The 114,676-nt window shown below is 67.4% G+C and carries 96 protein-coding genes, 7 tRNA genes, 2 pseudogenes and 1 riboswitch (1 of these 106 cut by a window edge); of the genes and pseudogenes, 40 read left to right on the top strand and 65 right to left on the bottom strand.

Features of this window, described 5'->3' with window-relative positions; genetic code table 11:
- The 4 genes in view from ehuA to ehuB are tightly spaced (at most 28 nt apart) and all read right to left on the bottom strand, a layout consistent with a single transcriptional unit that may run on beyond the window.
- Window positions 1–387: the beginning of an ectoine/hydroxyectoine ABC transporter ATP-binding protein EhuA gene (gene ehuA / locus ACFVTD_RS19215; protein WP_387566130.1), read on the bottom strand. 429 nt of this gene lie to the left of the window's left edge; only the first 387 of its 816 coding nucleotides appear in the window; it begins with the start codon at window positions 385–387; its stop codon lies off the left edge, out of view.
- Window positions 371–1,027 carry an ectoine/hydroxyectoine ABC transporter permease subunit EhuD gene (ehuD, locus tag ACFVTD_RS19210; RefSeq protein WP_387566127.1) on the bottom strand — a complete coding sequence of 219 codons (657 nt, stop codon included), beginning with the start codon at window positions 1,025–1,027 and terminating at the stop codon, window positions 371–373. The genes ehuA and ehuD overlap by 17 nt, the downstream gene beginning before the upstream one ends.
- A complete protein-coding gene (ehuC, locus tag ACFVTD_RS19205) occupies window positions 1,024–1,722 on the bottom strand; it encodes an ectoine/hydroxyectoine ABC transporter permease subunit EhuC (protein WP_387566124.1) in 699 nt (232 codons plus the stop codon). The genes ehuD and ehuC overlap by 4 nt, the downstream gene beginning before the upstream one ends.
- 28 nt (window positions 1,723–1,750) lie before the next feature.
- On the bottom strand, window positions 1,751–2,644 hold the full coding sequence (gene ehuB, locus ACFVTD_RS19200; protein ID WP_387566121.1) for an ectoine/hydroxyectoine ABC transporter substrate-binding protein EhuB: 894 nt from the start codon (window positions 2,642–2,644) through the stop codon (window positions 1,751–1,753).
- 217 nt (window positions 2,645–2,861) lie between these two features.
- Between ehuB and ald the strand changes: the two genes are divergently transcribed.
- From ald to acs, 4 genes and pseudogenes are all read left to right on the top strand, one after another.
- The gene (gene ald, locus ACFVTD_RS19195; RefSeq protein ID WP_387566118.1) at window positions 2,862–4,028 is read left to right on the top strand and encodes an alanine dehydrogenase; all 1,167 of its coding nucleotides are present in this window, start codon (window positions 2,862–2,864) and stop codon (window positions 4,026–4,028) included.
- Window positions 4,025–4,942, top strand: coding sequence for a pyridoxal 5'-phosphate synthase lyase subunit PdxS (gene pdxS, locus ACFVTD_RS19190; protein ID WP_387566115.1), 918 nt, complete (start codon window positions 4,025–4,027; stop codon window positions 4,940–4,942). The genes ald and pdxS overlap by 4 nt, the downstream gene beginning before the upstream one ends.
- A gap of 76 nt (window positions 4,943–5,018) precedes the next feature.
- A complete protein-coding gene (locus ACFVTD_RS19185; RefSeq protein ID WP_387566112.1) occupies window positions 5,019–5,276 on the top strand; it encodes a hypothetical protein in 258 nt (85 codons plus the stop codon).
- A 169-nt stretch (window positions 5,277–5,445) separates the two neighbouring features.
- Window positions 5,446–7,421: pseudogene (acs, locus tag ACFVTD_RS19180) on the top strand (acetate--CoA ligase).
- A gap of 706 nt (window positions 7,422–8,127) precedes the next feature.
- Here acs and ACFVTD_RS19175 read toward each other — a convergent pair.
- Window positions 8,128–8,209, bottom strand: a tRNA-Leu gene (locus ACFVTD_RS19175).
- Between the two features lie 204 nt (window positions 8,210–8,413).
- Between ACFVTD_RS19175 and ACFVTD_RS19170 the strand changes: the two genes are divergently transcribed.
- A complete protein-coding gene (locus ACFVTD_RS19170; protein WP_009358190.1) occupies window positions 8,414–9,019 on the top strand; it encodes an ANTAR domain-containing response regulator in 606 nt (201 codons plus the stop codon).
- A gap of 121 nt (window positions 9,020–9,140) precedes the next feature.
- Here the strand turns inward: ACFVTD_RS19170 and pyk are convergent, their stop codons facing one another.
- The 11 genes from pyk to hisI all read right to left on the bottom strand — a co-directional run bounded on the left by pyk (window position 9,141) and on the right by hisI (window position 24,519).
- The gene (pyk, locus tag ACFVTD_RS19165; protein ID WP_387566109.1) at window positions 9,141–10,649 is read right to left on the bottom strand and encodes a pyruvate kinase; all 1,509 of its coding nucleotides are present in this window, start codon (window positions 10,647–10,649) and stop codon (window positions 9,141–9,143) included.
- Between the two features lie 77 nt (window positions 10,650–10,726).
- A complete protein-coding gene (locus ACFVTD_RS19160) occupies window positions 10,727–12,184 on the bottom strand; it encodes a glutamate synthase subunit beta (protein ID WP_387566106.1) in 1,458 nt (485 codons plus the stop codon).
- The gene (gene gltB / locus ACFVTD_RS19155) at window positions 12,177–16,793 is read right to left on the bottom strand and encodes a glutamate synthase large subunit (protein ID WP_387566103.1); all 4,617 of its coding nucleotides are present in this window, start codon (window positions 16,791–16,793) and stop codon (window positions 12,177–12,179) included. The genes ACFVTD_RS19160 and gltB overlap by 8 nt, the downstream gene beginning before the upstream one ends.
- Window positions 16,794–17,054: 261 nt before the next feature.
- A complete protein-coding gene (gene lgt / locus ACFVTD_RS19150; protein WP_387566100.1) occupies window positions 17,055–18,221 on the bottom strand; it encodes a prolipoprotein diacylglyceryl transferase in 1,167 nt (388 codons plus the stop codon).
- A gap of 2 nt (window positions 18,222–18,223) precedes the next feature.
- Complete coding sequence (gene trpA / locus ACFVTD_RS19145) at window positions 18,224–19,072, bottom strand: tryptophan synthase subunit alpha (RefSeq protein WP_387566097.1); 849 nt, start codon at window positions 19,070–19,072, stop codon at window positions 18,224–18,226.
- Window positions 19,069–20,388: a tryptophan synthase subunit beta gene (gene trpB / locus ACFVTD_RS19140; RefSeq protein ID WP_387566094.1), complete on the bottom strand. Its 1,320-nt coding sequence runs from the start codon at window positions 20,386–20,388 to the stop codon at window positions 19,069–19,071. The genes trpA and trpB overlap by 4 nt, the downstream gene beginning before the upstream one ends.
- 121 nt (window positions 20,389–20,509) lie before the next feature.
- A complete protein-coding gene (gene trpC, locus ACFVTD_RS19135) occupies window positions 20,510–21,331 on the bottom strand; it encodes an indole-3-glycerol phosphate synthase TrpC (RefSeq protein WP_387566091.1) in 822 nt (273 codons plus the stop codon).
- Window positions 21,331–21,618 carry an HGxxPAAW family protein gene (locus ACFVTD_RS19130; protein ID WP_141160741.1) on the bottom strand — a complete coding sequence of 96 codons (288 nt, stop codon included), beginning with the start codon at window positions 21,616–21,618 and terminating at the stop codon, window positions 21,331–21,333. The genes trpC and ACFVTD_RS19130 overlap by 1 nt, the downstream gene beginning before the upstream one ends.
- A 105-nt stretch (window positions 21,619–21,723) precedes the next feature.
- Window positions 21,724–22,392: a Trp biosynthesis-associated membrane protein gene (locus ACFVTD_RS19125; RefSeq protein ID WP_387566087.1), complete on the bottom strand. Its 669-nt coding sequence runs from the start codon at window positions 22,390–22,392 to the stop codon at window positions 21,724–21,726.
- On the bottom strand, window positions 22,392–23,954 hold the full coding sequence (locus tag ACFVTD_RS19120) for an anthranilate synthase component I (RefSeq protein WP_387566084.1): 1,563 nt from the start codon (window positions 23,952–23,954) through the stop codon (window positions 22,392–22,394). Before ACFVTD_RS19120 ends, ACFVTD_RS19125 begins: the two co-directional genes overlap by 1 nt.
- Before the next feature lie 112 nt (window positions 23,955–24,066).
- A complete protein-coding gene (hisI, locus tag ACFVTD_RS19115) occupies window positions 24,067–24,519 on the bottom strand; it encodes a phosphoribosyl-AMP cyclohydrolase (protein ID WP_387566081.1) in 453 nt (150 codons plus the stop codon).
- 112 nt (window positions 24,520–24,631) lie between these two features.
- Between hisI and ACFVTD_RS19110 the strand changes: the two genes are divergently transcribed.
- A complete protein-coding gene (locus ACFVTD_RS19110; protein ID WP_387566245.1) occupies window positions 24,632–25,276 on the top strand; it encodes a TIGR03085 family metal-binding protein in 645 nt (214 codons plus the stop codon).
- Between the two features lie 55 nt (window positions 25,277–25,331).
- Here ACFVTD_RS19110 and hisF read toward each other — a convergent pair whose 3' ends face one another.
- From hisF to ACFVTD_RS19040, 14 genes are all read right to left on the bottom strand, one after another.
- The gene (gene hisF, locus ACFVTD_RS19105; protein WP_387566078.1) at window positions 25,332–26,108 is read right to left on the bottom strand and encodes an imidazole glycerol phosphate synthase subunit HisF; all 777 of its coding nucleotides are present in this window, start codon (window positions 26,106–26,108) and stop codon (window positions 25,332–25,334) included.
- Window positions 26,109–26,161: 53 nt separating this feature from the next.
- Window positions 26,162–27,022: an ATP phosphoribosyltransferase gene (gene hisG / locus ACFVTD_RS19100; protein ID WP_159632138.1), complete on the bottom strand. Its 861-nt coding sequence runs from the start codon at window positions 27,020–27,022 to the stop codon at window positions 26,162–26,164.
- A gap of 82 nt (window positions 27,023–27,104) precedes the next feature.
- Window positions 27,105–27,368 carry a phosphoribosyl-ATP diphosphatase gene (locus tag ACFVTD_RS19095; protein ID WP_009358176.1) on the bottom strand — a complete coding sequence of 88 codons (264 nt, stop codon included), beginning with the start codon at window positions 27,366–27,368 and terminating at the stop codon, window positions 27,105–27,107.
- A gap of 104 nt (window positions 27,369–27,472) precedes the next feature.
- The gene (ribH, locus tag ACFVTD_RS19090; protein ID WP_387566074.1) at window positions 27,473–27,961 is read right to left on the bottom strand and encodes a 6,7-dimethyl-8-ribityllumazine synthase; all 489 of its coding nucleotides are present in this window, start codon (window positions 27,959–27,961) and stop codon (window positions 27,473–27,475) included.
- A 33-nt stretch (window positions 27,962–27,994) separates the two neighbouring features.
- Entirely contained in the window at window positions 27,995–28,729 is a 735-nt protein-coding gene (ribA, locus tag ACFVTD_RS19085) for a GTP cyclohydrolase II (RefSeq protein WP_387566071.1), read from the bottom strand.
- Window positions 28,726–29,358, bottom strand: a complete 633-nt coding sequence (ribB, locus tag ACFVTD_RS19080) for a 3,4-dihydroxy-2-butanone-4-phosphate synthase (protein WP_387566242.1) — start codon at window positions 29,356–29,358, stop codon at window positions 28,726–28,728. The genes ribA and ribB overlap by 4 nt, the downstream gene beginning before the upstream one ends.
- A gap of 68 nt (window positions 29,359–29,426) precedes the next feature.
- Entirely contained in the window at window positions 29,427–30,089 is a 663-nt protein-coding gene (locus tag ACFVTD_RS19075) for a riboflavin synthase (RefSeq protein WP_387566068.1), read from the bottom strand.
- The gene (gene ribD / locus ACFVTD_RS19070; RefSeq protein ID WP_387566239.1) at window positions 30,089–31,228 is read right to left on the bottom strand and encodes a bifunctional diaminohydroxyphosphoribosylaminopyrimidine deaminase/5-amino-6-(5-phosphoribosylamino)uracil reductase RibD; all 1,140 of its coding nucleotides are present in this window, start codon (window positions 31,226–31,228) and stop codon (window positions 30,089–30,091) included. Before ribD ends, ACFVTD_RS19075 begins: the two co-directional genes overlap by 1 nt.
- Window positions 31,229–31,398: 170 nt before the next feature.
- Window positions 31,399–31,547: riboswitch (FMN riboswitch) on the bottom strand.
- 39 nt (window positions 31,548–31,586) lie between these two features.
- Window positions 31,587–32,264 (bottom strand): ribulose-phosphate 3-epimerase, encoded by a 678-nt coding sequence (rpe, locus tag ACFVTD_RS19065; protein ID WP_387566065.1) that lies wholly within the window; start codon window positions 32,262–32,264, stop codon window positions 31,587–31,589.
- A gap of 97 nt (window positions 32,265–32,361) precedes the next feature.
- Window positions 32,362–33,996 (bottom strand): RsmB/NOP family class I SAM-dependent RNA methyltransferase, encoded by a 1,635-nt coding sequence (locus ACFVTD_RS19060; protein WP_387566062.1) that lies wholly within the window; start codon window positions 33,994–33,996, stop codon window positions 32,362–32,364.
- Window positions 33,993–34,913 (bottom strand): methionyl-tRNA formyltransferase, encoded by a 921-nt coding sequence (fmt, locus tag ACFVTD_RS19055; RefSeq protein ID WP_387566059.1) that lies wholly within the window; start codon window positions 34,911–34,913, stop codon window positions 33,993–33,995. Before fmt ends, ACFVTD_RS19060 begins: the two co-directional genes overlap by 4 nt.
- Entirely contained in the window at window positions 34,910–35,512 is a 603-nt protein-coding gene (def, locus tag ACFVTD_RS19050; protein WP_387566056.1) for a peptide deformylase, read from the bottom strand. Before def ends, fmt begins: the two co-directional genes overlap by 4 nt.
- A gap of 77 nt (window positions 35,513–35,589) precedes the next feature.
- A complete protein-coding gene (locus ACFVTD_RS19045; RefSeq protein WP_387566053.1) occupies window positions 35,590–36,444 on the bottom strand; it encodes a cytochrome in 855 nt (284 codons plus the stop codon).
- Between the two features lie 104 nt (window positions 36,445–36,548).
- Window positions 36,549–36,620: transfer RNA gene (locus ACFVTD_RS19040), tRNA-Val, on the bottom strand.
- Window positions 36,621–36,927: 307 nt separating this feature from the next.
- On the opposite strand from ACFVTD_RS19040, the gene ACFVTD_RS19035 reads away from it, so the two are divergent.
- The 7 genes from ACFVTD_RS19035 (at window position 36,928) to ACFVTD_RS19005 (ending at window position 39,250) form a co-directional block, all read left to right on the top strand.
- Window positions 36,928–37,000, top strand: a tRNA-Gly gene (locus ACFVTD_RS19035).
- Between the two features lie 47 nt (window positions 37,001–37,047).
- Window positions 37,048–37,118 (top strand) — tRNA-Cys (locus ACFVTD_RS19030).
- A gap of 38 nt (window positions 37,119–37,156) precedes the next feature.
- Window positions 37,157–37,228: transfer RNA gene (locus ACFVTD_RS19025), tRNA-Val, on the top strand.
- Between the two features lie 58 nt (window positions 37,229–37,286).
- Window positions 37,287–37,359 (top strand) — tRNA-Gly (locus ACFVTD_RS19020).
- A 33-nt stretch (window positions 37,360–37,392) separates the two neighbouring features.
- Window positions 37,393–37,464, top strand: a tRNA-Val gene (locus tag ACFVTD_RS19015).
- Between the two features lie 147 nt (window positions 37,465–37,611).
- Window positions 37,612–37,875 (top strand): antitoxin, encoded by a 264-nt coding sequence (locus ACFVTD_RS19010; RefSeq protein WP_387566050.1) that lies wholly within the window; start codon window positions 37,612–37,614, stop codon window positions 37,873–37,875.
- A gap of 142 nt (window positions 37,876–38,017) precedes the next feature.
- Entirely contained in the window at window positions 38,018–39,250 is a 1,233-nt protein-coding gene (locus tag ACFVTD_RS19005) for a benzoate/H(+) symporter BenE family transporter (protein WP_387566047.1), read from the top strand.
- On the opposite strand, the gene zapE is transcribed toward ACFVTD_RS19005, so the two are convergent.
- Entirely contained in the window at window positions 39,247–40,284 is a 1,038-nt protein-coding gene (gene zapE / locus ACFVTD_RS19000) for a cell division protein ZapE (protein ID WP_387566044.1), read from the bottom strand. The genes ACFVTD_RS19005 and zapE overlap by 4 nt on opposite strands.
- Before the next feature lie 215 nt (window positions 40,285–40,499).
- On the opposite strand from zapE, the gene ACFVTD_RS18995 reads away from it, so the two are divergent.
- Genes ACFVTD_RS18995 through ybaK form a run of 3 tightly spaced genes read left to right on the top strand, consistent with a single transcriptional unit; the run spans window position 40,500 to window position 42,428 of the window.
- Complete coding sequence (locus tag ACFVTD_RS18995; RefSeq protein WP_387566041.1) at window positions 40,500–41,426, top strand: sulfurtransferase; 927 nt, start codon at window positions 40,500–40,502, stop codon at window positions 41,424–41,426.
- 27 nt (window positions 41,427–41,453) lie between these two features.
- Window positions 41,454–41,906 (top strand): SufE family protein, encoded by a 453-nt coding sequence (locus ACFVTD_RS18990; protein ID WP_387566038.1) that lies wholly within the window; start codon window positions 41,454–41,456, stop codon window positions 41,904–41,906.
- Window positions 41,907–41,915: 9 nt separating this feature from the next.
- Window positions 41,916–42,428, top strand: a complete 513-nt coding sequence (ybaK, locus tag ACFVTD_RS18985) for a Cys-tRNA(Pro) deacylase (RefSeq protein ID WP_387566035.1) — start codon at window positions 41,916–41,918, stop codon at window positions 42,426–42,428.
- Between the two features lie 29 nt (window positions 42,429–42,457).
- Here ybaK and ACFVTD_RS18980 read toward each other — a convergent pair whose 3' ends face one another.
- The 4 genes from ACFVTD_RS18980 to ACFVTD_RS18965 form a co-directional block, all read right to left on the bottom strand.
- Window positions 42,458–44,185 (bottom strand): multicopper oxidase family protein, encoded by a 1,728-nt coding sequence (locus tag ACFVTD_RS18980; protein WP_387566032.1) that lies wholly within the window; start codon window positions 44,183–44,185, stop codon window positions 42,458–42,460.
- 143 nt (window positions 44,186–44,328) lie between these two features.
- Complete coding sequence (locus ACFVTD_RS18975) at window positions 44,329–45,162, bottom strand: SDR family oxidoreductase (RefSeq protein WP_387566029.1); 834 nt, start codon at window positions 45,160–45,162, stop codon at window positions 44,329–44,331.
- A 32-nt stretch (window positions 45,163–45,194) separates the two neighbouring features.
- On the bottom strand, window positions 45,195–46,766 hold the full coding sequence (locus ACFVTD_RS18970) for a succinic semialdehyde dehydrogenase (protein WP_387566026.1): 1,572 nt from the start codon (window positions 46,764–46,766) through the stop codon (window positions 45,195–45,197).
- 1 nt (window position 46,767) lies between these two features.
- On the bottom strand, window positions 46,768–48,051 hold the full coding sequence (locus tag ACFVTD_RS18965; protein ID WP_387566023.1) for an alpha/beta hydrolase family protein: 1,284 nt from the start codon (window positions 48,049–48,051) through the stop codon (window positions 46,768–46,770).
- A 176-nt stretch (window positions 48,052–48,227) separates the two neighbouring features.
- Between ACFVTD_RS18965 and ACFVTD_RS18960 the strand changes: the two genes are divergently transcribed.
- The 9 genes from ACFVTD_RS18960 to ACFVTD_RS18920 all read left to right on the top strand — a co-directional run bounded on the left by ACFVTD_RS18960 (window position 48,228) and on the right by ACFVTD_RS18920 (window position 58,318).
- Window positions 48,228–48,719: a hypothetical protein gene (locus ACFVTD_RS18960; protein ID WP_387566020.1), complete on the top strand. Its 492-nt coding sequence runs from the start codon at window positions 48,228–48,230 to the stop codon at window positions 48,717–48,719.
- A 14-nt stretch (window positions 48,720–48,733) separates the two neighbouring features.
- Window positions 48,734–49,267, top strand: a complete 534-nt coding sequence (msrB, locus tag ACFVTD_RS18955; RefSeq protein WP_387566017.1) for a peptide-methionine (R)-S-oxide reductase MsrB — start codon at window positions 48,734–48,736, stop codon at window positions 49,265–49,267.
- Window positions 49,268–49,433: 166 nt separating this feature from the next.
- Entirely contained in the window at window positions 49,434–50,801 is a 1,368-nt protein-coding gene (locus ACFVTD_RS18950) for a DUF6421 family protein (RefSeq protein WP_387566014.1), read from the top strand.
- Window positions 50,798–51,517: an SDR family NAD(P)-dependent oxidoreductase gene (locus ACFVTD_RS18945; protein WP_387566011.1), complete on the top strand. Its 720-nt coding sequence runs from the start codon at window positions 50,798–50,800 to the stop codon at window positions 51,515–51,517. Before ACFVTD_RS18950 ends, ACFVTD_RS18945 begins: the two co-directional genes overlap by 4 nt.
- Window positions 51,518–51,560: 43 nt before the next feature.
- Entirely contained in the window at window positions 51,561–52,658 is a 1,098-nt protein-coding gene (locus tag ACFVTD_RS18940; protein ID WP_387566236.1) for a threonine aldolase family protein, read from the top strand.
- A gap of 58 nt (window positions 52,659–52,716) precedes the next feature.
- Window positions 52,717–53,409, top strand: coding sequence for a DUF3000 domain-containing protein (locus tag ACFVTD_RS18935; protein WP_387566008.1), 693 nt, complete (start codon window positions 52,717–52,719; stop codon window positions 53,407–53,409).
- Between the two features lie 12 nt (window positions 53,410–53,421).
- Window positions 53,422–54,756 carry an HRDC domain-containing protein gene (locus tag ACFVTD_RS18930; RefSeq protein ID WP_387566005.1) on the top strand — a complete coding sequence of 445 codons (1,335 nt, stop codon included), beginning with the start codon at window positions 53,422–53,424 and terminating at the stop codon, window positions 54,754–54,756.
- Between the two features lie 122 nt (window positions 54,757–54,878).
- Window positions 54,879–56,156 carry a thiolase family protein gene (locus ACFVTD_RS18925; protein ID WP_387566003.1) on the top strand — a complete coding sequence of 426 codons (1,278 nt, stop codon included), beginning with the start codon at window positions 54,879–54,881 and terminating at the stop codon, window positions 56,154–56,156.
- Entirely contained in the window at window positions 56,153–58,318 is a 2,166-nt protein-coding gene (locus ACFVTD_RS18920) for a 3-hydroxyacyl-CoA dehydrogenase NAD-binding domain-containing protein (protein WP_387566000.1), read from the top strand. Before ACFVTD_RS18925 ends, ACFVTD_RS18920 begins: the two co-directional genes overlap by 4 nt.
- 12 nt (window positions 58,319–58,330) lie before the next feature.
- Here the strand turns inward: ACFVTD_RS18920 and ACFVTD_RS18915 are convergent, their stop codons facing one another.
- The 11 genes from ACFVTD_RS18915 to ACFVTD_RS18865 form a co-directional block, all read right to left on the bottom strand.
- A complete protein-coding gene (locus ACFVTD_RS18915; protein WP_387566233.1) occupies window positions 58,331–59,920 on the bottom strand; it encodes an ABC transporter ATP-binding protein in 1,590 nt (529 codons plus the stop codon).
- A 4-nt stretch (window positions 59,921–59,924) separates the two neighbouring features.
- On the bottom strand, window positions 59,925–60,719 hold the full coding sequence (locus ACFVTD_RS18910) for an energy-coupling factor transporter transmembrane component T (protein WP_387565997.1): 795 nt from the start codon (window positions 60,717–60,719) through the stop codon (window positions 59,925–59,927).
- Between the two features lie 10 nt (window positions 60,720–60,729).
- Window positions 60,730–61,629 (bottom strand): ECF transporter S component, encoded by a 900-nt coding sequence (locus ACFVTD_RS18905; RefSeq protein ID WP_387565994.1) that lies wholly within the window; start codon window positions 61,627–61,629, stop codon window positions 60,730–60,732.
- Window positions 61,630–61,778: 149 nt separating this feature from the next.
- Entirely contained in the window at window positions 61,779–62,801 is a 1,023-nt protein-coding gene (locus ACFVTD_RS18900; protein WP_387565991.1) for a nucleoside hydrolase, read from the bottom strand.
- A 6-nt stretch (window positions 62,802–62,807) separates the two neighbouring features.
- Window positions 62,808–63,785 (bottom strand): aldo/keto reductase, encoded by a 978-nt coding sequence (locus ACFVTD_RS18895; RefSeq protein ID WP_387565988.1) that lies wholly within the window; start codon window positions 63,783–63,785, stop codon window positions 62,808–62,810.
- Between the two features lie 9 nt (window positions 63,786–63,794).
- A complete protein-coding gene (locus tag ACFVTD_RS18890; RefSeq protein WP_387565985.1) occupies window positions 63,795–64,355 on the bottom strand; it encodes a hypothetical protein in 561 nt (186 codons plus the stop codon).
- Window positions 64,352–64,972, bottom strand: coding sequence for a DUF402 domain-containing protein (locus ACFVTD_RS18885; RefSeq protein WP_387565982.1), 621 nt, complete (start codon window positions 64,970–64,972; stop codon window positions 64,352–64,354). Before ACFVTD_RS18885 ends, ACFVTD_RS18890 begins: the two co-directional genes overlap by 4 nt.
- A complete protein-coding gene (gene dxs, locus ACFVTD_RS18880) occupies window positions 64,969–66,942 on the bottom strand; it encodes a 1-deoxy-D-xylulose-5-phosphate synthase (RefSeq protein WP_387565979.1) in 1,974 nt (657 codons plus the stop codon). The genes ACFVTD_RS18885 and dxs overlap by 4 nt, the downstream gene beginning before the upstream one ends.
- A 129-nt stretch (window positions 66,943–67,071) precedes the next feature.
- Complete coding sequence (locus ACFVTD_RS18875; protein WP_387565976.1) at window positions 67,072–69,885, bottom strand: aconitate hydratase; 2,814 nt, start codon at window positions 69,883–69,885, stop codon at window positions 67,072–67,074.
- Between the two features lie 166 nt (window positions 69,886–70,051).
- The gene (locus ACFVTD_RS18870; RefSeq protein WP_387565973.1) at window positions 70,052–71,455 is read right to left on the bottom strand and encodes a class I SAM-dependent RNA methyltransferase; all 1,404 of its coding nucleotides are present in this window, start codon (window positions 71,453–71,455) and stop codon (window positions 70,052–70,054) included.
- Complete coding sequence (locus tag ACFVTD_RS18865; RefSeq protein ID WP_387565970.1) at window positions 71,452–73,428, bottom strand: APC family permease; 1,977 nt, start codon at window positions 73,426–73,428, stop codon at window positions 71,452–71,454. Before ACFVTD_RS18865 ends, ACFVTD_RS18870 begins: the two co-directional genes overlap by 4 nt.
- A gap of 118 nt (window positions 73,429–73,546) precedes the next feature.
- Between ACFVTD_RS18865 and ACFVTD_RS18860 the strand changes: the two genes are divergently transcribed.
- Both ACFVTD_RS18860 and ACFVTD_RS18855 read left to right on the top strand, forming a co-directional pair.
- Entirely contained in the window at window positions 73,547–74,221 is a 675-nt protein-coding gene (locus ACFVTD_RS18860; protein ID WP_141160783.1) for a TrkA family potassium uptake protein, read from the top strand.
- Window positions 74,218–74,976 (top strand): potassium channel family protein, encoded by a 759-nt coding sequence (locus tag ACFVTD_RS18855; RefSeq protein ID WP_387565966.1) that lies wholly within the window; start codon window positions 74,218–74,220, stop codon window positions 74,974–74,976. The genes ACFVTD_RS18860 and ACFVTD_RS18855 overlap by 4 nt, the downstream gene beginning before the upstream one ends.
- On the opposite strand, the gene ACFVTD_RS18850 is transcribed toward ACFVTD_RS18855, so the two are convergent.
- From ACFVTD_RS18850 to dut, 4 genes are all read right to left on the bottom strand, one after another.
- A complete protein-coding gene (locus tag ACFVTD_RS18850; protein ID WP_387565963.1) occupies window positions 74,973–75,728 on the bottom strand; it encodes a DUF3159 domain-containing protein in 756 nt (251 codons plus the stop codon). The genes ACFVTD_RS18855 and ACFVTD_RS18850 overlap by 4 nt on opposite strands.
- Window positions 75,725–75,976, bottom strand: a complete 252-nt coding sequence (locus ACFVTD_RS18845; protein WP_387565960.1) for a hypothetical protein — start codon at window positions 75,974–75,976, stop codon at window positions 75,725–75,727. The genes ACFVTD_RS18850 and ACFVTD_RS18845 overlap by 4 nt, the downstream gene beginning before the upstream one ends.
- Window positions 75,977–76,076: 100 nt before the next feature.
- Window positions 76,077–76,790, bottom strand: a complete 714-nt coding sequence (locus tag ACFVTD_RS18840; protein ID WP_387565957.1) for a DUF3710 domain-containing protein — start codon at window positions 76,788–76,790, stop codon at window positions 76,077–76,079.
- Window positions 76,791–76,899: 109 nt separating this feature from the next.
- Window positions 76,900–77,418 (bottom strand): dUTP diphosphatase, encoded by a 519-nt coding sequence (dut, locus tag ACFVTD_RS18835; protein WP_387565955.1) that lies wholly within the window; start codon window positions 77,416–77,418, stop codon window positions 76,900–76,902.
- 115 nt (window positions 77,419–77,533) lie between these two features.
- On the opposite strand from dut, the gene ACFVTD_RS18830 reads away from it, so the two are divergent.
- The 3 genes from ACFVTD_RS18830 to ACFVTD_RS18820 all read left to right on the top strand — a co-directional run bounded on the left by ACFVTD_RS18830 (window position 77,534) and on the right by ACFVTD_RS18820 (window position 80,196).
- Entirely contained in the window at window positions 77,534–78,022 is a 489-nt protein-coding gene (locus tag ACFVTD_RS18830; protein ID WP_387565952.1) for a DUF3093 domain-containing protein, read from the top strand.
- 129 nt (window positions 78,023–78,151) lie between these two features.
- Complete coding sequence (gene sepH, locus ACFVTD_RS18825; protein WP_387565949.1) at window positions 78,152–79,483, top strand: septation protein SepH; 1,332 nt, start codon at window positions 78,152–78,154, stop codon at window positions 79,481–79,483.
- A gap of 104 nt (window positions 79,484–79,587) precedes the next feature.
- Complete coding sequence (locus ACFVTD_RS18820; RefSeq protein WP_387565946.1) at window positions 79,588–80,196, top strand: dihydrofolate reductase family protein; 609 nt, start codon at window positions 79,588–79,590, stop codon at window positions 80,194–80,196.
- 44 nt (window positions 80,197–80,240) lie between these two features.
- Here ACFVTD_RS18820 and ACFVTD_RS18815 read toward each other — a convergent pair.
- From ACFVTD_RS18815 to ACFVTD_RS18795, 5 genes and pseudogenes are all read right to left on the bottom strand, one after another.
- Window positions 80,241–81,668 (bottom strand): annotated as a pseudogene (locus ACFVTD_RS18815) (endonuclease).
- A 96-nt stretch (window positions 81,669–81,764) separates the two neighbouring features.
- The gene (locus tag ACFVTD_RS18810) at window positions 81,765–82,505 is read right to left on the bottom strand and encodes a thymidine kinase (RefSeq protein ID WP_387565943.1); all 741 of its coding nucleotides are present in this window, start codon (window positions 82,503–82,505) and stop codon (window positions 81,765–81,767) included.
- Window positions 82,498–83,727 carry an alkaline phosphatase family protein gene (locus tag ACFVTD_RS18805; RefSeq protein WP_387565940.1) on the bottom strand — a complete coding sequence of 410 codons (1,230 nt, stop codon included), beginning with the start codon at window positions 83,725–83,727 and terminating at the stop codon, window positions 82,498–82,500. Before ACFVTD_RS18805 ends, ACFVTD_RS18810 begins: the two co-directional genes overlap by 8 nt.
- Window positions 83,727–84,470 (bottom strand): DUF5998 family protein, encoded by a 744-nt coding sequence (locus tag ACFVTD_RS18800; RefSeq protein ID WP_387565937.1) that lies wholly within the window; start codon window positions 84,468–84,470, stop codon window positions 83,727–83,729. Before ACFVTD_RS18800 ends, ACFVTD_RS18805 begins: the two co-directional genes overlap by 1 nt.
- Window positions 84,471–84,511: 41 nt before the next feature.
- The gene (locus ACFVTD_RS18795) at window positions 84,512–87,196 is read right to left on the bottom strand and encodes a GNAT family N-acetyltransferase (RefSeq protein WP_387565934.1); all 2,685 of its coding nucleotides are present in this window, start codon (window positions 87,194–87,196) and stop codon (window positions 84,512–84,514) included.
- Window positions 87,197–87,272: 76 nt separating this feature from the next.
- Between ACFVTD_RS18795 and ACFVTD_RS18790 the strand changes: the two genes are divergently transcribed.
- On the top strand, window positions 87,273–89,798 hold the full coding sequence (locus ACFVTD_RS18790; RefSeq protein ID WP_387565931.1) for a DNA topoisomerase (ATP-hydrolyzing) subunit A: 2,526 nt from the start codon (window positions 87,273–87,275) through the stop codon (window positions 89,796–89,798).
- Window positions 89,799–89,819: 21 nt separating this feature from the next.
- On the opposite strand, the gene ACFVTD_RS18785 is transcribed toward ACFVTD_RS18790, so the two are convergent.
- Complete coding sequence (locus ACFVTD_RS18785) at window positions 89,820–90,620, bottom strand: ABC transporter permease subunit (RefSeq protein ID WP_387565928.1); 801 nt, start codon at window positions 90,618–90,620, stop codon at window positions 89,820–89,822.
- Complete coding sequence (locus ACFVTD_RS18780) at window positions 90,610–91,593, bottom strand: ABC transporter ATP-binding protein (RefSeq protein ID WP_387565925.1); 984 nt, start codon at window positions 91,591–91,593, stop codon at window positions 90,610–90,612. Before ACFVTD_RS18780 ends, ACFVTD_RS18785 begins: the two co-directional genes overlap by 11 nt.
- A gap of 69 nt (window positions 91,594–91,662) precedes the next feature.
- Here ACFVTD_RS18780 and ACFVTD_RS18775 point away from each other — a divergent pair, with 69 nt between their 5' ends.
- The gene (locus tag ACFVTD_RS18775) at window positions 91,663–92,181 is read left to right on the top strand and encodes a DinB family protein (RefSeq protein ID WP_387565922.1); all 519 of its coding nucleotides are present in this window, start codon (window positions 91,663–91,665) and stop codon (window positions 92,179–92,181) included.
- Between the two features lie 52 nt (window positions 92,182–92,233).
- Here ACFVTD_RS18775 and cydD read toward each other — a convergent pair whose 3' ends face one another.
- From cydD to ACFVTD_RS18760, 3 genes are read right to left on the bottom strand one after another with little or no spacing between them, the layout of a single operon-like run.
- The gene (gene cydD, locus ACFVTD_RS18770; protein WP_387565919.1) at window positions 92,234–95,671 is read right to left on the bottom strand and encodes a thiol reductant ABC exporter subunit CydD; all 3,438 of its coding nucleotides are present in this window, start codon (window positions 95,669–95,671) and stop codon (window positions 92,234–92,236) included.
- 1 nt (window position 95,672) lies between these two features.
- Window positions 95,673–96,722, bottom strand: a complete 1,050-nt coding sequence (cydB, locus tag ACFVTD_RS18765) for a cytochrome d ubiquinol oxidase subunit II (RefSeq protein WP_387565916.1) — start codon at window positions 96,720–96,722, stop codon at window positions 95,673–95,675.
- A 15-nt stretch (window positions 96,723–96,737) separates the two neighbouring features.
- On the bottom strand, window positions 96,738–98,336 hold the full coding sequence (locus ACFVTD_RS18760) for a cytochrome ubiquinol oxidase subunit I (protein WP_387565913.1): 1,599 nt from the start codon (window positions 98,334–98,336) through the stop codon (window positions 96,738–96,740).
- Between the two features lie 260 nt (window positions 98,337–98,596).
- On the opposite strand from ACFVTD_RS18760, the gene ACFVTD_RS18755 reads away from it, so the two are divergent.
- Both ACFVTD_RS18755 and ACFVTD_RS18750 read left to right on the top strand, forming a co-directional pair.
- Entirely contained in the window at window positions 98,597–98,980 is a 384-nt protein-coding gene (locus tag ACFVTD_RS18755) for a BlaI/MecI/CopY family transcriptional regulator (protein ID WP_015936823.1), read from the top strand.
- A gap of 6 nt (window positions 98,981–98,986) precedes the next feature.
- Window positions 98,987–99,979, top strand: coding sequence for a M56 family metallopeptidase (locus ACFVTD_RS18750; protein ID WP_387565910.1), 993 nt, complete (start codon window positions 98,987–98,989; stop codon window positions 99,977–99,979).
- Between the two features lie 48 nt (window positions 99,980–100,027).
- Here ACFVTD_RS18750 and ACFVTD_RS18745 read toward each other — a convergent pair whose 3' ends face one another.
- Window positions 100,028–102,136, bottom strand: a complete 2,109-nt coding sequence (locus tag ACFVTD_RS18745; RefSeq protein WP_387565907.1) for a type IIA DNA topoisomerase subunit B — start codon at window positions 102,134–102,136, stop codon at window positions 100,028–100,030.
- Window positions 102,137–102,392: 256 nt separating this feature from the next.
- Between ACFVTD_RS18745 and ACFVTD_RS18740 the strand changes: the two genes are divergently transcribed.
- On the top strand, window positions 102,393–102,614 hold the full coding sequence (locus ACFVTD_RS18740) for a hypothetical protein (RefSeq protein ID WP_013600696.1): 222 nt from the start codon (window positions 102,393–102,395) through the stop codon (window positions 102,612–102,614).
- Window positions 102,615–102,824: 210 nt separating this feature from the next.
- Here ACFVTD_RS18740 and ACFVTD_RS18735 read toward each other — a convergent pair whose 3' ends face one another.
- The 4 genes from ACFVTD_RS18735 to ACFVTD_RS18720 form a co-directional block, all read right to left on the bottom strand.
- Window positions 102,825–104,132, bottom strand: coding sequence for an RNA polymerase sigma factor (locus ACFVTD_RS18735; protein WP_387565904.1), 1,308 nt, complete (start codon window positions 104,130–104,132; stop codon window positions 102,825–102,827).
- Between the two features lie 335 nt (window positions 104,133–104,467).
- Window positions 104,468–105,778 (bottom strand): DUF4192 family protein, encoded by a 1,311-nt coding sequence (locus ACFVTD_RS18730; protein ID WP_387565901.1) that lies wholly within the window; start codon window positions 105,776–105,778, stop codon window positions 104,468–104,470.
- Between the two features lie 123 nt (window positions 105,779–105,901).
- Entirely contained in the window at window positions 105,902–107,248 is a 1,347-nt protein-coding gene (locus ACFVTD_RS18725) for a nitrate/nitrite transporter (protein WP_387565898.1), read from the bottom strand.
- Window positions 107,249–107,299: 51 nt separating this feature from the next.
- Window positions 107,300–108,238, bottom strand: coding sequence for a proteasome assembly chaperone family protein (locus ACFVTD_RS18720; protein ID WP_387565895.1), 939 nt, complete (start codon window positions 108,236–108,238; stop codon window positions 107,300–107,302).
- Window positions 108,239–108,494: 256 nt separating this feature from the next.
- On the opposite strand from ACFVTD_RS18720, the gene ACFVTD_RS18715 reads away from it, so the two are divergent.
- The 5 genes from ACFVTD_RS18715 to ACFVTD_RS18695 all read left to right on the top strand — a co-directional run bounded on the left by ACFVTD_RS18715 (window position 108,495) and on the right by ACFVTD_RS18695 (window position 114,585).
- On the top strand, window positions 108,495–110,018 hold the full coding sequence (locus ACFVTD_RS18715; protein WP_387565892.1) for a leucyl aminopeptidase: 1,524 nt from the start codon (window positions 108,495–108,497) through the stop codon (window positions 110,016–110,018).
- A 253-nt stretch (window positions 110,019–110,271) separates the two neighbouring features.
- Entirely contained in the window at window positions 110,272–111,654 is a 1,383-nt protein-coding gene (gene lpdA, locus ACFVTD_RS18710) for a dihydrolipoyl dehydrogenase (RefSeq protein WP_387565889.1), read from the top strand.
- 114 nt (window positions 111,655–111,768) lie between these two features.
- The gene (gene sucB / locus ACFVTD_RS18705; protein WP_387565886.1) at window positions 111,769–113,520 is read left to right on the top strand and encodes a 2-oxoglutarate dehydrogenase, E2 component, dihydrolipoamide succinyltransferase; all 1,752 of its coding nucleotides are present in this window, start codon (window positions 111,769–111,771) and stop codon (window positions 113,518–113,520) included.
- Between the two features lie 148 nt (window positions 113,521–113,668).
- Complete coding sequence (locus ACFVTD_RS18700; protein ID WP_387565883.1) at window positions 113,669–114,022, top strand: hypothetical protein; 354 nt, start codon at window positions 113,669–113,671, stop codon at window positions 114,020–114,022.
- A gap of 134 nt (window positions 114,023–114,156) precedes the next feature.
- On the top strand, window positions 114,157–114,585 hold the full coding sequence (locus ACFVTD_RS18695) for an OsmC family protein (RefSeq protein WP_175319382.1): 429 nt from the start codon (window positions 114,157–114,159) through the stop codon (window positions 114,583–114,585).
- The last annotated feature ends 91 nt before the right edge of the window (window positions 114,586–114,676 follow it).

Below are 114,676 nucleotides of genomic sequence, written 5' to 3'. Positions count from 1 at the left end.
CGCCTCGATGACGTTCTCCATGGCGGTCATATGCGGAAACAGGTTGAACTGCTGGAACACCATGCCGATCTTGCGCCGGGTTTCCCGCATCTGCCTGGTTTCGCGCACCTTTTGGCCGGCGTTGACATCCCACAGCACGTCGCCGTCGACCTTCACGAGCCCTTCACTGGGCGTCTCCAGCGTCATGAGGATACGCAGGATCGTGGTCTTGCCCGATCCGGAAGGGCCGATGATGGAGACCTTCTCCCCCGGCGCCACTTCGAAGTTCAGCGACTTCAGGACCTGGTTTGATCCCCAGTTCTTGCTGACGTTCTTGAACCTGACGATCGGATCGGGGGCAAGGTCCACCGGAGTGGACAGGGGTTGGGGTTCAGTGCTGGGGCGCATAGCGCCGCTCCAATCTGTTGACGAGCCGTGAGGCGGGGTAGCTGATGGCCAGGAACAACAGTGCTGCGAGGGTCAGCGGTTCCAGGTACCGGAAGCTGGAGCTTCCGATCGCCTGTGCCGTTGCCATGAGTTCCACCACCGTGATGGCTGAGAGAACTGCTGAGTCCTTGAACATCTGGATGAGGTAGTTCCCGAGCATCGGGACCACGGTGCGTATTGCCTGCGGGAGGATGATCCTGCTCCAGGTGCGGGCCCCCGGGAGGCTCAGCGCCGTTGCTGCCTCCCACTGGCCCTTGGGCACACCCTGGATACCGCTGCGGTAAACCTCTGCCATGTAGGCGCTGTAGTTCACGCCTATAACCACTACGCCGGTGGTGAAGGCGTCGAAGCTGATGCTGTACGCCGGCAGGACAAAGAATGCGCAGTAGGCCTGGACCAGCAGCGGGGTTCCCCGCACGAACACCACGAAGAAGGACACGGCGTGGGACAGCACCGGGATGGCGAGCCGCCGAAGAATCGCGAAGAACAGACCCAAAAGGGCAGCCAGCAGGGTGCCCAACAGGGTGATCTTGACCGTGACCCAGAGGCCCTCAAGGAGCAGCGGAATGACGGACACGGCAAAGCTGTTGTCCCAGATCATGCTGCACCTACCTTCATGAGTTGGCTTTCCTTGCGCTGGGCGGCGAGTGCCTTCCGGTCAAGCGCGTAGCGCCGTTCCAGCCAGCTGGTGAGCAGCGTCAGTACGTAGGAGAGGACGAAGTACATCACCAGGATGGTGATGAAAATCGCGGTCGTCTGCCCGGTGCTGCTCCGGATCATCTGTGCCCGGAAGGTCAGGTCCGCCACCGTGACGAGGGAGACGAGTGAGGTGTTCTTCAGCAGGTCCACCATGACGTTTCCGAAGGGCGGCAGCATGGCAGGGATCGACTGCGGGATGATGATGCGCCTGAGCCTCAGTGCGGGTTCCATACCCAATGCGATGCACGCTTCGGTCTGGCCTTTGGCCCGGCTGGCGATGGCGCCGCGTACGACTTCTGCGGCATACGCGCCCTCGTTCAGCCCGAGCGCCAGGACCGCAGCGGTGAGCGGGTGGAGCTGGATTCCAAAGAACGGCAATGCGAAGAACAGCCAGAACATCTGGACCAGCAGCGACGTTCCGCGGAATACCTCAATGAACACTCCGGCCGGCCAGCTGATGATCCGGTGGCTGGATAGTCGTGCCAGGCCAGCCGCAAACGCGACCACCAGGCATAACGCCCCACTGAGCACCGCCACCAGGATGGTGGTCAGGAGCCCCTGCCACAGCAGCGGCGCGTACTCGATTACTGCAGACATTCCCGCCTCCCTTCTGCCGGCAGGGGCATCAGCCCGCGGTCTTGCATAGGTCCTGGGCGGTTACGCCTTCCACCACGGACGCGTCAAAGCCCCACTTGCTGAGGATTTCTGCGAACTCCGGCGTTTTCTTGAACGCTGCGAGCTCCTTGTTGTAGGCCTCGTGGAAGGCAGCGTCGGACTGGCGGAAGGCAGCACCGGAACCGGTGCGCGGAGCGTCATCTACCGGCTTGCTGATGTCAAAGCTTGAATCGTCTTTTGCAAGAGCCTTAAGGGAGAGCGTAGGCAGCATGAAAGCATCGGCGCGGTTGGCTTTGAGTGCTTCCAGGCCGCTGCGTCCGTCGTTGATCTTCACCTGCTGGGACGCAGGCACGTTGGCGGTCTTGAGAACACCCTCCTCGAAACCGCCCGGGAGGACAGCAATCCGCATTGACGGATCGGCCAGGATGGCGGACACAGAGGTGATGCCCTTGGGGTTGCCCTTAGGGGTGGCAAACGATTCTGTGGAGACGATCACCGGCTCCGAGTAGAGCACCTGCGCGCAGCGGGATTCCTTCATGAACAGGCCGGCGGCGATGACATCCCAGCGGTTGGCGTTGAGGCCGGGAATCATGGATTCGTAGGGCGTAATGATGCCCTGGACCTCCCCGATGCCCAGCTTCTTGCAGACTGCGCGGAGAACGTCCGGCTCGCAACCGGTGACTGTGCCGTCGGCGCCGACCTGCGTGTAGGGGGGCTCGTTGGCGATGCCCACGCGCAGGAATCCCTGGGCCTTAGCCTGTTCCAGCAAGTTGCTGGCAGCGCCGGAGGCAGGACCGCCTGGCGCCACAGTGGAACAGCCTGTCGCCCAGCCGGCCACCGAAACCCCGAGTGCCGCCACGCCTGCACCCCGCAGGAGGTTCCGCCGCGAAATATTGCCCGTCATAATTACTCCTTCACCCGGCCCATGCCGGGGATAGTCAACAGGATCACACGCTGTGACGTGTGTTACATAAAACCTAAGAGCCGGGTGTACTATTGTCAACAATCCGAATGTAAATTGTGCGTTACCGGCGATGCGAAGATGACTTGCCTGGGAGCGCCCAGCCACGTCGAGGAAGGCCTGGAGCCTCCCGACACAAAACCCACAGATGGAGCCCACGATGATCATCGGCGTCCCCAAAGAAATCAAGAACAACGAGTTCCGGGCGGCCATCACGGCCGCCGGCGTCCACGAGTTCCGCAGCAACGGCCACACCGTCCTGGTGGAACGCGGCGCGGGGCTTGGCTCCGGCATCACCGACGAGGAATACTCCATCGCAGGTGCAGAAATCGTCAACGAAGCCGACGATGTCTGGGCCCGCGCCGACATGGTCATGAAGGTCAAGGAACCGGTCAAGGTCGAGTACCACCGCTTCCGGAAGGGCCTGATCCTCTTCACCTACCTCCACCTGGCGGCCGAGCCCGAACTCACCCGCGAGCTCATCAACTCCGGCGTCACCGCCATCGCCTACGAGACCGTCCAGGAAGGCCGCACCCTCCCGCTGCTGGCCCCCATGTCCGAGGTCGCCGGCCGGCTCTCCGTCCAGGTGGGCGCCACTTCCCTGATGGCACCCGCCGGCGGCAAGGGCGTGCTGCTGGGCGGCGTGCCCGGCGTACGGCCCGCCAAGGTGGTTGTCCTGGGCGCCGGCGTTGCCGGTACCAACGCCGCAGCCATGGCCCTGGGCCTGGGCGCCGACGTCACCATCCTGGACATCAACATCAACCGCCTGCGCGAACTGGACGCCCAGTACCAGGGCAGGCTCAAGACAGTGGCGTCCAACAAGTACGAGATCGAAAAGTCCGTGGTGGACGCCGACCTGGTGATCGGCTCCGTCCTGATCCCCGGCGCCAAGGCCCCGAAGCTGGTCACCAACGACCTCGTGGCCCGCATGAAGCCCGGCTCAGTCCTGGTGGACATCGCCGTGGACCAGGGCGGCTGCTTCGAGGACACCCACCCCACCACGCACCAGGAACCCACCTACAAGGTGCACAACACCATCTTCTACTGCGTCGCCAACATGCCCGGCGCCGTGCCCAACACCTCCACCTACGCGCTGACCAACGTGACCCTCCGCTACGCCGTGTCCCTGGCGAACCTGGGCGTCAAAGCGGCCTTCGACCGCGACCCGGCCCTGGCCGCAGGCCTCAACATCGCCTCCGGCCACGTGGCACACCACTCCGTCTCCGAGGCCCACAACCTGCCGCTCGTCGCCGACTGGCACGAACTGGTCACCGCCACGTCGTCGTCCGCTTCTTCCACCCATCACACCCAAAAAGGACGCTCATGATCACCTCATCACAAGCCCCAGATTGGTCCCGGCCTGTCACGGGCAGCAGCCGTGTGAAGCGTGGCATGGCTGAGATGCTCAAGGGCGGCGTCATCATGGACGTCGTCAACGTCGAGCAGGCCCGCATCGCCGAAGACGCCGGTGCCGTGGCTGTCATGGCGCTGGAGCGCGTTCCGGCCGATATCCGCGCCCAGGGCGGCGTGTCCCGGATGTCCGATCCGGATATGATCGACCAGATCATCGATGCCGTGTCCATCCCGGTCATGGCCAAGGCCCGGATCGGCCACTTCGTCGAGGCCCAGGTCCTGCAGTCCCTCGGCGTGGACTACATCGACGAGTCCGAGGTCCTGACCCCGGCCGACTACGTCAACCACATCGACAAGTGGAACTTCAAGGTTCCCTTCGTCTGTGGCGCCACCAACCTTGGTGAGGCCCTGCGCCGCATCAACGAGGGCGCTGCCATGATCCGGTCCAAGGGCGAGGCCGGCACCGGCGACGTCTCCAACGCCACCGGGCACATGCGCAAGATCCGCGCCGAGATCGCCAAGCTCGCCGCCCTGCCCGAGGACGAGCTGTACGTCGCGGCCAAGGAACTGCAGGCCCCGTACGAACTGGTCAAGGAAGTCGCCGCTGCCGGCAAGCTCCCCGTGGTGCTGTTCACCGCCGGCGGCATCGCCACACCGGCCGACGCCGCGATGATGATGCAGCTCGGCGCTGACGGCGTGTTCGTTGGCTCCGGCATCTTCAAGTCCGGCAACCCCGCCCAGCGCGCCGCCGCCGTCGTGAAGGCCACCACCTTCTTCGACGACCCCGACGTCATCGCCAAAGCCTCCCGCGGCCTCGGCGAAGCCATGGTCGGCATCAACGTCGACGAAATCCCCCAACCGCACCGCCTCGCCGAACGCGGCTGGTAACACGCCGTACCGCTCACTGGCCGGCAACACAACATTTCGAATCAAACCTCGACATGGAAAGTTCAGGATCAGGACCGTGAAGAAACGCACGCACCCGCAGCATACAGCCGGCATCCCGCAGAGTCCCCGGACCGGCGATCACTGCCCCTTCAATGGATGGTGGGCACCATCCAATGACGAAAAGAACACTCACTTCATCACGGAGGGAAGCCTCATGCCGTCCATCAATGGCAGCGCCGTTGTTTGGAAACTCATTGTTCGCCGGCTGCGCTGGGAGGAAGAGGGACCCGCCCACGACCTTCCGCCGCGGGGTTTTGCACTGGACACCATCTAACTGCCGCGCACGGAGACCCGATCCGGCCCGGCACTGCACAGCACCGGGCTGACCAACTTTCGTGGGCACAACCACTGTCACGCCAAGCCCTAAACGCCCGAACGCTCCAGAGCGGTCTTAGCACCGCCCTCACATGGAGAAAGTCAGATAACCTGTGACCTCCTCAACGATCCCGAATTGGAAGCATGAAGCGCATCGATTTATTCCAGACGCGGAGTTTGCCGCGAACGCGGTCGTGACCGCGGCGGAGTATGACGAGGCCGGTGCTGACCGTCCCGCCTTTTGGGCGAAGAAGGCCCGCGAGCTGCTGACCTGGAGCAAGGATTTCGATCAGGCGCTGGACTGGTCCAACCCGCCGTTCGCGAAGTGGTGTGTGGGCGGGGAGGTCAACGCCGCCTACAACGCGCTGGACAGGCACGTTGAGAACGGCCTGGGCGACAGGGTCGCCATCTACTTCGAGGGCGAACCAGGCGACACCAGCACCTACACCTACGCGCAGCTCACCGAAGAGGTGAAGAAGGCAGCCAACGCTTTCGAGTCCCTCGGCGTGGCCAAGGGCGACCGGGTGGCGGTCTACCTGCCCATGATTCCCGAGGCCGTGATCACGTTGCTCGCCTGCGCCCGGATCGGCGCCGTGCACTCGGTGGTGTTCGGCGGCTTCTCCGCGGACGCCCTGCGCTCACGGATCGACGACGCCGAAGCCAAGCTCGTGGTCACCGCTGACGGCACCTACCGGCGCGGCAAGCCGAGCGCATTGAAGAGTGCCGTGGACGAAGCGTTGTCCCGCGGGGGAGATGCAGGCGGCCACACGGTCCCGAACGTCGTGGTGGTCAAGCGCAACGGCCAGGACGTGGACTGGCACGAGGGCCGGGACCACTGGTGGGCGGACACGGTTGAGGCTGCCTCCGCCGAGCACACGGCCGTCGGGCATGACTCCGAGCACCCGCTGTTCATCCTGTACACCTCCGGCACCACCGGGAAGCCGAAGGGCATCCTCCACACCACCGGCGGGTACCTCACCCAGACCGCGTACACCCAAAAGGCGGTCTTCGACCTGCACCCGGAGACGGACGTGTACTGGTGCACGGCCGACGTCGGCTGGGTCACCGGCCACTCCTACGTCGCCTACGCCCCGCTCATCAACGGCGCCACCCAGGTCATGTACGAGGGCACCCCGGACTCACCGCACCAGGGCCGCTGGTGGGAGATCGTGGAGAAGTACAAGGTCTCCATCCTCTACACCGCCCCCACGGCCATCCGGACGTTCATGAAATGGGCCGGGAGATCCCGGACAAGTACGATCTCTCCTCCCTGCGCGTCCTCGGCTCCGTGGGTGAACCCATCAACCCCGAGGCCTGGATGTGGTACCGGACGGTCATCGGCGGAAACGGCGGCAAGAACGGCGAAAAGAAGCAAAACCCCGCCCCGATTGTTGACACCTGGTGGCAGACCGAGACGGGCGCCCAAATGATCGCCCCGCTCCCCGGAGTCACCGCCACCAAACCGGGCTCGGCCCAGGTGCCGCTGCCCGGCATCGCCGTGGACGTCGTCGACGAGATGGGCCAGTCCGTGCCCAACGGCCACGGCGGCTTCCTGGTGATCCGCGAACCCTGGCCGGCCATGCTGCGCGGCATCTGGGGCGACCCTGAGCGGTTCAAGGACACCTACTGGTCCCGGTTCGAAAACATGTACTTCGCCGGGGACGGCGCCAAGAAGGACGAGGACGGCGACATCTGGCTCCTGGGCCGGGTGGATGACGTCATGAACGTCTCCGGGCACCGGCTCTCCACCACGGAAATCGAGTCCGCCCTGGTCTCCCACCCCGCCGTGGCCGAAGCCGCCGCCGTGGGCGCCGCGGACGAGACCACCGGCCAGGCCGTCGTCGCCTTCGTCATCCTCCGCGGAGACGCCCCCAACAACGGCGACGAAACAGTCCAGGAGCTCCGGAACCACGTCGGCAAGGAAATCGGCCCCATCGCCAAACCGAAGGCGATCCTGGTAGTACCTGAACTGCCCAAGACACGCTCCGGGAAAATCATGCGCCGCCTGCTCAAGGACGTCGCCGAAGGCCGCGACCCGGGCGACGCCACCACCCTCTCGGACCCCACCATCATGCAGCAGATCGCAGCAACCCTCAGGATATAGGCGCTCAAGCCATGGATGACTCGCTCACACCCCGGATCGAAATCCCACCCTTCTGATTACGCGCTAAACGGCAGCATACGGTCAACTTGGTCAGAGCACCGTGGGGTAGCACCCCAAAGCATCCAGGATGTCAGGGGCGCATGCGCTTCTGTAGGTCCTGGTTCCGCGCTCCCCCGCGATTTTCGCACGACCAGAAGCCAAAAGGTTCGCTGGTCGGCTTCTGGTCTGGGTGGTCGCTGGGCCATTCCCCAGGGCGCAGCTAGGGCACTACTTGCCCCTCCTGAAACCTGCCCGCTCCTAGCCGCCACTGGACGCCCTTAAAGCAGACATAAGTGTGGACACTGTCCACACCCTCTTTGGCAGGACAAAGTGCGGGGCGGGACTCTCGCGGGCAAGCCTAAGGCCGCCTTCCAGAGGGCGTCCTGTAGCGACATCGCCGGAGTCATGTTGTCCCCGCTCCCCCGGACCATGAATAGGTGTAAGCCACTACCGGGCCTACTCAACAGAACCGGAACGAGGAACTGCATAACCCCACCCACGGCAGGCGGAAGGCCCCCAGCCAGGGACTTAAAACCCGCCACCCCACACACCTGAACAGGCCACGCGGCGGCCAGGCCACAGCCCGCGAACCAGCCGTCAGAGCGACGCGACCACAAGCTTTGTCAACACGTCAAAGCAAAAACGCCTCTGACGAGGGAAAACGTCGTGCCCGAGGTGGGACTCGAACCCACACACCTTTCGATACCGCATTTTGAGTGCGGCGCGTCTGCCAATTCCGCCACTCGGGCGCGGATTACATGGAGCAAAAAGCTACGCCCACAGCTGACTGTGAGCAACGCGATCGCTTCACGTACGCGGAATTACTCTACATGCAGATAGGCTGAATTCCAGAATCGCGCCGCCGTCGCCGCAAACGAACCCCTGCAAGCCAAGTACAGCCGCGGTGGCACCTAAGATAGTGATGTCCCGCCGTACCTTTTCAAGGAGATCCCGTGACTGAACAGACGGAGTCCAAGCCCACGTCCCAGCCGGCGCGCCGCGTCATTGTGGCAGAGGATGAAACCCTCATCCGCCTCGACATTATCGAGATCCTGCGCGGTGAAGGCTATGACGTCGTGGGCGAGGCGGACAACGGCGAGAAGGCCGTCCAGCTCGCCGAGGAACTGAAGCCGGACCTGGTCCTGATGGACGTCAAGATGCCCGTTATGGACGGCATTTCCGCGGCGGAGAAGATCGTCAAGGCCCGCATTGCCCCCGTGGTGCTGCTGACCGCCTTCAGCCAGAAGGAACTCGTGGAGCGTGCCCGCGACGCCGGCGCCATGGCCTACGTGGTCAAGCCGTTCACGCCCGCTGACCTCATCCCGGCACTGGAGATCGCACTCTCCCGCCACGAGGAAATCAAGGCCCTCGAAAGCGAGGTGTCGGACCTTCAGGAGCAGTTCGCCACCCGCAAGCTCGTCGAGCGCGCCAAGAGCCTGCTGACCACCAAGATGGGCCTGACGGAGCCGGAAGCTTTCCGCTGGATCCAGAAGACCTCCATGGACCGCCGCCTCAGCATGCGCGAGGTCGCCGAAACCATCATCAACCAGGTCAACTAGCGCCCTGGCCGGGCCGCGAAGGATTACGACGACGGCCCGGCCACCAGCCGCAAACGGTCACTAAAGGGCCACAACAGCGAAAAGGACCCCTGCCAACAGCAGGGGTCCTTTTCGTTGAAGCCTAGGCCTGGGCGGCCTGGTTCTTCTTCTTCTTTTCCGGCCAGGGGCCGAGCTTCTCGCGGTTGCTGCCGGGCTCGCCGCCCTGGCTGCCGGCGTCGGCGAGGTCGCCCACCTTGTGGACCTTCAGCATGTTCGTGGACCCGGCTTTTCCGGGAGGGGAACCGGCGGCAATGACCACCAGGTCGCCGTCGTCCACCAGGTCCATTTCCAGCAGGCTGCGGTCAACCTGGGACGTCATCTCATCGGTGTGGCCCACCATGGGGACCAGCACCGGCTGGATGCCCCAGGTCAGCGCGAGCTGGTTCCACACGTGCTCCACCGGAGTGAAGGCGAACACGGCCTTGATGGGCCGGAGCCGGGAGAGGCGCCGGGCGGAGTCGCCGGACTGGGTGAAGGTACAGATGTACTTCGCGTCCAGCTGGTCGGCGATTTCGACGGCGGCCCGCGTGATGGCGCCACCACGGGTCTTGGGCTTGGTCCCCAGCGGAGGGACGCGCTCCAGGCCGTGGACTTCGGTGGACTCGATGATCCGGGCCATGGTCTTGACCGTCTCGATCGGGTACTTGCCCACGCTGGTCTCACCGGACAGCATCACGGCGTCGGCACCGTCCAGCACGGCGTTGGCGCAGTCGGACGCCTCTGCACGGGTGGGGCGCGGGTTGTCGATCATGGACTCGAGGACCTGGGTGGCCACGATTACCGGCTTGGCCCAGCGGCGGGCCAGTTCGACGGCACGCTTCTGGACGATCGGCACTTCCTCCAGCGGCAGTTCCACGCCGAGGTCGCCACGGGCCACCATGATGGCGTCGAACGCGTCGATGATCTCGGGCAGCTGGTCCACTGCCTGCGGCTTTTCGATCTTGGCGATGACCGGCACGCGGCGGCCTTCCTCGTCCATGATCTCGTGCACCCGGGTGATGTCCTGGGCGTCGCGAACGAACGAGAGCGCCACCAGGTCGACACCGCGGCGGATGGCCCAGCGGAGGTCGTCCTCGTCTTTTTCGCTCAGCGCGGGGACGTTGACGGCCACGCCGGGAAGGTTGATGCCCTTGTTGTTGGACACCATGCCGCCGACGGTCACCTCGGCGACCACCTTGACGTCGTCGACCTCGATGGCACGCAGTGCCACCTTGCCGTCGTCGATCAGCAGGGCATCGCCCACGTTGACGTCCTCGGTGAGGCTCTTGAGCGTGGTGGAGCAGATGTCCTTGGTGCCGGGAACATCCTCGGTGGTGATGGTGAAGATGTCGCCAACAGCGAGGGCGTGCGGGCCATCAACGAAGCGGCCCAGGCGGATCTTGGGACCCTGCAGGTCGGCCATGATGGCCACTGCCTTGCTCAGGTCGGACGCGGCCTTGCGGACGTTCTCGTAGGTGTTGTCGTGCACGGTGTAGTCGCCGTGGCTCATGTTCATGCGGGCGACGTCAACGCCGGCCTCCAGCACCGCGAGGGTGTTTTCGTAGCTGGCAATGGCCGGGCCGAACGTAGCCACAATTTTTGCGCGTCTCATATACCTACCCTATTGGTCTCTTGCATTGGTTAAGTTGTCTGCGAGGTGAACCCTCGATGCATCCCCCGGGTCAGCGGTCAGAGGACGGCGATGGCACGGTCCGTTGGCGCGACGGGTGCAGGAAGGATGGTGCTTCCCATCAGGTACTTGTCCACCGCGGCGGCAGCTGCGCGGCCCTCGGCGATGGCCCACACGATCAGGGACTGCCCGCGGCCGGCGTCACCGGCAACGAACACGCCTTCGGTGTTGGTCATGTAGTAACCGTCGCGTGCCACGTTGCCGCGGCCGTCGAACTCAGCGCTGACCTGCTCGGTGATTCCGGCAGGTTCGGCGCCGGTGAAGCCCAGCGACAGGAACACCAGGTCGGCGGGGATGATCCGCTCGGTGCCGGCTTTGGGGAGCCGCTTGCCGTCCACGAACTCGGTCTCGGCCACCTTCACCCCGGTGAGCTTGCCGTTTTCGCCCACGAACTCGACGGTGGAGGCGAGGTAGGTGCGTTCGCCGCCTTCCTCGTGTGCGCTGGCAACCTCGAAGAGGGTGGGGAACGTCGGCCACGGCTGGTGGCTGGCCCGCTCTGCCGGCGGCTGCTTGCCGATGGCCAGGGTGGTGACGGACGCGGCGCCGTGCCGGTGCGCGGTGCCCAGGCAGTCGGCACCGGTATCGCCGCCGCCCAGGATCACCACATGCTTGCCGTGGGCGTTGATCTGGTCCTCGATGGTTTCCCCGGCCACCGCGCGGTTGGCGGGCACCAGGTAGTCCATGGCGAAGTGGACGCCGTCCAGGTCACGGCCCGGGATGGGCAGGTCGCGTGGAACGGTGGCACCCGTGCAGACCACGACGGCGTCGTAGCGCCTGCGCAGCTGCTCCCAGGTGACGTCGGTGCCCACGGACACGCCGGTCCGGAAGCGGGTGCCTTCCGCCTTCATCTGCTCGACGCGGCGGTCCACCTGCTCCTTTTCCATCTTGAAGTCGGGGATGCCGTACCGTAGCAGGCCGCCGATCTTGTCGTCCCGCTCGTAGACGGCAACAGTGTGGCCCACGCGGGTGAGCTGCTGGGCGACGGCCAGGCCGGCAGGGCCGGATCCGACTACTGCGACGGTCTTGCCGGTGAGGCGGGTGGGCGGCAACGGGCTGACCCAGCCGTTGTCCCAGGCCTCGTCGATGATCGACACCTCCACCTGCTTGATGGTGACGGCGGGCTGGTTGATTCCCAGTACGCAGGACGCCTCGCAGGGTGCCGGGCAAAGCCGGCCCGTAAACTCGGGGAAGTTGTTCGTCGCGTGCAGGCGCTCGATTGCTTCATCGCCCTTGTCCCGCCACATGAGGTCGTTCCACTCCGGGATGAGGTTGCCCAGTGGGCAGCCCTGGTGGCAGAAGGGAACACCACAGTCCATGCAGCGTCCGGCCTGTGCCTTCAGCGTGCCCTTTTCCTGCGCCTCGTAGACCTCTTTCCAGTCCATGATGCGGACGGGAACGGGACGGCGTGGCTGGGTTTCACGCTGGCGTACTTTCAGAAATCCGCGTGGATCAGCCACCGGTAACCTCCAGGATTCGAGACCATACTTCTTCGCCGTCGGGGTCAAGGCCCTCTTCGATGGCGTCGAGACGGGTTTGCAGCACGGCCGCGTAGTCGCGCGGCAGCACCTTGGTGATGCGGGCGGCGGTGTCATCGAAGTTCTCGAGGAGGCGTGCCGCCAGCTGGGAGTCAGTTTCTTCCACGTGCTTGACCAGCAGGCCGTGGACGATGTCGCGGTCCTCGGAGTCCAGCTCGCGCAGCTGCAGTTCGCCGGACTCCAGCGCCTGCTTGTTGACGCGGGTGGTCCTCAGGTCCAGGACGTAGGCGGTACCGCCGGACATGCCCGCGCCGAAGTTGCGGCCGGTGCGTCCGATGATCAGCGTCTGGCCGCCGGTCATGTACTCGCAGCCGTGGTCGCCAATGCCTTCGACGACGGCGGTGGCACCGGAGTTGCGGACCAGGAAGCGTTCGCCCACCTGGCCCCGCAGGAACATCTCGCCGCTGGTGGCGCCGTAGCCGATCACGTTGCCGGCGATGACGTTGGTCTCCGCCTTGAACACGTTGGTACGGTCCGGGCGGACGATGATCCGGCCGCCGGACAGGCCCTTGCCCACGTAGTCGTTCGAGTCGCCGTACAGCCGCAGGGTGATGCCCGCGGGCAGGAAGGCGCCCAGGGACTGGCCGGCGGTGCCGTTCAGCGTCACGTCGATGGTGTCGGTGGCCAGGACGTCGGTACCAAAGGTCTTGGTAACAACGTGGCCCAGCATGGTGCCCACTGAGCGGTCGGTGTTGATGACATCCACGGTGATCTTCACCGGGCTGCGGTCCGTCAGCGCCTCGGTGGCCATGGTGATCAGCCGCTGGTCGAAGTGCTTGTCCAGCTCGTGGTTCTGGCCGGTCATGTTCCGCAGCGGCGCGTCGTCGTCGAACTCCAGGCCGTGCAGGATCGGGTCCAGGTCCAGGCCGTCGGCCTTCCAGTGGTCGATCGCCTCGCGGGTGTCCAGGACCTCGGCGTGGCCGATGGCCTCCTCGAGGCTCCGGAAGCCGAGCTCCGCCAGGATCTCGCGGACTTCCTCCGCCAGGAACTCGAAGAAGTTCACCACGAACTCCGGCTTGCCGCTGAAGCGGGCCCGCAGCTCTGGGTTCTGCGTGGCGACGCCCACCGGGCAGGTGTCCAGGTGGCAGACGCGCATCATGATGCAGCCTTCCACCACCAGCGGCGCGGTGGCGAACCCGAACTCCTCACCACCGAGGAGGGCGGCGATGACCACGTCGCGGCCGGTCTTGAGCTGGCCGTCCACCTGCACCACCACGCGGTCGCGCAGGCCGTTGAGCATCAGGGTCTGCTGGGTCTCGGCCAGGCCGAGCTCCCACGGAACACCGGCATGCTTGAGCGAGTTCAGCGGGGAGGCGCCGGTGCCGCCGTCATGGCCGGAGACGAGGACGACGTCGGCCTTCGCCTTGGTCACGCCGGACGCCACGGTGCCGATCCCGACTTCGGAGACGAGCTTCACGTGCACACGGGCCGAGGGGTTGGCGCGCTTGGCATCGTAGATGAGCTGCGCGAGGTCCTCGATCGAGTAGATGTCGTGGTGCGGGGGCGGGGAAATCAGTCCGACACCCGGGGTGGAGTGCCGCGTGCGGGCAACCCACGGGTAGACCTTCTGCGCCATGAGCTGGCCGCCTTCGCCGGGCTTGGCACCCTGCGCCATCTTGATCTGGATGTCGTCGGCGTTGGTCAGGTAGAGGCTGGTCACGCCGAAGCGGCCGGACGCAATCTGCTTGACGGCCGAGCGGCGCTTCGGGTCGAGCAGGCGCTCCACGTCCTCGCCGCCTTCACCGGTGTTGGACTTGCCGCCCAGCTGGTTCATGGCGATGGCCAGCGTCTCGTGGGCCTCCTGGGAGATGGAGCCGTAGCTCATCGCACCGGTGGAGAACCGCTTGACGATGCTGGAAACGGGCTCCACTTCCTCAAGGGGAACGGACGGGCGCTCGTTCTTGAACTTGAGCAGGCCGCGGAGGGTCATGAGGTTGGTGGACTGGTCGTCCACTCCCCTGGTGTACGCCTTGAAGATGTCGTAGCGGCGCTCACGCGTGGCGTGCTGCAGCCGGAAGACGGTCTCCGGGTTGAAGAGGTGCGGCTCGCCGTCGCGGCGCCACTGGTACTCGCCGCCGCCCAGGAGCGGCCGGTGCGGCTGTTCGATGCCGCCCTCGGGGTAGGCCATCTGGTGCCGGGCGGAGACCTCGGCGGCGATGACGTCCAGGCCCACGCCGCCCAGCTGGGAGTGTGTGCCGGCGAAGAATTCGTCCACCAGGTCCTGGCCCAGGCCGAGTGCCTCGAAGGTCTGGGCGCCGGTGTAGGAGGCCACCGTGGAGATGCCCATCTTGGACATGATCTTCAGGACGCCCTTGCCGAGGCCCTTGATGAGGTTGTAGACGCCGTCCTGCGGGGTCACGCCGGTGACGTCGCCGGCAGCGATGAGCTGCTCCACCGATTCCATGGCGAGGTACGGGTTGACGGCGGACGCGCCGTAGCCGATGAGGACTGCAACGTGGTGGGTCTCGCGGACGTCGCCGGCCTCGACCACCAGGGCGGTCTTGGTGCGGTTGGCGCTGCGCAGCAGGTGGTGGTGCACGGCGCTGACCAGCAGCAGCGACGGGATGGGCGCCCACTGGGCGTTGGAGTCACGGTCGGACAGCACGATGTACTGCACGCCGCGGTTGATGGCGCCGGAGACCTGCTCGCAGATTTCGGTGAGCCGGGCGCGGAGCGCGTTCTCGCCGCCTTCGGGGCGGTACAGGCCGCGGACCTTCATGGCCACGCGGTTGCCGTCGGCGTCCTCGATGTTGGCGATCTTGGCGAGCTGGTCGTTGTTGATCACCGGGAAGGGCAGCTGGACCTGGGGCTGGCGGACCTGCTTGGTGTCCAGGAGGTTGCCGTTGGGTCCGATGGCGCAGGTCAGCGAGGTGACCAGCTCTTCGCGGATGGCATCCAGCGGCGGGTTGGTGACCTGCGCAAAGGACTGCACGAAGTAGTCGAACAGCAGGCGCGGGCGCTTGGACAGCACGGCCACCGGGGTATCCGAACCCATGGCCCCCAGCGGCTCGGCGCCGGTCCGGGCCATCGGGCCCAGCAGGATCTTCAGTTCCTCGGTGGTGTAGCCGAAGGTGCGCTGGCGGATATTCACGGACGCGGCAGTGTGGACCACGTGCTCACGCTCGGGCAGGTCGTTGAGGTCGATCAGGTTGTCCTTGACCCATTCGGCCCACGGGTTGGCCGCGGCCACTTCGGCCTTGACCTCTTCGTCGTCAATGATGCGGCCGGAGTCGGTGTCCACCAGGAACATCTTGCCCGGGGACACACGGCCCTTCTTGACCACCTTGGAGGGTTCGACGTCGATCACGCCCACCTCGGAGGCGAAGACGATCAGGCCGTCCTCGGTGATCCAGAAGCGGCCGGGACGCAGTCCGTTGCGGTCCAGGGTAGCGCCCACCAGGTTGCCGTCGGTGAAGGAGACGGCGGCGGGGCCGTCCCAGGGTTCCATCAGCAGCGAGTGGTACTCGTAGAACGCACGGCGGGCCGGATCCATGGTGGCGTGGTTTTCCCAGGCCTCGGGGATCATCATCATGATCGAGTGCGTGATGGGCCGGCCGGAGAGCCACAGCAGTTCGGCCACCTCGTCGAAGGAGGCGGAGTCGGAGGCGCCGGGGGTGCAGATGGGGTACAGCTCCTCCGGCGAGTCACCCAGCAGCGGGTTGGCAAGCTGCGACTGGCGGGCGCGCATCCAGTTCCGGTTGCCCTTGACGGTGTTGATTTCACCGTTGTGGGCGATGGTGCGGAACGGCTGCGCGAGCGGCCAGGACGGGAAGGTGTTGGTGGAGAAACGCGAGTGCACGATCGCCAGCTTGGTCTTGAACCGCTTGTCGGACAGGTCCGGGTAGAACGGTTCGAGCTGGGCGGTGGTGAGCATGCCCTTGTACACAATGGTGCGGGAGGACAGCGACGGGAAGTACACGCCGAACTTGTTCTGGGCACGCTTGCGGATCCGCCAGGCGCGGGAGTCCAGCTCGTTGCGGTCCAGTTCCTCGCCGTTGGCGGACGCCAGGAAGGGCTGGGAGAAGTAGGGCATGCAGGCACGTGCCATGGCGCCTACCAGGTCGGCGACCACCGGCACTTCACGCCAGCCGAGGACCTTGAGGCCCTCGTCGGCAGCCAGCCCCTCGATGCCGGCCTTGGCGGCGTCGGCCTCCCGCTGTTCGGCAGGAAGGAACGCGGTACCGGCAACGTACTGTCCCGGAGCCGGCAGCTCGAACTCGGTGACGGCCCGGAAGAACTCGTCCGGGATCTGCATGAGCAGGCCCGCGCCGTCGCCGGTTCCCTCGTCGGCGCCCACGGCGCCGCGGTGCTCAAGGTTGCGCAGCGCGGTCAGGGCGGCATCGACGATGTCGTACCCGGGCTCGCCGCGCAGCGTCGCGATAATGGCGAGCCCGCAGGCGTCCTTCTCCTGTTCCGGGTTGTACAGCCCGGCGGCCTCCGGCATGGCTGCGAAGCGCTTGAACGGCGACACTGCAGCCTCAGGCTGATCCGCCGGTCCGGACCAGCTGGGAGTGTTAAGAGTTTGGGTCATGGGAGACGTCCTTCCTCCTGATCGTGCGTATGGAAGGGACACCGTTGGCCCCACTCGTCGGCGCCGTTGCAAGGGCACAACAAAGTGTTGATTACTGGAAATTGTAGGTCAGCGCAGCCTGCTGAACTAACGGTTACGCAGGTACCTGCCCGGGGCAACACCGGACAGCAGCTTCACGCTGTACGGACGGTGCCCCATGCCACGACATTGTGGTTTCGGGCCCTTCGAGCGGTGGCTCTACTGCCCTGCCTGGCCGGCGCCCTACTTTCCGGTGCCGGCCTCCGACGCGGGTCCCGTGGCTGTGCTGCCGGAATGTCCGGCAGCGGTTGCATCCGTGCCGGGCTTTGAGCCGGCCGGTGCCGCCGCGGCTTCTTCCGTGGGGTCGGAAGCATGCCTGGAACCGCTGTGGTTATCTGGGAGATTACCACGCGAATCACTATCTGAGACAACATTGTCCGGATCACGGACCTCTGTGACTGTCTCGGAATGTGGGCCGGCCGTAACCGGCTGGTCCGGTTCGTGGCCTGCGAGATACACCGTGTCCGGCTCCGGGCGGCCTTTGAGCCCGATGATGATGAAGGCCGCCAGGGCAGCCAGGAACACGAAGATGCTGGTCCAGACGTTGAGCCGGGTGGTGATGCCCAGGATGCTGATCTGCTCGGCGTCGTCGATGCGCATGGCTTCAATCCAGACGCGGCCCAGCGTGTAGTACATGGCGTACAGCCAGAAGAGCCTGCTCCGGCGGAAATTGAACCGCCGGTCCAGGGCCAGCAGGATCAAGACGCCGGCGAGGTTCCACAGGGACTCGTAAAGGAAGGTCGGGTGGAAGAGGGTGTCGGCAGGCATTCCGGCGGGAAAGTTGGGGTTGTTGGCGTCGATCTGCAGGCCCCACGGCAGGGTGGTGGGCCCGCCGAAGAGTTCCTGGTTGAAGTAGTTGCCCCACCGGCCGATGGCCTGGGCCAGGAGCAGGCCCGGCGCGGCAGCATCGACGAAGGCGCTGAGCTTCACGCCGCTGCGCCGGCAGCCGATCCAGGCACCCACGGCACCGAGGACGACGGCGCCCCAGATTCCCAGCCCGCCGCGCTGGATCTGCGGGATCAGGGAGAGGTCTCCGGTGCCGTTGAAGCCGGGGCCGAAGTACGCGTCCGGGGATGAGACCACATGGTAGAGCCGGCCGCCGATGATGCCGAAGGGGATGGCCCAGATGACGATGTCCCAGACGCTGCCTTCAGGGGCGCCGCGCTTGGCCCAGCGGGCGGACGTCAGCCAGAGGCCCGCCACGATGCCGGCCAGGATGCACAGCGCGTAGGCATGGATCCTCAGGCTGCCCCAAGGGAGGGGGATGTCGAAGCCGGACCAGTCCGGGCTGGGGATGCTGGCGGACACCAAGGTGGGTGCCAGGGCGGTTGCCTGAAGGAGCGGCTGCACGGCTACGCCCCGGTTTCCTGCGAAAGGCCGGATTCCCGGGTCAGCCCGGTGGCGAGGTCCTTGGTGAGGGCGCCGACGGCGTCCACTCCGCCGTCGCGGAGCGCTGCCACCAGGGCAGTGCCCACGATGACGCCTTCGGCGTAGGCGGCAATTTCGCGGACCTGGTCCGCGGTGGAGACGCCAAGGCCAACGCAGACGCGTTCTGCGCCTGCGCCGTGTGCGGCCGCCACAACGTCCTTGGCGGCGGTGCTGACGGACGTCCGGGCGCCCGTGACGCCCATGATGGAGACTGCGTAGACGAAGCCGCGGCTTGCGTCCACGGTCCGCTGCATGCGCTCCGGCGTGGAGGACGGTGCCACGAGGAACACCCGGTCCAGGCCGTACTTGTCAGAGGCTGCCATCCACTCGGAGGCCTCGTCCGGAATCAGGTCCGGGGTGATGAGGCCTGCGCCGCCGGCTTCCGAGAGCCGCCGGGAGAATTCGTCGACGCCCATCCGGACCACGGGGTTCCAGTAGGTCATGACCAGGACGGCGGCATCGGTCTTGCTGGTGATTCCCGCGACGACGTCGAACACCTGGCTGACGTGGAAGCCTTTGGCCAGGGCCTCGGTGGTGGCGGCCTGGATGACCTGGCCGTCCATGACGGGGTCGGAGTAGGGGATGCCGATTTCGATCAGGTCGGCACCGTTCTCCGCGAGGGCAATGCCCGCGGCGATGGTGTCCTCCACGGTGGGAAAGCCGGCGGGGAGGTAGCCGATAAGGGCCGAGCGCCCCTGGGAGCGCGCCCTGTCGATGGCCGCTGCCGACTTGCTGGTGGTCCCTGCCTGGCTGGCGATGTCTGCGCTGCTCACAGCTGCTCCCCCTCTTTGCCGATTTCGGATTCGGCGGAATTCTTGTCCAACAGGTCAAACCATTCGGCGGCGGTGGCCACGTCTTTGTCGCCGCGTCCGGACAGGTTGACGATCACGATCTTGTCGCCGGCGGAGGCCGGATCTTCGGCGGCGAGCCGCTGGCCCACCTTGATGGCCCCTGCCAGCGCGTGCGAGGACTCGATGGCCGGGATGATGCCTTCGGTGCGGCAGAGGAGGCGGAAGGCTTCCATCGCTTCACCGTCCGTGATGGGCTCGTAGCTGACCCGTCCAATGTCGGCCAGGTAGGAGTGTTCCGGGCCGACGCCCGGGTAGTCCAGTCCCGCGGAGATGGAATGCGACTCGATAGTCTGCCCGTCGTCGTCCTGCATCAGGTAGGAGCGCGCGCCATGGAGGACGCCGGGCTTGCCCAGGGTGATGGTGGCGGCGTGCCGGCCGGTTTCCACGCCGTCGCCGCCGGCTTCAAACCCGTAGATCTTCACGCTCGGATCATCGAGGAACCCGTGGAAGATGCCTATGGCGTTGGAACCGCCGCCGATGCAGGCGCAGACAGCGTCGGGGAGCCGGCCCTCCTGCTCGAGGATCTGGGCGCGTGCTTCCTCGCCGATGACCTCGTGGAAGTAGCGGACCATGGCGGGGAACGGGTGGGCGCCTGCCGCGGTGCCCAGGAGGTAGTGGGTGTTGGACACGTTGGCCACCCAGTCCCGGAGGGCCTCGTTGATGGCGTCCTTGAGGGTCTGGGATCCGCTGGTCACCGGAATGACCTTGGCGCCCAGCAGCTCCATGCGGGCTACGTTCAGGGCCTGGCGGCGGCAGTCCTCGGCGCCCATGTACACCACGCACTCCATGCCCATCAGGGCGGCGGCGGTGGCACTGGCCACGCCGTGCTGGCCGGCGCCGGTTTCGGCGATGATGCGGGTCTTGCCCATGCGCTTGGCGAGCAGTGCCTGGCCCAGGACGTTGTTGATCTTGTGCGAGCCGGTGTGGTTCAGGTCCTCGCGCTTGAGGAACACCCGCACTCCCCCGGCGTGCTGGGAGAACCGTTTGGCTTCCGTCAGCAGGGACGGCCGGCCGGAGTAGTTCTTGTTGAGATCGGCAATCTGCGCCCGGAATTCGGGATCGTCCTTGGCCTTGTTGAAGGTCTCTTCGAGTTCGTCCAGGGCAGCGATGAGCGATTCAGGCATCCATCGCCCGCCGTAGTTGCCGAAGTACGGCCCGGGGGCGTGGCGGAGGGATCCGCCCTGCAGGAATGCGTCCGCGGTCTTGTTGTCAGCGTTTCCCGAGGGTGCGTCAGCCATCAGTCCTGTCCTGTTCGGTTGGTTGTGGTCAAAAGTGTGCGGCTCCGGCCGGACGCCGGAACTATGTGCTTGCCCCGCGGAGCCGCCAGCTGCCGGCCCCGCGGGATGGATGCTGTGTGCCTCAGGCGCGGGCAGCTATGGCAGCGGCGCCGGCGGCAGTGAATTCGGCGATGCGTTCCCGGGGAGTTGCGTGGCTTACCAAGGCCTCGCCCACCAGGATGGCGTTCGCGCCGTTGGCGGCGTAGTGCGTGACGTCGGCGGCGTCCCGGACGCCTGACTCAGCCACCACCACGGCCTCGGCGGGAATCATGCCCGCAAGGGAGGCAAACACGGAACGGTCGACGTCGAGCGTCTTGAGGTTGCGCACGTTGACCCCGATGATCCGGGCGTTGGCCGCGACGGCCCGCTCGATTTCCTCCTCCGTGTGCGTCTCCACCAGGACGTTCATGCCGAGCTCCCGGCTGAGGGCGCTGAACTCGGCGAGCTGGGCGTCCGAGAGGGCCGCGACGATGAGCAGGATGAGGTCGGCGCCGTGGGCACGGGCTTCCCAGATCTGGTACTCGTCGAGCGTGAAGTCCTTGCGCAGCAGCGGGATGTCGACGGCGGCGCGCACGGCGTCGAGGTCGGCCAGGGACCCGTTGAAGCGGCGCTGTTCGGTGAGGACGCTGATGACGGAGGCACCGCCGTCGGCGTACTGCCTGGCGAGCGACGCCGGATCCCCGATGCTGGCGAGATCGCCTTTGGAGGGGCTGCGGCGCTTGATTTCGGCGATGACTTTCAGCTGTTCCCGGGTTGGGGAAGTTCCGCCGAGGGCTGCCCAGGCGTCGCGGGCGGGTGCCGCGGCCTGGGCCAGGTCCTTCAGCTCAGCCAGGGTAACGAGGCGCTTCCTGGCGTCCATATCCTCCCTGACACCGGCGTTGATGTCATCGAGAACTGTGGCCATCAGTGGCCGGAGTTCTTCAGCTTGCTGCCCTCGACGCCGTAGCCGGCCTTACGCATGACGTAACCGAGGATCAGGCCGATCACCATGACAACGGCACCGCCGATGAAGATGGGGGTGCTGGCGATGACGAAGGCGATGGCTGCGATGAGCGCGCCGACGAGCATAACGATCACGCAGGTCCATGCGGCCGGGCTGTTGCCGTGGCCAAGTTCCTGGCTGTGGTCGATGGCGCCCGGGGCGACCTGGCGGGTGCCGGACTTGGAAACGGACGCAGGTGCTTTGCTCATGGAAAATCTCCTCAGGGTGGATACTGCTTACATTCTGCCATTTTTTGGCCGCCGCCCGCGTACCGCAGGGCTGGGCGCCCGGGCCGGAAGTGGCGGCCGAAGGCCTTAGGTCGGGTCTTCGCCGCGGGAAAGCCGGTCCCAGCTGTCGATCTCGTCCACCGGCCCTGCCGCTGCAACGGTCCCCGCGGCGCCGGGTGCGTCATATTTCGTCCGCGTCTTCCAGTACCGGGACGCCGGGAGGATCAGCAGGGCGGCCAGCGCCAGCAGGCAGCCGGCGACGACGGCGAGTGCCGGAAAGGGGGTGAGTTCAACGTGCGCCTGGCTGCCGGAGATCCCGGTGGCGCCTGCGATGGTCCCCTGCGCGGCCGCAAGGGGGTCCGCCAGGACGGTGGCCGCGGCGGTGACCACGCCGGCCGAGGCCAGGACGATGATGGCGGTAATGATCCACCGGGCAATCCTGCCGGCGATGGCAGCAGCAAGTCCCCCGGCCAGGGCCACCAGCGCCAGGGCTGTCACGGTGGTGGCGGCCTTGCTGCCCTGCACCTGGACGGCGTTTTGGGTGGCTGCGGCCTGGCCCACCTGGTTGGGGTCGAGGGTGGCTGTCATCCAGGTTTGGGTGGTGGTGCCGAAGGCGGCCAGCGCGAGGAGCGTGATCAGCATCACCAGCGTCGACTTGCGTGCCCACATCGGCGCCCCGCGGTTCTTCCGCGCCTTGGCACCGACTGGCATGCCGGCGTTGCCTGCGGGGTTCACCGTTGCTCCGGGATCCGGCATCAGGAATCAGTCCCGCCGGGCAGGGATTCCGCCGAAATGTTGTGCAGGGAGCCGGCGGTGTGGACCGCGCGCAGCGGGGCGGCGGCCTTGTTGACGGTTTCGAGGGCCTCGGTGGGGTTCACGGAGTCGGCCACGATCCCGCCCCCGGCCTGGACGTAGGCCCGCCCGTCGCGGAGCAGTGCGGACCGGATGGCGATGGCCATGTCCATGTCCCCGGCGAAGTCGAGGTAGCCCACCACGCCACCGTAGATGCCGCGGCGGTGCGGTTCCAGCTCATCGAGGAGGCGCAGGGCCCTGGGCTTGGGGGCACCGGAAAGGGTGCCGGCCGGGAACGTGGCCTTCAGGACGTCGTACGCCTTGGCCTGCGGAGCCAGACGGCCCACGACGGTGGACACCAGGTGCATGATGTGGCTGAAGCGCTCCACCTCCATGAACTGGGTGACATCCACCGTGCCGGCCACGCAGACCTTGGAGAGGTCGTTGCGGGACAGGTCCACCAGCATCAGGTGCTCGGCGCGTTCCTTCTGGTCGGCGAGCAGTTCCTCGGCCAGGGCCTTGTCCGCCTCGACGGTCTTGCCGCGCGGGCGGGAGCCGGCGATGGGGTGTGTAATGACTTCCTCGCCCGTGACGGTCACCAGCGCCTCCGGGGATGACCCGACGATGGAGTATTCGCGGCCCTGGGCGTCTTCGAGGCTGAAGATGTACATGTACGGGCTGGGATTGGTGTTGCGGAGCACGCGGTAGACGTCCAGGGCGGACGCCTTGCATTCCATCTCGAAGCGGCGCGAGATCACCACCTGGAAAACTTCGCCGTCGACGATGGCTTCCTTGCCGCGGTCCAGGGCTGCCAGGTACTCGGCTTCGTCCCAGCGTTCCTGGACGCTGGAGGCGAAGTCCAGGGCAGCAGGTGCCAGTACGGACACGGGCTGCACCACCGGAGCGCTGATCCTGGCCAGGAGTTCCTTGACCCGGGCCACGGCGTCGTGCCAGGCCTCATCGACGCGCTCGGAACTGTTGTCGAAGTTGATGGCGTTGGCGATCAGCAGGACGGTGCCGTCAACGTTGTCGTGCACTGCCATGTCCGTGACCAGGTTCAGCGCCATCTCAGGCAGGTGCAGGTCGTCCTCCGGCGGACTGACCAGCCGCTCCCAGTGCCGGACGGTTTCCCAGCCGAGGAAGCCCACCAGGCCGGACGTGAAGGGCGGCAGCCCTTCGAACCGGTCCGTGCGCAGGGCGTCGATGGTGTCGCGGATGGCGTCCACCGGGCTGCCGCTGACCGGCACCCCGGCGGGCGGTTCGCCCAGCCAGTGCGCCTCGCCGTCCTTGGTGGTCAGCGTGGCCCGGGACCGGGCACCGATGAACGAGTAGCGCGACCAGGCTCCGCCCACGGCGGCCGATTCCATGAGGAAAGTGCCGGGTTGCCCCTGGGCAAGCTTCCGGTAAAGGCCGATGGGGGTTTCGGCGTCGGCGAGGACCTTGAGCCGGACGGGAATGACGCGGCTGTGGCCGGCGAGTTCCCGGAACTCCTCAAGGCTGGGGCTGATGGTTCCGAGGTCCTGCATGGCTGTGCTTGTCCGCCTGTTCTTCGAAAGGGCCGGCCTCGCCGGTTCCCTGGGTGTGCTTTGCTGGGATGCCCGCAGCCGGCTGCGGGCCGGCCCGGGCCGTGTGTACCGCCTAGCCTGCCTGGCCCGCGACGACGTCAAGGTCCCTGCCATCGAAGCAGCTCCGGGTCCCGGTGTGGCAGGCGGCGCCCACCTGGTCGACGCGCACCAGGAGGGCATCGCCGTCGCAGTCCATGGCGACGGACTTGACCCACTGGACGTGTCCTGAAGTGTCACCCTTGCGCCAGTACTCCTGGCGGGAGCGGGAGTAGAACGTCACGCGGCCGGTGGTCATGGTGCGGTGCAGGGCTTCGTCGTCCATCCAGCCGAGCATGAGCACCTCGTTCGTGTCGTACTGCTGCACCACGGCGGCAACCAGGCCCGCGCCATCGCGCTTGAGGGCGGCTGCCACTTCCCGGGGAAGGGGGCTCACCGGTGCGGATTCGACAGACGACGCCGGCGCTGCCTCCACGGACGGGGACACGGCGGATCCTGCGGTTTGGACGGGGGTTGGCTGCTCAGACATCGGCTCAAGTCTAGTGCCTCCGCCGGACCGTTCTCCTGTTGTGAACAACGGCACGCCACCGGCCGCCGCAGTGCTGCCCATCTCCACACCAGTCGTGCTAGTTTCACAAGTGATGCATTTCGTCGAACCGTCCCGAGAAGTCCTGGCCGAAACCCTGCTTGCGGCCGGCCCTGATGCGCCCACGCTGTGCAAGGGCTGGCGTACCAGGGACCTTGCCGCGCACCTTTACCTGCGCGAGCGGAAGGCCGCCGTCGGGCTCGGTTTGATCGTCAAGCGCCTGGCCAAGGCCTCGGACCAGGCCACCGCGAAGCTGGCCGCCAAGCTCACCACCAACGAGGACTACGCCCGGCTGGTGAACACCTTCCGCGCCGGGCCGCCTGCCCTCTCCCCCATGAGCATCCGCGCGCTGGACGAGAGCGCCAACCTCATTGAATACTTCGTGCACACCGAGGACGTCCGGCGCGCCGTGGACCGGTGGGCACCCCGGGCCCTGGACGAGGCCTACTCGGATGCGTTGTGGGACGAACTGGTCAAACGCGCCGCCATCCTCTACCGCGGCGTGGACCTGGGCATTGTCCTGGTCCGGCCGTCCGGACCCCGCCATGTTGCCAAGCGGGCACCGGTTTCGGTGGCCATCGTCGGTGAGCCGGGCGAACTGCTCATGCACGCCCATGGCCGCACCCGCCACGCCCTGGTCACCTTCGAAGGCCAGCCGGACGCCGTCGCCCTCCTCCAGTCAGCCGAAGTAGGGCTCTGAGCAACAAGGCCGGGTCACTCTCAGCGACCCGGCCTTATCTTTCTGCGGGCGCGGATTACCGTACTTCGAAGCCTGCATCCCGGATGGCGTCCTTGACCTGGGACATCATGTTGTCCGGGCCCCAGTGGAAAATTGACGCAGCCAGGACGGCGTCAGCACCGGCCGCGACGGCGGGCGGGAAGTGCGCCGGCTCCCCCGCACCGCCGGAGGCGATGATGGGAACCCTGACCGCGGCGCGGACCAGTTTGATGAGTTCGAGGTCGAACCCGTCCTTGGTTCCGTCCGCGTCGATGGAGTTCAGCAGGATCTCCCCTACACCCCGGTCGGCTGCTTCCTTGGCCCATTCGATGGCGTCGATCCCGGTGCCGGTGCGGCCGCCGTGGGTGGTCACTTCGAAGCCCGAGGGCGTGGGCTGGGATCCCGGCCGCGTGCGGCGCGCGTCGACGGAGAGGACCAGCACCTGGGAGCCGAAGTGCCGGGTGATCTCGTCGATGACGTCCGGGCGTGCCACGGCTGCGGTGTTGATGGAAGCCTTGTCCGCTCCGTAACGCAGGAGCTTGTCCACCTCGGCCACGCCGCGGACGCCGCCGCCAACGGTGAGCGGGATGAAGACTTCCTCGGCGGTGCGCCGGACGACGTCGAACGTGGTCTCGCGGTTGCCCGAAGACGCAGTGACGTCAAGGAAGGTCAATTCGTCGGCGCCGGCGTTGTCATAGCGGTGGGCGAGCTCCACGGGGTCCCCGGCATCGCGGAGGCCCTCGAAGTTGACGCCCTTGACGACGCGCCCGGCGTCGACGTCGAGGCAGGGAATGACGCGTACTGCTACTGCCATGGGAACTCCTGGATGTTCAGTGCTGCTGGGGGTCGCCGGTAATCAGACGCTGATCAGATGCGGCAGGCGTGGATGCTGCTGACCAGGATGGCGCGGGCACCGAGGTCGTAGAGTTCGTCCATGATCCGGTTGGTTTCCTTCTTGGGAACCATGGACCTGACAGCCACCCAATCGGAGTCGCGCAGCGGGGAGACCGTGGGCGATTCGAGGCCGGGGGTCAGGCTGGCGGCCTTCTCCACGAGTTCCTTGCGGATGTCGTAGTCCATCAGGACGTACTGGCGCGCCACCAGGACGCCCTGGAGACGGCGGATGAGGACTTCGATTTCCTTGGCAGTGCCGTTGGCTGCCCCGCCGGCACCGGTGCGCCGGATGAGGACGGCTTCCGATTTGAGGATGGGTTCGCCGAAGATTTCCATGCCGGCGGCCTTGAGCGTGTTGCCGGTTTCCACGACGTCGGCGATGGCGTCCGCGACGCCCAGGCGCACGGAGGATTCCACGGCGCCGTCGAGCCGGACCACCTTGGCGTTGATCCCGCGTTCGGCCAGGTAGTTGCGCAGCAGGCCGTCGTAGCTGGTGGCCAGTCGCTTTCCTTCGAGTTCGGCGGCGGAGCTGAAGTCGCCCACCGGGCCGGCGAAACGGAAGGTGGAGGCGGCGAATCCCAGCGGCAGCAGTTCCTCGGCTTCCACTTCGGCGTCCAGCAGCAGGTCGCGGCCGGTGATGCCGACGTCGAGGGTTCCCCGCCCGACATAGACGGCGATGTCGCGGGGGCGGAGGAAGAAGAACTCAATGTCGTTGTCGGGGTCCACCATGACCAGTTCGCGGCTGTCGCGCCGCTGGCGGTATCCGGCTTCGGAGAGCATGGCGGAGGCGGCTTCGGACAGGGAGCCCTTGTTGGGGACGGCAACTCGCAGCATGGGAATTCTTTCTGGGTGGAAGTTTGGATTTTCAGGCAGTGCAGGCCACAGCGGGTCCGGCGGCAAGGCGCCGGACCGGTGGCTACAGATGCTTGTAAACGTCTTCCAGGGTCAGGCCTTTGGCGAGCATCAGGACCTGCAAGTGGTACAACAGCTGGGAGATTTCCTCGGCCGCAGCTTCATCGGATTCATATTCGGCAGCCATCCAGACTTCGGCTGCTTCCTCAACGACTTTTTTGCCGATGCCGTGAACACCGGACTCCAATTCAGCGACGGTGCGGGAGCCTTCCGGGCGGGTGGCTGCCTTCTCGCTGAGCTCAGCGAACAGCGTCTCGAAATTCTTCACGCCCTCCAGCCTACTTGCTGCGGACGCGGCGGCGCTTCCCGGGCGGTTGCATGACGGGCGCGATGTGAGGGAATACACACCGCGCCCGTGCAGCGCCCCGCGGCTTAGCTGCGGTACTGCTTGAGGACGACGGCGGTGGCCAGCGCCGCGGTCACGGCTTCGTGGCCCTTGTCTTCCTTGGAGCCGGGCAGCCCGGCGCGGTCCAGGCCCTGCTGCTCGTTGTCGCAGGTGAGCACGCCGAAGCCCACAGGCACGCCGGTGGCTACGCTGACGTCGGTGAGGCCCGACGTCGCAGCCTGGCAAACGTAGTCGAAGTGCGGGGTACCGCCGCGGATGACGACGCCCAGGGCAACCACGGCGTCAAAGTGCGGTGCCAGGCGTGCGGCCGCCACCGGAAGTTCGAAGCTGCCGGGGACCCGCAGCACGGTGGGCTCGGCAATGCCGGCATCCTTGGCAGCGCGCAGGGCGCCGTCCAGGAGTCCATCCATGATCTGGGTGTGCCAGCTTGCTGCGATGATGGCCAACTTCAGCTGTGAGGTTTCAGCCGGGTTGAGGGTGCTGAGGTCGATGTCGGGGGCGCCGTGTCCGCTCATGGGTTTCTTGTGTTCCGTTCGTTCGTGAAGACGTCAGTCTTGCTCGTGGTCGTAGGGGGTTTCGGTGGCGGGCACGGAAACGGGAGCTGCCTGCGTGTCCAGCAGGAGCATGTGTTCCATGCGCTCCTTCTTGGTGCGCAGGTACCGGATGTTTTGCTCGCGGGACGGGACCTCGGTGGGCACCATTTCCACGACCTTCACCCCGGCTTTGGCCAGCCTGTTCTGCTTGTCCGGGTTATTGCTCAGCAGCCGCACCTCGTGCAGGCCCATTTCCGCGAGGATCTGCGCCGCGGCCTTGTAGCAGCGGGCATCAACCGGAAGTCCCAGCTGTTCGTTGGCCTCGACGGTGTCAAAGCCGGCTTCCTGCAGCGCGTAGGCCTTGATCTTGTTGGCCAGGCCGATGCCGCGGCCTTCCTGGCCGCGGAGGTAGAGCAGGGTTCCGCCGTTGTCCCGGATCAGCTCCAGCGCAAAGGCGAGCTGTTCGCCGCAGTCGCACCGGTAGGAGCCAAAGACGTCTCCGGTGAGGCACTCGGAGTGCAGCCGGACGAGGGGAGCTTTCCCGTCGCTGGGAGGATTGGGCGAGCTGACGGCCAGGTGCTCCACACCGGTGACGAGGTCGGTCCAGGCCTGCGCCACGAAGTCGCCAAAGGCCGTGGGCAGCTGCACTACCGGGCCTCCGCTGACTGGATGTGGCGCCTCGCCGGACACTGCGTGGGACTTGCGGTGACCGTTGTGCTGGCTGTCGTCGCTGGCTGCAGCTGCCGTCATCGTTTCTCCTTTTCTGCACCCGGGACCACCCGGGCATCCTCATCCGGGGCGCCCCCGGCCCCGGCTTCAAGATACGCCACCAGGTCCTCGATGGAGATGAGGGGGCACCCATGTTCAGCTGCGAACGAACGGAGCCCGTCCAGGCGCATCATTTCGCCGTCGTCGTACACCACTTCCGCGATCACCCCGACAGGCTCGAGGCCCGCAAGGCGGCACAGGTCCACAGCGGCCTCGGTGTGGCCCTGGCGTTCCCGCACACCACCATCAACTGCACGGAGCGGGAAAATATGCCCCGGCCTGGTCACGGACGCCGGTACGGCCTGCGGGTCGGCCAGGATCCGTGCGGTCAGGGCCCGGTCCGTGGCGGAGATTCCCGTGCTGACACCGATGGCGGCGTCGCAGGAGACGGTGTAGGCGGTGCCTTTGGCGTCCTCGTTGACGACCGTCATGGGAGGCAGCGCCAGGGCGTCGGCGCGGTCCCCGGTCAGCGGCACGCAGATCACGCCAGAGCTGTACCGGATGGTCCAGCCCATCAGCGCCGGAGTAGCGTGCTGGGCGGCGAAGATGATGTCGCCTTCGTTTTCGCGGTCCTCGTTGTCGACCACCAGCACCGGCCGCCCGGCAGCCATGGCGCGCACGGCCTCCTCGATGGAGTCGAGTCCCTTGGCCACGGCAGGTTCGATGCCTACTGCTGCGTTCACAGTGCACCTCCCGCAAGGGCGGCATCGCCGTTGCCTGCCGGTACTCCGGCGCCGCGGAAAGCGAGCAGGCGTTCGGTGTACTTGGCCAGGACGTCCACTTCCAGGTTCACCCGGCTGCCGGCGGTCTTGGTGCCCAGGCCGGTTTCGGCCAGGGTCGTGGGGATCAGGCCCACTTCGAACCACGGTTCCTGCTCCGCGGCGGGGCTGACGGCAGTCACCGTGAGGGAGACGCCGTCGATGGCGATGGAGCCCTTCTCGGCAATGTAGCGGGCCAGGTTGGCGGGGACGCCGAACCGCAGCCGCTCCCAGTTGCCCCGGGGTTCCCGTTCCAGCAGGACACCCACCCCGTCAACGTGGCCTTGCACCACGTGGCCGTCCAGGCGTCCGCCAGCGGGCACGCAGCGTTCCAGGTTGACGGAGTCGCCGGCAGCGAGCTCGCCGATGGTGCTGCGCACCAGGGTCTCCCCCATGATGTCGACGCTGAAGTCCCGTCCGTCGATGGCGGTTGCCGTGAGGCAGACGCCGTTCACGGCGATGGAGCCGCCCAGTGCCAGGCCGTCGGTGGAGGCGGGCGCGTGCAGCCGTACGGTGGCACTGGTGTTGCCGTCGCGCTCGACGGACAGCACCTGCCCTTGCTCGGCAATAATTCCGGTGAACATCAGTAGCCTCCCTGGGCCTGGTCCGCGCTGCCGCGGGATGGTGGGTTATCGAGTGCAACTTTGCGTTGCGGTCTTAGGTGGAGCCGGAGGTCCCGGCCCAGCGTCCGCACCGCGCCGCCGTCGGAGGCGTCCCATTCCCATTGCTGGGCGTCCGGAAGGCTGGTGATGCCCAGCCCGTTCAGTGCGGGGGTGCCGGATCCCAGCAGGGTGGGCGCCAGGTACACGATGAGTTCGTCCACCAGGCCGGCCGCCAGGAAGGAGCTCAGGATGCTGGACCCGCCCTCCACCATGACGTGCCGGATGCCTGACGTGTACAGCATGGACAGCGCTTCGCGGGGATCACGGGTGGAAAGGTGTACGGCCAGGCCATCGTCGCCGTGGATCGCGGCGTCCTCCGGAATGGCGCGCAGGCCCATGACGGCACGGAGAGGCTGCCTGGGTGCCGGGTTGCCGGCTGCGTCCCGGGCAGTCAGCCGGGGGTTGTCCACCAACACGGTCTGCGTGCCCACCAGGATGGCATCGATGCGGCTGCGGATCCCGTGGTTGTCCGCCAGGGACTCCGGGCTGGAAATCCACTGGCTGGTGCCGTCTTCGGCGGCGATACGGGCGTCAAGGGTCTGCGCGATGTGGAGGGTGACGAAGGGACGCTTGGCAGCCACTGCCTCGAACCACTGGCGGTTCAGGTCCAGGGCTTCATCGGCGCCCAGTCCGCTGCGGACCCGGACGCCTGCCGCGCGCAGCGTCGCCGCTCCCCCGGCAGCAGGGTCATGGGGGTCATCCACGGCGTACACCACGTCCGTGATTCCGGCGGCGATGATCGCTTCCGTGCAGGGACCCGTGCGGCCCACGTGGTTGCAGGGTTCCAGCGTGACCACCATGGTGCAGCCGGACAGATCCAGTCCGACGGCGGCGGCCTGGGCGATTGCGTCGGCTTCGGCGTGTGCGGTGCCGGCGCCGCGGTGGTGGCCGGAAACCAGGTGGCGGCCGTCAGGCCCGATCACGACGGCACCCACCAGGGGATTCGCGCCGCGGGGGCCTTCCAGAGCCGCCTCCAGGGCGACCTCCATGGCACTGGTTTCGGCGGCGCTGAAGGCTGTGACCACGCCGGCGTCCGGCTGGAGCTTCGCGGCGCCGGTCATGCGGCTGCCGTTGCGGAGGAGTTGCCTGCCTTGGACGCGGCAGTACTTGCGGCATTGAAGAGCCATCGCTGGGGGTTCATTGTGCGTCGTTCCTTCCCTGTCGAACCGCGATGGCTCCGGGGATACGACAGCAGAACGCTGCGGAGCCCAAAGGCTGCGCAGATACAGCTGTACGTGCTTCTCTCATCCAGACTTTAACTGTCGGTACCGGAATTCCACCGGTTCAACCGTCCGCCGGAATCCTCCTGGGAGGACACCGGCTCGCGGGTCGCGGACTGTCACCGCCGGTTCGGACTTACACCGACCCCGGAGCACGTATGTGTGTTGTTATTGTGCCACAACCCGGGCGGCCTCCCGGTTATTCCGTCGCGGCACGTAACGTCCGGCTGCCCTTGGCGCGCAGCAGGTCGATGGCAGCGGACGGATCCTCGGCGCCGTATACGGCGGAACCGGCTACAAAGACGTTGGCCCCGGCTTCGGCGGCGCGGGCAATGGTCTCTTCGGTAATGCCGCCGTCCACCTGGATGGCCACCCCCAGTCCGGAGCCATCCACGGCGGCCCGCGCCCGGCGGATCTTCGGCAGGGTGATGTCCAGGAACGCCTGGCCGCCGAAGCCCGGCTCCACGGTCATGATGAGCAGCATGTCCAGTTCCGGCAGCATGTCCAGGTACGGCTCCACTGCCGTTGCAGGGCGCAGGGCCATCCCTGCTTTGGCTCCCCGGCTGCGCAGTTCCCGTGCCAGCTTGATGGGCGCAATGGAAGCTTCGGCGTGGAATGTCACGGAGGCCAGGCCGGCGTCCGCGAAACCGGGCGCCCAGCGGTCCGCGTCGGCGATCATCAGGTGGGCGTCGAGCGGCACGGGGCTGACGGCCTGGATCCGCTGCACCACTGGCAACCCGATGGTCAGGTTGGGAACGAAGTGGTTGTCCATGACATCCACGTGCACGGCGTCGGCATTGCTGATCCGCTGCAGTTCGGCCTCAAGGTTGACGAAGTCGGCGGAGAGGATGCTCGGGTTGATGCAGCACTGCGTCACGGGGATGCCTTTCGCTGGTTGTTCTGGTCCCGCGGCATGGTTCACGCCGTGGTTGCTGGGTGTCGCGCTGTTCCTGCCGGTCAGGCTTTCGTCCTGATCAGGCTTTCTTCCTGATCAGGGCAAGGAACATCGCGTCGGTGTGGTGGATGTGGGGCCAGAGCTGGGCTGTCAGCTCGTGGCCGGCACCGAGGGACCCTGTCAGGCTGACCGCGTCCAGAGCGGCCCCGGCATCGAGGAGTTCAAGGTCGGGGCGCTTGCGCAGGACGTCGGACACAACTGCCGTTGTCTCCGCCGGGTGCGGTGAGCAGGTCACATAGGCCACCACTCCCCCTGGCCGGACGGCGGCCAGGGCCGAGGCCAGCAGTTCGCGCTGCAATGGCCCCAGGTCCGCAATGTCCTTGGGCGAGCGACGCCACCGGGACTCCGGCCTGCGGCGGAGTGCGCCCAGGCCGGTGCAGGGGACGTCAACCAGGACGCGGTCATACCGCTCCGGCTGCTCACCGCCCACTTCACGGCCGTCGCCGGTACGGACCCGCCAGCTGCCGTGCGGCACGGCGGACAATGCCTGGCTGACCAGCTTGGCGCGGTGCGGCGCGGGTTCGTTTGCCAGCAGGCTGGCGCCCCGCTGGTGCGCCAGCGCACCAAGGAGCGCCGCTTTCCCGCCGGGACCGGCGCAAAGGTCCAACCACGCTTCAGCGCCGCGGGCCGCCGCTGGTCCACTGACGGCGGCGCTGCCGTCCGCCGGTGCGCTGAGGTCGACGGCGGCCAGGGCCCTGGCCACCAGTTGGGAACCGACGTCCTGTACGCGGGTGGTGCCGGCGCGGACGGATGCGAGGCGGCCGAGGTCGCCGCCGCTGGAGAGTGCCGAGCCTTCAACGAGTTCCCCGGGGGTGGCGCCGCTTTCGAGTGCTTCGTCCAGGCTGCCCAGTCCGGGCAGTGCAACCAGGTTGACCACCGGGGCGTCGTTGTCAGCTTCGAGCAGGTCGTCGATCTCTGCAGCCGAACGGCCGTGGGCAACGAGGGACTGGCGCATGGCCCGGACGATCCACTCGGGGTGGGCGTACTTCACCGCGGCTACCTTGGTGGCGTCGGTTTCGCCTTCCACCAGCAGGTCCAGCCATTCATCGAGGCTCCGGGCTGCGACCTTGCGCAGGACGGCGTTGATCAGCGTCGACGGTCCGGCGCCGATCACCGCGCGGGCGAGCCCCACGGTCTGGTCCAGTGCAGCGTGGGCGGGGACCCGCATTGCAAGCAGTTGGTGGGCACCGATGCGGAGCGCATCCAGGATGGCCGGGTCCAGCTGGGCCAGGGGACGGTCCACGCACCGCGCCAGGATGGCGTCATAGGTGCCTTGGTTGCGGAGTGCGCCATAGCTCAGTTCGGTGGCAAATCCGGCGTCCCGCTTGTCCAGGTGGTGGTGCCGGATCCGGGCGGGCAGCACGAGGTTGGCGTAGGCGTCCTCCGCGGCGACTGCGCGGAGAACCTCGAAGGCCACGAGGCGGGCGGGATCCGCGCGCCGCGTGCGCTGCGCCGGAGCCTGCTCGGTGAAGCTCCGCTGCGGCCCGCGGTTGCGTTCGCGGCCCTTGGCGTTCCGCCGGCTGGCGTCCCGGGGACCGCCGTTGCCACGGCCGCCGCCGGCAGGTCCGCCGCTGCCGCCCTGTCCGCCTTTCCCGGCACTGCCCCGCCCTGCAGCGCTGCCCCGTCCGCCTGTATTGCCTCCGGACCCGGTCATTCGAACACCACGCTCTCCAGTGAAGCCAAACCGCGCGCCCAGTCGGCGGCGGCCATCATCTTTTTCCCGGCGGGCTGGATGCGCGTCAGTTCCACCGCGTGCGACCCCGTCCCCACCAGCACGGCTTTGCCGTTAAGTTCCACGGTTCCGGGGGCCAGCCCGGAAACATCCGGCCGCAACCGGACCGGCTCGAGTTTGATCCGCTGACCGTCGAGCAGGGTCCATGCCCCGGGCTCGGGGGTGACGCCGCGCGCCTGCCTGCTGATGGCAAGGGCCGGATACGCCCAATTCAGGTGGCCGTCCTCCAACGCCAGTTTCGGCGCGAGGGAGACTTCGCCGGCCTGTGGCTGCGGCGCTGCCATTCCGGCGTCGATGGCGGACAGGGTCTGGGCCAGCAGGACAGCGCCGCTGTGGGACAGCCGTTCCAAGAGGTCGCCCGCGGTGTCCTGGGGCTTGACGGCCTCCGTCAGGGTGCCGAAGACGGGCCCGGTGTCCAGGCCCTCCTCCAGCTGGAACGTCACGGCGCCGGTGACGTCGTCTCCGGCCATGATGGCCCGCTGGACCGGAGCCGCGCCGCGCCACGCGGGGAGCAGGGAAAAGTGCAGGTTGACCCAGCCGTGCCGCGGGATGCCGAGGGCATCAGGGGGAACCAGTCCGCCGTAAGCGACGATGGCCGCGACATCCGGCTGCACTGCGGCAATGCCGGCGATGGCATCGGCGTCGACGCGTGCGGCCCGGATGACCTCGATGCCCAGTTCGGCGGCCCGCTGGGCAACGGGCGACGGCGTCAGCACGCGTTTGCGGCCCAGCGGCGCGTCGGGCCGGGTCAGGACGGCAACGACGTTGAAGCCGGCGTTGACCAGCGCGTCCAGGGAGGGAACCGCGACGGCGGGTGTCCCGGCGAAGAGGACCCTCACCCGGCTGCGCCGAAGCTGGAGCCGGGAGTGCTGGGGCCGCCAAAGCTGGCCCCGCCGAAGCTTGACCCAACACTCTTGGCGCGTTTTGCCGTGGTACGTCCGGCGACGGCGTCGTAATTGGCGTTGCGGATGGACCTCAGTGCTGCCTTCCGGTCCTCGCCCTCAAGGCGATCCGTGTAAAGGATGCCGTCCAGGTGGTCGTTTTCGTGCTGGAAGCAGCGCGCCAGCATCCCTTCACCGTCAATGGAGACAGGGTTGCCGTGCATGTCAACGCCGGTAACCCGGGTGGCGCGGAAACGGCGGACCGGGAAACCCAGGCCCGGGATGGAGAGGCAGCCCTCCACGTGGTCCGGCTGGTAATCCTCACTGTTTTCCAGGACAGGATTGATGATGTGGCCCTCGACGCCGTCGATCCGATAGGTGAAGATGCGCTTGCTGACGCCGATCTGGGGAGCGGCGAGGCCGGCGCCTTCGACGTCTTCCATGGTCTCGGACATGTCGGCGACCAGTTTGGCAAGGTCGGGTCCGAATTCCGTCACAGGATCGGCTACTGTGCGCAGCACAGGATCGCCGATGATGCGGATATTCAGAATAGCCATGCGCTGTGTGTCCTCACGGTTGGCGGCAAAAGGGAACCTATCCAGTTTAGGTGCAGTCTCTCCGCGTACATCGCTGCTTAGGCGGTGCGGGCCAGGGGTGGGGGTGCGATGGGCAACAGCGCCGTGCCGGCACCAATGGTGTCAGCGTTCAGTTCCCAGACGCGGCGCAGGGCGCAGAACTTCCACCAGTGGTGCTTGAGGACCTCGGGGTTGGCGCGGACCGGGCGGACTTCCGTCTCGCCGATGGCCACGGCCAGCAGGACCGGGTCCTCGCCGTACTTCCAGGGTTCCCAGGTTCCCGCTTCCGGATCCACGAGGCTTTCTTCGGCCTTCATGCCGGCCACCAGCTGCATGACCACCTTGTTGTCCAGCGGCTTGACCTGTCCGTCCCGCGTTGTTCCCTTGGTCTTGTAGTCGATGAGGCAGATCCGTCCGTTGATCCTGGCCACGAGGTCGAGGGTGCCGGCGTACCCCACCGAGTTGTTCCAGACCGTGATTTCCGGGGCGATGGGCTCCACGCGGAAGAGTTCCCACCACTCGTCGAACCGGACAGCGAAAGCTTCCTCACCGTTGGCGGCCAGCGCGTCGCGGGCTTCCTTCATGGCATGCGGGCGACCCAGCGCCCTGAGGGCCACCTGTTCGCAGTAGCTGTGGACACGGTCCCCACGGCGTGCGGCGTCATCCCGGTAGGTTTCGGCGGCTTTGGCTGCACGGTTAATGGCCTGCTTGATCTTGGCGGGACTTCCCAGGCAGTCGGACAGCAGCGGATCGTTGGCCAGGCTGCTGGCACCCATGTAGCCGAACCAGCCGTCGAGCCCGTGCGGCTGCTGGCTGATCACCGTGGTGATGGACGGCACGGAGAAGTGCTCAGACGTTGACCGTGCGTACATCCGGCCATATTCGGTGGCGTGGGCGAGAAGCGGATCAGTCATACAAAAGACTCTTTCACAGGGGGCCGACAAAAGCTCCGGGGTCCGGAGCTGCACACAAAAAAGGTCCGTTTCCGCTGCTGATGAGCGGAAACGGACCTCTGCGGTGGGCGATACTGGGTTCGAACCAGTGACCTCTTCGGTGTGAACGAAGCGCGCTACCACTGCGCCAATCGCCCCGATGCATTTGAATGCTAGCCCACGTCCGCCCCAATTCAAAAATCGGCAGTTCCGCAGCCCGGAGCGCTCCTTACATGGGAGCTGTCCAGCGCGGCACCTTCCACTCCCTGGCCCGGGAAGCCAGCCGCCGCCGTCGGAAATTACACGCCTGTAACTCGAGGAAATCCGCGCGGATGCAGGGAAGCGGGCCGGTTGGCAGTTCCGCGGTTCCCTCCGATTTGGAGTTTCCCGGAACCTCCTATATTGTTTTTACTCGTTGGAACGCGAGGAAATGCCGGAAACGGCAAGGAATCAAGCCTCCAAAATGCGGACGTAGCTCAGCTGGTAGAGCACCACCTTGCCAAGGTGGATGTCGCGAGTTCGAATCTCGTCGTCCGCTCGCAGGACACTGTCACGGCAAACATTCTTCGGAATCGGCGCCAGCACGGTGGGTTGGCCGAGAGGCGAGGCAGCGGCCTGCAAAGCCGTATACACGGGTTCGAATCCCGTACCCACCTCGGTGAAAACCATGGTTTCCGGATTTTTCGGATGCAACGGGCGATTGGCGCAGCGGTAGCGCGCTTCCCTGACACGGAAGAGGTCACTGGTTCGATCCCAGTATCGCCCACTCGGCAAGGAGACTTGCCGGCAGTACCACCGGATTTTCCGGAAAAACCTGCACAAATGCGGACGTAGCTCAGCTGGTAGAGCACCACCTTGCCAAGGTGGATGTCGCGAGTTCGAATCTCGTCGTCCGCTCTCTTTTATCCCACCAGCCGGTCTTCCGGTTCCGGGCGATTGGCGCAGCGGTAGCGCGCTTCCCTGACACGGAAGAGGTCACTGGTTCGATCCCAGTATCGCCCACACACGAACAGCAGCTCTCCGGAGCTGCTTTTTTCGTTTCCGCGTATCCGCTGCCGGCGAACGTGATTCCCTTGGCACGCCTCCCGTGCCCGGATAGGATCGAATGCGCGAGGAGCGACCTGGCTCCGCGATAGAAGGGAGGTGTCCGTGGGTTTGATTGACGATCTAAAGGGCAAGGCTCAGGGTCTCATCCGCGGCAACGAGCAGGCTATCAAGGACGGCATCACCAAGGCCGGCGATTTTGTCGACACCAAGACCGGCGGCAAGTACGCAGGCCACGTCGACAAGATCCAGGATGGCGCTTCCAAGCTCGTTGACAAGAACGGCACCCCGGGGCAGGCGCCTGCCGCCGAGCAGGTTCCCCCGGCAGCTCCTGGTAATCCGGTTCCGCCGGTCGACAGGGCTCCGTAAAGGATTTGGCCAGGGCTTTTGCCCGGCACGTCAAGGAGGTGCGGGTCCCGCCGGGAGGCGGCACCTGCACCTTTGGCGTTTAATGGCTGCTTTTGAAGCCCCCGATTGCCGGTTGGGAAACCTGCGCCGGTAACCTGCCGGTATGCCCAACTCCCCCGCATCCGCCACATCCACCAGGCCCGGAATGGCCCGGACCGATTCCCGGCCAGTCATCGCCGGGATCGTCACCGCGCTGGTGGGGTTCACCTCTTCTTTTGCCGTGGTCCTGGCCGGCCTCACGGCGGTGGGCGCCAACCCCGCCCAGGCAGCCTCCGGCCTGCTGGCCGTGACGCTCACCGTGGGGCTCGGCGTGCTGTTGCTCTCGTGGCGTTCCCGGGTCCCGGTAACCCTGGCCTGGTCCACACCGGGCGCAGCGCTGCTTGCTGCCTCGGGAGTGCCCGACGGCGGGTGGCCGGCCGCCGTCGGAGGCTTCCTTGGGGCGGGGCTGCTGCTGGCGCTGACCGGCCTGGTGCCTGCGCTCGGCAGGCTGATGGCACGCATCCCGCCGTCCTTGGCCCAGGCCATGCTGGCCGGTGTCCTGCTCCAGCTTTGCCTGGCACCCTTCAAGGCCCTGGGCACGGTGCCCCTGTTCGTGGCGCCGGTGATCCTGTGCTGGCTGCTGATGATGAAGTTCGCCCCGCGGTGGGCGGTGCCGGCTGCCCTGCTGGTGGCCTTGGGCGTCGTTGGAGTTTCGCTGGCGTCGGCTGGAACGCCGGTTGAAGCGGGCGCCCTGGTCCCGGCCCTGGCATGGACCGTGCCCTCGTTCAGCCTGCAGGCCATGGCGGGGATCGCAGTGCCGTTGTTCGTGGTGACCATGGCCTCCCAGAACATTCCAGGGGTGGCCGTCCTCAGGTCCTTCGGCTACGAAACCCCGTGGCGTCCGGCGATGCTGGTCACGGGAGCAGGCACCCTCGCCGGTGCACCCTTCGGCGGCCACGCCATCAATCTTGCAGCGCTCAGCGCCGCGCTTGCCGCCGGAGAGGAAGCCGGCCCCGACCGCGGCCGCAGATGGATCGCCGGCTTCACATCCGGCATAGCGTACCTGGTACTGGCCGCCTTCTCGGCCGCCCTGGTGTCGGTGGTCAGCAAGGCACCCGCCGGGATGCTTGAAGCCGTTGCGGGGCTGGCACTGCTGGGCACCCTGGCCTCGGCCGTTTCGGCTGCGCTGGCGGACGCCGATGACCGGATCGCCCCCGCCGTCACGTTCCTGATGGCGGCCTCCGGCCTGGTCTTCGCCGGGATCGGGTCCGCGTTTTGGGCGCTGCTGGCCGGACTGGTGGTCCGGATGGTGCTGCGGCCCCGGCCCGGTGTCCGGGCGGGCAGGAAGTCCGGCTAGGAGGGCTCGTGGTTCTGGCCTTCGCGGGCCAGGGCAGTGAGGCGGGAGACGGCGCGGAAGTACTTCTTCATGTACCCGCCGGCCATCATCTCTTCGGTGAACAGCTTGTCGAACGGGACGCCGCTGGCCAGGATGGGCACGTCCTTGTCGTAGAGCCGGTCGGCGAGGACCACGAACCGCAGCGCCACGGCCTGCTCCGTGATGGTCTCGACGTTGCGCCACACCACGCCGTCGATGCCGTCAACCAGTTGGCGGTAGCGGCTGGGGTGGACGCCAGCCAGGTGGTGGATGAGGGTGGAGAACTCGTCCTGGGCCACGGTCTTTCCGTCGAACTCCGCCTTCATGTGCGCGTTGAGTTCGCTGTTCTTCAATGGTGCCGGCGCGGCCGGGAGGCCGCGGTGCCGGAAGTCCTCGCCGTCGATGCGGATGACGTCGAACTGGTCCGCCAGGACCTGGATCTCACGCTGGAAGTCCACCGCGGCAAACCGGCCGTCGCCCAGGGAACCGGGCAGCGTGTTGGACGTGGCGGCCAGCTTGACGCCGGCGTCGGCCAGTTCACGCATGAGGCGGGACATCAGGACGGTGTCGCCCGGATCGTCCAGTTCGAATTCGTCGATGCACACCAGCTGGTAGCTGCTCAGGGCTTCCACGGTTTTCCGGAAGGAGAGGGCGCCCACCAGGTTGGTGTACTCCACGAACGTACCGAAGGCCTTGGGACCCGGTGATGCGTGCCAGAGCGACGCGAGCAGGTGGGTCTTGCCGACGCCGAAACCACCGTCCAGGTAGATGCCCGCCCGGGACTCGTCCTTCTTGCCGAACAGCTTCTTGAAGAGCCCGCCCCCGTTACCCGACCCCACGCCGTCGGCAAATCCCTCCAGGGCACGCACAGCGGCAGCCTGGCTGGGCTGCTTGGGGTCCGGGCGGTAGCTTGCAAAGGAAACCTCCCCAAACCGGGGCGACGGGTAGAAGCCCTTGAGGAGTTCATCCACCGAAACTGCCGGAGTGCGGGCGGCAAGCTGTTCGATCTGTACCAAGGTGGTCCGTTCTGCTGGTGGTTGGTCCCCAGAAAGGATACCGGCAATGCGGGCCGCACCCGGCTGGAACGCCGCCCCGCCGCCCCCAGGGGTGACGAAGGCAACATTTCGCCCTATTAACGGAATACGGACAACCCTGCGGGCGCTGGCTAGGGTGGGAACAGGTTCCAATGCATGTTCCACGGTTTCCCGTGCTCTTACTGAAAGGCCAAGCCATGCCCTACCCGGTTGAACAGAATGAGAAGTTCGCAGCCTACGCCCACCCGGAGCGGCTCGTTTCCACCGAGTGGCTCGCGGCCGCCATCAGCAACGGGGCAGTGGCCAACGGCGAGCTCATCGTGGTCGAATCCGACGAGGACGTGCTCCTGTACGAAACCGGCCACATTCCCGGTGCCGTGAAGATCGACTGGCACACGGACCTGAACGACGAAGTAGCCAGGGACTATGTGGACGGCGCGGCCTTTGCCGAACTCGCGGCCGCCAAGGGCATTTCCCGCGACAGCACCGTGGTCATCTACGGCGACAAGTCCAACTGGTGGGCCGCCTACGCCCTCTGGGTCTTCACCCTGTTCGGCCACCAGGACGTCAGGCTGCTGGACGGCGGACGGGACAAGTGGGTTGCCGAAGGCCGCGAACTGACCAAGGACCGGCCTGCTCCCGCTCCCGGGAACTACCCGGTGGTGGAGCGCGACGACGCCCCGATCCGCGCCTTCAAGGACGACGTCCTGGCCCACCTGGGCACCGGTCCCCTGATCGATGTGCGCTCCCCCGAGGAATACACCGGACAGCGCACCCACATGCCGGCCTACCCGGAGGAGGGCGCCCTGCGCGGCGGCCACATCCCGACGGCAGCCTCCATCCCGTGGGCACGGGCCGCAGCTGAGGACGGCACCTTCCGCAGCCGGGAAGAGCTGGCAGCCATCTACCTGGGCGAGGCAGGCCTGGCCGAAGGCGACGACGTGGTGGCGTACTGCCGCATCGGCGAACGGTCCAGCCACACCTGGTTCGCCCTGAAGTACCTCCTGGGCTTCGAGACCGTCCGCAACTATGACGGATCGTGGACCGAGTGGGGCAATGCCGTGCGCGTACCGATCGTCAAGGGCGCCGGGCGGGGTTCCGTTCCGGTCGCTGTCGGAGCCTGACCACGCCGCCCGCGTAGACTTGGAACGATGACTACTCAAGCTTTGCCTTCCGCCCTGGCGGCAATCGTGGACGACTTCCAGTCCCTGTCCGAACCCGAGAGGCTGCAGCTGCTGCTGGAGTTCTCGGAGGGACTGCCGGAACTCCCCGACCGGCTCAAGGACCACCCTGAACTCCTTGAGCAGGTGGTGGAGTGCCAGTCGCCGCTGTTCCTCACCATCGAGACGGAAAACAACGACGACGGCCCGGTCCGCCTGTTCTTCAAGGCACCGCCCGAGGCACCCACCACGCGCGGTTTCGCCGGTGTGCTGCACGAGGGGCTGGACGGCCTGACGGCGGAGGAGATCCTGTCCGTGCCCGATGACATGCCGGAACTGCTGGGGCTCACCCGCGCCATCACCCCCCTGCGCATGCGGGGCATGACGGCCATGCTGGGCCGGATCAAGCGCAAGGTCGCCGCAGCGTCCAGCAGCCGGGCCTGACCACGCCGCATGGCTCGCAGGAACAACTCACAGGGAACCCCGGCCACAGCGGTACTGACCGCGGCCGGGGTTCCCTTTGTGCTGCATCCGTACACCCATGACCCCGCGGCAGCGAGCTACGGCACGGAGGCGGCCGAGGCCCTGGGGATCGATCCGTCCCGGGTCTTCAAGACCTTGATGGTGGACGTGGAGGGCAGGCTCGCGGTGGGCATCGTCCCGGTCAGCGGCACCCTTGACCTGAAGGCCATGGCTGCGGCGCTGGGAGCCAAGAAGGCCGCGATGGCCGACCCCGCGGCGGCCCAGCGGCGCACCGGATACGTATTGGGCGGCATTTCCCCCCTCGGTCAAAGGCAGCCCTCCCCCACGGTGCTGGACTCCAGCGCCCTGGCCCTCGAGACCCTGTTGGTTTCAGGAGGCAGGCGGGGCCTGGATATTGAGTTGGCCGCGGCCGACCTGGCCAGGCTGACGGACGCCGTCACCGCGCCCATCAGCTCCATGGCCGCCGGCAATCCCCGGCCTTAACCGCCCGGTCCTGGTCCTGGCGAGGTCAGTTACTTGACGGTGTACCGCTGCATCATGTCGTTGTCCTCGTGCTCCAGGATGTGGCAGTGCCACACGTAGTCGCCCTTGAAGGATGACCCAATGGCCAGGGGCTTTCCGCCTGCCGCCCCTGCACCGAAGGGAACCCGGATCCTGGTGACTTCGCCCGGCAGCGCCACCACGGTGTCCTTCCAGCCCTGCTCGTTGGCGGCCGCCTCCCTGGGCCGGCCGATGAGGAAGCGCTCCACGTCCACCGCTTCTCCTTGACCCGGCGTGACCAGGCCGGTTGCGGGATCAATATAGCCGGTCTGCTCCAGGTAGCCGTCGGCTTGGAACTTTTGCCGGTTGAGCACCTGGAACTGGGTGAAGTGCAGGTGGATCGGGTGGGCGTCCTCGGTGGTGTTGATGAGCTGCCACTCTTCCATGGTGTCGCTCTCCACCTCGGTGGTGTCCGGGCTGTCGAACATCCTGTTGTTGAGCAGGGCCATAACCGGAACGTCGTCCGCGTTGGCTACTTCCACGAGCACCATCCGGCGGGTTTCGGCCGGCGTTGCCTCCCGCAGGCTGGTGACTTCCCTATCCTCCCGCAGCCGGGCAGGCAGGGGCTCGGTATAGCCGGTCCGGGACGTGACGGTGAACTGCATGATGTATGGAAGCGGCACCGCGCCGCCCGCCACGGATTCCGGCCCGTCCGGATAGGGCACCCGGGCGCTGTTGCGCAGGACCACCCGCGAACCGGCCCGAAGCCCGGCAAAGTCCACCACGAGGTCCGCCCGTTCCCCCGGGCCAAATACCAGCCGGTCCAGCAGGACGGGCGCGTTGAGGAGCCCGCCGTCGGACCCTATCTGGTGGAAGGCCAGCGCCGGGCCGCCGGCATCAAACGTGAAGTCGTAGAACCTGGCGTTGGAGCCGTTCACGATGCGGAAGCGGTACCGGCCGTGGGCGACGTCGAGGTTCGGCCGGACTTTGCCGTTGACGGTTGCCACGTCTCCGAAGAACTCGGGCGCCCAGGGGCGCGGCGCCCCGTCCGGGCCTTTCAGGTCCGGGTTGGGCGGGTAGGCGAGCGTCCCGTCGGGGTTGAACATCTTGTCCTGGATGATCAGCGGCACCTCGTACGGCGGTGGCGGAAGGTGCGTACCGTCCCCGGTGTCGATCCCGTCCCTGAGCAGGTAGCTTCCCGCGAGCCCCGCGTAGATGTTCAAGCGGGTCAGTCCCAGCGCGTGGTCGTGGTACCACAGCCCGGCAGCATCCTGGTTGTTGCCATAGTGGTATGTGTAGGAGTGGCCGGGAACGAAGGCCTGGTCCGGCCCGCCGTCGGACTGCGGGCTGACGTTGCCGCCGTGAAGGTGTACTGACATCCGCGGCCGCTTCGCATCGTCGCTGCCGCGGGGGACCAGTTCGCTGTCGATGGCGGAATCGAGGGGATGGTATTCGGCGGCGTTATGGACCTTCAGCTCGAAGGGAACTCCTTTCCTGGCGATGATGACGGGCCCCAGGCAGGTCCTCGATGAGCCGGCCTCCTGGTAGGCCAGGGTGTTCGCCGGGCCCATCTTTTCCTGGAACTGGTGGCAGGCGTTACGGACCCACAGCGCCGCATGGCCTCCGCCCCGCATGTCCAGGACGCCCAATTCGGCCAGGGTGGGCAGTTGCTCGGTGAACATGGCCTGCTGGCCGGCCGCAGGACCGCGCGCCGCGGCTGCCGATATGCCGGGCGGGGCCAGGAGTCCCGCCCCGGCCACAGCACCAGCCTGTAACAGTTGTCGTCTTGTCATGCGCATTTCGGGGCCCCATTTCTTCGCAGGTTTCCCCCCTTGAGCAGCAGGATAGCCCCCTGCACCGGCCGGTCACAGGGTCACGGGTCCCCCGCTGAAAGGTGCGGGCCCTACCCGGTATTTCCTCCGGTGCGGCCCGGAGTGCGGCCGGTGAAGTGGTCCATGGTCCGGTTGACTCCCAGCACGTCCATGAGCCGGTCAAAGGCGCCGACCGGCAGCACCCGGAGGACCGGCAGCAGGTTCACAAGGGGCGGCAGGACCAGCTTCCGGCGGCCGGCTTCGATTGCGTCGAGGATCTTGGTTGCCACGTCTTCTTCCTCAAGGATCGGGAGCAGGAGGGGCCAGCGGGTCCGGACGCCGTCGAACATCCCCGTGTTGATATAGAAGGGGCACACCACCAGCGTGTTGACGTCCGCGTGGTCCGCCCGGAGTTCCGCGCGGAGTGATTCGTTGAAGCCGACGGCGGCGAACTTACTGGCGGAGTAGTCGGTCTGCCGGACGACTCCCACCAGGCCCGCGGCACTGGCGACGGTGGCCACGGTGCCGCGCCGGCGCTCCACCATCCCGCCCAGGAACGCGCGGGTAACCCAGTAGAGGGCCAGGACGTTGACGTTCATGGTCCGCTCGATGGCGTCTTCGGTGGCATCGAGGAGCCGCTGGCCGCTGACGACTCCCGCATTGTTGACCAGGACATCCACCGCGCCCGTCTCCAGCGCGGCAGCCTTGACCGCATCCCGGTCAGTGACATCCACGCACTGGGCGTCGGCCTGGCCGCCGGCCGCCCGGATCTCGTCGCGGACCGCCGCGCCCGCTGCCGCGTCCAGGTCCCAGATCACCACCCGGCTTCCGCGCCGGGCGGCGGCGAGCGCCATGCGGCGGCCCAGGCCGCTTCCGCCTCCAGTGACCAGCAGGGTTGCGCCGGCAAGTCTGGTTCCTTTGGCCATCCCGGTTCTCCTCAAGTTTTGTACTGACGTCGTCAGTGGTTTCGGGGGAAGCGGCCCATCAGCTTGATGGCGCCTTTCATGATCCGCGCGTAGGCGTAGTTGGACATTCCCGGGGCAGGGGCGACCGGGAGCAGCCGTTGCACGGAGATGGTCTGCGGCTCCGTGTATTTGAGGATGCCGTCCCGGCCGTGGCGGCGGCCGGCCCCGGAGTCCTTCATTCCCCCGATCGGGGCGTCATGGGAGGCCCAGGTGGCCGCGTAGCCTTCGTTGACGTTGACGGTACCGGTCAGCAGTCTCCGGGCCACCGCTTCCCCGTGGCCGGCGGACCAGACACTGGCGTTGAGGCCGAAATCCGAATCGTTGGCCCGGGCGACTGCGGCGTCGTCGTCTTCGACCCGGTAGACGGCGACCACCGGCCCGAATGTCTCTTCCCTGGCAAGGAGCATGTCGTCCGTGATCCCCGTCAGGACAGTCGGCTCATAGAACAACGGGCCCAGGTCCGGCCGGCGCCGTCCGCCCGTGAGCAGCTGCGCGCCTTTGGCGAGCGCGTCCTGGACGTGGCGGTCCACCCGGTCCACCTGTGCCGCGCTGATAAGGGAACCCATGCCAATCTCCCAGTCCGGACCGGCGCCCAGGCGGATTCCTTCCACCTTGGCGGTGAACGCCGCAAGGAACCTGTCAAGGACGTCAGCATGCACGTAGATCCGCTCGATGCTGACGCAGAGCTGACCCGAGTTGGAGAAGCAGGCGTACACCGCACCGGCTGCTGCCCTGGCGATGTCGGCGTCCGCCAGCACCAGCATGGGGTTCTTGCCGCCCAGTTCAGCGGAGAAGCCGATCAGCCGCTCAGCGCACTGCCTGGCAACGGTCTTGCCGGTTTGGGAGGATCCGGTGAACATCAGGAAGTCCACCCGCCCGATCAGGGCAGGGCCTATTGAGGTTCCCGGCCCTGTGACGATCCGGAACAGGCCCTCCGGAAGGCCTGCCTCCCGGAGGAGTTGCAGCATCAGCAGCGCAGTGAAGGGCGTCTGTGAGTCAGGTTTCAGGACGATGCCGTTACCCGCCAGCAGGGCCGCAATGGCATCCGATACGGCAAGGGTCAGCGGGTAGTTCCAGGGGCTGATGACCCCCACCACCCCCTTGGGCATGCGGTATTCCGTGGTGCGGGTCAGGACCGGGGCCGCGCCTTTCCGCCGGCGTGGGCGCAGGTGCTGCCCGGCATTCCGTTCGTAATAACGGGCCGTGAGGATGACGTCCGCAAACTCCTCGAAGGCGCTCAGCCGGGACTTGCCGCTCTCTGCCTGCACCAGGTCGAGGATGTCCTGCTCCCGGTCCAGCAGCAGGGGGATGAACCGCGCAACCACGGCCCGGCGCGCGGCCAGGGGCCAGCCTGCCCAAAGCTCCTGCGCCATCCGTGCAGTATCGACGGCCGCGCGGACGTCGTCCTCCGTGCTGACGGGTACTTCGCCCAGCAGCGTGCCGTCGAAGGGTGCGTGTGAGGCCTGGACGGGCCGGTCCGCGGGTGACGCCACCAGGGCCGAGAGGGTTGCGGCCAGCTCCCTCCCGCGGTCGGTTACGGCTCCTGCCGCGCGTTGTTTCGGCATTTCACGCTCCCGCCGGCGTCGGCGGGACAGGCATCTCCGCCGTGAGGCCCGGTTCCGGGCTGGAGCCCGGGTTGAGACGCGGCGCGAGCTGCCGGCGCAGCCAGGCCTTCACCAGCCGCTCCCACCGTTCTGGGTCCACGTTCCATTCCTTGGTGTGCCGTGCGTGGTTGAACGTCTCGAACGTGACCATGTCCGGGTTGCGTTCGGCCAGCAGGGCCGAGGGTCCGTACGGCACGTACTCGTCATCGACACTGTGGATGATCAGGGTGGGCGTCCGCAGCTCCACGGCGCGGGAGACCCAGTCCATGACTTTGAGGTCCACGGGCGCCGAGAGGCCCGTGAGCCGGCGTCCCAGCGGGTGGCCCAGCATCAGCTGCCCGTACTTGCCCACCAGCGACGGGATCCGGTTCAGTTGCGCGTGGTGCGCCAGCACCGTTACCCAGTCAATGACCGGCGCGTCCAGCACCATCGCCCGGATCAGGTGCCGGTAGCGGGAGAGGTCCGCGGTTTGCAGGCAGATGGCTCCTCCCATGGACCAGCCGAACAGGACGATTTCCTCGGCGCCGTTGGCCAGTGCGTACCCGATCGCGGCTTCAATGTCCTGCCACTCGGTGGACCCCAGGCCGTACCGTCCGTCGTCCGCCGAGGGCGCCAGCCCGTCATTCCGGTAGGACACCAGCAGGCTGGTCAGGCCCAGTTCCAGGGCCGGCCCCACAGCCCGCAGCGCTTCCTGGCGGGTTGCCCCGCGGCCGTGCACCATGATGGCCCACGTCCGTGCGGTTCCCTTGGCCCTGACCAGCCAGGCCGGGGCTTCGCCGCGCTCCACGGGAATCAGGACATCCTCGGCGGGAATTCCGACGGCGGCCGGGTCCGGGTAGGTGGCCCCGCTCCACCATCCCCAGCGGGCAGTGGAGAGATCCCCGCTGTAGACGGCTTCGACCTCGCGCAGCACGGTCCGTTCCGCCGGCGAGTAGGAAACGATGCGGCCGATCCGCGCATGCCCCTTCCCGCCGTCGAAAAAGAATCCGTAGACTCCGTCCACCGTGGTGTCGTCATTGGCGGCCAGGATGACCTGCTGCTTCTGCCCGTCGCGGATCACGGCCAGGACTTCCTTGTCCGCCGTCCGTTGCCGCGCCGGGGTGATGACCCTGCGTGCGAAGTACACGGCGAGCGCCGAGGAGCCCGCCCCCAGCAGGCTTGCCACCGAGCCGCCGGCTATGGCTCCCCCAATGGCCCACTTGGCTCCCGGCGACACGCCGCCGGTGTCCCTGGAAGGTGCAGTCATTGCAGGGCGCGCTCGCCGGAAAGGTGCCATGTGACTATTGTTACCGGCGCTGCCGCAGATGCCCGCATCCGCGATCCGGACGGGCACGGCGCGGCAAGGCGGAGCCGGAAGCGGGCACGGAACGGCGGGGTGGCCGGTCAGTGCGTGTGGCGTGCGGGCGGGACTAGGCTAAGGCCATGAGTGATCCCATCGTCATCCTGACTGAAGAACCCCTCGGCGCGGACGACCGCCTGAACATTGAACGGCTGGTGGACGGCGCGGACAGTCCCCTGGTGGTCCTGGTGCCGGCGAACACGGAGCGCCACCTGCTGGTGGACTTCCTCGAGAACCTGTCCATGCTGGACGTTGCCAAGGCTTTCCGCGAACTGGCGGCCCGCAACCCGGACGCCGCCGCTGAGCGGGCCCACGCCGACGAGACCCTGGCGGCTTCGCTCGCTGCGCTGCAGGGTCTGGGCTCCGGCGTGACCGGCCAGGTGGTGGACGGAAAGGCAGTGGACGCCCTGGTGGCCACGGTCCGCGAATCGGGCGCCTCGCAGGCGGTGGTGATCACCAGGCCGCATGCCGTGGCCGATACCTTCCACACCGACTGGGCCAACAAGGCCCAGGACCAACTCGGCGTACCGGTGCTCCATCTCTACGCGGGTTCGGGATTTATCGGCGACTCCTAGGCGTTGGGAAGACTATGAGCATCTTTGGAAACAGCATCTTCGGCAACAAGGCACCAGGGGTCGACGGCGGGACGCACCACGGCAGCGCGCAGGAGGCTGCGCCCCAGGCCGGGTCCGTCCAGAAGAGCGATGCCCAGTGGCGTGAGGAATTGACCCCGGAGGAATACCACGTCCTGCGGCAGGCGGGGACGGAACGGCCCTACACAGGTGAATACTGGGACACGCACACGGAGGGCATGTACCAGTGCCGCGCCTGTGGGGCGGAGTTGTTCACGAGCAACGAGAAGTTCGATTCCCACTGCGGCTGGCCCTCCTTCTGGGCTCCCCTGGCCGAGGGCAAGGTCCGCTACATCCATGACCGGACTCTCGGCATGGACAGGGTTGAAGTGCGGTGCGCCTCCTGCGACTCGCACCTGGGCCACGTGTTCGAAGGCGAGGGTTACGGCACCCCTACTGACCAGCGCTACTGCATCAACTCCGTCTCCCTCCGGCTCGTTGCCAAGGAGGGCACGGAAAACCAGGGCCCTGGCGGTGGGGCCGAGCGCTGATGCGGGCGGTCCTGGATCCCCGCACCCCTAGCCCGGGCACGGTCTCAGTCCAGTCAGCAAGGGCCGTAGGCTAAGTTCTGCTTACGCAAAGGCCGCCTGGGCATAAGTCCTACTGGTTGCTTGTTACGCTCGCCAGAGAAGCAAGCAACCAGAAAGGCAGCCGACGATGACCGAGACCCTGACCACCGCCGTAACCGGAATTTCCGCGCAGAACCAGGACTGGCTGCGGCTCAAGGGTGCGGCTACCGCACTGCAGGCCATCCAGGTCCAGGACGGATCAATACCCGAGCCCGCGGATCATCCGGCCGCAGCACAGTACGTGGAAACCATCGTGGACGCCGTCACGGCCCTCTCCCCCGCCTTTCCGCATGACGCCGCCTACCTGGAGGCCGCCTGCGCAGACTTCCGCGCCTGGGCCGCCGGCGGCTTCGCCGTTCCGGACTTCCTGTCCTCGCTGCTGGCGTTCCAGCCCCAGGAGCAGCGCCGCGACGGCCTGCAGCACCTGGTGGTGTTCCCCATGTACACGCAGAACGGCAGCAGCAGCCGGCTGGTGGAGGCCGTGCTGGTGGAGGTGATCTGGCCGGAGTTCATCGCAGGCCTGGAAGCCGGCGGCTACTCCAACAAACTGTTCGTCCCCATCCGCTTCGTCGATTTCACCCCCGGCTACGACACCAACTCCGCCGTGCTCTTCCCCGAGACCGTGGCCGTCAGCCGGACCCCCACCTTCACGTGGGGCGCCATCTTCGCCGACCGGGAAGCCGCACGGTTCCGCCGGGTGCTGAAGGCCGCCGCGGAGATCACCTCCCTGGAACTTCCGGAGGGCGCCGCGGAACTGCTCATTGACCAGGACCTCACCGAAGCCACCTTCGTCATGTGGGACCTGATCCACGACCGGACGCACATGCGCGGCGACCTGCCCTTCGATCCCTTCATGATCAAGCAGCGGATGCCCTACTTCCTGTACTCGCTGGAAGAACTGCGCTGCGACCTCACCGCCTTCCGTGAGTCGGTCCGCATCGAAAAGGACGACGACGCCGACCCCGAAGCGCGGCGGCACGCGAAACTCGTGCAGTACGCCATCATCTTCGACCGCATCTTCCGCTTCGCCATCACCGGCAGCCGGGTCCGGAACTACGACGGCCTGGGCGGCCAACTCCTCTTCGCCTGGCTGCACCAGCAGCACGTGCTGCACTGGACGGACACCCGGCTTACCATCGACTGGGAAGAGGTGACTGACGCCGTCATCGCTTTGGGGGCCAGCATCGATGACCTGTACTGGCGTTCCATCGACCGGCCCAAGACCGCCCACTGGCTGGCGGCCTACCAGCTGGTGTCCGCCACCGTCACCCCCAACCCGGCCTCCGTGTGGGCCAAGGGCCCCGACGCGCTGCCGCTGGCGGGGACACCCCGCGGCCTCACGGACCAGGTCCTGGACGACGAATTCCCGCTGTCCATGTTCTACGAGGCATTGGAGAAGAAGATGCGCCCCGTCATCGAGTCGACCGCCGGAATTACCGGCCGCTCCGCCCTGTGACCGGCCCCGGAGCTGCCCGCGTCCTGGTCACCGGCGGCAGCGGCGCATCAGGCGTGGCCGTTGCGCGTGCCCTCGCCGCGGCGGGCCACCGCGTGGCCACCGTGGGATCGGACCAGGCCCGGATCGCGGCGGCGGCGGAGAAGGCGGGCGACGGCGTTGCCCCCTTCACGTGCGACCTCGCGGATTTCGACGGCGTCCGGCAGCTCCGGGAGCAGCTCGGCGGGACCTTCGGGCCGGTTGACGCAGTGATCCACCTGGTGGGCGGCTGGCGCGGAGCCAAGGGCATCGCCGACCAGTCCGACGAAGACTGGGACTTCCTGGAACGCGGGGCGGTCACCACGCTCCGCAACGTCTCACGCGTCTTTTTCGACGACATCGCCGCATCGCCCGCCGGCAGGTTCGCCATGGTGTCCTCCACCGCACTGGACAAACCCGCCGCCGCGGTGGCCAGCTACGTGGCGGCCAAAGCTGCCGCGGAAGCCTGGACCATGGCCATGGCGGACGGCTTCCGCCGCGCCTCCGGGGATGGTGGCAACCTTGCCGCAGCAACCATCCTGGCGGTCAAGGCACTGGTTGACGACGAACTGCGCCGCGCCCACCCCGAGCGGAAATTCCCGGGGGCGACGGACGTGGCTGACCTGGCGGCCGCCGTCGTACGGCTCTTCGACACCCCGGCGGCCGAACTCAACGGCGCACGGCTCCGGTTGGCAGACTGACCCCGGCCGTTACCGTACTTAGACTGAAAGCGTGAACAACCCCATGACCACCACAGCAGAAACAGGCGCGGCGCTCCGGCTGCACGATCCGAACGTGCGGGGCTTTGCCTCCGACAACTACTCCGGCGTCCACCCCGAGGTCCTGGCAGCCCTGGCCGCGGCCAATGACGGACACCAGGTGTCCTACGGGGAAGACGACTACACCGCCCGGCTGCAGGAACTCATGGTGGAGCACTTCGGCCCGGGCATCGAATGCTTCCCCGTCTTCAACGGCACCGGCGCCAATGTATTGTCCCTGCAGTCCCTGCTCCCCCGCTGGGGCGCCGTGGTGTGTGCGTCCACCGCGCATATCAACATGGATGAAAACGGGGCACCCGAGCGCATCGGCGGCATGAAGCTGCTCCAGGTCCCCACCCCCGACGGCAAGCTGACCCCGGAGCTGATTGACCGGGAGGCCTGGGGCTGGGGCGACGAGCACCGGGCCCAGCCGCTGGCAGTGTCCATCACCCAGACAACGGAACTGGGCACGTGCTACACCCCGGAGGAAGTGCGGGCCATCGCCGACCACATCCATGCCAAGGGCATGAAGCTGCACATGGACGGTGCCCGGCTCGCGAACGCGGCCGCCCACCTGGGCGTTCCCCTCCGCGCCTTCACCAGGGATGCCGGCGTGGACATCCTCTCCTTCGGCGGCACCAAGAACGGCCTGCTGTTCGGCGAAGTGGTGGTGGCCCTGAATCCCGAGGCCGCCCACGGGCTGGTCTACCTGCGCAAGATGAACATGCAGCTGGCGTCCAAGATGCGCTTCATGTCCGCCCAGTTCATCGCCCTGCTCCAGGACGGTCTCTGGCTGCGCTCAGCCTCGCACGCCAACGCCATGGCAGCCCGGCTGCGCGCCGCCGTCGACACCATCGAGGGCGTCCGCCCCACCCAGAAGACCGAATCCAACGGCGTGTTCGCCGTCCTTCCGCCCGGGGTGGCGGACAGGCTGCGCAGTTCCTTCAGGTTCTATGACTGGGATGAGGCGGCAAGGGAGGTCCGCTGGATGTGCTCCTTTGACACCACGGAGGAGGATGTTGACGCCTTCGCCGCCGCTATCCGCCATGAACTGCGGGATTACCGGGACAGCCGGGCAGGGTGACCGCCCGCTGACGGCGAGCCTTCCTCGCCTGCCGCGCCCCGCCCCGTAATCTGCCAAGGTGAACGCACTTGACCAGGTTCCCCCGGATTTTCTCCACGCCTTGGGAACCCTCAGGAAAGCCCGGTGCCGCAAGGAACTGCGCCTGGCCGAGATCCCTGCCCCCGCGCGGCTGGCCCCCTTCGCCGTCGCGCTTGGCGCTGAAGTCATGGCACCCGGCGCCGGTACCCCTTCGACGCCGGTGCACGGGCCGGCGGCCCTGGCTTTCGCCGCGGCCGCCGGTACAGCCGCGGCGGGACCTGAGGACGAGGACGGGACGGAACTCGCCACCGGACGCTTCATCCTCCTGCATGACCCGGACGGCTCGGCCGTCTGGGACGGCGAGTTCCGCATCGTGACCTACATCCGGGCTGAGCTGGAACCGGAAATGGGCAACGACCAAATGCTGGGCACCGTGGCATGGACGTGGCTGGTGGAGGCGCTGGAAAACCACAAGGCCCCGTACCGGGCGGCCGGCGGCACGGCCACCCGCGTCCTGTCCGAAAGCTTCGGCACCCTGGCCGGCCGGCCGGGGTCCATCGACATCGAACTCCGGGCTTCATGGACGCCGGATTCCTCCGATGTGCAGGCTCACCTGGAAGCTTGGTCCGACATGGTGTGCACGTTCGCGGGCCTGCCGCCCCTGCCCGACGGCGTCACGGCGCTCCCGCCCCGGCGGCGGGGCCAGCAGAACGGTTTCGGGGCAGCCCGGTAAACTGGGGGCATCATGACCCCAAACATTCCGGAAAACACCACGGCCGGCGTCCCGGCTGCTGCTGCCGCACCCCACATCACGGTGGAGGGCTTCGACAGTCCCATCCCCGAAATCATCGATCTCGACGCACCCCGGGACGGCGTTCCCCTGGTCATCGGAACCCAGTCCGGCCTGGAACGCTGCGCCGCCGCCATTGCCGCCGGGACCGGCCCGGCCGGTGTTGACGCCGAACGCGCCTCCGGGTTCCGTTACGGCCAGCGCGCCTTCCTGGTCCAGATCCGGCGCGAGGGCGCAGGCACCTGGCTGATCGATCCGGAACCGTTCGGAAACCTGGACATCATCAACGACGCCTTGCGTGGGGTCGAATGGATCCTGCACGCCGCCAGCCAGGACCTGCCCTGCCTGTCCGAACTCGGGATGTGGCCGGACAAGCTCTTCGATACCGAACTCGCCGCGCGCCTGGCCGGGCTGCCCCGGGTGGGCCTGGCGGCAGTCATCGAACAGCTCCTGGGATTCGGGCTCGCCAAGGAACATTCAGCGGCCGACTGGTCCACCCGCCCCCTGCCGGAACCGTGGCTCCGGTACGCCGCCCTGGACGTCGAGGTCCTCACTGAGCTGCGTGAAGAACTTATTGAACTGCTCCAGGCCGACGGGAAGCTGGAATACGCCGAGCAGGAATTTGACGCCATCCTGGCAGCCGGCGTCGCCCCGCCACGCGTGGACCCGTGGCGGAAGACCTCCGGCCTGCACCAGATCCGGGACCGCCGGCAGCTGGCCGCCGTCCGCGAGCTGTGGCTGGAACGCGACTCGCTGGCGCAGAAGCGCGATGTGGCGCCGGGCCGGCTCATTCCCGATTCCGCCCTGGTGGCTGCCGCGAAGGCCATGCCGGCCACTGTCCCGCAGCTTCTGGGCACCAAGGGTTTCCACGGCCGCGCGGCGCAGCGCGAGGCTCCGCGCTGGCTGCGCTGCATCGCCGCGGCGCGGGACATGGAGGAACTGCCGCCCCTGCACCTGGCCACCAACGCCCCGCCGCCGCCGCGGGTCTGGGCAGACCGCGATCCGGAGGCTGCTGCCCGCCTGGGCACGGCCCGGCCGCTCCTCCAGGCAAAGGCCGAGGAGCTGAACCTGCCGCTGGAGAACCTGCTTACACCCGACTACCTGCGGCGGGTGGCATGGCGGCCCCCCGCAGACGTCAACGTGGCCTCGATTGCTGCTGAACTGCGGGCCCTCGGCGCACGGGAGTGGCAGGTGGAGCTCACCGCCCCGCTGATCTCCGGCGCCTTCCTGAACCCGCAGCCGCTGCCGCCCAAGGAAGCCAAAGCCGTCGCCGCGGCCGGTGGCCAGTAACCTTCCCCAATCCAGCCCTTGCAGGCTAAGTTACTCGCGAGTAACATCGGTGTGACCGACGCTTGGCTGCTGCCGCCCTCCGGCATGCACCCGGCGCGCCACATCTCGATGAGGAGTTACACGTGAGCCAGCACGGAAGCGGCGCATCCACGCGCACTGTCCGCGACGTCGTCTTTGTGGACGGCATCCGCACACCCTTCGGCAGGGCCGGCGAGAAAGGGATCTACGCCGGGACCCGGGCCGACGACCTGATCGTGAAATGCATCCGCGGCCTGCTGCGCCGCAACCCGTCCCTGCCGGCGGAGCGCATCGATGAGGTTGCCATCGCCGCGACCACCCAGACCGGCGACCAGGGCCTCACCCTCGGCAGGACGGCCGCACTCCTGGCCGGCCTTCCACGCACTGTTCCCGGCTTCGCGATCGACCGCATGTGTGCCGGCGCCATGACCGCTGTCACCACCACCGCCGGCGGCATCGGCTTCGGCGCCTACGACGTGGTCATCGCCGGCGGGGTGGAACACATGGGACACCACCCCATGGGCTCCGGCGCCGATCCGAACCCCCGCTTCATGTCCGAACGCCTGGTGGACCCGGCCGCCCTGAACATGGGCAACACCGCGGAGAACCTGCACGACCGGTTCCCCGCGATCACCAAGGAACGCACGGACGCCTACGCCGTCGCCTCGCAGGACAAGCTCGCCGCCGCCTACCGGGACGGCCGTGTCCAGCCTGACCTGGTCCCCGTGGCCGCCCGGAAGCCCGGTGAAGGCTGGACGGTCCACAGCAAGGACGAACCGCCCCGGCCCGGCACCACCCTGGCCGACCTCGCCGGCCTCCGCACTCCCTTCCGCGCCCATGGCCGGGTCACCGCCGGAAACGCCGCCGGCCTGAACGACGGCGCAACCGCTGCCGTCCTGGCATCCGCTGATGCGGCCGCCGAACTCGGGCTGCCCGTCAAGATGCGGCTGGTTAGCTACGCCTACGCAGGAGTGGAGCCGGAGGTCATGGGCATCGGCCCGGTGCCGGCCACCGAAAAAGCCCTCAAGAACGCCGGACTGACCATCGACGACATTGGCCTGTTCGAAATCAACGAGGCCTTCGCCGTCCAGGTCCTCAGTTTCCTGGACCACTACGGCATTTCCGACGACGACCCCCGGGTCAACCGCTATGGCGGGGCCATCGCCGTGGGGCACCCCCTCGCATCCTCCGGCGTCCGGCTGATGATCCAGCTGGCCCGCCAGTTCGAGGAAGACCCGTCGGTCCGCTACGGCATCACCACCATGTGCGTGGGCCTCGGCATGGGCGGCACCGTGATCTGGGAGAACCCGCACCACCCCGACTACAGTGGAACTCCCGCCGGGGAGACCGCCGCTACCGCTTCCGAAGGAGCTATGGCATGAGCGCCGCAGACTACCGCTTGTTGGCGGACCTCTTCCCCAACGAAACCGTGACCCACTCCTACGTCCAGGACATCGCCCTGCCGGGTACTGCAGGGAAGCCCAGCCCAGGCGTCTTTGCCCTGGTCACCCTCGACAACGACCTGGACCACACCAAGCCCACCACTCTTGGCCCCAACACCCTCGTGGAGCTTGGCACCGTCCTGGAAGGCCTGCGGGAACGTGCGGCCCGCGGCGAAATCGTGGGCGTGGGCGTCACCGGAAAGCCGCACTACCTGGTGGCCGGCGCGGACCTCTCCGCCGTGAAGTCGCTGGAAAAGCGCGAACACGGGCTGTGGATGGCACAGCTGGGCCACGACGTCTACGCCACCCTCGCCAACCTGGGGGTCCCGAGCTTCGCCTTCATTAACGGCGTCGCCCTGGGCGGCGGCCTGGAGATCGCGCTGCAGTCCACCTACCGCACGGTGTCCACGGGGGCAGGCGCCCTCGCGCTGCCGGAAGGCTTCCTTGGACTGGTTCCCGGCTGGGGCGGCGTCTACATCCTCCCCCGCCTGGTGGGTCCGGAAAACGCGGTCAAGGTCATGATCGAGAACCCCCTGAGCAACAACCGGACCCTGACCGGTGCGCAGGCATTCGGCATGGGAATCGCGGACGCCGCCTTCGAGCCCGCCGACTTCCTGGAGCAGTCGCTGGCCTGGGCCGCGGGAGTCATCGCCGGCGAGGTGGTCCCGGAGCGGCCCAACGCCGTCGACCCATCCTCCCCCGACGCTGCCGCCCGCTGGACCGCCGCCGTGGCCGCGGGCCGGAAGTTCGTGGAAGGCAAGACCTCCAACGCCTCCCCGGCCCCCGCCAAGGTCCTGGACATCCTCGAAGCCAACCGCACCATGACCGCCGCGGAATCCGCCGCCCTGGAATGCGAGACACTGGCTGGGCTCATGCAGACCGATGAGTTCCGGTCCACCGTCTACGCCTTCCTCGACCTGGTGCAGAAACGCGGCAAGCGGCCCGCGGGCGCTCCGGACCGCAAACTGGCCCGGCCTGTCACCAAGGTGGGCGTGGTAGGCGCCGGCCTGATGGCCAGCCAACTGGCGCTGCTCTTCGCACGGCAGCTAAAGGTTCCGGTGGTGCTGACCGACATTGACCAGGCCCGCGTGGACAAGGGAGTGGCCTACGTCCATGGCGAAGTGGACAAGCTGCTGGCCAAAAAGCGCGTCAGCCCGGATGCCGCCAACCGCACCAAGGCGCTGGTGACCGGTTCGGTGTCGAAGGACGCCTTCGCGGACGCCGACTTCGTGATCGAGGCCGTCTTCGAGGAACTCCACATCAAGAAGCAGGTCTTCGCCGAACTGGAGGCCATCGTCCCGCCGGAGTGCATCCTGGCCACGAACACGTCATCGCTCTCGGTGACGGAGATGGCCGCGGACCTTAAGCACCCGGAGCGCCTGGTGGGCTTCCACTTCTTCAATCCCGTGGCCGTCATGCCGCTGCTGGAGATCGTCCGGGCCCCGCGGACCGACGATGCGGTGCTCGCCACCGCCTTCGAGCTGGCCAAGGCCCTGAAGAAGACCGGCGTGCTGGTCAAGGATGCGGCCGCGTTCGTGGTGAACCGCATCCTGCTGCGGCTCATGGGCGAAGTGACGGCTGCCTTCGACGAGGGGACCCCAGCGGAGGTGGCGGACGCTGCGCTGCGCCCCATGGGGCTGCCCATGACACCGTTCACGCTGCTGGCCATGGTGGGCCTGCCCGTGGCGCAGCATGTCCAGGAGTCCCTGAACGCCGCCTTCGGTGACCGCTTCCCGGTCTCTGACAACCTCAAGAAGCTCATCGACAACAACGTCAAGGCACTCTGGGAGACCTCCCCGGACGGAACCCGGGCCATCCCCCAGTCCACGCTTGAGCTAATGTCCTTCGGTTCCAGCCCATCCACGGCGGAGCAGGTGCTGCACCGCGTCCAGGATGCCCTGGCAGAGGAAATCGGCCTGATGCTGGGCGAAGGGGTCGTCGCCGGACCCGAGGACATCGACCTGTGCATGATCCTTGGCGCGGGCTGGCCCATGTTCCTGGGCGGCATCACGCCGTACCTGGACCGGGTGGGCGCCTCCGGGCGGGTGAACGGCAAGCGTTTCCTGGAGCCTGGCGTCGCATCGAGCAAGTCCCAAGACTAGGCGTACCGGCGGTCAGGCGGGGTGCAGCCGGCCGCCGTCGAGCGCCAGGATGCGGTGCGCCGCCGCGCGTGCGTAGCCCAGGTCATGGGTAACCAGCACGACGGCGGCGCCCGCCTCCGCTGCCGAGCGCATGGCAGCGTCAAGCAGGGCCAGCCCGTCCCCGTCCAGCGCAACGGTTGGTTCATCCAGCGCCAAGACGGCGGGCCGGCGCGCCAGCACCGTGGCCAGGGCCAGCAGCCGCTGGGCGGACACCGGAAGCTCGGCCGGATGTTCCTGGGCCGCCTCCGCCAGGCCAACGGTTTGAAGTGCCGCGGCGGCGCGGTCCTTCGCGGCCACCGGGCCAAAGAGGCGGTCCAGCCCGAAGCTGACCTCCCGCAGCACGGTCCGCTCGAACAGCTGGTCACGGGGCTGCTGGAACAGCAGGCCCGTGGACGCTGCCGTTTTTCCCACTGGAGCTCCGGCGATGTCCCTGCCGCGGACCAGGACAGTGCCCGAAGTGGGGCGCAGCAGCCCGTTGAAGGTCCGGAGCAGGGTGGACTTGCCGGCGCCGTTGGGCCCGGTGACAGCAACGATTTCCCCGGGGTGGACTGCCAGGTGGACGTCGCGCAATATCGTGGCCGGCAGGCCCTGCTCCGGCCTCCGGCGCCGGCGTCGGGATACCGGCGCGGCCGGATAGCCAAAGGACACGCCCTGCAGCTCCAGCGCTGCGGGTTCCGCCGGCAGCGCCGGCTCCCGGCGGCTGGAGGCAGCGGGGGCGGATGGCGTTGAAGCGTCGATGCCGCCGAGCCACCGGATGGCCGGCGGCAGCAGCCCGGAACCAGGCCGCATCGCGGCGGGAGGCCCGGCGCTGGTGAGAGTGCCGTCGGCGAGGACCAGCCACGTGTTGGCCTCCAGCAGCAGTGCGTCCACAGCCTGGCTCAGGATCACGACGGCGGTGCCCGTTTTGAGGAGGTCACGGACCAGGGCGGCAAGCCCGTCGGTCCCTGCCGCGTCCAGGGAGGCGAAGGGCTCGTCCATGACCAGCACCGGGGGCCCGGGGATGATCGCGCAGCCGATGGCCAGCCGTCGGAGCTGGCCACCGGACAGTGTCGCGGGATCCTGGTCCAGCAGGCTGCCAAGTCCCAGCCGGCCGGCGGTCTGCTCCACGGCGGCCCTCATCCCGGCACGGTCCATGCCGGCATTCTCCAAACCGAAGGCGAGTTCCTCTGCCACCGTGGCCCGGACCGTGGATAGGACGGCGGCAGGGTCCTGCGGTACGAACCCCACGTGCCGCCCCCACTGGGCCGGATCAATCCGCGGGTCCTCCGGACCGCCGTCGAACTCCAGCCGCGTGCCTGCGAGCTCAAGGAAGCCTGCCAGGGTGCCGTGGCCGCCCGGGGGGAGCCAGCCGGACAGCAGCCGGCCCAGTGTCGACTTGCCGCTTCCGGATGCGCCGAGGATGGCCGTGAACGAGCCGGGTGGACAGGAAACTGTGACATCCCGCAGCGCGGGGACGGGCGCCTCGTGGAAGGTGAAGTCCTTGATGCCGGCAGCCAGCACCGGCGCGGCTGAAGTGCCGGCGTGGCCGTCGCAGATGGGAATGCCGGAGGCGCCCGTGACCATCTGTTCAGCCACCCGTACCTGCCAGGACCACCCGGAGGACCACGGCGGCCAGGGCAAGCAGCACCAGGACGGCCCGGGCCGCCCGCTGCAGCGTGGAGTCCGGCACCTTCCGGTAAGTGGTCCGCGGCCCGGCGTTGCCCAGCCCCCGGGCCTCCAGGGCAGCAGCCCGGGTCCCTGCATCTTCAATCAGGGAAAGGACCAGCGGAATGGCCTGCAGCCGGAAGGCTGCCGCCCGGGAGAGCGGACCCCGGGAGACGACCAGGCCGCGCGATTCCTGGGCCTGCCGGATGCTGCGTGCCCGCCCGGCGATGGCCGGAAGCAGGGTCAGCGTGGATGCCAGGACGAAAGCGAACCGGCCCTGCACGCCCCGGGCGGACAACGCCGCCACCAGGTCCGGGACCCTGACGCTAAAGGAGAACACCAGCAGGGCCATGACGACGGCGGCCAGTTGCAGGGTGCGCTGCCCGGCAAAGTCCAGTCCCTCCGCCGTGATGTGTGCAGGCCCCCACGCTGCCAGGACTGTCCTTCCTTCCGGGAAGAACAGGCCATGCAGGACCAGCAGGGACAGTCCGAGCGGAACCATGACGGCGGCCGCCGCCGGCAGCACGCGGTGGGCTGTCCCCGCTGCCAGTGACAGGACGAGGCACGCGGCAACCACGGCGAGGGACAGCGGCCAGCTTGCCGCCGCTGTCGTAATCACCGCCGTGCTGCCTGCAACGGCGAGGGAGGTCAGCGGGTTGAGCCGCTCCCGCCCTGCCGTTGCCGGTGCTGCCGCGCTGCCTGCCGGGGATACTGTCACGGCGCCAGGGTCAGCCGTTCCGCGGTGAATCGTTGGCGGCCGCGGAACCATTGCCTTGGGCCGGCGCCTGCGCTGAAGCGTCCATCCGGGTTCCCTCCGGCGTCGATGCCGGGTTGGTGCCGGCGAGGACCCGGTGGCTCCGGATGAAGGGGAACTGCTGGCGCGCCCGGCGGGGCAACGCGTAGACCAGGATGGCCACGATGGTGAACACGATGGCCTTGTCCATGGGGTCGGAGATCAGGGCCTGCTTGGTGATGGCGGCCAGGAGGGTGTCCCCCATGGCACGGAAGGCGCTGACGATGGCGCCGGTAGCCACGCCCGACGTTCCGCCGAAGACGAAGGCGGCCACGGGGGCGGACACCACACCGGCGATGATGCCGGTAACGAATCCTGCCAGGGGTGCCAGGTAGAAGCGGCGGAAGAGGCCGTAGCGTGCCGCGAGGCCGGCCAGGCAGCCGATGAGTGCGGCCCCTGCGGCGAACGGCAGGACCGTAGGGTTGAAGAAGGACCAGACGATGCTGCTGAGGGCGCCGGTGGCGGCTCCGGCGGCAGGCCCCGCCAGGACGGCGATCAGCACGGTGCCGATGGCGTCGAGGTAGAAGGGAACAAGGGTGCTGCCGACGAATTGTCCGAGCACGATGTTCAGGACCAGCGCGACCGGGATCAGTACCAGGGTGGACGCCGGGAGCGTGGGGAGCACGGCGACGATCAGGAGGACCGCCCCTGCCAGGAATCCGGTGAGGGCGATCAGGGCCGACGCGCTGCCCGGACCGCCGGTGATGTCTGCCGGCTGGTTGAGGACCAGGTAGACGTAGGTGGCCGCGATGGCCAGGGCGCCAAGGATCTCGAGGAGCCGGCGGCGTGCCGCGGGGCGTTCCTGGGACGGGAGCGTCAAAGAGGGCGATGACATGGGGATTGTTCCTTTGGGTGCAGGCAGTGGGCCCGGCAGTACCGGGCCGGGGTGTGGCTGCCTATGTCACCTCGGCAGAATCCGGCGGCAACTGCGCCGGGCGGGTCCGAAGCCATTCTACCGGCGATTGCCCCACGGAGGGCCGTTCCTCATCCCACGCGGCGGGCCAGGCCTCCGACGGCGGAAACCAGTTCACGGAACGCCTGCTCCGGGTTGTTGCCGGACACGACCCTCGCGTTTGGGGGTCCTCCCCAGAGTCCCCGGAAGTCTGCCACCGTTGTTCCCATCAGGAGCGGGGAGTCGGTTTCGACGTCAACGGTGGCGGGGCGCGCGGTGTACTCGAGGGTGCCCGCGGCCACCCCGGCCGCAAAGAAATCGTGGACGTGGGCCAGGTAGCCCTGGTCGTAGTGCCGGTGGAATTCGAAGTAGAAGCGCAGGGCATCTGACAGGTGCCGCACCAGCGTGTTGCCGGAGGTGCTGCGGCTCCCCTCCGGGTCCTCCGGGAGGACCAGTTCCGGAGCGGCGCCTGCGGCCCGGGCCAGCGCTGCGACATGGGCCGGATGCAGTTCCATCCGCTCGGTGGTGTCCAGGGAGCAGACGATGGGCAGTTTCTTCAGCGGCCGTCCACGGTAGGCGGCGTAGACCTCCTTGGCGGCGTGCGGGTCCACATGGGTGTTCCACTCGGCGGTGGGGGTGGTGTTGCCCTGGTGGTAGAAGGCGCCGCCCATGATCACCACCTTGGCCAGGAGGTCGGGGAGCTCCGGTTCCTGCCGCAGTGCCAGGGCGAAGTTGGTGAGCGGAGCGGTGATGAGGGCAGTCAGCTCCCCCGGCCTGGCCCTGGCCTGTTCAATCCACAGGTCCACGGCGTTACGCGTGCTGGGCTGCCCGGCGGGCTCGGGCAGCACGGCGTACCCGATGCCCTGGGGCCCGTGGGTCTCCGGGGTGGTGACCAGCGGGACGGACAGCGGCTTCCGGGCCCCGACGGCCACCTGCACTCCAGGCCGCCCGCACAGTTCCAGCAAGGCGAGGGTGTTGCGCGCCACCTGGTCGGCATCGACGTTGCCCGGGGTGGCCGTGACCGCTGCGAGCTCCGTGTCCGGCAGTGCGGCCAGGTAGGCGAGGGCAAGGGCGTCATCGATGCCGGTATCGACATCAAGGAGGTAGGCGGGCATCGTGGCCTAGAAGAGCGCAACCTTGGGCACGGCGGGGAAGATGTCGTCGAGGGTGGCGAGGTCCTCCGGGGTGGGGGTCCAGTTAGCGGCTTCGGCGTTCTGCCGGACCTGTTCCGGCCGGGTGGCCCCGGCGATGACGCTGGCCACCGAGGGCTGGGCTGCGAGCCAGGAGAAGGCCACCTCGATCTCCGTGAGGCCGCGTTCTTTTGCGAAGGCGCTGTACCTGTTCAGCTGGTCCCAGTCGGCGTCGTCCACCATGTTGGTGCGAGTGTGGCTGAGCCGGGACCCTTCGGGGGCGTGGCCGGGAGCGTACTTGCCGGTCAGCAGGCCGTTGGCCAGCGGGAAGTAGGGCAGTACGCCGAGGCCGAACTCCTCCGCGGCCGGAGTCACTTCCAGCTCGGCCCGGCGGTCCAGCAGGTTGTAGTGGTTTTGTGAGGAAATGAACCGTGCCGTGCCCAGTTCGCGGGCCACGTACTGAGCCTGGGCGATCTGCCACCCGGAGCGGTTGGAGTGGCCGATGTAGCGGACCTTGCCGCTGCGGACCAGCGTGTCCAGCGCTGCCAGGGTCTCGTCGATGGGCGTCAGTGGGTCCGGGGTGTGGAACTGGTAAAGGTCGATCCAGTCCGTATCCAGGCGCCGCAGCGAGGCTTCGACTGACTGGATGATGTACCGCCGGGAGCCGCGGGCGCCGAAGTCGCGGCCGTTGGCACCCTGAGTGTCCATCCCGAACTTGGTGGCAACCACCACGTCCCCGCGCCGGCGGCCGAGTGACCTGCCGAGCATGGTTTCGCTGAGCCCGGGTTCCTTGCCGTAGTTGTCCGCCACGTCGAACAGCGTGATGCCGGCATCGATCGCGGCATTCACGACGGCGTCCGTGGCGTCCTGCGACTCCGTTGCGGTGTTGGCGCGGCCCAGGTTGTTGCAGCCCAGGCCAACGGTAGAGACGGTCAGGCCTGATTTTCCAACACGGCGGTAACTGGTCACGAACGTCTCCTAGAGGCTGAAGCTGGTGGCGGGCTTGGCGGAATGCTTGAGTTTGTACTGGTCCGGGTCGCTGAACGGGGCAGCGCCGATGCTGAGCTTGGTGAAGTCGAGGTCCTCGTTGCGGGCGCAGACCTTGATGGCGCTGACGGCTTTGTTCACGTCCGGGCACAGGCAGAAGATGTTCAGCTTGTAGTCGGTGAATTCGGAGCGCTCCACGGTTCCCAGTCCGCGCCAGGCCAGGTGGCTGATGAGGGAGTCCTTGGCCTTCTGTTCAAGGCGGCGGTCACGGTCGGTGCCGTCCTTGGTCTTGAGGGCGAACTGGGCCACCACCCAGGACTGCTCGTCGTTGGGGATCTCGGCGTAGCCGTCCTCCGCGCATTGGGCTGCGAAGGCGTCCAGGAGGCCGTCGGCAGCCGCGGTGTCGGGGACATCGGTTTCCTCGGTCTTGCTTTGGTGCCCCACGGCACCGAAGTTCATGACGAACTGGGAGTATTCCTCATCGAACCAGGCTTCCCTGAAGTGGAGGGCGCCCTCGTCGTCGCGCTTGTAGACCCTGACAATGCCGCTCATGTGGTGCGTCCTTTGGTAAACCATTCGACGTCGGTGCCGTCGAATGGCGCGTGCTGTGCCTTCACGGCGTGGTAAAGCCCGTCCGCGGCAGCCTGGATATCCTCGATCAGCCGCCGGGGGTAGTGCATGGAGACGCTGTGCTCCGCGAACTCGTCCTGGTCGTCGATGAAGACGCCGCGCGCCTCGGTCCGGATGACGTCGAGGTCCATGTCGATTACGTGGAACTCGGTCACGGCAGGCCGGATGTGTGTCCACTCATGGCCTACCGCGAGGTCGATGTAGACCCGCACTCCCCCGGGATGGGCGGAGTCGTAGAACGTGGCCACCCAGTCACCCTGCCGTGGCACCAGCAGGACAGCGTCCGAGCGGGTGTAGAACGCAGCGCCTGGACGGGAGCAGAATTCGTTGGTGCCCTGGAAGATCCACCACCCGTGCCGGTCCTCACCGAGGTACCTTCCCGGCACCACCCAGTGGGCTTTGCCGTTCCATTTCCGGTTCCTGGAGACCACCAGCTGGCCCGGCTCCAGACCGTTAGGAACCCGGGTGGTGGTGGTGTGCAGGACTGGTCCGGACTCCCCCGCCGGCCCGGGATACTTCAGCTCGTCCTCGTCCCTCACAGGATCGGAAGGCTGCCGGTGGTGGGGTGCTGCTGCCCGGGGAGGGGCCGCGCGAAGGGGACCTTGGTTCCCAGGACCTGCGCGACGACGTCGTGCGTGATCTGCTGGGCGGTCAGCCCAACCCGCTCCAGCACCTGGTTGCGGGTGCCATGGTCCAGGAACTCCACGGGCAGGCCCACCTCGTTCAGTGCCGTGTCAACGCCAGCGGCACGCATCTCCTGGCGGATCCGGGAGCCGACGCCGCCGGCGCGGACGCCGTCTTCGATGCAGATGACCAGGCGGTGGTGGGAGGCCAGCGCGATGATGGAACGGCGGACGGGCAGGACCCAGCGGGGGTCCACGACGGTGGTGCTGATCCCCTGCGCGCCGAGCCGGTTGGAGACGTCGAGGGCCAGTTCGGCCATGGCGCCCACGCTGACGATCAGTACGTCGTTCTCGGTGGAACCTGACGGCCGGCGGGCCAGGATGTCCACGCCGTCGCTGAGCCGTTCCACTGCGTCGACGGCGGGGCCGACCGATCCCTTGGAGAAGCGGACAACGCTCGGCGCGTCATTGATGGCCACGGCCTCGCGTAGCTCCTCGCGGAGCCGGGTGGCGTCGCGGGGCGCGGCGAGGTGCAGGCCGGGGACGATCTGGACCATGGCCATGTCCCACATTCCGTGGTGGCTGGCGCCGTCCGGGCCGGTGACGCCGGCGCGGTCCAGGACGATGGTGACGCCTGCCTTGTGGAGGGCCACGTCCATCAGCAGCTGGTCGAACGCCCGGTTCAGGAATGTGGCGTAGACGGCCACTACGGGGTGCAGGCCGCCAAAGGCCATGCCTGCGGCCGCTGTCAGTGCATGCTGTTCCGCGATTCCGACGTCGATGACGCGCTTGGGGTGCTTGGCGGCGAACTTGTGCAGGCCTACGGGAATCAGCATGGCCCCGGTGATGCCCACAATGTCCTCCCGCTCGTCGGCGATGGCGGCGATCTCGTCCGCAAACACCGAGGTCCAGGACTGGGCGCCGCCGGTGCCGGTAGGCTCACCGGTTTCGGGGTCGATGATCCCCACGGCATGGAACTGGTCCGCTTCATGGGCCCGGGCGGGAGCGTAGCCGTGGCCCTTCTCCGTCATGGCATGGACGATCACGGGACCGCCGTAGTTCCGGGCAGTGGACAGGGCGTGCTCCATGGCCTGGAGGTTGTGGCCATCCACCGGGCCGATGTATTTCATGCCGAGGTCCTCGAACATGCCCTGCGGCGCCCACCAGTCCTTGATGCCCTTTTTCATGGCGTGCAGGCTCTTGTACGTGAACTGCCCCACGGGGCCGCCGTCCTGCAGCTTCTTCTTCCACCAGTCGAGCGCGCCCTCGTAGGCCGGGGCGGCACGGAAGGAGTCGATGGTGGGGCGCAGGGAGGCCAGGTAGTCGGCGAATCCGCCGACGGTGGGGGCATAGGACCGGCCGTTGTCGTTGACGACGATGACCACGCGGCGCTTCTTGTCCGCTGCAATGTTGTTGATGGCTTCCCAGGCCATTCCGCCGGTGAGCGCACCATCGCCGATGATGGCCACCACGTGCCGGTCGCCTTCGCCGGTGAGCTGGCGGGCCCGGGAGATGCCGTCCGCCCAGGACAGGGACGACGAGGCGTGGGAGCTTTCCACAATGTCGTGTTCGGATTCGGCCCGGTCCGGGTAGCCGGAGAGGCCGCCTTCCTGGCGGAGCGTGCTGAAGTCCTGGCGTCCCGTCAGCAGCTTGTGGACGTAGGACTGGTGCCCCGTGTCAAAGACGATGCTGTCGCGGGGAGATTCGAAGATGCGGTGCACGGCCAGCGTCAGTTCCACGACGCCGAGGTTGGGCCCGAGGTGGCCACCCGTCTGGGAGACGTTCGTGATCAGGAAATCCCTGATCTCCGAGGCCAGCTGTTCCAGCTGTTCCTCGGTCAACTCGTTCAGGTCCTGCGGATTCCGGATGGTGTCCAAGATTCCCAATGACCCCTCCTTCGGGTGGTAGACGTGCCGTTTAACTCTAACGCCTCGGTGTGAATGCAAAGCCGAAGCCCCGGCTGGTCGGTGACCGGCCGGGGCTTCGGGGAGGATGTCGACTGCTGCCGGAACCCGCTAGTTCGCGGAGATCTGGCGCAGCACGTACTGCAGGATGCCACCGTTGCGGTAGTAGTCCGCTTCACCCGGGGTATCGATGCGCAGCACGGCCTCGAACGACTTGGGGGAGCCGTCCTCTGCGGTGGCGGTGACCTTCAGGGTCTTGGGCGTGGTGCCCTCGTTGAGGGCGGTGACGCCCTCAACCGAGAAGGTTTCCGTGCCGGTCAGGCCCAGGCTGGCAGCGTTCTCGCCGGCCGGGTACTGCAGCGGCAGGACGCCCATGCCGATGAGGTTGGAGCGGTGGATGCGCTCGTAGCTCTCGGCGATGACAGCCTTGACGCCCAGCAGCGCGGTGCCCTTGGCAGCCCAGTCACGCGATGATCCGGAACCGTATTCCTTGCCTGCCAGGACCACCAGCGGGGTGCCGGCTGCCTGGTAGTTCTGTGCGGCGTCGTAGACGTATGCCTGCGGGCCGTCGGCCTGGGTGAAGTCGCGGGTGAAGCCGCCCTCAACGCCGTCCAGGAGCTGGTTCTTGATGCGGATGTTCGCGAACGTGCCGCGGATCATCACTTCGTGGTTGCCACGGCGGGAACCGTAGGAGTTGAAGTCCTTGCGCTCCACGCCGTTGGCCAGCAGGTACTGGCCGGCAGGCGTGTCGGACTTGAAGGAACCGGCCGGGGAGATGTGGTCGGTGGTGACGGAGTCGCCGAGCTTCAGGAGCACGCGGGCGCCCGAGATGTCCTGGACGGGCTCCGGCTGGGCCTTCATGCCCTCGAAGTACGGGGGCTTCCGGACGTAGGTGGACTTCTCGTCCCAGGCGAAGGTGTCGCCGGCCGGGGTGTCGAGCGCCTTCCAGCGGTCGTCACCCTCGAAGACGCCTTCGTAGCCCTTGGCGAACATGTCCTTGTCGATCGAGGAGTCGATGACCTGCTGGACCTCGACCGGGTTGGGCCAGATGTCCTTCAGGAAAACGTCGTTGCCGGCTTCGTCCTGGCCCAGCGCGTCGTTCTCGAAGTCGAAGTCCATGGTTCCGGCGAGTGCGTAGGCGATGACCAGCGGCGGGGAGGCCAAGTAGTTCATCTTGACGTCCGGGTTGATCCGGCCTTCGAAGTTGCGGTTGCCGGAGAGGACTGCGGTGACGGAGAGGTCGTTGGCCTGGATGGCCTCGGAGATCTCGGCGTCCAGCGGGCCGGAGTTGCCGATGCAGGTGGCGCAGCCGTAGCCCACGATGTAGAAGCCAAGCTTCTCCAGGTAGGGGGTCAGGCCCGACTTGTTGTAGTAGTCGGTGACAACCTTGGAACCGGGAGCCACGGAGGTCTTGACCCACGGCTTGGCGGCGAGGCCCTTTTCCACCGCGTTGCGGGCCAGCAGTGCGGCGGCCAGCATCACGGACGGGTTGGACGTGTTGGTGCAGGAGGTGATCGAGGCGATCGACACTGCGCCGTGGTCCAGTTCGAACTCGCGGCCGTCGGCGGTCTTGACGGCCACCTTCTTGGCCGGACGTCCGTTGGACTTGGGGCCGTGGGAGTGCGGGGCTTCCTCGGTCAGGTGGGTTGCCGAGGCGGTGAACGACGGCGAGTCGGAGGCCGGGAAGCTCTCGTCGATGGCCTCGTCCAGGCTGCCGTCGGCGAGGTCCACCTTGACGTAGTTGCGGAGGTCCTCGCGGAACTGGGCCTTGGACTCGGAGAGGATGATGCGGTCCTGCGGGCGCTTCGGGCCGGAGATCGACGGAACCACCGTGGACAGGTCCAGCTCGAGGTACTCGGAGAACTTGATGTCGCGGGAAGGATCGTGCCAGAGGCCCTGTTCCTTGGCGTACTGCTCGACGAGTGCCACGTTCTGGTCCGAGCGGCCGGTGAGGCGCAGGTAGTCCAGGGTGACGTCGTCGATGGGGAACATGGCGGCGGTGGAACCGAACTCGGGGCTCATGTTGCCGATGGTGGCGCGGTTGGCCAGCGGCACTGCAGCGACGCCTTCGCCGTAGAACTCGACGAACTTGCCCACCACGCCGTGCTGGCGCAGCATTTCGGTGATGGTCAGCACCACGTCGGTCGCGGTGGCACCGGCGGGGATGCTGCCGCTGAGCTTGAAGCCCACGACGCGCGGGATGAGCATGGAGACGGGCTGGCCGAGCATCGCTGCCTCGGCCTCGATGCCGCCAACGCCCCAGCCGAGCACGCCCAGGCCGTTGACCATGGTGGTGTGCGAGTCGGTGCCGACGCAGGTGTCGGGGTAGGCGCGGAGGGCACCGTCCACTTCGCGGGTCATGACGGTGCGGGCCAAGTACTCGATGTTGACCTGGTGCACGATGCCGGTTCCCGGCGGCACCACCTTGAAGTCGTCAAACGCGGTCTGGCCCCAGCGCAGGAACTGGTAGCGCTCACCGTTGCGCTGGTATTCGATCTCCATGTTGCGCTCCAGTGCGCCGGAGTTGCCGAAGGCGTCGATCTGGACAGAGTGGTCGATGACCATCTCGGCGGGGGCCAGCGGGTTGACCCGCTTGGGGTCGCCGCCCAGGTCCTTGACGGCCTCACGCATGGTGGCAAGGTCGACCACGCAGGGAACGCCGGTGAAGTCCTGCATGATCACGCGCGCCGGCGTGAACTGGATTTCTGTATCGGGCTCCGCATTCGGATCCCAGCCTGCCAAAGCGCGGACGTGATCGGCAGTGATGTTCGCGCCGTCCTCGGTCCTCAGCAGGTTTTCAAGCAATACCTTGAGGCTGAACGGAAGGTTTTCTGCACCTTCAACGGAGTTCAACCGGAAAATTTCGTACTCGGTTCCGGCTACATTAAGTTTGCCTTTTGAACCGAAGCTGTCCACAGTGCTCATCGCAGGACTCCTCTCGCAACAGTTTCATCTTTGTCGCGCGGTTGACCGCCTGCTAGTTAGGAAGCCCTAAGTAGCTCCAGGGCCCGAAAATTTGCACACGGCCGGCCGAGAATTCGGGCGCGACGTGGGACTACTACGGCAATCGTAGTCGAAAACCGCAGCGGCATCACGGAGCCGGAGCCAGCAATGCCACCGTCTCGAGGTGGTGGGTGTGGGGGTACAGGTCGAACGCCCGGAGCCCGGCGAGTCCCCACCCGGAGCGGCGGAAGTAACCGAGGTCACGTGCGAACGACGCCGGGTCGCATGACACGTAGGCAATGGCCCGGGGCTGGGCGGCCACGAGTTGCCCGACGACGGCCTTCCCGGCACCCGCGCGGGGCGGGTCGAGGACCAGTGCGTCGAAATTCCGCGGTTTCTGGCGCAGCACCCTTTCCACGCGCCCCTGGACCACTTCCACCTGGGTCGCGGAATGGAGGTTCTTCCGTGCGTCCCGGCTGGTGCCCGGGGCGCCTTCGACCGAGAGCACGGAGCCCGTCACGCCTATGGCGTCCGCCAGCACGGCGGTGAAGAGCCCGGCGCCGGCGTAGAGATCCGCCACCACCGCACCGGGGTTGAGGAAGTCCCCCTGGTGCAGGAATTCTGTGACAGCACCCACAAGGGTCCCGGGCGCGTCGCGGTGGATCTGCCAGAAACCCTCGCCTGTCACCCGGTAGTCGTGGCCGACGGCGGATTCCTGCACCCAGGTGCGCCCCCGGAGCTGCGTGACCCTGCCGCCCTGGGGGTCATAGGCGGCCACCGAGGCCTCCGCCGGCAGTGCTGCGGCGATGGCCCGCAGCCGCTTGTCCTTGGTACCAGGCGCCGGGGCCAGGAGCACCAGGGGGCGGGAACCGTTGGCCGGAGCGGCCACCTCGACCCGTTCGATGCCCTGCAGGTCCAGGTCCCAGAGGCGCAGCGCGTTGATGGCTTCGCTGGCCAGCGGCATCTCCCGGACGGGAACGATGTAATCGGAACGGTGGGCGTGCATCCCCAGCTTGCCGGCGGGGGTGACCGAAAAACTGGCCCGCGTGCGCCACCCAAGGCCGGTGCCGGCGTCGTCCGCTTCCCCGACGGGCTCCACGGCACCACTCCACACGGAGGGCACCTGCTCGAAGCCGGCGAGGCGCGTGAGCTGCTCGGCGAGGACGTCCGCCTTCAGGCTGCGCTGTTTGGCCAGGCTCATGTGGCCGAATTCGGCACCGCCCACCGGTGGGTGCCCGTGGCCCCAGGCGCGGAGGGAATCGGCCAGGTGCCAGAAGTGTTCCACCCGGTCCGGGGACGCTTCGAGCACCTCGATGACGTCCGCCCGCCAGAATTTGGCACTTCCCCCGGCGTCGGTCAGCCGTACCCGGACCTTCTCCCCCGGCACGGCGTGCCGGACAAAGACTACCCGGCCCTCATGGCGCGCCACGCAGTGCCCGCCGTGGGCCACCGGTCCGACGTCGAGCACGGCCTCCTGGCCGGTGTGGCCGGCATGGTCCCCTTCCGCAGGAGCAGCTGCCGGCTGGATGGCGGGGGAAGTTCTGGTGGTCACTGGACGTCCTGGAGGTTCTTGGCTTCTTCGGATGATTTGAGCTGCCAGGGCACGCTGGCCACCATGACGCCCGGTTCGAAGTGCAGCCTGGTCTTGATGCGGAGGGCAGTCTGGTTGTGCACCAGCTGCTCCCACCACTTGCCCACCACGTACTCGGGGATGTAGACCACAATAAGGTCCCGCGGGGAGTCAAGGCGCATCTGCTTGACGTAGTCCATGATGGGCGTGACCGTCTCGCGGTACGGGCTGGCGAGGACCGTCAGCGGGACCGGGATTTCCAGCTTCTCCCAGTCGGTAATGGTGTGGGCTGTCTCTTCCGGATCGATGTCCACCGTGATGGCGTCCAGCCGCGAGGGCCGGGATGCCCGGGCGTAGGCCAGGGCCCGCAGGACGGGTTTGCGGACGTGCGAGACCAGCAGCACGGCGTGGACCCTGGTGGGCAGCGCGCGCGGTGAGGAGTCCTCGTCCACGGCGAGTTCCTTGGCGACGTTGTCGTAGTGGGCCCGGATGCTCCACATGATCAGGAAAAGGATGAACATGGCCAGCAGCGCAATCCAGGCGCCCTGCTGGAACTTGGTGATCAGGACGATGACCAACACCAGTCCGGTCATGCCGAATCCGATGCTGTTGATGGTCCGCGACTTGATCATCTTGCGCCGGACGGCCTTGTCCTTCGCCAGTTTAAGTTCGCGGCCCCAGTGCCGGATCATGCCGAGCTGGCTGAGGGTGAACGAGATGAAGACGCCCACGATGTACAGCTGGATCAGCTTGGTGACGTCGGCATCGAAGGAGATGATCAGGATCAGCGCACCCGCGGCGAGGGCCAGCACGCCGTTACTGAACGCGAGCCTGTCACCGCGGGTCCGGAGCTGGCGGGGCAGGTAGCCGTCCTGGGCGAGGATGGAGCCCAGGACCGGGAAGCCGTTGAAGGCAGTGTTGGAAGCGAACACCAGGATGACGCCGGTGGCGGCCACCACGATATAGAAGGGAATGCTGCCGGCGCCGAAGATCGTCTGCGCAATCTGGCTGATGGCCGGGTTCTGGATGTAGCCCTCGGGCAGCGGGTTGCCGTTGAGCAGGAATTCCTTGGCCGGGTCCAGCACGATGTGGACCTTGGTGGCGTTGGCCAGGTAGATGATCCCGGCCAGCATGGCGGCACCGATCACGCCCAGGAGCAACAGGGTGGTGGCAGCGTTCTTGCTTTTGGGATGCCGGAAGTTGGGGACGCCGTTGCTGATGGCTTCGACGCCGGTCAGCGCCGCGGCGCCCGAGGAAAATGCCCGCAGCAGCAGGAACGCGCCGGCCAGGCCCACCAGGCCCTGGTCGAAACCCTCGGCCGGGACGATGGTGAACGCAGCCGACGGCGCCTGGCCCAACTGCCCCGTGGCGGCCTGGAACATGCCCACCGCCGTCATACCCAGGATGGACGCCATGAAGATATACGTGGGAACGGCGAAGACGCTCCCGGCTTCCTTGATGCCGCGCAGGTTCACCAGGGCGAGGATGACGACGCCGATGGTGGCGATGACGGCCTGCTCGCCGTGCAGGGACGGTACAGCCGTGGTGAGGTACGCCGCCGCCGAAGACATGGACACTGACACCGTCAGCACATAGTCCACCAGGAGGGCCGACGCCACCGTCAGCCCGGCGTACTTGCCCATGTTCTCGTTCGCGATCTCGTAATCGCCGCCACCGGAGGGGTAGGCGTGCACGTTCTGCCGGTAGGACGCCACCACGGTCAGCAGCACCACCATCACGGCCAGGCCAACCCAGGGCGAGATGGCCACGGCGCTGACACCGGCCAGAGCCAGGGTGAGCAGGATCTCGTCCGGTGCGTAGGCCACGGACGACAGGGCGTCCGAGGCGAAGATCGGGAGGGCGATCTTCTTGGGGAGCAGGGTATGGGCCAGGCGGTCATTCCGGAAGGGCCTGCCCACCAGCACGCGTTTGACGGCGTTCAGTATTGTCAACACCCCACAAAGCTAGTCTGATTCGCGGTCGATGTCATGACGGGCGCCTGCCAGGCCTAACAGGTGCCATGCCGGTAGAGTTCTAGCTGCACGATCCTGACACAGATACAGAGGAGATACGGTGGCGCATTTCGTGATCATGGGATGTGGCCGGGTGGGGGCAACGCTGGCGCACACGCTGGAGGATGCCGGCCATTCCGTGGCCATCATCGACCAGGATGACCGCGCGTTCCGCCGGCTCCGCCAAGGCTTCACCGGCCGGAAGGTGACAGGTGTGGGATTTGACCGGGAGACCCTCAAGCAGGCCGGTGTGGGTGAGGCCTACGCCTTCGCCGCCGTCTCCAGCGGTGACAACTCGAACATCCTGGCCACCCGGGTGGCCCGCGAAACCTTCCACGTCCCGCACGTCGTCGCCCGCATCTACGACCCGGGACGTGCCGAGATCTACCAGCGCCTGGGCATCCCCACGGTGGCCGCCGTCCGCTGGAGCGCGGACCAGGTGCTGCGCCGCATCCTTCCCGAGCAACACCTCGCCGGCGATTTCCGTGAGCCTTCCGGGCGGCTGGTCCTGGCTGAACTGGACCTCGACGCCGGGTGGATCGGACACCGGATCAGCAGCATCGAAAAGGCTGCCGACGTCCGGGTTGCCTACGTGACACGCTTCGGCGAGGGCCTGCTCCCTGACGCTGGAACGGCGTACCAGGACGGCGACACCGTGCACGCCATGCTGCAGGTGGACCGCAGCGCCCAGATCGCCCAGATCCTCGCCAAAGCCCCCGCCAAGGAGTACCAGTGAAAGTCGTTATCGTCGGCGCCGGCAGCGTCGGATCATCCATTGCCCGTGAACTGCTGGCGCACAAGCACGAAATCCTGCTGATCGACCTCAAGCCCGAAGTGATCGGCCGCAGCGGGCTGCGGGGCGCCCACTGGCTGGTGGGCGACGCCTGCGAACTCTCCACCCTGCAGGGCGCAAAGGTGGAGGATGCCGACGTCGTGGTCTCCGCAACGGGCGACGACAAGGTCAACCTGGTGGTGTCACTGCTCGCGAAGACCGAGTTTGGGGTTGGCCGCACCGTGGGCCGGGTCAACAACCCGAAGAACGACTGGATGTTCAACGACTCCTGGGGCGTCGACGTGGCCGTCAATACGCCGCAGCTGATGACCGCCCTGGTGGAGGAGGCCGTGGAGATCGGCGACCTGGTCCGCCTGCTGACGCTGCAGACCGGTGTGGCTTCCCTGGTGGAATTCACGGTGCCGCACGATTCCCACGTGATCGGCATGACGGTGGGAGACATCCACTGGCCCGAGGACGCCACCCTGGTGGCGATCCTGCGTGACCAGGCACCCATCACTCCCAGCCGGGATGACGTCATCGACGGCGGGGACGAGCTCTTCTTCGTGACCACCATTGCCGCCGAGGACGGGCTGCGTGAGCTGCTCTCCTCCGCCCCGGGCAGCATCGACACCGGGGAGCAGGCCGCGGGCGGCGCCGAGCCGGCCGCCGCGGGCGGCCACGGCCACGCGCTGGACGACGACGGCTTCGACGGTTAGTCAGCCGGCCCGGGCTTGGGTGCCGGCCGGGTGACCAGCCAGGCCACCCAGATGCCCAGGATGTACAACGGTGCGCCCATGATGAGGCGGGTGGTGGCGAGGGCGGCAAGGCCGTCCGTGCCCATAAGGTAGAGCGGCACCTGGACGATGAGCCGGAGGGCCAGGACCGCCACGATGATCCAGGTGCCCAGCCGGTAGGCCTTGACCCGGGACGGGTCCTTGCGCCACTCCACGCCCTCGTTGCGGATGAAGCCGAAGAGGAGGCCCGCCACGGGCCACTTGACCGCGATGGAGAGCACCATCGCCAGGATGTACGCGCCGTTGGTGAAGAAACCGGGAAGGTAGAAGTCCTCTGCCTTGCCGGTGGTGTTGGCCAGCCACGCGGAGATACCGACGCCGGCCACGCCCGCCAGCGCTTGGGTCAGGGGGCGCCGCTGCACCAGCCGCACAACGGTGAAGATGGCTGCAGAGGCCAGGGCTGCCACCAGGGACAGCGGAAGTTCGCGGGTGACGGTGAACGCGACCAGGAAGACCAGCCCGGGGAGGATGCTTTCGGCAATGCCCTGCACTCCCCCGGCACTCCGGAGGACGTCCACCTGGCCGTCGTGCCTGCGGTGGAGTCCGGCTTTGGCCGCGTACTCGGCGGCCAGCCCTGCCACCGGCGATGGACCGCCATCCTGCGGCCTGGCCTGGCTGCCGGTCCTGCCGGGGTTCTCGGGGCCGGTTGGCTGTTCGGGCTGGTGCGCGGTCATTCGTTCTCCTGGCGGGACAGAATCTCGTAGCGGGGGTTGAAGATGGTGGGCATGTCCTTGCCGCGGGCCAGCATCCCCTCAACCCGGATTTCCGCACCGGCTTCGATGCCCGGCACCCGGCGGCGGCCCAGCCAGACTACGCGGAGCCGCGGGGGCCTGCCCTGTCCCGGCCCGGCGGGGCGGGCAGCGTCGTCCTCCGAAACGATGGCGCTGAATTCGGCCGTCCGGTCGGCCGGGACGAACGTCACGGATTCGATATGCCCCTGGCACAGGACCCGGCCCCGCTCCGGCAATTGGCCCAGCGGCGTGATTCCACGCCCCGGCCGCGCGGTCCCGCCCTCCGGGGACTCAGCCGATCTGGGTGATTTCGGGACCACGTTCGGGCTCCTCCAGAGTGGGCGCGGCGGGCGGAGGAGTGGTTGAGGCATCCTTGGGCAGCCGCAGCTGCAAGAGGTCGCGCGGCGGCATGGGGCTGTCTCCGCGGACCACCACGACCTGCCGGAAGAGGGCCTCAAGCGGTTCGGCGGCCGGGCGTTCGAGCGCTGCGGGCCCACCCAGGACACCGCGCAGGAACCACCGGGGTCCGTCCACGCCGATGAACCGGGCCACGCGGTAGCCCTGGCTGCCGTCCGGCAACCCGGCCGGAAGCTTGGCCACCAATTCGGTGCCGAACGCGCCTTCCACTTCCTCAACCTGTCCGCCCTGCGCGCCAACTGACTGGCCGATCTGTTCCCGGATCTCGTCCCACAGCGTCTCCGTCTTGGGGGCGGCGAAGGCCTGCAGCTGGAGGCTGGAGCCGTTCAGGTCCAGGGTGACAGCCACCACCCGCTGGGTTGCTTCCTCCACCTCAAGGCGGAGCTGCAGGCCCTCGCTCGGGGTGATCAGCAGGGCGCCCAGGTCAACGAAGCCGTCACGGCTGCTGATCTCGGCCTCGTCGAAGGGGCCGTCCTGGCGGCGGGCCGCGGTGCCCGGTTCGCCTTCTCCGTCCTCTGCAATCGTCAGTTCTTCGGCCGGCTGCGCCGGTTCTTCGTTCTTTGCTTTCCTGCCGAGCCCAAAGACCATGGGTGACTCCTTATTCCTGAAAAGTGTGCCAGTTCTGGATGGTGCCGGTGGGACCCGTGGAGGTCCCGCCGTCGTACGTGCTGGCGTGGCAGCGGGTGCGTTTGCGGAGTCAGGCCCCGGGAACGTTGAATCCGCCGGTGGACCCGAAGCCGCCCGTGCCGCGCACGGAACCGCTCAATTCGCTGACAGGAATGAACTGGGCGTACTCAACCCGCTGGATGACCATTTGGGCAATTCTATCGCCGCGCCGCAGCTCTATCGGCTGGGACGGGTCGGTATTCAGCAGGGTCACGGAGATCTCGCCCCGGTAGCCCGCGTCCACGGTACCTGGCGCGTTAACGATGGTCAGGCCGTGCTTGGTGGCCAGGCCGGAGCGGGGGTGGATCAGAGCCACGAATCCGTCCGGCAGCGCAATGGCGACGCCGGTGGGAACCAGCTTGCGCTCCCCCGGCAGCAGGACCACGTCCTCGCGGGCACGCAGGTCCGCACCGGCGTCACCCGGATGTGCGTAGGACGGCGCTTCCAGGTCCGGATCCAGCATTTTCAACTGGACCTGGAGGGTGGGGGCAGCAGCTGCTGGTGATGCTGCGTCCGGGGCAAGGTCTACCGTGGCGGGATGATCAGTCACAGTCACTCACTCTAACCCGCGCCCGCGTAACAGTCCTAAGGAACCCGTGGCAGGCAGGGCTCCCAGCCGCTCCGCCCAAGGTGAAATAGCGGGCCAAAGGTGGAAAGCTTGGCCTATGCCCGAATCAAGCTCGCCCGCGTCCGTTCCCAGCACACCCTCCGCCGGGGCACCCGTTATCTACCGGGAGAAGCTGTGGCCCAACGCCTGGATCTGGGTTATCGCCGCCGGTGTTTCCGCTGCAGGCATCCTGGTCTTTGCACCTATCAGTATGGCGGCGGGCTACACAGCGGCACTCGTACTGCTGGCCATCATCACGGCCCTCCTGGTCCTTTCCACTCCCGGCATCACCGTAACGGAGGATGCCCTCATGGTGGGAAGGGCAACCATCGAACGCCGGTTCGTAGGCGGCGTTGAGCAGTTCACGGACGGCGAAGCGACGGCGGAACGCGGCACCCGGCTCAATGGCCTGGCCTACCTTTGCATCCGCGGCTGGATCGATCCCGTGGTGAAAATCGAAATCACGGACCCGGCCGACCGCACTCCCTACTGGCTGGCGTCCACCCGGCATCCCGACAAGCTGACGGCGGCCCTGTCCAGGCGTTAACGCCGCCATCACCCCACGTCCGGGCCCGGATCCGGCGGAATATCACGGCGCGCCCTGTTCCTTGAGCCAATTCAGCGCTGCCGGGTGGCAGAGTTTCGATTGATAGTAATGCCAGGGTGGAGGATTTGTATGCAGGATCTACGGCTTGTAGGCGTGCACGACGACGGGACGCATCTCCTGTTGAGCGGGGCCGGCGGCGAGATGTTCCAGCTGCCGATCGATGAGGCCCTCAGGACGGCCAGCCGGTCCACGGCCAAACCGCGGACGGAGCGGCCTGCCGTTCCCATGTCTCCACGGGACATCCAGGCGAGGATCCGTGCAGGCGCCACCGCTGCCGATGTCGCGGAATTGTCCGGCATGCCGCTGGCGAAGGTGGAGCGCTACGAAGGCCCTGTCCTTGCCGAGCGGGAGTACGTCGCACAGCAGGCGCGCAAGGTCGAAGTCGCGGCGCCCTCCCCCGGCCACGATGCTTACCGGTCTGCGTTCGGAGACAACCCGGCAACCCTGGACGACATGGTGGCCCATCGCCTCTCTGCCCACGGCATCGATCCCTCCACGGTGGAATGGGACTCCTGGCGGCGCCAGGACGGCACCTGGACCGTCTCGGCAAGCTTTGAGGCCAAACCCGGCGGAACCACCGGCATTGGCGAAGAGCCGCCCGCGCTTTGGACCTTTAGCCCCGGACGCAAGTCGCTGCAGAACACCAACCGCTGGGCCCAGCAGCTGAGTGAACTCGAGCCGTTGGATGGCCCCGTTCCGGCCCGGCGCCTCACTGCGGTTTCCGACCGCCCGTTCGATTTTGAAACTGACGCGGACAGCGCAAAGACAGCTCCCGGCAGCCAGGGGCCTGCCCCCGACGCCGGGAAGGAATCCGACGGCCTCCTGGACATGCTCCGGTCACGGCGTGGCCAGCGGCTGGGGGTCGACGAGGATTCGGACGATGCCCTTGCACTGCTTCTGGCGCATGGCGTCCCGGCCGCCCACCCACGGCCTTCCGAGGTAGTCGCCGAGGCGCCCGCCGAACCGGAAGCGGAAGAAACCGAACCCCAGGACGGGCCGCAGGAATCGCCTGCAGCGCCGGGTGATTCGTTCATCCGGCGCCGTGATGCGAGGCCGTCAATGTTGTCCCGGCTGAGCCTGCTTCCGCCGCACCGGGATGGCAACGACGACGCCCTCCGGCTTCACGACGGCGTCAGCACCGACACTCGCGAAATCACCATTGCGGCGTCCCCGCAGAAGCCCTCCGGTTCCGCGCCCGCTGCCGGTTCAGGCAACTCCGGCGGCGCCGGGCTGGATGAACTGCTGGGCAGCAATCCCCGCCGTTCCTCGCCCAGGCAAAACGATGCAACCCCCTCCACCGGGCAATTGCCGGAGACCGAGGCGCCCGAACGGCCGGCCCGGCCCAAGCGTTCCAGCGTCCCCTCCTGGGACGAAATCGTCTTCGGAACACGGAGCGACTAGGAGCTTCCCTCCGTCCTGTTCCCGGGGTGGTTCCCGCCACTGCTGCATGTTAGGCTCCCCGCACCCGATCGGTCAGAAGCTGCATCTACCCCTGGAGGTTCGCTGTGCCGGACACCACCTGCCACATGTCAATGTCCCTGGACGGATTCGTCGCCGGGCCTGACCAGAGCCGTGAGAACCCGCTGGGCAAGCGGGGGTTGGAACTCCACGGCTGGCATATCGGCGATCCGCGCGCCAACGAGGCCAACGGGATCGCGGCTGATTGGCTGATGCGCCCGCGGGGTGCCTACGTGATGGGCCGGAACATGTTTGGTCCCGTCCGCGGGGACTGGGACGAGGACTGGAGCGGCTGGTGGGGCCCCGAACCGCCCTACCACGCACCGGTGTTCGTCCTTACCCATTACCCGCATGAGCCGATCGAGATGGAGGGCGGGACAACCTTCCATTTTGTCACCGACGGCTTCGATGCGGCGTACGCGGCGGCTGTCCAGGCGGCAGGAGGCAAGGGGGTAGATATCGCGGGCGGAGCCTCCACCGTCCGCCAGGCGCTGGCCGCCGGCGTGATCGATGAGCTCACCCTGGACATCGCACCCGTTTTGCTCGGTTCGGGTGAACGGATCTTTGACGGTATTGAATCTTTTGGCTTCGAACCCGTCGAGGTACTCCACTCCCCCTTGGCAACGCACATCCGCTACCGCCGGACGCCCCAGTAGCACTCAGCGCTGCTCAAACCGGCAGTGCGCCGTAACTGGATGGGTCACACGGCAAGGTACTGGAGGAGGGCGTCTTCCAGAAGGCTCCGTTCGCCAGGCTTGTTGCGGGCTTCGGGTTGATTGCGGGCTTTGGGCAGGAAACCTGACGGCCATCGGGGTGGTTCCCAGTCCTGGTGTTCGCTGGGGTAGTGGCGGCCGGTGGGTGAGGTCCAGCCGGGTGGCTCGTCCTTGGTTGCGGGTGTGGGTTTCCACCCTGTGGTGTGGCGGAGTCTGTGGTGCTTCGGGCAGGGCTGACCCAGGTTACTGATCCCGGTGGTGCCGCCCTTGGCCCAGGCGAGGATATGGTCGGCCTCGTTATCCAGGGAGTTGTTGCTGCACCCCGGGAACGGGCATTTGCCGTCCCGCATCCTTAGCCAGGCCCGCATCGGCCCGGTGACCCGGTAACTCGTCCGGCCGATCTCCAGCGGTGCCCCGTCCCGCGGATCCACCAGCACCCGGTAAAACGACCCGGCCCCGTTCGCCACGAGCTCCCGGGCCATGGACGGCGGGATAGGACCGTACCCGTCCAGCACCGCCGGTTCAGCGGTCAAACCCATCAGGGAGAACACCGGAACCGTGACCAGCACCTGGGCCCGGATCGGCAAAGACTGAGCCTCCGCTCCAGCACTGCCAAGGACCGCATTGGCAAAGGTATCGGCCCGAAGCTGCGGCATGCTGCGGCATTCATCCGGTCCCTGCAAGCCACGGGCGATCGCGGTGAGCCGGGTCCACCCCGCCAGCGCCTGGTCCGCGGGCAGGCACGCGGACAGTCAGGCCATCCCGTCCTGGTCCGGCCGGAACTCCACCCGCCGGTCGGCCACTCCCTTGGCGTGGCGCTTTTCGATGCTTTCGGCGTGGTGGCGTTCCCGCCACGTCCTGGCTTTGACCTTGAAGCGGTGCGCCGGCAACGCACCCACCGGACACCCCCGCGCCCGGTCCGGTGCATCCGGATCAAGGAAATGCGCCTCCAACGCCGCAGCCCCCGCAGCATCAAGACACGCCGCCTCATCGGCCATCACCACCGCATGGCCCCAGGAGATCACCCCGCCCTGCAACGCCGACAAGGTCAGCGGCAACGAGGCAACAACGGCGTGCGAGGTCGCCAGAAACGACGACGCCGCCCGCGGCCCCAAAGCCAGCACGCACCCGACCTCCGCCGCGACCGCCATCTCCTGCGCCCGCATCGGGACATCCGGACCCGCAACAACAGAGGAGCTCTCCGCATACGCCACCGCAGCCCGGGCCTTCAAACCCGCAAACCGTGCCTCAACCTCACGGGCACCAGCAAGAATCTCCAGGCACCCATCAGTCAAACCAGCCAACGGATCATCCGCAGAAAAAGGCTCCAAACCGTACCCATCGACCTCGGCATTCAGCACAGCAAGGGCAGCCCGGATCTCCCCGAACGCCTTCGCCACCGCCGCTTTTCCCACAAACCCATCATGACAAGGGGGTACGACAATGGGAGTCGGAGGCGAAGGGAACGTTTCTTTATCCCGTTGGGATATGCCGGCGTGTGCGCGGGAGGGTCAGGCCTTGCCGGCTTGTCCCCGGCCCTCGCCGGGTCCGCCGGAGCCGTGCCAGAGGCAGGCATCGACCTCGAAGGGCAGCAGCTGGTCCTGCTGCGCCATCAAGGACGCTCCGTGCGCCGTCACACGCCGCATGAAATGGCGGCGGCACAGCGTCTCGTAACCCACCACGGGCACGTGCCCGGCCTCCGGGACAGCAGCTTCCACCACCATGTCCACGTCGCCCACCACCACCTGCGCACCTTCGGTGACCATGACGCCGTCGACCGTCCTGGCATTGTGGGTGGCGCGGCGGCCGCACCAGCACAACGCCTCCACCTGGAGAACCTGCACCCGGTCGGCGAGCTCGATCAGGCGCTGCGAACCGGGGAACAGCCTGGTGCGGAAGTCTGCGGTGATGCCAAAGGCGAACACGTCGACGTCGATTTCGTCCACCACCTTGGCCAACTGCTCCACCTGCTCCGGGGTGTAGAACTGGGCTTCGTCGCAGATCAGGTAGTCCACGCGCTGGCCTTGCGTGCGCCGCACCATGACTTCCTCCCAGAAGTCCGTGTTGTCCAACACCTCCACCGCGTCTGTCTCCAGGCCCAGGCGGCTTGAGATCCGCGACTCCCCGGCGCGGTCGTTCCGGCTGAACCGGACACCGCCGCGGCCGCGGGCCCGGTGGTTGTAGTCCATCTGCAGGGCCAGGGTGGATTTACCGCAGTCCATGGTGCCGGAGAAGAAGATGAGTTCAGCCACGGCGGCGGGTCCTTCCCTCGGCGGTAAAGCAGAGCAGCGGAACCTCCCGCTCGGCCTTCGTCAGCGAGCCGTGCTGGCCCACCACTTCCATGGCCGTGGGCCGCATGCGCCGGCCGTCATAAAGCGCGACGGCGTCACGCGCCGCGATCATGACGTCACCGATCCTGCCTTCCACAGCGGGCCGGACATCACCAAAGAGCCCACCGGCGACGGCTTCCTCCCGGGTGAAGGCCCAGACCCGGTCACCGAACCGGGCCTTCCAGGCCGCGAGCAGCCGGTCGCGGGCGCCGGCAGAGGACTCCAGGTGCGCCTCGTCCAGGTACAGGTGCACCATGCGCGGCTCACCGGCCGTGTGGCGAACCCCGTCCACCAGTTCCGGGTCCAGGGAAAAATCGAGGCGCTGTGATTCGGGAACGTCAAGCATGCCGTGGTCTGCCGTGAGCAGGATGGTGGTGCCGGTGGGAAGGGTGGAGTTCAGGCGCTTGACCGTGGCATCGAGCTCTTCGAGCTGGTGTTCCCACTGCTCGGAGCGGCAGCCGTAGCGGTGGCCGGCCTTGTCAAGGTCGTTGACGTAAAAGTACATGAGGGCCGGGCCGGGGGCTGCCATGGCTTCGGCAGCGGCGGCAGTCCTGGCATGCGCGGTTGTTCCCGGAATGAACCTGCCGCCGCGGAGGGCGGCCCGGGTCATGGGTGAGCCGTCGAACTGGGCGAGGCTGACCGTGCTGACATCCACCTGGCCGGCAATCCGTTCAAACACTGTGGGAAAGGGCTGCCACGTCGACGGGTCGACGCCTGGGTCCCAGTTCCCCAGCAGGTTGACCACCTTGTCCTGGCCCGGGTCCAGGACGTCATAACCCACCATGCCGTGCTGCCCGGCGGGAAGCCCGGTCCCAAAGCTGGACAACGCCGCTGCGGTAGTGGAGGGGAAAGCGGAGTCCAGCCACACCGGAACGTCCCCTTGGCCGGCCTGCAGCACCGAGCGCAGGAAGGGTGTGTGCGCGGACTTTTGCTTGAGCAGGTTCCGGCCCAGCCCATCCGCCAGCACGACGCAGACCCGGGAAGCAGCCGGCAGTCCAAGGGTGTTGGTGAATCCGTCCACCCCCAGGCTCGCCGCTGCGCTGGTCAGGACCTCGGCGATGGAGCGGTGCCCGTAGGCGGGAGCGGGCGGAAGGTCGGGGGTGCGTCCGGAGGCTGCTTCGGCGTGGTGGCGGTCTTCGGGCATCAGCGCTGCTGGTGCCCGCGGCTGAGCCGGTTGCCGAACACACCGGACCGCGGCCGCGGTGCCATGGACTGGGCGTGCGATACGGGCGCGGCGGAGCCGGTATTGACTGCGCGCAGTGCCCGGGCAAACAGTTTGGCGTCCTGTACGGCCTGGAGCCCGTCCGCCTCGGCACTGATGCGCAGCACAATGTCCTCCTGCGCGATGGTCCCGGTGTAGCCGTGGTCCGCCTCACACTGCGGATCACCGCAGCTGGCAGGCCCCATGTCCAGCCGCTGGCCGCCCGACCATGCGATGGACAGCGTCAGTTCCCGGACGGGGTCGGAGGGCTTGTAGTTCTGCGGCTGCGCGTACATGTAGCTGAGGACCACGGACCGGATCTGCGCAACGGGAACGGACTCGGTGGAGATCTGTGCCACGATCTGTTCCCCGGCCTCGTCCAGCTGCTGGTCGTCCACGTGGGTGATGACCAGCATGTCCGAGGTCAAGACCAGGACGGTGATGTGGCGGCGAACTTCCGCCCTGTCGAAGTGGGTTTCCAGGTGCACCAGGTGGGCCACGCAGTCCCGTCCGTCGAGTGCATCGTCAACGACGTCGGACACCAGGCGCGGGTAAAACCCGGCCCTCTGCAGCGCGTCCTCCAGGCTTTGGCCCTGGACTCCATGGTTGTGTGAGCTGTGCTGTCGGACTGCCTGGTTTTCGTTGCCGGGCGTTTCGGGCGCCGAAGCGGAAGGCTGGAAGCTCATGCCCCCATTTTCACAGATCGTCCGGTCACTTGCTAACCGCCTCAGCCCAGCATCGCCCGGCGCGCGCTGTCCGTGCGCTGCGCAGCGTTGCCGATCCGCACGTCGGCGGCAAGGATGGTGGCACCCTCCGGCCCGCACAGGACAGGGTTGAATTCCACCAGCGCTATCTCCGGATGGTTGTCCTTCATCCACGCCAGCCGGCCGGCAAGATCCTCCAGGGCCTGCACGTCGACGGCAGGCAGGCCCTGGTAGCCGAAGAGCTTCCGGGACGCCCTGGGCGCTCGGACGAAGTCGTGGACGTCCGCCGCAGAGAGCGGTGGAACGCGGTGGGCCCAGTCGTCCAGGAGGTTGACCGCGTCCCCGGCGAGGCCAAAGGAAATGACAGGCCCCAGCAGCGGGTCCTCGATGGCCCGGAAAGTGCACGCCTGGCCCACCGGGGCCATGGCCTGGACTTCGAGCGCCGGGTTCCCATAGGCGGCGAGCGCACGCCGCATCTGCAGCACATTCAGGCGCAGCGATTCGGCGTCCTCGATGCCAAGCCGCACGCCGCCGAGGTCCAGCCTGTGCCGGAGGGCGGGCTCAGTGGTCTTGAGCACTACCGGCCAGCCCAACGAGTCGGCCGCCGCAACGGCTTCGTCCGGGGTGGTGAACGGTGCCGAGGGCAGGACGGAAATGCCGTAATGGCGCAACAGTGAGGCCGTGGCCGCCGGGTCCAGTTGCTTGAGCTGCTCGCCGCTAACGTCCGCCAGCAGCCCGTCGAGTTCAGCCGCCGCCTGCCGCGGGTCGCAGCCGCCAGGTTCCACGAAGTGCCCCTGGTCGCGGGCGGCCCATTCCGCGTAGCGGACCACTGAAGCGAGGGCTGCCACAGCCGCACCGGGGTTGGAGAAGCAGGGGACGGTGCAGTCTTCCGTTCCCACGAGGCCCTCCACGGTGATGCTGGGGTCCAGGATTCCGGTAAACGCCGCCACCACCGGCTTCCCCGCTGCTGCAGAGCATTCCGCGAGGACTTCGGCCACGGCGTCGACGGTCAGGCCGCGTGCGGGCAGCAGGGCGGCGACGGCGGCGTGCACGGCATCGGAGGCCAGGGCATCAAGGAGGGCCTTCCGGAGCAGGGGCAGCGCCACGGACTGGCCGGCGTCAAGGTCGAGTCCGGAGACCACCTGCGCTACTCCCAGCCCGTGCGCGGCAGCGCTGTCCGCCACCACGTTGCCCAGGGCCTGGGAGTTGCTGAAGATGGCGACCTCGGGCCCTTCGGGGAGGGGCTGGGCTGATACCACCTGCGCCACGTCCACCAGCTGTTCAACGGTTTCGACGCGGATCACCCCGGACTGGCGCAGCATGGCGTCCAGCGCTCCGGCGGGCGCCTGCGTGGTGCGGACGGCGTGGCCCGGCGGCAGGCGGAGCCCCATGGTGTCCGATTTGGCCACGATGACCGGCTTGGTCCGGGCCAGCCGCCGTGCGATGCGGGAGAACTTGCGCGGGTTGCCGATCGACTCGAGGTACAGGCCCACGGCGGAGGTGTCGGCGTCGTCCTCCCAGTACTGCATCATGTCGTTGCCGGAGACGTCAGCCCGGTTGCCTGCCGAGAGGAGGCTGGACAGTCCCAGCTTCCGGCGGCTGGAGGCGGCGTACAGCGAGACGCCGATGGCCGCGGACTGGCTGAACAGGCCCAGGCTCCCGCGCAGCGGCATCGTGGGGGCCATGGAGGCGTTCAGGGACACCTCAGGGTGGGTGTTGGCGATGCCCAGCGACGCCGGCCCGATCACCCGCATCCCGTTGGCCCTGGCCTGTCGCACCAGGGCGCGCTGGCGCAGCAGGCCGCGTTCGCCGTCGTCCGTGAAGCCCGCGGAGGCGATCACTACGCCCTTGACGCCGGCCGCCGCGCACTCCTCCACGACGCCGGCCACTTCCTCGTAGGGCACCGCGATGATGGCCAGCTGGACGGGCTGGGGAACCTCGGCGAGCTTGGCATAGGACATCATGCCTGCCAGTTCCAGCGCCTCCGGGTTGATGGCATACACCGGGCCATGGAAGCCGCCCTCGATGATGTGCTCGAGCAGCTGGTACCCGATGGTCCCCCACCTGCGGCTGGCCCCGATGACGGCAACGGACGACGGCGCCAGCAACTCCCGGACACTCCTCGCCTCTGCGCGGTGTTCGCGGGATTCCATCACGGCACGGGATTTTTCGGTGGGGTCGACGTTGAACTCGAGGCTGACGACGCCGTCGTCGAAGTGGCGCTTGACGTCGTAGCCGGCGTCGGAGAACACCATCAGCATCTTGCGGTTCTCCGGGAGGACCTCGGCGGTGAACTTCCGGATGCCGTTTTCGTGCGCTGCGGCGGCCAGGTGTTCCAGCAGGATGGAGCCGATACCCCTGCCCTGGTGGGCGTCCGCGATGTTGAACGCGACCTCTGCCTCGGTGGGGTCGCTCAGCCGGTCGTAGCGGCCGATGCCGATGATTTCGCCGCCGATGGTGATGACGAACGCCACCCGGTCCTTGTAGTCAACCTCGGTGAACCGCTTGAGCTCCTTGGCCGACAACCTGGCCTTGAAGGCGAAGAAGCGCATGTAGATTGAATTCTGCGATTGCCCGGTATGGAAGGCCTGGACGGCGTCCGCGTCCGACGGGTGGATGGGCCGCAGATGCGCTGTCCCGCCGTCCCGCAGGACGACATCGGCTTCCCAATGTTCCGGATATTCGCCGTCCCCGGGCTGATCCACCATAGGCTTAGCCTAGCCAAAAACTATCGCAGCACACCCCAAGGCTGCGCAGTAACCGCAGAAGGATTCACCAAACCCCATGGCCCGCCGGCAAAGTTCAAAACCCATCGTGGACGACAACTACACGGAGAACATCGTCGATATCGATGTCACATCCGAAATGCAGGGCTCCTTCCTGGAGTACGCGTACTCGGTGATCTACTCCCGGGCCCTGCCGGATGCGCGGGATGGGCTCAAGCCGGTGCAGCGCCGCATCCTGTACATGATGAGCGACATGGGGTTGCGCCCCGACCGGGGCCACGTCAAGAGCGCCCGCGTGGTGGGCGAGGTCATGGGCAAGCTGCACCCGCACGGCGACGCCGCCATCTACGACGCCATGGTCCGCATGGCGCAGGACTTTTCGCTGCGCCTGCCGTTGATTGACGGGCACGGGAACTTCGGTTCGCTCGACGACGGCCCGGCGGCACCGCGGTACACGGAAGCCAGGCTGGCTCCCGCAGCCCTGACGCTCACCAGCCACCTCGACGAAGACGTTGTGGACTTCGTCCCCAACTACGACAACCAGCTCACCCAGCCGGACGTCCTGCCCGCCGCCTTCCCCAACCTCCTGGTCAACGGTGCTACCGGGATCGCCGTCGGCATGGCCACCAACATGGCCCCGCACAACCTGGTGGAGGTCATTGCCGCCGCCCGGCACCTGATCGCCCACCCGGACGCCACCCTGGAGGACCTCATGCGGTTCGTCCCGGGCCCGGACCTGCCCAGCGGCGGCCGGATCGTGGGCCTGGACGGCATCCGCGACGCCTACGCCACCGGGCGCGGATCCTTCAAGACCCGCGCCAAGGTGGAGATCGAACAGCTCTCGGCACGCCGTACGGGCCTGGTGGTCACCGAACTGCCGTACATGGTGGGCCCGGAAAAGGTCATCGAGAAGATCAAGGACGCCGTCAACGCCAAGAAGCTGACCGGCATCAGCGACATCGTGGATTTGACCGACCGCAAGAACGGCCTGCGCCTGGTCATCGAACTGAAGAACGGCTTCAACCCCAACGCCGTGCTGCAGCAGCTTTACCGGTACACGCCGATGGAGGACTCGTTCGGCATCAACAACGTCACCCTGGTGGACGGGCAGCCGCAGACCCTGGGCCTGGTGGACCTGCTGTCCGTCTACGTCAACCACCGGATCGACGTGGTCCGCCGGCGCACTGTGTTCCGGTTGGGGAAGAAGAAGGACCGCCTGCACCTGGTGGAGGGCCTCCTCATCGCCATCGTGGACATTGACGAGGTCATCCAGATCATCCGGTCCTCCGATGAAGCTGCCGCGGCGCGTGAGCGGCTGATGTCCATCTACGACCTCACCGAGGTCCAGGCCAACTACATCCTTGAACTGCGCCTGCGGCAGCTCACCAAGTACTCCCGGATCGAGCTGGAGAAGGAGCAGGACGAGCTGCGTCGGGAGATCGCCGAACTGCAAGCCATCCTGGACTCCGGGGAACTGCTCCGCACCGTGGTCTCCGACGAACTTGGGGCGATCGCCGAGGAGCACGGCACCCCGCGCCGGACGGTCCTGCTGGAATCCGAGGCCGTGTCCCCCACCGTTGCCGCCGAACTGGCGGGGGCCAACGGCAAGAAGGGCAAGGCGGCCCCGCTGGCACTGGAAATCGCGGACGATCCTTGCTGGGCCATCCTCACGGCTTCGGGTCAGGTGGCGCGCACCAGTAACCAGGAGCCGCTGGCCGAGGCCGGCCCCCGAAGCAAGCATGACGTTTTCACCTCTGTAGTGAAGACGTCGGCCCGCGGAGAGATCGCCGCCGTGACCTCCCTGGGCCGCATGCTCCGGCTGCAGGTCATGGACATGCCCGTGCTGGCCCCCGTGGCCGGGCTGCCGAACCTGGCCGGTGGCGTTCCGGCAAAGGAGTTCCTGACCCTTGTGAAGGGTGAGTCCCTGGTGGCGTTCGTGCGGCTGGATGAAGTCCTGGCCGTCGGCACCGCCCAGGGCGTGGTGAAGCGCGTGCAGCCGGACTACCCGCTGAACCGGGAAGACTGGGAAATCATCACCCTCAAGGACAAGGACGTGGTGGTGGGTGTGGCGCCGGCCGCTGCTGACGACGCCGAGCTGGTCTTCCTCACCCGGGAAGCACAGCTTCTGAAGTTCCCCGCAGCCGTGGTCCGCCCCCAGGGCCGCACAGCGGGCGGCATGGCCGGGATCAAGCTCGCCGCCGGCGACCAGGTAATTTTCTTTGGTGCCGTGCAGCCCCAGGATGACGCCGCCGTCGTGGTGACCATCGCCGGGACCAACGGTGCCCTCCCCGGCACCGCCCCGGGCACGGCCAAAGTCACTGCTTTCTCCGAGTACCCGGCCAAGGGACGTGCCACCGCGGGCGTCCGGTCGCACCGGTTCCTGAAGGGCGAGGACATGCTGCTGCTCGCATGGGCAGGGCACGGCCCGGCGAAGGCGTCGTCCGCCGCCGGCGTGGCACGGTCGCTGCCGCAGGAACACGGCCGGCGTGACGGGTCCGGTGTCCCGCTCTCCCAGGCTGTGGAGGCAGTGGGCCCGGCCATGGCGTGGATGGACGGCGGCGCAGCCGGGGACACCGCGGAGTAGCGCCGCCAGGACGTGGCCGCCTTAGCCGGCCACGTCCCGGCGTCGGAATCCGGCGACGGCGAGCGCCACCAGCACCGCGATGGTGGCTGCCGATACCAGCACGCTGTCCCAGGCCAGGCCGTTGCGGAGCGGGTCGTGGGCGATGTACTGGAAGAACGGCGAGGCCTTCCGGATCCGGTCAAAAACGTCCACCATGGGTGCCAGGGCGTTGACGATATAGGCCAGGACCGCCAGCACGGCAGGGACGCCGCGGCTGAGCCCGGTCCGTCCGGTCGCTGCTGACAACGCCAGGGCAAGCGAGCCGAACACAACGCCCAGGAGCGCCAGGTGCACCATGGCCGCTGCCACCTTGTCCGCCGGCAGGACCAGGTCCACCAGGTTGCCCTCAAGCACCAGGGACAGACCCATGACGGCAGCCAGCAGGAAGGTGCCCGCCACCATGGCGAGGAACTTGTCCACCACCACCCTTCCGCGGCCCACCGGGTTGGCGAGCAGCAGGTCCATGGTGTGCCGGTCCTCTTCCCCACCGATGGCTCCCGCGCCGGAGCTGACGGCATAGATCAGGACCGCGATGGGCCCCATGAAGGACAGCAGTTCCACCTGGATGTACCCGGTGGGGGTGGACAGGTCCGCGCTGGAAGTGGCAAAGAGGGAACGGAAGGCCTCCGGCATCTGGTCGATGAAGCCGCTGATCGAGGGCTGGGACTGCTCCGAGGGCCAGACTGCTGCGTACATGGCAACAATGAGGGCCAGGGAGACAGCCCAGCCGGCCAGCAGCCTGCCCTGGTCCCGGAGCGTCTTCAGCAGGACGTTAGCCAGCATGGTGCGCCACCGTTCCTGCCGCGCGCTCCGCTGGACCGGGCGCGGCGCTGGCGTCCGCACGGTCCATCCCGTAGTAGCTCAGGAACGTCTCCTCCAGCGGGGCCTCGGAACATTCGAAGTCCTCCACTTCCCGGGTGCTGACCCGTTTCAGCAGGGCGTCCAGGGCCGACTGCGGGGCATTGCAGCTCAGTGTCCGGCCGTCCACGAGCACGTCCCTTACCCCCGGGACGCCGGTGAACTCGGCCGCGGACACGTCCTCCGCGAATTTCGCCCGCACCCGGTGCAGGGAGCGGGCGGCCAGGTCCTGCAGCCGCTCCACCGCCACCAGCTTGCCGCCCCGGACCACCCCGATCCGGTCCGCGACGCGCTCCACCTCCCCCAGGACATGGGAGGAGAACAGGGCCGAACCGCCGTCCGCGGTGTGTTCACGCAGGATGGAGTGGAAGACCTGCTGCACCAGCGGGTCGATCCCGCTGGTCGGTTCGTCCAGCACGAGCAGCCTCGGCCTGGACATGACCGCCAGGACGACGGCGAGCTTTTGCCGGTTCCCGCGTGAAAGTGTGCGGGCCGGTTTGTCCAGGTCCAGTTCCAGCCGGTCCGCTACCTCTGCCGCACGCCCGCTGTCGTCCCGGTGCCGCAGATGGGCACAGTAGGCCACGTGCTGGTGGCCGGTCAGGCGGTCGTAGAGGGCGGGCTCGCCCGGCACGTAGCCCACCACCCGGTGGACGTCCCTGGACTCGCGCCAGGCATCCATCCCCAGGACGGACGCCGTGCCGGATGTGGGCCGCAGCATTCCCATGAGCAGCCGGATGGTGGTCGTCTTGCCTGCCCCGTTCGGGCCGAGGTATCCGAACACCTCGCCGGGCCCAATGGTGAGGGTCACGTCGTCGAGCGCTGTATTCCGGCCGAACCGTTTCGTCAGGCCGGCCAACTGCACCAGGCTTTCCGCGTCCTTGCGCGCTTCCGGGCTCATGCGGCCACGCTAGCCCGCAGGCTGCCGGCGGCCCAGAGTCTTTTGGCCCGCACAGCTTAGACTGCTCCCATGCCTATCGTGCCTGATGAAAAGGACTGGACCTGGGTCCTGTCCCGGCCCTGCCCGGAATGCAACTTCCATGCCTCCACGGCCACTCCCGCCACGGTTCCGGGAAGCATCGAAAGCATGATTCCCCGGTGGCTGGCCGTCCTCCGCCGGCCGGACGCGGCGGAGCGCCCCGACGGGCAGACGTGGTCCGCGGTGGAGTACGCCTGCCACGTGCGGGACGTCTTCGCACTGTTCAACCAGCGGCTGAACCTGATGCTCGCCGAGGACGGCGCCCGCTTCGCTGACTGGGACCAGGACCGGACAGCCATCGAGAAGGAGTACGCCAACGCCGACCCCTCTGACGTGGGTCCGGAACTGGCGGCGGAGGGACACGAGGCCGCAGAGGCCTTCGCCGGTGTCCCGGAAGAGGACTGGGGACGCAGGGGCCTGCGCAGCAACGGCTCCGAGTTCACCATCCTGACGCTCTCGCAGTACTTCCTGCATGACGTGGTCCACCACTTGCACGACGTCGACGGCTGACGCCCGCGCAGCCGGCCCCGGCGCTGGGGCGGCGAAGAGCGTCCGGCAACGGTTAGCGCGAAGGTGCCAGGGACTCCCAGGACTGTCCGGCCGGGGCCGGAAGTTCCAGCCGGGCATCAGCTGCGTGGATGTCGGCGGGGTTGTGCGTCACCAGCACCACGGTCCGGTCCCGCAGCCCGCTGCGAAGGTCCGCCAGCATCACGGCCGCAGAGTCCGCGTCCAGGTGCGCGGTGGGCTCATCGAGCAGGATCACTTCCGCCCCGGTCAGCAGGGTCCGCGCCACCGCCAGTCGTTGCCGCTCGCCGCCGCTGAGGAAGGCGCCGCCGGGGCCGATGCGGGTTTCCAGCCCGGCCGGCAGCCTGCCCACCAGCGCGGACAGGCCGACGGCGGCCAGGACTGCCTCCAGCTCGCGGTCCGCCACCGGCGCCGCGCCGTCCAGGGACGGCCGCCCCAGCAGCAGGTTTCCCCTGATGGTGGAATCGAACAGGTGGGCCTCCTGGGGGCACCACGCTGCCTGGCCAGTCACCAGGACCTGTCCGGATGCCGGCGGCAGGAAGCCCAGCAGCACCGAAAGCAGGGTGGATTTGCCGGAGCCGGACGGTCCGGTGACCGTCAGCCAGCGACCCGGAACGGCCACAGCATCGATGCCGGAGAAGACCGGAGGCCCGTCCGGCCATTCGGCGGCCAGGTCCACGAGCTCAACGCCCGGCGCAGCCCCCGGCCGGTTGGAAACCGGCCGCAGGCCGTCGCCTGGTTCGGTGCCGGCCGCCAAGGCGCCCGACTCCCCCACCCGGCGCATGACGGACCGCAGCGCGGGGTACTGGCGCACCGCCGTCGTCATCGCCGCGTACGGTTCCACCAGGGCCAGCAGCAGGAGGACCACCACGGCGGCGGTCGCGGGTTCCACCTGGGCGGCGAGGACTGCGGGGCCCGCCAGCCACGCAGCAGCCAGGGCGGCCGTCCCGCAGGCCGCGGTGGCAACGGCATGGCCCAGCCCGTCCGCCCAGGCGGAGCGCCGGGAAGCACGGGTGGCGTCCCGGTCCTCAGCCAGAAGTGCGTCGAGCACGCGCGGTGCCACACCGTTGGCGTGCAGTTCGGCCCGGGCATCGAGGGCAGCGGTGACGCGGCGCAGCACGCCCGAGCGCAGGGACTGCTCGGCGGCAGCGGACCTGCGGTCGCCCCACAAGGCCGCGGCGGGCGCCAGAAGCAGGCCGCTGATGGCCGCACCGGCCACGGCGGGAAGGGCATCCGGGACCAGGACGCCGGTGGCGGCCACGGCCAGAACGGACACCGCCACCGCCGTGACGGGCGGCAGGACCACCCTGGGCAGGAGGTCCCGGATGGTATCGACGTCGCCGATCACGGTGCCCAGGACGTTGCCGCCCTGCAGCAGCCGGCGCAGCGACAGCGCCCGGCGGCTCAGCGACTCCCAGAGCCGGCCGCGGAGCCGGGTGAGTGCGGCGAACACGGCATCGTGCAGCAGCAGCCGCTCCCAATAGCGGAAGACTGCCCTGCCGATGCCGAAGAAGCGGACGCCGACGATGGCGGTCAGCAGGTACAGGATGGGGGGTTGTTCGCTGGCCCGGATGATGAGCCAGCCGGACAGGCCGGACAGCGCGACGGCGAAGAGGGCCGCCAGGGTCCCGACGAAGGCCGCGGCCGCGAACTTCCCTCGCACCGGCGCCAGGAGGGCTGCCAGCAGGCGCACGGCGCCGGCGGCAGCCTGTTCGGGGGCGCTTGTGGGCCGGTTCCGGGTGACGCGGCCATGCATCGCAGCGAAGGCCGTGGCCCCTTGCACTGCGGCGCGGGCTTCGTCCGGGCCGGCTGCGGGGGTGGCCGGCAGCAACACGGCATCGGCGTCGTCCTGCCGGGCCGCTGCGTGGGTCCGGGCCGCGGGCGCCACCGGCACCAGCAGGTCCGCCAGCTGCCGTGTGCGCCGGTTGTGGGCCACCAGGATCACCGTGACCTGTCCGCGGAGCCGGCGGATGGCGTCCTCCACGATCACGGCCGAGGCGCCATCCAGGTGTGCGGTGGGTTCATCGAGCAGCAGGAGGGTGGCACCGGCCTCGATCCTGGCCAGGCCGCGGGCCAGTGCGACGCGGCGCAGCTCCCCCGGGCTCAGTTCCGCCTGGTGCTTGGGAGCCAGGTGCCCGGCACCGGCACGTGCCAGGCAGCGGCGGGCAGCTTCTTCGGCGGCGAACCGGTCCGGGCCGTGGCCGGAGTCAGGCGAAAGGTACAGCAGTACCTCCTCCAGGACGGTTCCGGCCACCATGACGGGGTGCTGCGGCACCCATGCCACGGAGCGGCGGTCAAGCCCGCTGATGGAGCCGGTGACGCTGGTCCCGCCACCGTGGCCGATAATGCCGGCGAGGACACCCAGGACGGTGCTCTTGCCGGCTCCGCTGGGGCCGTCCAGTGCCGTGATCCTGTCCTGCGGCGCGGTGAACGTTATGGGCCCGACGGCGGTTGAGGACCGCCCGGCGTACGTCACGGTGAGTCCGGTGACCTCCAGCGGGGCGCCCGGCCTGCCGGCCTTGGCGGCCGGAAGCGGTGCCGGCTCAGGGGCACCGGTCAGGGCCGCGGTTTCCGCGAGCGCTGCCCTGCCGTCGTCGCTGGCGTGGTGGGCGGTGCCGAGTTCCCGCAGCGGAAGGTAGCAGTCCGGTGCCAGGATCAGGGCCAGCAGGCCGGCCTCCAGCGGCATGCCGCCATGGACCAGCCGGACACCGATGAAGACGGCCACTACTGCCACCGAGATGGTTGCGATCAGCTCCAGCGCCAGGGCGGACAGGAAGGCGGTGCGCAGGGTGCCCATGGTGCGGGAGCGGTATTCCTCCGAGATCTCCTCCAGGGCCTTCCGCTGCGCGGTGGCACGGCCCAGCCCCACCAGGACCGGCAGGCCCTTGGCGAGTTCCAGCATGTGCGCCGAGAGCCGCGCCAGGGTGGCCTGGGCTTCCCGCACGCTGTCCTCGGTGTAGCGGCCTATCAGCACCATGAACACCGGGATCAGCGGCACTGTCAGCACGATGACCAGCGCGCTGACCCAGTCCGCGAAGAGGATCCTGGCCCCCAGCAGCAGTGGCACGGCGGCGCAGTTGACCAGCGCGGGAAGGAACTGGGTATAGTAGTTGTCCAAAGCGTCCAGGCCGCGGGTCGCAAGGACCGCCAGGCCGCCGTCGCCGGGACCGGATCCACGCACGCCCGTGCGCAGGGCCCGCTCCAGCAGTTCCGCGCGCAGTTCCTCCTTCACGCCCAGTGCGGCGCGCCGGGCCGCGACGGCCTGGCCCCACACGGTCAGGGACCGGAGGACGACGCCGGCAAGTCCGGCGGTCAGTTGGCTCCCCCAGGCCGGGTTCCCGGCGACGAGTCCGGCCAGGACTGAGGCCAGCGCCTGGCCGATCAAGACCAGGGACAGGGCCTTGAGCGCCGCAAGGAGTCCCAGCCAGTAGATCGCCGAGCGGGTGGACGGACCGGTGGGAAATGTTGGCCGCACGTCAGCCCTTGGTGGTGAAGGCCCTGGCAGCGATTGCCGGGAGGAAGCTGTGGGCTTCCGGGATGTGCGCGGCGCTCACCCGGCGGCGGAACACCCAGTAGGTCCATGCCTGGTACGCAATCACCAGGGGAAGGCCGAATGCCGCCACGATGCTCATCAGCCCCAGGGTGTAGTCCGAGGAGGATGCGTTGGAGATGGTGAGGTCGAAGGCGCTGTCCAGCGTGGAGGGCAGCACGACAGGGAAGACCGCGCCAAAGATGGAGGCCGTGCCGAGCACCAGGAAGCCGCCGAGGGCCAGGAAGGCCCTGCCTTCAGCACCCTTCCGGGCGAGCAGCCAGGCCGTAATGGCAGCGCCAACGGCCAGGACGACGGCAGCCCAGGTCCAGGGCTTCCCGTCCATGAACTGGATGGCCAGCGCCCACGCGGCGATGGGAAGCAGCAGGACCGGCAGGAGCCGCACGAACCACTGGCGGGCACGGTGCCGGACGTCACCGTCCGTCTTCAGGGCCAGGAAGGCCAGCGCGTGCAGGAGCGAGAAGCCCACCACTGCTGCGCCGCCAAGGAGGGCGTACCCGCTGAACCAGGCCATGGGGCCGCCTTCGCGGTCACCGTTGGCGTTCAGCGGCAGCCCTGTGGTGGTCAGGGCAAGCGCAGCGCCGACGCCGAAGGCCGCGAAGAAGGATCCCAGCGCGATGGCCCAGTCCCAGCGGTTCCGCCAACTGTCAGTGTCCACCTTGCCGCGGTATTCGAACGCCACCGCGCGGAAGATCAGGGCCAGCAGCACCACCAGGAGCGGAAGGTAGAGCGCGGAGAACAAGGATGCATACCAAAGCGGGAAGGCCGCGAAGGTGGCGCCGCCTGCAGTCAGCAGCCACACCTCATTGCCGTCCCAGACGGGTCCGATGGTGTTCAGGAGCACGCGGCGTTCGGTGTTGTTGCGGGCGAAGAGCTTCATCAGCATCCCTACGCCCAGGTCGAAGCCTTCGAGGAAGAGGTAGCCGGTCCACAGCACCGCAATGGCGATGAACCAGATGGTGGGCAGCAGTTCCATTGTGTGTTTCCTCTGCTAGTAGGCGAAGGCCAGGACGTCGTCGGCGGGTTTCGGGCCGCCGTCGGGACCCGGGGTTTCATCCTCGTTCTCATCCGCCGGGGCGCGGCCGAGTTCCGGCATCGCGGAGACCACGCCGCCGCGGATGTACTTGACCAGCAGTTTCACTTCCACCACCAGCAGGACGGCGTAGACGGCGGTCAAGGCCACGAGCGAAGCGATCAGTTCCCCGGCGGAGACACCCGGCGATACGGCGGCGGCGGTGAACATGAACACCTGGTCGATGCCGCTCGGGTCCGGGTTGGGTGCCACGACGAACGGCTGGCGGCCCATCTCGGTGAAGATCCAGCCGGCGGCGTTGGCACCGAAGGGTGCAAGGATGCCAAACACTGCCAGGCGCATCAGCCAACGGGATTCCGGCACCGTCCCCTTGCGGGTGATCCAGAGTGCCACCAGCGCAGCCAGCGCCGCGAGGCCGCCAAAGCCGATCATCATCCGGAAGCCCCAGTAGGTGACTTCCATGACGGGCACGTACTGGATCTCCTGGCCGGCGCGGTCCCCGTAGATCGGGTTGTCCGGGAGGGTGGTTCCGTACTTTTCCTTGTATTCGGGCAGCAGGCTGTTGACGCCCTTCACCTCGGTGGTGAAGTCACCCTTGGCCAGGAAGGAGAGTATGCCGGGGACCTCGATCACTGCCACGACGTCGTCGCAGTTCTTCGAGCCCACGTTGCCGACGCTCAGGACGGAGAAGCCGGTGCCGTCGTGGCACGCGGCCTCGGCGGCGGCCATCTTCATGGGCTGCTGCTGGAACATGAGCTTGCCCTGGAGGTCACCGGTGACGGCGGTGCCGGCAAAGGAGATCATGGCCACCACGGCGCCGATGCGCAGGGACCGGATCCACACCTTGTAGTCGGCCCGGTCACGGCCGGAGATCCTGGCGTCTTCGCCGGGGATGGCGCGGCCGTCGGCACCCACCGTATCGACGCCGTCGTGCCGCCTCCGCCACAGGTGGTACCAGGCGATGCCCAGCAGGAAGCCGCCCGCCACGGCGAGGGCGCCGAACAAGGTGTGCGGTACGGCAACCAGGGCGGTGTTGTTGGTGAATACAGCCCAGGCGTCTGTCATAACGGGACGGCCGTTGATCATTTCCACGCCCACCGGGTGCTGCATCCAGCTGTTGGCCACGATGATGAAGTAGGCGGACAGCGCCGATCCGATGACGGCCACCCAGAGGCAGGCAAGGTGGATGGCGGGCTTGAGCTGCTTCCAGCCGAAGATCCACAGGCCCAGGAAGGTGGACTCGACGAAGAATGCCAGGAGGGCCTCGAGGGCCAGCGGGGCGCCGAAGACGTCACCGACGAAGCGGCTGTACTCGCTCCAGGCCATGCCGAACTGGAACTCCTGGACGATGCCGGTGGCAACGCCCATGATGAAGTTGATGAGGAAGAGCTTTCCCCAGAATTTGGTCATGCGCAGGTACTCCGGCTTGCCGGTGCGGTACCAGGCAGTCTGGATCACGGCGACCACCAGGCCCAGGCCGATGGTCAGCGGCACCATCATGAAGTGGTAGACCGTGGTGATGCCGAATTGCCAGCGTGCGATTTCCAAGGCGTCCATGGCAGTCCCTACTGTTAGCCAATGCAGTTTTCTACACTTCGTAGAACTGTAACTTCTACAAAGTGTAGAACATGGTCGGCGGCGGACGAAAACCAATCCCCCTCCCCTAGGATCGCCCACCGGGGCGCGGCGCGCCAGATGTTCTACCCGATGTAGAAGGTTTGGCGTTTTCGGGGTAAATTTAGTGGTGTAGTTGAACAACCGCGTGACGTCACCGGGCGCCCACAGCGCACGGTGCGGGGAAATAAAGGAAAAGTGACATGGCTAGTCTTGGTGAACTGGAACGGGCAGTGATGGACCTGCTCTGGGCGGGCCAGGAAGCGGCTACGGCCAATACCCTGAGGGATCAGTTGGCGCGCACGTCGGCGGCGCAGGGCGGCCCCGGCCATGAAGGCAAGGAACTGGCCGTCACCACGGTGCTGACCGTCCTTTCCCGCCTGGAGAAGAAGGGGCTGGTCGAGCGCGAACGCGGAACCCGCCCGCACCGGTACCAGGCAGTGTCCAGCCGTGCAGACCACACCGCCGAACTCATGCATGAGGTCCTTGGCTCCGCCCCGGACCGCGAGGCCGTGCTGGCCCGCTTCATCGGGTCTGTTTCCGAAGGTGAAGCCGAGACGCTGCGCAAACTGCTGGGCCACGTCTAGCACACCATGTTCTGGGCCTCATACCTGCTGGCGGTCCTTGCGATAATCCTGGCGTGGCCGGTGCCAATCCTCCTGTCACGGGCACAGTGGCCGGCCAGGTCGCCCTTCACGGCCATGCTGCTGTGGCAGGCGATCGCACTCGCAGGTGGCCTCTCCATGATCGGCGCCATGCTGGTCTACGGCCTGGAACCTGTCGGAGACAACCTCATCGCGGGGCTGCGCGCCCTTGCCGGCATGGTGCTCTTCAATGCTCCCACCACGGCGCTGGGGTTCTGGCATATCTTCGCCCTGTCCGCGGCCGCCCTGCTCACGGCACACCTCGTATTCACCCTGCTGCTGACGTACTACAAGATCCAGCGGCAGCGGCGCCGGCACCGCGAACTCCTCGCCATCCTGGCCTCGCCCTCCGGCCAGGACGCCGGAACGCTCGTCATCAGCCACGATTCCCCTGTTGCCTACTGCCTTCCGGGTGGCGCCCGCTCAGTCACCGTCCTGTCGGATGGCCTGATGGCTGCCCTTGAACCGGCCGAGCTTCGTGCCGTCCTCATCCATGAGAACGCCCACCTGAGCCAGCGGCACCACCTGCTCCTCTGGGCCTTCGCGGCCTGGCGGCAGGCCCTTCCCTGGCTGCCCACCACACGGCTTGCGCAGGAGTCGGTCAATTCGCTGATCGAGATGCTGGCCGACGACGTCGCCCTTCGGACAGAAAGCAAGGCGACGCTCATCAAGGCCATCGCCATTGTGGCCAGCGGCTCTGCGGGCAACGCCGGCGGCGGCGACATCCGGCCGTCGTCGCCGACGCTTGCCCTCTCGGGCCTCGAGGCGGCGTCCGGCGGTCCTGGCTCGGACGCCGTCCGGACGGCCGCCTCCCGGGTCAGCCGGCTCCTGACGCCGCAGCCCCAGCTCCCTGCCGCTGTCCGCAGCGCCGTCCTGGCCGGCTGCATCCTCCTGCTGGCGCTGCCCACCGCCCTGCTGGTGGTTCCGGGACTGCTCGGCTGACGCACCGCCGTCGGGCTCGCTCCCCGTGGTCAGGCGTGCCGGCTGCCGTCAGGCGTCGATGCGCTCCCGGTCCAGGCTGGAGGCGCCGGCGATGATGAAGTCCTTGCGCGGTGATACGTCCGAGCCCATCAGCAGGTCGAAAATCTCCTCAGCCTGCTGCGCGTTCTCGATCCCCACCTTGCGCAGGGTGCGGTGCCGCGGGTCCATGGTGGTCTCGGCCAGCTGTTCGGCGTCCATCTCCCCCAAGCCCTTGTACCGCTGGATCGGTTCCTTGTACCGCTTGCCCTCCTTCGCCAGGCGGGCCAGCAGCACGTGGAGCTCGGCCTCGGAGTAGGTGTAGATCATCTCATTGGCCTTCTGGCCGGCGTTGATGACCTCCACCCGGTGCAGCGGCGGCACCGCGGCGAACACCCTGCCTTCAAGGATCATGGGCCGCATGTAGCGGAAGAACAAGGTCAGGAGCAGCGTCCGGATGTGGGCACCGTCCACGTCGGCGTCGGTCATCAGGATCACCTTGCCGTAGCGGGCGGCGCTGATATCGAAACTGCGGCCCGAACCTGCCCCGACCACCTGGATCAGGGCGGCGCACTCGGCGTTGGAGAGCATGTCCCCCACCGAGGCCTTCTGGACGTTCAGGATCTTGCCGCGGATGGGCAGCAGGGCCTGGAAGTCCGAGGACCGGGCCAGCTTGGCGGTGCCCAGCGCGGAGTCACCCTCCACGATGAACAGTTCGGAACGCTCGACGTCGTCCGTCCGGCAGTCGGCAAGCTTGGTGGGCATGGAGGAGGTTTCCAGCGCGTTCTTGCGACGCTGGGTTTCCTTGTGCACGCGGGCCGAGATGCGGGATTTCATCTCGTTGACGATTTTCTCCAGCAGCAGCGCCGACTGGGCTTTGTCGTTCCGGTTGCTGGAGGACAGCTTGGCGGAGATTTCGCGCTCCACCACCTTGGCCACGATGGCGCGGACGGCGCTGGTGCCCAGGATTTCCTTGGTCTGGCCCTCGAACTGGGGTTCGGCGAGCCGGACGGTCAGCACGGCGGTCAGGCCGGCGAAGATGTCGTCCTTTTCAATCTTGTCGTTGCCGGCCTTGAGCTTGCGGGCGTTGGCCTCCACGGCTTTCCGGAAGGTCTTGATCAGGGCCTGTTCGAACCCGGACTGGTGGGTGCCGCCCTTCGGGGTGGCGATGATGTTCACGAAGCTGCGCACGGCGCTGTCGTAGCCAATCCCCCAGCGGAGCGCCACGTCCACCTCGCAGTCCCGCTCAACCTCGGCCAGCTGGCTGTGTCCGCGCTCATCGAGGACCGGGACGGTCTCCTTGAACTTTCCGGAGCCGTGAAGCCGCCAGACGTCCGTGACGGCCGGATCGGCAGCCAGGAACTCGACGAACTCGGAAATGCCGCCGTCGTGGTGGAATACCTCTTCGAAGGGCCCGGCTTCACCCGGGGTCCCGGGGACCCTGCGCTCGTCCCGGACGGTCAGCTTCAGGCCGGGCACCAGGAATGAGGTCTGGCGTGCGCGGGCCACCAGGTCCTCGTAGGAGAACTTGGCGTCGGGGGTGAAGATCTGCCGGTCCGCCCAGTAGCGGATGCGGGTTCCGGTGACGCCGCGCTTGGCCTTGCCCACCACGTCCAGTACGGAGTCGTTGACGAACGGCGTGAACGGAGCTGCCGGGTCCAGGCGGGACCCGGCGTCCTTGAAGCGGCCGGGCTCACCGCGGCGGAAGGACATCCTGTACGTCTTGCCGCCCCGGTCCACCTCGACGTCCAGCCGCGAGGACAGGGCGTTGACCACTGATGCGCCCACACCGTGCAGGCCGCCGGAGGCCGTGTAGGACCCGCCGCCGAACTTGCCACCGGCGTGCAGCTTGGTGAACACCACTTCGACGCCGGTCAGCCCCGTCTTGGGCTCCTTGTCGATGGGGATGCCGCGGCCGTCGTCGTGGATTTCCACGGAGTTGTCCGCGTGCAGGATGATGCGGATGTCGTGGCCGAATCCGGCCAGGGCCTCGTCCACGGAGTTGTCGATGATTTCCCAGAGGCAGTGCATGAGGCCGCGCGAGTCGGTGGAGCCGATGTACATGCCCGGGCGTTTGCGGACGGCTTCGAGGCCCTCCAGGACGGAAAGGTGCCGCGCGGTGTACTCAGAGCTGGGTGCCACTGGTGATGAACTCCTTCAGGGACGTCGAGGCGGCGCTGGGACCGCATCTTCTAGGGTAGACCGCCGCGGCGGACAGACCCGTCTGCCACACCCGCGGCGCGGTGTGCGGCACGCCACGGGCTGTGGTGACGGGCGGAACTTGGCAGTTCTTGACCGAACCTTGCGGATACGCGCACAGCGAACTTGCCCCATCCTTGCGATGGATTGGATACGAATGCTGGTTATATAGATGTACTGATCTACTAAGGAGGCCGATATGACAACAGCAGTGGCAGACCGCACGCTCAACGCACTGGACCGGTGCGACCGTTGCGGAGCCCAGGCGTATGTCCGGGTTGTACTCGAGTCCTCCGGCGGTGAGCTGTTGTTCTGCGGCCACCACGCCCGTGCAGTCGAAGCGACGCTCAAGCCGTTGAGCTCCGACTGGCACGACGAGACGGGAAAGCTTCACGAGAAAGCTGCCGTGGAAATCGACTAGATGAGGCATCGGTAACAACGACCCTGCGGGACCCTTCCATACGGAAGGGTCCCGCAGGCGTTTAAGGACGGTTGAGCCAGGCTGGGCCGCGACCGGACGGGACATTGCGCGGGCAAACCCGAAGACACCAGGGCGCGAAACGGCAGGGGCCGTCCGGGACCCACTTTGCGGTGGGTTCCGGACGGCCCCTGCCCGGCCAATGCCGGGGACTTAGTCCAGGTAGTCCCGCAGGACCTGCGACCTGGAAGGGTGCCGCAGCTTGGACATGGTCTTCGATTCGATCTGGCGGATGCGCTCGCGGGTCACGCCGTAGACCTTTCCGATTTCGTCTAAAGTCTTCGGCTGTCCGTCGGTCAGGCCGAAGCGCATGGCAACCACGCCGGCCTCGCGCTCGGAGAGGGTGTCCAGCACCGAGTGCAGCTGCTCCTGCAGGAGGGTGAAGCTCACGGCGTCGGCGGGGACAACGGCCTCGGAGTCCTCGATCAGGTCGCCGAACTCGGAGTCGCCGTCCTCGCCCAGCGGGGTGTGCAGCGAAATCGGTTCACGGCCGTACTTCTGGACTTCGACAACCTTTTCAGGGGTCATGTCAAGTTCCAGTGCCAGTTCTTCGGGCGTGGGTTCGCGGCCCAGGTCCTGCAGCATCTGGCGCTGGACGCGCGCCAGCTTGTTGATGACCTCAACCATGTGCACCGGAATACGGATAGTGCGGGCCTGGTCGGCCATGGCGCGGGTGATGGCCTGGCGGATCCACCAGGTGGCGTAGGTGGAGAACTTGAAGCCCTTGGTGTAGTCGAACTTCTCGACGGCGCGGATCAGGCCCAGGTTGCCTTCCTGGATCAGGTCCAGGAACAGCATGCCGCGGCCGGTGTAGCGCTTGGCGAGCGAGACCACCAGGCGGAGGTTGGCCTCCAGCAGGTGGTTCTTGGCGCGCTTTCCGTCGTGGATGATGAACTCGAGTTCGCGCTTGTACTTCGGATCCATGGATCCGTCGTCCGCTGCGATCTTCTCCTCGGCGAACAGCCCGGCTTCGATCCGCAGGGCAAGGTCCACTTCCTGCTCCGCGTTGAGCAGTGCCACCTTGCCGATCTGCTTCAGGTAGTCCTTGACGGGGTCCGCCGTGGCACCGGCGGACATGACCTGCTGGACCGGGGCGTCGTCGTCGTCCGCGTCGGAGTAGACAAAGCCCTTGCCGCTGCCCACTGCACCCTTGACGGGATCGGCCTCGGTATCGGCATCCTCTACTGCGTCCGGGCCTTCGAGGACGTCGAGGTCTTCCTCAGCGTCCTCAATCTCATCCGCGTCACCGGCAGACTTTCCCGCGGCCGCTGCTGCAGCCTTGGCGCCGGGCTTGGGCCCACGCTTCTTGGGCTCGCGCTTGCCGTCCGCTGCAGCCTCGCCTGCCGAAGCCTTGTTGGCAGCACGTGTGGCTGCCCGCTTGGCATTGGTCGCGGCCTGCTTCTCCTCAGGGGACAAGACATCCTGGGCGGCGGAATCCTTCTTCGTGGAAGACGGGGTCACAGAAAACCTTTCTAGCGGTGGTCTGTGGAATCACCATACGGGCAACACCACTATGACCCTGTCAAGTCCGTGATGAAAACCAAGCGCCACCACGGCCGGCAGAGTCTCTTAAGACAACTCCCGGAGCGGCTGTAATGTTCCCTTGCGGGGACGCTTACAAGCACTCGATACACGGACCCAACCGGGTCTCGGCATCCATTGTCTCATGATTTGCCCGGATCCGGCCCCTCCCGCCGCCATCCGTTACTGCCGGCCCGGCACAGTGCCGCTGGGACGGGCGGTTGTGCCCCTCCATCCGCGGATGTGCCGGCACCGGCGGGAACCCGGCTCCCCGCTCACTCCCCGGCCGGGACCTCCCGGAACTTCTGCCACGCCGCATCCTTCCGCGCAGCCCAGCCGCAAAGGGTTCCGCTGCCCACGAGGTCCAGTAACAGTTCCGCCAGCCGGTAGCCCGGCTCGAGTTCCAGGGCCTTCCCCAAATAGGCGGCCGAGTAGGTCCCGCGGCCCCGGCACCACGAGATCCAGCCCCGAAGCGTCAGTGCTGCTGCCGCCGCCGGTCCACCCAAGGCAGCCAACTGCCCAAGGACACGGTCAAGTGCTTCCAGGGCCTCCCAATCGGGAACCTCGGGTGCCATGCCCATGAGGACCTCGCCGTAGCCTGCGGGAACGGATCCGGCGCCCGTCGCGGTCCCCCGCCCGGTACGCGGCACCCGTGGACGAACCACCGGACCCGCCGCAGCGGCCCCTGCCCTGTCGGTCCCTGGGTTCCGGTGCTCGGTTGCCGCCGGCGGCAACAGCGGCAGCGGCACTACGGAAGCGTCCATTCCGTCGCCGGCTGATTCCTCGAAGATAACAAACTGGCTGGCTCCGGCCGCCGCGGAGTTCCTGCCGGCGGCTGCCATGACCAGCACGGCATCGCGCCAGGTGGGGCAGAGCAGGGTGGCCCTGAGGAAGGCGTCCCGTTCAACGTCCGGGATCCACGGCCCGGACCCGGAGCGCGCCAGCAGCAGCTCCCAGAAGTCGAGTACGGCGTTGAACTGCTGCCTGCTCCTGGAACGCCTGCCAAGCTCTTCTTCCCAGCCGGCCTGCGCCTCATGGACAGCTGCCAGGTGCATGGCGGGGACGGCAACTGCCGGGCCGCCGCCTGCTGCCGGAGCCGGGCCAACACTGCTGCCCCGGTACACCATTTCGGTGTTCAGCGTGCTGTCCCGGATCTGCTGCACCGGGCGCCCCGGAAGGGGGCAGCACGAGGGATCGGAGCAAAGGGCATCGCGCCAGTAGTTCTCCCCCACGAACCAGGCATCCCGGACGGGCATGCCTGCCCCCGCCAGGACTGACTGCACCACCAGGACCAGGTGCTGGTATGCGGACGGGGGCGCCATCGTCGCATCGCTGGTGAAGACCGCCAGCAGCGAGCCGTCGGCTTCCTGGTCGGCTTCCAGGTAACTCCGGACGGCACGGGCAAAACCGGCGGGGTCTGCCTGGCTGGCCGGCCCCGGGAGGTCGAGCCGCAGCGTGGCGCCCAGCCGGGTGCCGTGCAGCGTGATGGCCACCAGGCTGGAGGCAGGCCAGTACCCAAGGGAGTGTGGAATGAAACCGAGAATATCTTCCGGTCCGCGGACTGTTAACCGTTCTGGAGCTGTCATGGCTCCAGTGTTTGCCTGGACCTGGCACCGTGTAAGGGAGTTCCGGGCGTAAGTGGACAAGTCCGGCCTGAAGTGGACCCAGGCTGGTCAATCCCGCAGCAAAGGCGGCCTGTGCAGGAGAAGTCAGTCGCCGCCGGGTGTTGTCTGGCGGCGGCGCGCCAGGCTCTCGCGGCGCTGCCGGGCGAGGGCGCTGCGCAGCGGCGGCACCACGATCCCCTGCGCCGCCATCTGCCGGCGCACCTTCCGCCGTGAGGCGAGGATGGCGGCGGCGCCGAAGGCCAGGACCAGGAATTGGACGCTCAGCGCCAGCCGGAAGGGGTCCAGCCCGTACAACACCCCTTGGGAAAACCCGGAGGCGTAAAGGACGTCGAGTACCAGGCCGATGAGGAAGATCGACACGAGGGCCGCGATGAAGCCGCCAACGTTGACGATTCCGGTGGCGGTGCCGATCCGGTGCGCGGGATTAAAGGTCCGGGCGAAGTCGAAGCCGATCATGGAGCCCGGGCCGCCGATGGCGAGCACCACCACCAGGCCGGCCAGCAGCCAGAGCGGAGCACGGCCGGGCAGCAGCAGCACGGCCGCCCACGCGGCGGCGGTTCCCCCGGCTATCAGCAGCACCATGGTGGAACGCCGCAGCGGGTGGCGTGAGACGAAGCGCCCAATGAAGGGGCCCACGGCCATCGCGGCAGCGACGTAGAGCGCCATCAGGGCGGCAACGGTTCCGGCATCGAGGCCCTGCCCGGAGATGAGGAACGGATAGCCCCAGGTCATGGCAAAGACGGTGCCGGAAAACTGGATGGTGAAGTGGCTCCACATGCCCAGCCGGGTGCCGGGCTGGCGCCAGGCGCGGGCAAGCGACGCCCCGGTGGCCCTGAGCCCCTGCCGGGCGTGCGGCCGTTCGCTGCCTGGCGGCGCGTCCTGCAGCATCAGGATGACAAGGACGACGGCGAGGGCGGACATTCCTGCCAGCATCAGGAAGGCCGGGGTCCATCCGGACAGGTGCAGCACCAGCGCGAAAGGCAGGACGCTGAACAGCTGCCCCAGCTGCCCGGACATTCCTGTCAGCTGTGTGACCAGGGGTACGCGGGCGGGAGCGAACCACAGCGGAATGAGCCGGATGACGGAGATAAAGGTCATGGCGTCGCCGGCGCCCACGAGCACGCGGCCCAGGACTCCCCCGGGGATGCTTTCGGCAAAGGCGAGCTGCAGCTGCCCCAGCCCCATCAGGACCGCACCGCCGGCGATCATGGCCCGCGATCCGAACCTGTCCACCAGCAGGCCCACGGGGATCTGGAGGCCCGCATAGACCAGCAACTGCAGGACGGTAAAGAACGAGATGGCAGAGGCGGTGGCGTGGAACCGCTCGGTCGCCTCAAGGCCCACCACGCCAAACGAGGTCCGCTGCGCCACGGCCACCAGGTACCCGAAAATTCCAATGGTCCAGATAAGCCAGGCGCGGGGTGCAGTCACCCCTTCATTATGCCCGGCCCGCGCGCGCACCCCGGAAGCTGTGACGCCGCGCTACTGCCCGGGGTTCTCCCTGGCCAGGTAGGCCTCCACGGCCGCACCGAGGTCGTCGGCGTCGGGAAGCTCGTCGTTCTCGTTGGCCAGCAACGACCTCCGCACCATGCCGTCCGCTTTCTCGTCGTAGCGGGTTTCGAGGCGGGACACCACCTGCTGAACCTCCTCGGAGGCCTCAATCTGCTCGGCGATTTGGCGGCTGACCTCGCGGCCCGATTCCCGGAGCCGGTCGGTGGGCAGCATCAGGGACGTCGCAGCGCCCAGGTATTCCAGGCCGGCGACGGCGGCGGTGGGGTATTCGGCCTCAGCCAGGTAGTGCGGGACATGGATGACGTAGCCGGCTACGTTGCGTCCGGCCTCCACGAGGCGCAGCTCCAGGATGTGGCCGACGGCGGCGGGAACTTCGACGGTGGGCTTCCAGACCGAGATGCCTTCAATCAGTTCCGGCCGGTTTCCGTGCACGGTCACGCCTACGGGGCGGGTGTGCGGCACGGGCATGGGAATGGAATGGATCCAGGTGACCAGGTTGACGTCCAGCTTCTCCACGATGTTCACCACGGCGCGGGCGAACCGTTCCCACTGCAGGTCCGGTTCGAAGCCGGCCAGGAGGAGGAACGGCTTGCCCAGCCCATCCACCAGGCGGTAGAGGGCCAGCCGGGGCTCCTGGTAGTCCTGGATGTGGTCCTCGACGAAGCTCAGGTGCGGCCGCCGGGACCGGTAGTCAATCAGCTGGTCCGCGTCGAAGACCGCCACCGGCTGGGCATCGAGGGAATCCAGCAGTTCCGCGTTGATCTGCTTCACCACGTGGCCGGCGTCGGCAAACCCGGTGAAACCCATGACCAGGTTCAGCCCCTGCAGTTCGGGGCTGTGGAACAGCTCGATGTTGCTGGCATAAAGCGCGTCGGGGTCCAGCAGGGAGCCGGAAATCCGTTCAAGCACGGCATGTTCCTTTCAGGGGTGCGGGTGGACATCATTCATAACGCTGCACGGGTACCCGGCATTCCGCGGCCCGGTGTGGCGCGCATCTCAGGAAATTCCCCTGCTGCGCCGGGTAAGGGCTACGATCGGAACTGGCCTGCCAGCCGGGCCTGAACCCACCCGGTGACCGTCCGGAACGGCCGGATCCGGGCCATCATGGCAGAGCGCCCAACATGCATCCCTGCCCGAACGTTTCGAGAATTGAGGACTCATCCCTGTGGTCAAGAATACTGAAGTCAACCTTAGTACCGTCTCGCGGGACCTGAAGAAGAGCCCCAGCGAGGCAGTGGTCATCGGGGTGGGACAGGGAACCGACGGTCCCGTCCTGCTGGAGAACCCGCTGACGGCAAAGTCCGCAGAGGCACTGGCGGACTCACTTAAGGCCCTCGGGGTTACCGGCGCTGCAGACCAGCTGGTCCGCCTGCCGGGCCTGCCCGAGACCGGCGCCGGCATCCTGGTCCTGGCCGGCGTCGGAAAAGTCCCCGCGACGGGGTCAATCACAGGTGAGGCACTCCGCAGGGCAGCGGGGTCGGCCGTGCGGCAGCTGGCCGGCCTGGCCACAGTAACCCTGGCGTTCCCGACGGCGGGAGTGGAGGACGTGGCGGCAGTCGCCGAAGGTGCCGCGCTGGGCGCCTACTCCTTCACTGAATTCCGGTCCTCCACGGACGGGCTCAAGGATCCGGTCCGCAACGCGATGATCTTCACCGAACTTGCCGGCGGCGCAGAACTCGAAGCCGCCCTCAAGCGTGCCGGACTCGTTGCCAAGGCCGTGAACCACACACGCTCCCTGGTCAACACGCCCCCCAGCCACCTGTACCCGGAATCCTTCGCGGAGGCAGCCAAGGACCTGGCCAAGGGCCTGCCCGTCAAGGTCACCGTGTGGGACGAGAAGCGCCTGGAGAAAGAGGGCTTCGGCGGCATCATGGGCGTGGGCAAGGGCTCAACGCGCCAGCCCCGCCTGGTGAAGGTCGAGTACGCCCCCGCGAAGGCGGCCGCGAAAATCGCACTCGTCGGCAAGGGCATCACCTTCGACACCGGCGGGATCTCGCTTAAGCCCGCCCTGAACATGGGTGACATGAAGAGCGACATGGCCGGTGCCGCCGTCGTCCTCAACACCGTCCTGGCCCTTGCCGGACTGGGCCTGCCCGTGAAGGCCACCGCCTGGCTCTGCATTGCCGAAAACATGCCCGGCGGCGGCGCCTCCCGCCCCGCCGACGTCCTGACCATGTTCGGCGGCAAGACCGTGGAAGTCCTCAACACCGACGCCGAAGGCCGGCTGGTCATGGCCGACGGCATCGTCGCCGCCAGCCGCGAACTCCCCGACGCCATCATCGACGTCGCCACCCTGACCGGCGCGCAGCTGATCGCGCTGGGCAACCGCACCGCGGGAATTATGGGCTCGGACAGCGTCACCGGTGCACTCAAGGCGGCGGCGGACCGCGCCGGCGAGCTGGTGTGGCCCATGCCGCTGCCGGAAGAGCTGCGCCCCACCCTGGACTCCCAGGTGGCGGACCTGGCCAACATCGGCGAACGGCACGGCGGGATGATGACCGCAGCCGTGTTCCTGCGCGAGTTCGTGGGTAAGGACAAGGCAGGCGAACAGATCCCCTGGGCGCACATCGACATCGCGGGACCGTCCTTTAATAACGGAAGCCCGTACGGCTACACGCACAAGCAGGGCACCGGATGCACCGTCCGGACCCTGGTGGCCTACGTGGAGGACATCCTCGCGGCCGCCTAAGAACGGCCCCAACCCCCGTGCCACGCGGCCCTGCGGCCAGGTGATTCCTGTGCCACAGGGCCGCGTGACACTGGACACAAGCGCTCCACAAACGCAGTGCCAAGGTGGAGCATGGATAGGTGGTTCGCTAAGGTGAACCACGGTAGTCACAAATGCAAGAGAGTTGCCCTGCTGACATAATCACGGCAGTGCAAGTTCCAAGACCAGATGATGCGCGCTGAACGCGTCATCGTTCACGCGAGGGAGCGTTTTAGTGGCCGATCAGGCAACTGCGCAAGAATTCGACATCCTGGTACTCGGTGGCGGCAGCGGCGGATACGCTGCAGCGCTGCGTGCAGTACAGCTCGGCCTCACCGTCGGCCTCGTGGAGAAGGGCAAGCTGGGCGGCACCTGCCTCCACAACGGCTGCATCCCCACCAAGGCGCTGCTGCACTCCGCAGAGCTGGCCGACCACGCCCGTGACTCCGCCAAGTACGGCGTGAACGTCACCCTCGACGGCATCGACATCAACGCCGTCAACGCGTACAAGGACGGCATCATCGCCGGCAAGTACAAGGGCCTGCAGGGTCTCATCAAGTCCAAGGGCATCACCGTCATCGAAGGTGAAGGCAAGCTTCAGGGCACCGACACCGTGGTGGTGAACGGTACCGCGTACAAGGGCAAGAACATCGTCCTGGCCACCGGCTCCTACTCGCGCACCCTTCCGGGCCTGGAAATCGGCGGCAAGGTCATCACCTCCGACCAGGCCCTCACCATGGACACCATCCCCAAGAGCGCCATCATCCTGGGCGGCGGCGTCATCGGCGTCGAATTCGCCTCGGTCTGGAAGTCGTTCGGCGTGGACGTCACCATCGTCGAAGGCCTCCCCTCCCTCGTTCCCAACGAGGACGCCACCATCGTCAAGAACTTCGAGCGTGCCTTCAAGAAGCGCGGCATCAAGTTCTCCACCGGCGTCTTCTTCCAGGGCGTCGAGCAGAATGACGACGGCGTCAAGGTCACCCTGGTGGACGGCAAGACGTTCGAGGCAGACCTCCTCCTGGTCGCCGTGGGCCGTGGCCCCGTCACCGCCAACCTCGGCTATGAGGAAGCGGGCATCACCATCGACCGCGGCTTCGTCATCACCAACGAGCGCCTCCACACCGGCGTCGGCAACGTCTACGCCGTCGGCGACATCGTCCCCGGCGTGCAGCTGGCGCACCGCGGCTACCAGCAGGGCATCTTCGTGGCCGAGGAAATCGCCGGCCTGAAGCCGGTGATCGTCGAGGACATCAACATCCCCAAGGTCACCTACTCCGAGCCCGAGATCGCCACCGTTGGCTACACCGAGAAGGCTGCCAAGGAGAAGTTCGGCGAGGACCAGGTGCAGACCCAGGAATACAACCTTGCCGGCAACGGCAAGAGCTCCATCCTGGGCACCGCCGGCCTGGTCAAGCTGGTCCGCCAGAAGGACGGCCCCGTCGTCGGCGTCCACATGATCGGTGCCCGCATGGGCGAGCAGGTGGGCGAAGCCCAGCTGATCGTGAACTGGGAAGCCTACCCGGAGGATGTTGCGCAGCTGCTGCACGCACACCCCACCCAGAACGAAGCCCTCGGCGAGGCCCACCTGGCGCTGGCCGGCAAGCCGCTGCACGGCTAGTTCATCCCAGCATTACCAGGCCCGGTGCACCCGGTCGCGCAGACCGGGTGCACTAGGCTTCCAACAAGGCAGCAATCATTCGCACTAAAGATCAATAAGGAGAACGGGGACGACATGTCTGAATCCGTTAACTTGCCCGCCCTCGGTGAGAGTGTCACCGAAGGAACCGTCACCCGCTGGCTCAAGCAGGTAGGTGACCGGGTAGAGGTGGACGAGCCGCTGCTCGAAGTCTCCACCGACAAAGTAGACACTGAAATCCCCTCTCCCGTAGCTGGCGTGATTGAAGAAATCCTGGTCGCTGAAGACGAGACCGCAGAGGTCGGCGCACCGCTGGTGCGCATCGGCGATGGCTCCGGCGGCGGTTCCGCCCCGGCCGAAGAAGCTCCCGCTGCCGCTCCGGCGCAGGAGGCTCCGGCCCAAGAAGCACCTGCGCAGGAAGCACCCGCTGAAGCAGCACCTGCACAGGAAGCGCCTGCCCAGGAGGCTCCGGCTGCCGGCGGCGAAAGCCACGAAGTGACGCTCCCTGCCCTGGGGGAGAGCGTCACCGAAGGCACCGTGACCCGCTGGCTCAAGGCCGTCGGCGACTCCGTCGAGGTCGACGAGCCCCTGCTCGAGGTCTCCACGGACAAGGTTGACACCGAGATTCCGTCCCCGGTTGCCGGCACGCTGCAGGAAATCCGGGTCAACGAGGACGAGACCGCCGAGGTCGGTTCCGTCCTGGCCGTCATCGGCTCCGGCGCCCCCGCTGCCGCAGCTCCCCTGCAGGAAACCCCCGCTGCTCCCCAGCAGGAAGCCCCCAAGCAGGAAGCACCGAAGCAGGAAGCCCCCAAGCAGGAAGCTCCCGCCCCGGCAGCAGCACCGGCCCCCGCCGCAGCTCCCGCGCCCGCCCCGCAGGCTGCCCCTGCAGCCCAGGAAGCCGCCCCGGCCGCAGGCTCGGAATCCGGCTACGTCACTCCCCTGGTCCGCAAGCTGGCCAACCAGCACGGCGTGGACATCTCGTCACTGTCCGGCACCGGTGTTGGCGGCCGCATCCGCAAGCAGGATGTCATTGCCGCCGCTGAAGCCAAGGCTGCTCCGGCAGCGGCTCCGGCAGCAGCCCCCGCCACTTCCGCCCCGGCCGCATCGGGTGCGGCTGCCTCGTCGCTGCGCGGAACCACCCAGAAGGCTCCCCGCATCCGCCAGGTCATCGCCCGCCGCATGCGCGAGTCCCTCGAGGTCTCCACCCAGCTCACCCAGGTACATGAAGTGGACATGACCAAGGTGGCCAAGCTGCGAGCCCGTGCCAAGAACTCGTTCCAGGCCCAGAACGGCGTCAAGCTGACCTTCCTGCCGTTCATCGCCAAGGCAGTCGCCGAGGCCCTCAAGCAGCACCCCAAGCTCAACGCTGCGTACGACGAGGACAAGCAGGAAATCACCTACCACAACGCCGAGCACCTGGCGATCGCCGTCGACACCGACAAGGGCCTGCTGGTTCCGGTCATCGCCGACGCCGGCAACCTGAACCTCGCCGGACTGGCAGGCAAGATTGCCGATGTTGCCTCCCGTACCCGCGACGGCAAGATCGGTCCGGACGAACTGTCCGGCGGAACGTTCAGCATCACCAACATCGGTTCGGTGGGCGCACTGTTCGACACCCCGATCATCAACCAGCCGCAGGTTGGCATCCTGGGCACCGGCGCGATCGTCAAGCGTGCCGTTGTGGTTGCCGACGAAAACGGTGACGACTCGATCGCCATCCGCTCCATGATGTACCTGTCCCTGACGTACGACCACCGCCTGGTGGACGGCGCGGACGCGGGCCGGTTCCTCCAGACCCTGAAGGCACGCCTCGAAGAAGGCGCGTTCGAAGCGGACCTGGGGCTGTAACAGCCAGCCACGAACGACGGCGGCGGGCTCCAACGGTGGGATAACCACCGGCGGCGCGCGCCGCCGTCGTCGTTTTAACGGGCCGCCGGCACTGGTGGCCAGCGTGGCTTTGCTACAGGCGGTAGAACTGACTGGCTAAGCTGGTGCCATGACTATCCTCTTTAACGTCCTGGTTTTCCTGCACGTAGTGGGCGCGGCCATGATCGTGGGCTACTGGATCGCCACGATGCGGACCCCTACCGTGCACCCGCGCCAGCGTGACGGCGCCTTCCTGCAGCTCCTTACCGGCATCGCCATGATGGGCATCCTTCCGTTCCTGCCGGACAAGGATCCCAACTACGCCAAGCTGGGCATCAAGTTCGTCATCGCCATCGTGGTTGCCGTCCTGGCCATTATCGGAACCCGCAAGGTCAAGAAGGGTGAGCCCGTCTCCACCGGCCTCGCCCACGGCGTCGGCGGACTGGCCCTGGTCAACGTCGCCATCGCCACCATCTGGCAGTAAACCCATTCCGGGATCCGGTCATAATCCTCTGAGAGCGGACAATCCGTGCATGGCAGTGGCTGGATCCCTAGGATGGGAGACGGTGGGCCCGGCCATGCCGCCGGACCCGGACCGAATCGACGTTGAGGAGAGACATGGCTACAACACGCAACGCCCACACTGTATGGACCGGAAGCCTGACCGAAGGCTCGGGCAACACCACCCTGGACAGCTCCGGCCTTGGCACCTTCGATGTCACCTGGAAGGCGCGCACGGAGGCTGCCGGCGGAAAGACCAGCCCGGAAGAGCTGATCGCCGCCGCCCACTCGGCCTGCTTCTCCATGGCCTTCAGCCACGAACTCAGCCAGGCCGGTTTCACCCCTGAAGAGGTCAACACCAAGTCTGAGGTTGGCTTCCAGCCCGGGACCGGCATCACCGGCAGTCACCTGACCCTCAACGCCCGCATCCCCGGTATCTCGGAAGAGGACTTCCAGCGCATTGCCGAGGCTGCCAAGAAGGGCTGCCCGGTGTCCCAGGCCCTGGCCGGCATCGAGATCACCCTCGACGCCACGCTGCAGTCCTAGGTGTACTGCCCAGGGACGTTGGTTCGGTGAATGTGATGACTCGCTGGAGTCGTTGAGCCAAAGGTGAGGACCTCCGGTTGCACAGTGGAGT

The organism is Pseudarthrobacter sp. NPDC058119 (assembly GCF_042884655.1).
Classification (GTDB): domain Bacteria; phylum Actinomycetota; class Actinomycetes; order Actinomycetales; family Micrococcaceae; genus Arthrobacter.
Note: the sequence above shows the minus strand (reverse complement) of the source record. Positions and strands in the feature narration are given on the sequence as shown.

What these genes read in the sequence shown, in the direction of transcription:
- ehuD (WP_387566127.1), bottom strand. Translation starts at nt 1,027, where the DNA reads ATGATCTGGGACAACAGCTTTGCCGTGTCCGTCATTCCGCTGCTCCTT.
- ehuC (WP_387566124.1), bottom strand. Translation starts at nt 1,722, where the DNA reads ATGTCTGCAGTAATCGAGTACGCGCCGCTGCTGTGGCAGGGGCTCCTG.
- ehuB (WP_387566121.1), bottom strand. Translation starts at nt 2,644, where the DNA reads ATGACGGGCAATATTTCGCGGCGGAACCTCCTGCGGGGTGCAGGCGTG.
- ald (WP_387566118.1), top strand. Translation starts at nt 2,862, where the DNA reads ATGATCATCGGCGTCCCCAAAGAAATCAAGAACAACGAGTTCCGGGCG.
- pdxS (WP_387566115.1), top strand. Translation starts at nt 4,025, where the DNA reads ATGATCACCTCATCACAAGCCCCAGATTGGTCCCGGCCTGTCACGGGC.
- pyk (WP_387566109.1), bottom strand. Translation starts at nt 10,649, where the DNA reads ATGAGACGCGCAAAAATTGTGGCTACGTTCGGCCCGGCCATTGCCAGC.
- gltB (WP_387566103.1), bottom strand. Translation starts at nt 16,793, where the DNA reads ATGACCCAAACTCTTAACACTCCCAGCTGGTCCGGACCGGCGGATCAG.
- trpB (WP_387566094.1), bottom strand. Translation starts at nt 20,388, where the DNA reads ATGGCTGACGCACCCTCGGGAAACGCTGACAACAAGACCGCGGACGCA.
- trpC (WP_387566091.1), bottom strand. Translation starts at nt 21,331, where the DNA reads ATGGCCACAGTTCTCGATGACATCAACGCCGGTGTCAGGGAGGATATG.
- ACFVTD_RS19130 (WP_141160741.1), bottom strand. Translation starts at nt 21,618, where the DNA reads ATGAGCAAAGCACCTGCGTCCGTTTCCAAGTCCGGCACCCGCCAGGTC.
- ACFVTD_RS19125 (WP_387566087.1), bottom strand. Translation starts at nt 22,392, where the DNA reads ATGCCGGATCCCGGAGCAACGGTGAACCCCGCAGGCAACGCCGGCATG.
- ACFVTD_RS19120 (WP_387566084.1), bottom strand. Translation starts at nt 23,954, where the DNA reads ATGCAGGACCTCGGAACCATCAGCCCCAGCCTTGAGGAGTTCCGGGAA.
- hisI (WP_387566081.1), bottom strand. Translation starts at nt 24,519, where the DNA reads ATGTCTGAGCAGCCAACCCCCGTCCAAACCGCAGGATCCGCCGTGTCC.
- ACFVTD_RS19110 (WP_387566245.1), top strand. Translation starts at nt 24,632, where the DNA reads ATGCATTTCGTCGAACCGTCCCGAGAAGTCCTGGCCGAAACCCTGCTT.
- hisF (WP_387566078.1), bottom strand. Translation starts at nt 26,108, where the DNA reads ATGGCAGTAGCAGTACGCGTCATTCCCTGCCTCGACGTCGACGCCGGG.
- hisG (WP_159632138.1), bottom strand. Translation starts at nt 27,022, where the DNA reads ATGCTGCGAGTTGCCGTCCCCAACAAGGGCTCCCTGTCCGAAGCCGCC.
- ribH (WP_387566074.1), bottom strand. Translation starts at nt 27,961, where the DNA reads ATGAGCGGACACGGCGCCCCCGACATCGACCTCAGCACCCTCAACCCG.
- ribA (WP_387566071.1), bottom strand. Translation starts at nt 28,729, where the DNA reads ATGACGGCAGCTGCAGCCAGCGACGACAGCCAGCACAACGGTCACCGC.
- ribB (WP_387566242.1), bottom strand. Translation starts at nt 29,358, where the DNA reads ATGGCTGCCGGGCGGCCGGTGCTGGTGGTCGACAACGAGGACCGCGAA.
- ACFVTD_RS19075 (WP_387566068.1), bottom strand. Translation starts at nt 30,089, where the DNA reads ATGTTCACCGGAATTATTGCCGAGCAAGGGCAGGTGCTGTCCGTCGAG.
- ribD (WP_387566239.1), bottom strand. Translation starts at nt 31,228, where the DNA reads ATGACCGGCGCCGCGAAGCTCCAGCCGGACGCCGGCGTGGTCACAGCC.
- ACFVTD_RS19060 (WP_387566062.1), bottom strand. Translation starts at nt 33,996, where the DNA reads ATGACCGGGTCCGGAGGCAATACAGGCGGACGGGGCAGCGCTGCAGGG.
- def (WP_387566056.1), bottom strand. Translation starts at nt 35,512, where the DNA reads ATGGCTATTCTGAATATCCGCATCATCGGCGATCCTGTGCTGCGCACA.
- ACFVTD_RS19045 (WP_387566053.1), bottom strand. Translation starts at nt 36,444, where the DNA reads ATGACTGATCCGCTTCTCGCCCACGCCACCGAATATGGCCGGATGTAC.
- ACFVTD_RS19005 (WP_387566047.1), top strand. Translation starts at nt 38,018, where the DNA reads ATGCCCAACTCCCCCGCATCCGCCACATCCACCAGGCCCGGAATGGCC.
- ACFVTD_RS18995 (WP_387566041.1), top strand. Translation starts at nt 40,500, where the DNA reads ATGCCCTACCCGGTTGAACAGAATGAGAAGTTCGCAGCCTACGCCCAC.
- ACFVTD_RS18990 (WP_387566038.1), top strand. Translation starts at nt 41,454, where the DNA reads ATGACTACTCAAGCTTTGCCTTCCGCCCTGGCGGCAATCGTGGACGAC.
- ybaK (WP_387566035.1), top strand. Translation starts at nt 41,916, where the DNA reads ATGGCTCGCAGGAACAACTCACAGGGAACCCCGGCCACAGCGGTACTG.
- ACFVTD_RS18975 (WP_387566029.1), bottom strand. Translation starts at nt 45,162, where the DNA reads ATGGCCAAAGGAACCAGACTTGCCGGCGCAACCCTGCTGGTCACTGGA.
- ACFVTD_RS18970 (WP_387566026.1), bottom strand. Translation starts at nt 46,766, where the DNA reads ATGCCGAAACAACGCGCGGCAGGAGCCGTAACCGACCGCGGGAGGGAG.
- ACFVTD_RS18965 (WP_387566023.1), bottom strand. Translation starts at nt 48,051, where the DNA reads ATGACTGCACCTTCCAGGGACACCGGCGGCGTGTCGCCGGGAGCCAAG.
- ACFVTD_RS18960 (WP_387566020.1), top strand. Translation starts at nt 48,228, where the DNA reads ATGAGTGATCCCATCGTCATCCTGACTGAAGAACCCCTCGGCGCGGAC.
- msrB (WP_387566017.1), top strand. Translation starts at nt 48,734, where the DNA reads ATGAGCATCTTTGGAAACAGCATCTTCGGCAACAAGGCACCAGGGGTC.
- ACFVTD_RS18950 (WP_387566014.1), top strand. Translation starts at nt 49,434, where the DNA reads ATGACCGAGACCCTGACCACCGCCGTAACCGGAATTTCCGCGCAGAAC.
- ACFVTD_RS18940 (WP_387566236.1), top strand. Translation starts at nt 51,561, where the DNA reads ATGACCACCACAGCAGAAACAGGCGCGGCGCTCCGGCTGCACGATCCG.
- ACFVTD_RS18930 (WP_387566005.1), top strand. Translation starts at nt 53,422, where the DNA reads ATGACCCCAAACATTCCGGAAAACACCACGGCCGGCGTCCCGGCTGCT.
- ACFVTD_RS18920 (WP_387566000.1), top strand. Translation starts at nt 56,153, where the DNA reads ATGAGCGCCGCAGACTACCGCTTGTTGGCGGACCTCTTCCCCAACGAA.
- ACFVTD_RS18915 (WP_387566233.1), bottom strand. Translation starts at nt 59,920, where the DNA reads ATGGTCACGGGCGCCTCCGGCATTCCCATCTGCGACGGCCACGCCGGC.
- ACFVTD_RS18905 (WP_387565994.1), bottom strand. Translation starts at nt 61,629, where the DNA reads ATGTCATCGCCCTCTTTGACGCTCCCGTCCCAGGAACGCCCCGCGGCA.
- ACFVTD_RS18900 (WP_387565991.1), bottom strand. Translation starts at nt 62,801, where the DNA reads ATGCCCGCCTACCTCCTTGATGTCGATACCGGCATCGATGACGCCCTT.
- ACFVTD_RS18890 (WP_387565985.1), bottom strand. Translation starts at nt 64,355, where the DNA reads ATGAGCGGCATTGTCAGGGTCTACAAGCGCGACGACGAGGGCGCCCTC.
- ACFVTD_RS18875 (WP_387565976.1), bottom strand. Translation starts at nt 69,885, where the DNA reads ATGAGCACTGTGGACAGCTTCGGTTCAAAAGGCAAACTTAATGTAGCC.
- ACFVTD_RS18850 (WP_387565963.1), bottom strand. Translation starts at nt 75,728, where the DNA reads ATGACCGCGCACCAGCCCGAACAGCCAACCGGCCCCGAGAACCCCGGC.
- ACFVTD_RS18840 (WP_387565957.1), bottom strand. Translation starts at nt 76,790, where the DNA reads ATGGTCTTTGGGCTCGGCAGGAAAGCAAAGAACGAAGAACCGGCGCAG.
- ACFVTD_RS18830 (WP_387565952.1), top strand. Translation starts at nt 77,534, where the DNA reads ATGCCCGAATCAAGCTCGCCCGCGTCCGTTCCCAGCACACCCTCCGCC.
- sepH (WP_387565949.1), top strand. Translation starts at nt 78,152, where the DNA reads ATGCAGGATCTACGGCTTGTAGGCGTGCACGACGACGGGACGCATCTC.
- ACFVTD_RS18805 (WP_387565940.1), bottom strand. Translation starts at nt 83,727, where the DNA reads ATGCCCGAAGACCGCCACCACGCCGAAGCAGCCTCCGGACGCACCCCC.
- ACFVTD_RS18800 (WP_387565937.1), bottom strand. Translation starts at nt 84,470, where the DNA reads ATGAGCTTCCAGCCTTCCGCTTCGGCGCCCGAAACGCCCGGCAACGAA.
- ACFVTD_RS18795 (WP_387565934.1), bottom strand. Translation starts at nt 87,196, where the DNA reads ATGGTGGATCAGCCCGGGGACGGCGAATATCCGGAACATTGGGAAGCC.
- ACFVTD_RS18790 (WP_387565931.1), top strand. Translation starts at nt 87,273, where the DNA reads ATGGCCCGCCGGCAAAGTTCAAAACCCATCGTGGACGACAACTACACG.
- ACFVTD_RS18785 (WP_387565928.1), bottom strand. Translation starts at nt 90,620, where the DNA reads ATGCTGGCTAACGTCCTGCTGAAGACGCTCCGGGACCAGGGCAGGCTG.
- ACFVTD_RS18780 (WP_387565925.1), bottom strand. Translation starts at nt 91,593, where the DNA reads ATGAGCCCGGAAGCGCGCAAGGACGCGGAAAGCCTGGTGCAGTTGGCC.
- ACFVTD_RS18775 (WP_387565922.1), top strand. Translation starts at nt 91,663, where the DNA reads ATGCCTATCGTGCCTGATGAAAAGGACTGGACCTGGGTCCTGTCCCGG.
- cydB (WP_387565916.1), bottom strand. Translation starts at nt 96,722, where the DNA reads ATGGAACTGCTGCCCACCATCTGGTTCATCGCCATTGCGGTGCTGTGG.
- ACFVTD_RS18760 (WP_387565913.1), bottom strand. Translation starts at nt 98,336, where the DNA reads ATGGACGCCTTGGAAATCGCACGCTGGCAATTCGGCATCACCACGGTC.
- ACFVTD_RS18755 (WP_015936823.1), top strand. Translation starts at nt 98,597, where the DNA reads ATGGCTAGTCTTGGTGAACTGGAACGGGCAGTGATGGACCTGCTCTGG.
- ACFVTD_RS18750 (WP_387565910.1), top strand. Translation starts at nt 98,987, where the DNA reads ATGTTCTGGGCCTCATACCTGCTGGCGGTCCTTGCGATAATCCTGGCG.
- ACFVTD_RS18740 (WP_013600696.1), top strand. Translation starts at nt 102,393, where the DNA reads ATGACAACAGCAGTGGCAGACCGCACGCTCAACGCACTGGACCGGTGC.
- ACFVTD_RS18730 (WP_387565901.1), bottom strand. Translation starts at nt 105,778, where the DNA reads ATGACAGCTCCAGAACGGTTAACAGTCCGCGGACCGGAAGATATTCTC.
- sucB (WP_387565886.1), top strand. Translation starts at nt 111,769, where the DNA reads ATGTCTGAATCCGTTAACTTGCCCGCCCTCGGTGAGAGTGTCACCGAA.
- ACFVTD_RS18700 (WP_387565883.1), top strand. Translation starts at nt 113,669, where the DNA reads ATGACTATCCTCTTTAACGTCCTGGTTTTCCTGCACGTAGTGGGCGCG.
- ACFVTD_RS18695 (WP_175319382.1), top strand. Translation starts at nt 114,157, where the DNA reads ATGGCTACAACACGCAACGCCCACACTGTATGGACCGGAAGCCTGACC.